At 45.3% G+C, this 112,304-nt stretch carries 93 protein-coding genes, 28 tRNA genes and 2 pseudogenes; 88 read left to right on the top strand and 35 right to left on the bottom strand.

Features of this window, described 5'->3' with window-relative positions:
* Window positions 1-69 precede the first annotated feature (69 nt).
* A complete protein-coding gene (locus QUA10_RS07800) occupies window positions 70-324 on the top strand; it encodes a DUF4277 domain-containing protein (RefSeq protein WP_333082073.1) in 255 nt (84 codons plus the stop codon).
* A gap of 1,912 nt (window positions 325-2,236) precedes the next feature.
* Here the strand turns inward: QUA10_RS07800 and QUA10_RS07795 are convergent.
* Together QUA10_RS07795 and QUA10_RS07790 are read right to left on the bottom strand one after the other, a co-directional pair.
* The gene (locus QUA10_RS07795) at window positions 2,237-3,781 is read right to left on the bottom strand and encodes a response regulator (RefSeq protein WP_333082071.1); all 1,545 of its coding nucleotides are present in this window, start codon (window positions 3,779-3,781) and stop codon (window positions 2,237-2,239) included.
* Window positions 3,774-9,704 (bottom strand): AAA family ATPase, encoded by a 5,931-nt coding sequence (locus QUA10_RS07790; protein WP_333082070.1) that lies wholly within the window; start codon window positions 9,702-9,704, stop codon window positions 3,774-3,776. The genes QUA10_RS07795 and QUA10_RS07790 overlap by 8 nt, the downstream gene beginning before the upstream one ends.
* 486 nt (window positions 9,705-10,190) lie before the next feature.
* Between QUA10_RS07790 and QUA10_RS07785 the strand changes: the two genes are divergently transcribed.
* On the top strand, window positions 10,191-10,826 hold the full coding sequence (locus QUA10_RS07785) for a DUF1802 family protein (RefSeq protein ID WP_333082069.1): 636 nt from the start codon (window positions 10,191-10,193) through the stop codon (window positions 10,824-10,826).
* Here QUA10_RS07785 and QUA10_RS07780 read toward each other — a convergent pair.
* From QUA10_RS07780 to QUA10_RS07765, 4 genes are all read right to left on the bottom strand, one after another.
* Complete coding sequence (locus tag QUA10_RS07780; protein WP_333082068.1) at window positions 10,813-11,463, bottom strand: ABC transporter permease; 651 nt, start codon at window positions 11,461-11,463, stop codon at window positions 10,813-10,815. The genes QUA10_RS07785 and QUA10_RS07780 overlap by 14 nt on opposite strands.
* Before the next feature lie 33 nt (window positions 11,464-11,496).
* Window positions 11,497-11,958 carry a DUF29 domain-containing protein gene (locus tag QUA10_RS07775; protein WP_333082067.1) on the bottom strand — a complete coding sequence of 154 codons (462 nt, stop codon included), beginning with the start codon at window positions 11,956-11,958 and terminating at the stop codon, window positions 11,497-11,499.
* 52 nt (window positions 11,959-12,010) lie between these two features.
* On the bottom strand, window positions 12,011-12,766 hold the full coding sequence (locus QUA10_RS07770; protein WP_333082065.1) for an ATP-binding cassette domain-containing protein: 756 nt from the start codon (window positions 12,764-12,766) through the stop codon (window positions 12,011-12,013).
* 74 nt (window positions 12,767-12,840) lie between these two features.
* The gene (locus QUA10_RS07765) at window positions 12,841-13,398 is read right to left on the bottom strand and encodes an NUDIX hydrolase (RefSeq protein WP_333082064.1); all 558 of its coding nucleotides are present in this window, start codon (window positions 13,396-13,398) and stop codon (window positions 12,841-12,843) included.
* Window positions 13,399-13,650: 252 nt separating this feature from the next.
* Between QUA10_RS07765 and QUA10_RS07760 the strand changes: the two genes are divergently transcribed.
* Window positions 13,651-13,923: a hypothetical protein gene (locus QUA10_RS07760; protein ID WP_333067442.1), complete on the top strand. Its 273-nt coding sequence runs from the start codon at window positions 13,651-13,653 to the stop codon at window positions 13,921-13,923.
* 441 nt (window positions 13,924-14,364) lie between these two features.
* On the opposite strand, the gene QUA10_RS07755 is transcribed toward QUA10_RS07760, so the two are convergent.
* Window positions 14,365-14,796: a hypothetical protein gene (locus QUA10_RS07755; RefSeq protein WP_333082062.1), complete on the bottom strand. Its 432-nt coding sequence runs from the start codon at window positions 14,794-14,796 to the stop codon at window positions 14,365-14,367.
* Window positions 14,797-15,012: 216 nt separating this feature from the next.
* On the opposite strand from QUA10_RS07755, the gene QUA10_RS07750 reads away from it, so the two are divergent.
* Window positions 15,013-15,255, top strand: coding sequence for a hypothetical protein (locus tag QUA10_RS07750; RefSeq protein WP_333086215.1), 243 nt, complete (start codon window positions 15,013-15,015; stop codon window positions 15,253-15,255).
* Between the two features lie 51 nt (window positions 15,256-15,306).
* On the top strand, window positions 15,307-16,218 hold the full coding sequence (gene era / locus QUA10_RS07745) for a GTPase Era (RefSeq protein WP_199292477.1): 912 nt from the start codon (window positions 15,307-15,309) through the stop codon (window positions 16,216-16,218).
* A 135-nt stretch (window positions 16,219-16,353) separates the two neighbouring features.
* Here the strand turns inward: era and QUA10_RS07740 are convergent, their stop codons facing one another.
* Both QUA10_RS07740 and QUA10_RS07735 read right to left on the bottom strand, forming a co-directional pair.
* Window positions 16,354-16,608 carry a hypothetical protein gene (locus QUA10_RS07740; protein WP_333082060.1) on the bottom strand — a complete coding sequence of 85 codons (255 nt, stop codon included), beginning with the start codon at window positions 16,606-16,608 and terminating at the stop codon, window positions 16,354-16,356.
* 149 nt (window positions 16,609-16,757) lie between these two features.
* A complete protein-coding gene (locus QUA10_RS07735; RefSeq protein WP_333082059.1) occupies window positions 16,758-17,291 on the bottom strand; it encodes a peptidoglycan-binding protein in 534 nt (177 codons plus the stop codon).
* Window positions 17,292-17,438: 147 nt separating this feature from the next.
* Between QUA10_RS07735 and QUA10_RS07730 the strand changes: the two are divergent.
* From QUA10_RS07730 to QUA10_RS07695, 8 genes and pseudogenes are all read left to right on the top strand, one after another.
* Window positions 17,439-17,585 (top strand): annotated as a pseudogene (locus QUA10_RS07730) (GTPase Era); the annotation flags it as partial.
* A gap of 182 nt (window positions 17,586-17,767) precedes the next feature.
* Entirely contained in the window at window positions 17,768-19,318 is a 1,551-nt protein-coding gene (locus QUA10_RS07725; RefSeq protein WP_333082058.1) for an ATP-binding protein, read from the top strand.
* Between the two features lie 236 nt (window positions 19,319-19,554).
* Window positions 19,555-19,785: a DUF433 domain-containing protein gene (locus tag QUA10_RS07720; protein WP_006634608.1), complete on the top strand. Its 231-nt coding sequence runs from the start codon at window positions 19,555-19,557 to the stop codon at window positions 19,783-19,785.
* On the top strand, window positions 19,782-20,114 hold the full coding sequence (locus QUA10_RS07715) for a DUF5615 family PIN-like protein (RefSeq protein WP_333082057.1): 333 nt from the start codon (window positions 19,782-19,784) through the stop codon (window positions 20,112-20,114). The genes QUA10_RS07720 and QUA10_RS07715 overlap by 4 nt, the downstream gene beginning before the upstream one ends.
* Window positions 20,115-20,540: 426 nt before the next feature.
* Entirely contained in the window at window positions 20,541-22,163 is a 1,623-nt protein-coding gene (locus QUA10_RS07710; RefSeq protein WP_333082056.1) for a type I restriction-modification system subunit M, read from the top strand.
* Window positions 22,160-23,395 (top strand): restriction endonuclease subunit S, encoded by a 1,236-nt coding sequence (locus QUA10_RS07705; RefSeq protein ID WP_333082055.1) that lies wholly within the window; start codon window positions 22,160-22,162, stop codon window positions 23,393-23,395. The genes QUA10_RS07710 and QUA10_RS07705 overlap by 4 nt, the downstream gene beginning before the upstream one ends.
* Window positions 23,396-23,434: 39 nt before the next feature.
* On the top strand, window positions 23,435-23,671 hold the full coding sequence (locus tag QUA10_RS07700; RefSeq protein ID WP_333082054.1) for a DUF2281 domain-containing protein: 237 nt from the start codon (window positions 23,435-23,437) through the stop codon (window positions 23,669-23,671).
* Between the two features lie 90 nt (window positions 23,672-23,761).
* On the top strand, window positions 23,762-26,629 hold the full coding sequence (locus QUA10_RS07695; RefSeq protein ID WP_333082053.1) for a type I restriction endonuclease subunit R: 2,868 nt from the start codon (window positions 23,762-23,764) through the stop codon (window positions 26,627-26,629).
* Window positions 26,630-26,817: 188 nt separating this feature from the next.
* Here the strand turns inward: QUA10_RS07695 and QUA10_RS07690 are convergent, their stop codons facing one another.
* From QUA10_RS07690 to petM, 3 genes are all read right to left on the bottom strand, one after another.
* The gene (locus QUA10_RS07690) at window positions 26,818-27,735 is read right to left on the bottom strand and encodes an NAD(+) kinase (protein ID WP_333082052.1); all 918 of its coding nucleotides are present in this window, start codon (window positions 27,733-27,735) and stop codon (window positions 26,818-26,820) included.
* A gap of 1 nt (window position 27,736) precedes the next feature.
* Window positions 27,737-28,714: an NmrA family NAD(P)-binding protein gene (locus tag QUA10_RS07685; protein ID WP_333082051.1), complete on the bottom strand. Its 978-nt coding sequence runs from the start codon at window positions 28,712-28,714 to the stop codon at window positions 27,737-27,739.
* 197 nt (window positions 28,715-28,911) lie between these two features.
* Entirely contained in the window at window positions 28,912-29,016 is a 105-nt protein-coding gene (petM, locus tag QUA10_RS07680) for a cytochrome b6-f complex subunit PetM (protein WP_172189541.1), read from the bottom strand.
* 70 nt (window positions 29,017-29,086) lie between these two features.
* Here petM and pdxA point away from each other — a divergent pair, with 70 nt between their 5' ends.
* Window positions 29,087-30,184, top strand: coding sequence for a 4-hydroxythreonine-4-phosphate dehydrogenase PdxA (gene pdxA, locus QUA10_RS07675; RefSeq protein ID WP_333082050.1), 1,098 nt, complete (start codon window positions 29,087-29,089; stop codon window positions 30,182-30,184).
* A 120-nt stretch (window positions 30,185-30,304) separates the two neighbouring features.
* Window positions 30,305-33,916 carry an OmpA family protein gene (locus tag QUA10_RS07670; RefSeq protein WP_333082049.1) on the top strand — a complete coding sequence of 1,204 codons (3,612 nt, stop codon included), beginning with the start codon at window positions 30,305-30,307 and terminating at the stop codon, window positions 33,914-33,916.
* A 160-nt stretch (window positions 33,917-34,076) separates the two neighbouring features.
* On the opposite strand, the gene QUA10_RS07665 is transcribed toward QUA10_RS07670, so the two are convergent.
* Window positions 34,077-34,901 (bottom strand): biotin--[acetyl-CoA-carboxylase] ligase, encoded by an 825-nt coding sequence (locus QUA10_RS07665; protein WP_333082048.1) that lies wholly within the window; start codon window positions 34,899-34,901, stop codon window positions 34,077-34,079.
* 495 nt (window positions 34,902-35,396) lie between these two features.
* Between QUA10_RS07665 and QUA10_RS07660 the strand changes: the two genes are divergently transcribed.
* The 16 genes from QUA10_RS07660 (at window position 35,397) to QUA10_RS07585 (ending at window position 37,150) form a co-directional block, all read left to right on the top strand.
* Window positions 35,397-35,470: transfer RNA gene (locus QUA10_RS07660), tRNA-Asp, on the top strand.
* Between the two features lie 194 nt (window positions 35,471-35,664).
* Window positions 35,665-35,738 (top strand) — tRNA-Cys (locus QUA10_RS07655).
* A gap of 79 nt (window positions 35,739-35,817) precedes the next feature.
* Window positions 35,818-35,894, top strand: a tRNA-Glu gene (locus QUA10_RS07650).
* A 4-nt stretch (window positions 35,895-35,898) separates the two neighbouring features.
* Window positions 35,899-35,980 (top strand) — tRNA-Tyr (locus QUA10_RS07645).
* Window positions 35,981-36,014: 34 nt separating this feature from the next.
* Window positions 36,015-36,089, top strand: a tRNA-Arg gene (locus QUA10_RS07640).
* 4 nt (window positions 36,090-36,093) lie between these two features.
* Window positions 36,094-36,180, top strand: a tRNA-Ser gene (locus QUA10_RS07635).
* A 4-nt stretch (window positions 36,181-36,184) separates the two neighbouring features.
* Window positions 36,185-36,257: transfer RNA gene (locus tag QUA10_RS07630), tRNA-Phe, on the top strand.
* A gap of 6 nt (window positions 36,258-36,263) precedes the next feature.
* Window positions 36,264-36,338, top strand: a tRNA-Asn gene (locus QUA10_RS07625).
* A gap of 10 nt (window positions 36,339-36,348) precedes the next feature.
* Window positions 36,349-36,427 (top strand) — tRNA-Gln (locus QUA10_RS07620).
* A gap of 5 nt (window positions 36,428-36,432) precedes the next feature.
* Window positions 36,433-36,506, top strand: a tRNA-Gln gene (locus tag QUA10_RS07615).
* Window positions 36,507-36,535: 29 nt separating this feature from the next.
* A tRNA-Leu gene (locus QUA10_RS07610) sits at window positions 36,536-36,612 on the top strand.
* 22 nt (window positions 36,613-36,634) lie between these two features.
* A tRNA-Leu gene (locus QUA10_RS07605) sits at window positions 36,635-36,715 on the top strand.
* 4 nt (window positions 36,716-36,719) lie between these two features.
* Window positions 36,720-36,792 (top strand) — tRNA-Pro (locus QUA10_RS07600).
* Between the two features lie 4 nt (window positions 36,793-36,796).
* Window positions 36,797-36,872 (top strand) — tRNA-Leu (locus QUA10_RS07595).
* A gap of 37 nt (window positions 36,873-36,909) precedes the next feature.
* A tRNA-Leu gene (locus tag QUA10_RS07590) sits at window positions 36,910-36,983 on the top strand.
* Between the two features lie 95 nt (window positions 36,984-37,078).
* Window positions 37,079-37,150, top strand: a tRNA-Thr gene (locus tag QUA10_RS07585).
* 20 nt (window positions 37,151-37,170) lie between these two features.
* On the opposite strand, the gene QUA10_RS07580 is transcribed toward QUA10_RS07585, so the two are convergent.
* A complete protein-coding gene (locus QUA10_RS07580) occupies window positions 37,171-37,776 on the bottom strand; it encodes a macro domain-containing protein (RefSeq protein WP_333082047.1) in 606 nt (201 codons plus the stop codon).
* 102 nt (window positions 37,777-37,878) lie between these two features.
* Here QUA10_RS07580 and QUA10_RS07575 point away from each other — a divergent pair.
* The 25 genes and pseudogenes from QUA10_RS07575 to QUA10_RS07455 all read left to right on the top strand — a co-directional run bounded on the left by QUA10_RS07575 (window position 37,879) and on the right by QUA10_RS07455 (window position 49,099).
* Window positions 37,879-38,322, top strand: a pseudogene (locus QUA10_RS07575) (retroviral-like aspartic protease family protein).
* Between the two features lie 44 nt (window positions 38,323-38,366).
* Window positions 38,367-38,437 (top strand) — tRNA-Gly (locus QUA10_RS07570).
* A gap of 59 nt (window positions 38,438-38,496) precedes the next feature.
* Window positions 38,497-38,568: transfer RNA gene (locus QUA10_RS07565), tRNA-Gly, on the top strand.
* A 5-nt stretch (window positions 38,569-38,573) separates the two neighbouring features.
* Window positions 38,574-38,645: transfer RNA gene (locus QUA10_RS07560), tRNA-Val, on the top strand.
* 9 nt (window positions 38,646-38,654) lie between these two features.
* Window positions 38,655-38,727 (top strand) — tRNA-Arg (locus tag QUA10_RS07555).
* A gap of 333 nt (window positions 38,728-39,060) precedes the next feature.
* Window positions 39,061-39,134, top strand: a tRNA-Arg gene (locus QUA10_RS07550).
* Window positions 39,135-39,141: 7 nt separating this feature from the next.
* A tRNA-Ala gene (locus QUA10_RS07545) sits at window positions 39,142-39,218 on the top strand.
* A gap of 54 nt (window positions 39,219-39,272) precedes the next feature.
* Window positions 39,273-39,345: transfer RNA gene (locus QUA10_RS07540), tRNA-Ala, on the top strand.
* A 6-nt stretch (window positions 39,346-39,351) separates the two neighbouring features.
* Window positions 39,352-39,426, top strand: a tRNA-His gene (locus QUA10_RS07535).
* A gap of 4 nt (window positions 39,427-39,430) precedes the next feature.
* Window positions 39,431-39,513: transfer RNA gene (locus QUA10_RS07530), tRNA-Ser, on the top strand.
* 460 nt (window positions 39,514-39,973) lie between these two features.
* Entirely contained in the window at window positions 39,974-40,546 is a 573-nt protein-coding gene (locus tag QUA10_RS07525; RefSeq protein WP_333082046.1) for a dihydrofolate reductase family protein, read from the top strand.
* A gap of 101 nt (window positions 40,547-40,647) precedes the next feature.
* Window positions 40,648-40,719: transfer RNA gene (locus QUA10_RS07520), tRNA-Lys, on the top strand.
* A 56-nt stretch (window positions 40,720-40,775) separates the two neighbouring features.
* Window positions 40,776-40,860: transfer RNA gene (locus QUA10_RS07515), tRNA-Ser, on the top strand.
* A gap of 102 nt (window positions 40,861-40,962) precedes the next feature.
* Window positions 40,963-42,192, top strand: coding sequence for an elongation factor Tu (gene tuf, locus QUA10_RS07510; RefSeq protein WP_333082045.1), 1,230 nt, complete (start codon window positions 40,963-40,965; stop codon window positions 42,190-42,192).
* A 30-nt stretch (window positions 42,193-42,222) separates the two neighbouring features.
* Window positions 42,223-42,351, top strand: a complete 129-nt coding sequence (locus QUA10_RS07505; RefSeq protein WP_333039009.1) for an ATP-grasp domain-containing protein — start codon at window positions 42,223-42,225, stop codon at window positions 42,349-42,351.
* 136 nt (window positions 42,352-42,487) lie between these two features.
* Window positions 42,488-42,664 (top strand): DUF6888 family protein, encoded by a 177-nt coding sequence (locus QUA10_RS07500; protein ID WP_333033723.1) that lies wholly within the window; start codon window positions 42,488-42,490, stop codon window positions 42,662-42,664.
* Window positions 42,664-42,870, top strand: a complete 207-nt coding sequence (locus tag QUA10_RS07495) for a DUF6887 family protein (RefSeq protein WP_333039010.1) — start codon at window positions 42,664-42,666, stop codon at window positions 42,868-42,870. Before QUA10_RS07500 ends, QUA10_RS07495 begins: the two co-directional genes overlap by 1 nt.
* A gap of 178 nt (window positions 42,871-43,048) precedes the next feature.
* Window positions 43,049-43,122, top strand: a tRNA-Lys gene (locus QUA10_RS07490).
* 52 nt (window positions 43,123-43,174) lie between these two features.
* On the top strand, window positions 43,175-43,351 hold the full coding sequence (locus QUA10_RS07485) for a hypothetical protein (protein ID WP_333039011.1): 177 nt from the start codon (window positions 43,175-43,177) through the stop codon (window positions 43,349-43,351).
* Window positions 43,352-43,357: 6 nt separating this feature from the next.
* The gene (locus QUA10_RS07480; RefSeq protein WP_333082044.1) at window positions 43,358-44,320 is read left to right on the top strand and encodes a GNAT family N-acetyltransferase; all 963 of its coding nucleotides are present in this window, start codon (window positions 43,358-43,360) and stop codon (window positions 44,318-44,320) included.
* Between the two features lie 304 nt (window positions 44,321-44,624).
* On the top strand, window positions 44,625-44,825 hold the full coding sequence (locus QUA10_RS07475) for a radical SAM protein (protein ID WP_333082043.1): 201 nt from the start codon (window positions 44,625-44,627) through the stop codon (window positions 44,823-44,825).
* A gap of 123 nt (window positions 44,826-44,948) precedes the next feature.
* Window positions 44,949-45,149, top strand: a complete 201-nt coding sequence (locus QUA10_RS07470; RefSeq protein WP_333039015.1) for a hypothetical protein — start codon at window positions 44,949-44,951, stop codon at window positions 45,147-45,149.
* A gap of 597 nt (window positions 45,150-45,746) precedes the next feature.
* On the top strand, window positions 45,747-46,208 hold the full coding sequence (locus tag QUA10_RS07465; protein ID WP_333082042.1) for a hypothetical protein: 462 nt from the start codon (window positions 45,747-45,749) through the stop codon (window positions 46,206-46,208).
* A 194-nt stretch (window positions 46,209-46,402) separates the two neighbouring features.
* Entirely contained in the window at window positions 46,403-47,842 is a 1,440-nt protein-coding gene (locus tag QUA10_RS07460) for a hypothetical protein (protein ID WP_333082041.1), read from the top strand.
* 63 nt (window positions 47,843-47,905) lie between these two features.
* A complete protein-coding gene (locus tag QUA10_RS07455) occupies window positions 47,906-49,099 on the top strand; it encodes a hypothetical protein (protein ID WP_333082040.1) in 1,194 nt (397 codons plus the stop codon).
* Between the two features lie 73 nt (window positions 49,100-49,172).
* Here QUA10_RS07455 and QUA10_RS07450 read toward each other — a convergent pair whose 3' ends face one another.
* Window positions 49,173-49,427 (bottom strand): DUF433 domain-containing protein, encoded by a 255-nt coding sequence (locus QUA10_RS07450; RefSeq protein WP_333082039.1) that lies wholly within the window; start codon window positions 49,425-49,427, stop codon window positions 49,173-49,175.
* 426 nt (window positions 49,428-49,853) lie between these two features.
* Between QUA10_RS07450 and QUA10_RS07445 the strand changes: the two genes are divergently transcribed.
* On the top strand, window positions 49,854-50,195 hold the full coding sequence (locus QUA10_RS07445) for a hypothetical protein (RefSeq protein WP_333082038.1): 342 nt from the start codon (window positions 49,854-49,856) through the stop codon (window positions 50,193-50,195).
* A gap of 143 nt (window positions 50,196-50,338) precedes the next feature.
* Here QUA10_RS07445 and QUA10_RS07440 read toward each other — a convergent pair whose 3' ends face one another.
* A complete protein-coding gene (locus QUA10_RS07440; protein WP_333082037.1) occupies window positions 50,339-50,731 on the bottom strand; it encodes a DUF4189 domain-containing protein in 393 nt (130 codons plus the stop codon).
* A gap of 152 nt (window positions 50,732-50,883) precedes the next feature.
* Between QUA10_RS07440 and QUA10_RS07435 the strand changes: the two genes are divergently transcribed.
* From QUA10_RS07435 to QUA10_RS07420, 4 genes are all read left to right on the top strand, one after another.
* Window positions 50,884-51,711, top strand: a complete 828-nt coding sequence (locus tag QUA10_RS07435) for a hypothetical protein (RefSeq protein ID WP_333082036.1) — start codon at window positions 50,884-50,886, stop codon at window positions 51,709-51,711.
* Between the two features lie 205 nt (window positions 51,712-51,916).
* On the top strand, window positions 51,917-52,555 hold the full coding sequence (locus tag QUA10_RS07430; RefSeq protein ID WP_333082035.1) for a ThiF family adenylyltransferase: 639 nt from the start codon (window positions 51,917-51,919) through the stop codon (window positions 52,553-52,555).
* A gap of 130 nt (window positions 52,556-52,685) precedes the next feature.
* On the top strand, window positions 52,686-53,042 hold the full coding sequence (locus QUA10_RS07425; protein WP_333086214.1) for a peptidoglycan-binding domain-containing protein: 357 nt from the start codon (window positions 52,686-52,688) through the stop codon (window positions 53,040-53,042).
* 143 nt (window positions 53,043-53,185) lie between these two features.
* Entirely contained in the window at window positions 53,186-53,752 is a 567-nt protein-coding gene (locus QUA10_RS07420; protein WP_333082033.1) for a DUF924 family protein, read from the top strand.
* A gap of 208 nt (window positions 53,753-53,960) precedes the next feature.
* Here the strand turns inward: QUA10_RS07420 and QUA10_RS07415 are convergent, their stop codons facing one another.
* Together QUA10_RS07415 and QUA10_RS07410 are read right to left on the bottom strand one after the other, a co-directional pair.
* Window positions 53,961-55,307, bottom strand: coding sequence for a sorbosone dehydrogenase family protein (locus tag QUA10_RS07415; protein ID WP_333082032.1), 1,347 nt, complete (start codon window positions 55,305-55,307; stop codon window positions 53,961-53,963).
* An 837-nt stretch (window positions 55,308-56,144) separates the two neighbouring features.
* Window positions 56,145-56,645 carry an autotransporter gene (locus QUA10_RS07410; RefSeq protein ID WP_333082031.1) on the bottom strand — a complete coding sequence of 167 codons (501 nt, stop codon included), beginning with the start codon at window positions 56,643-56,645 and terminating at the stop codon, window positions 56,145-56,147.
* A gap of 670 nt (window positions 56,646-57,315) precedes the next feature.
* On the opposite strand from QUA10_RS07410, the gene QUA10_RS07405 reads away from it, so the two are divergent.
* The gene (locus QUA10_RS07405; protein ID WP_333082030.1) at window positions 57,316-57,951 is read left to right on the top strand and encodes a L,D-transpeptidase; all 636 of its coding nucleotides are present in this window, start codon (window positions 57,316-57,318) and stop codon (window positions 57,949-57,951) included.
* A 194-nt stretch (window positions 57,952-58,145) separates the two neighbouring features.
* On the opposite strand, the gene QUA10_RS07400 is transcribed toward QUA10_RS07405, so the two are convergent.
* From QUA10_RS07400 to QUA10_RS07380, 5 genes are all read right to left on the bottom strand, one after another.
* Complete coding sequence (locus tag QUA10_RS07400; RefSeq protein WP_333082029.1) at window positions 58,146-60,014, bottom strand: tetratricopeptide repeat protein; 1,869 nt, start codon at window positions 60,012-60,014, stop codon at window positions 58,146-58,148.
* A 72-nt stretch (window positions 60,015-60,086) separates the two neighbouring features.
* Entirely contained in the window at window positions 60,087-60,860 is a 774-nt protein-coding gene (locus QUA10_RS07395; protein ID WP_445243562.1) for a Uma2 family endonuclease, read from the bottom strand.
* A gap of 4 nt (window positions 60,861-60,864) precedes the next feature.
* Window positions 60,865-61,053 carry a hypothetical protein gene (locus tag QUA10_RS07390; RefSeq protein WP_333082028.1) on the bottom strand — a complete coding sequence of 63 codons (189 nt, stop codon included), beginning with the start codon at window positions 61,051-61,053 and terminating at the stop codon, window positions 60,865-60,867.
* A gap of 216 nt (window positions 61,054-61,269) precedes the next feature.
* A complete protein-coding gene (locus tag QUA10_RS07385) occupies window positions 61,270-61,710 on the bottom strand; it encodes a hypothetical protein (protein WP_333082027.1) in 441 nt (146 codons plus the stop codon).
* 46 nt (window positions 61,711-61,756) lie between these two features.
* Window positions 61,757-62,524 (bottom strand): HEAT repeat domain-containing protein, encoded by a 768-nt coding sequence (locus QUA10_RS07380; RefSeq protein ID WP_333082026.1) that lies wholly within the window; start codon window positions 62,522-62,524, stop codon window positions 61,757-61,759.
* A 215-nt stretch (window positions 62,525-62,739) separates the two neighbouring features.
* On the opposite strand from QUA10_RS07380, the gene QUA10_RS07375 reads away from it, so the two are divergent.
* From QUA10_RS07375 to QUA10_RS07355, 5 genes are all read left to right on the top strand, one after another.
* Entirely contained in the window at window positions 62,740-63,552 is an 813-nt protein-coding gene (locus QUA10_RS07375; protein WP_333082025.1) for an ABC transporter ATP-binding protein, read from the top strand.
* Between the two features lie 171 nt (window positions 63,553-63,723).
* A complete protein-coding gene (locus tag QUA10_RS07370; RefSeq protein ID WP_333082024.1) occupies window positions 63,724-64,461 on the top strand; it encodes an ABC transporter ATP-binding protein in 738 nt (245 codons plus the stop codon).
* Window positions 64,458-65,318 (top strand): DMT family transporter, encoded by an 861-nt coding sequence (locus tag QUA10_RS07365; RefSeq protein ID WP_333082023.1) that lies wholly within the window; start codon window positions 64,458-64,460, stop codon window positions 65,316-65,318. Before QUA10_RS07370 ends, QUA10_RS07365 begins: the two co-directional genes overlap by 4 nt.
* A gap of 173 nt (window positions 65,319-65,491) precedes the next feature.
* On the top strand, window positions 65,492-69,436 hold the full coding sequence (gene cobN, locus QUA10_RS07360; RefSeq protein ID WP_333082022.1) for a cobaltochelatase subunit CobN: 3,945 nt from the start codon (window positions 65,492-65,494) through the stop codon (window positions 69,434-69,436).
* Between the two features lie 85 nt (window positions 69,437-69,521).
* The gene (locus QUA10_RS07355; RefSeq protein ID WP_333082021.1) at window positions 69,522-71,126 is read left to right on the top strand and encodes a hypothetical protein; all 1,605 of its coding nucleotides are present in this window, start codon (window positions 69,522-69,524) and stop codon (window positions 71,124-71,126) included.
* A gap of 105 nt (window positions 71,127-71,231) precedes the next feature.
* On the opposite strand, the gene QUA10_RS07350 is transcribed toward QUA10_RS07355, so the two are convergent.
* Both QUA10_RS07350 and QUA10_RS07345 read right to left on the bottom strand, forming a co-directional pair.
* Window positions 71,232-71,966: a hypothetical protein gene (locus tag QUA10_RS07350; protein ID WP_333082020.1), complete on the bottom strand. Its 735-nt coding sequence runs from the start codon at window positions 71,964-71,966 to the stop codon at window positions 71,232-71,234.
* A 29-nt stretch (window positions 71,967-71,995) separates the two neighbouring features.
* Window positions 71,996-74,074, bottom strand: coding sequence for a M64 family metallopeptidase (locus tag QUA10_RS07345; RefSeq protein ID WP_333086213.1), 2,079 nt, complete (start codon window positions 74,072-74,074; stop codon window positions 71,996-71,998).
* Window positions 74,075-74,541: 467 nt separating this feature from the next.
* Here QUA10_RS07345 and QUA10_RS07340 point away from each other — a divergent pair, with 467 nt between their 5' ends.
* The 8 genes from QUA10_RS07340 to QUA10_RS07305 all read left to right on the top strand — a co-directional run bounded on the left by QUA10_RS07340 (window position 74,542) and on the right by QUA10_RS07305 (window position 82,993).
* The gene (locus tag QUA10_RS07340; protein ID WP_333082018.1) at window positions 74,542-75,462 is read left to right on the top strand and encodes an NAD(+) kinase; all 921 of its coding nucleotides are present in this window, start codon (window positions 74,542-74,544) and stop codon (window positions 75,460-75,462) included.
* A gap of 236 nt (window positions 75,463-75,698) precedes the next feature.
* Window positions 75,699-76,184 carry a hypothetical protein gene (locus QUA10_RS07335; RefSeq protein WP_333082017.1) on the top strand — a complete coding sequence of 162 codons (486 nt, stop codon included), beginning with the start codon at window positions 75,699-75,701 and terminating at the stop codon, window positions 76,182-76,184.
* 168 nt (window positions 76,185-76,352) lie between these two features.
* Window positions 76,353-78,386, top strand: a complete 2,034-nt coding sequence (locus tag QUA10_RS07330; RefSeq protein ID WP_333082015.1) for a carbamoyltransferase — start codon at window positions 76,353-76,355, stop codon at window positions 78,384-78,386.
* 117 nt (window positions 78,387-78,503) lie between these two features.
* Entirely contained in the window at window positions 78,504-78,911 is a 408-nt protein-coding gene (locus QUA10_RS07325; protein WP_333082014.1) for an SxtJ family membrane protein, read from the top strand.
* Window positions 78,912-79,076, top strand: a complete 165-nt coding sequence (locus QUA10_RS07320; RefSeq protein ID WP_190657062.1) for a DUF5989 family protein — start codon at window positions 78,912-78,914, stop codon at window positions 79,074-79,076.
* 4 nt (window positions 79,077-79,080) lie between these two features.
* The gene (locus QUA10_RS07315) at window positions 79,081-80,313 is read left to right on the top strand and encodes an SGNH/GDSL hydrolase family protein (RefSeq protein WP_333082013.1); all 1,233 of its coding nucleotides are present in this window, start codon (window positions 79,081-79,083) and stop codon (window positions 80,311-80,313) included.
* A gap of 13 nt (window positions 80,314-80,326) precedes the next feature.
* On the top strand, window positions 80,327-81,652 hold the full coding sequence (locus tag QUA10_RS07310; protein WP_333082012.1) for a hypothetical protein: 1,326 nt from the start codon (window positions 80,327-80,329) through the stop codon (window positions 81,650-81,652).
* Window positions 81,653-81,658: 6 nt separating this feature from the next.
* A complete protein-coding gene (locus tag QUA10_RS07305; RefSeq protein WP_333082011.1) occupies window positions 81,659-82,993 on the top strand; it encodes a hypothetical protein in 1,335 nt (444 codons plus the stop codon).
* A gap of 67 nt (window positions 82,994-83,060) precedes the next feature.
* Here the strand turns inward: QUA10_RS07305 and QUA10_RS07300 are convergent, their stop codons facing one another.
* Complete coding sequence (locus QUA10_RS07300) at window positions 83,061-84,389, bottom strand: hemolysin family protein (RefSeq protein ID WP_333082010.1); 1,329 nt, start codon at window positions 84,387-84,389, stop codon at window positions 83,061-83,063.
* 416 nt (window positions 84,390-84,805) lie between these two features.
* Here QUA10_RS07300 and mfd point away from each other — a divergent pair, with 416 nt between their 5' ends.
* The 3 genes from mfd (at window position 84,806) to QUA10_RS07285 (ending at window position 89,292) form a co-directional block, all read left to right on the top strand.
* On the top strand, window positions 84,806-88,369 hold the full coding sequence (gene mfd / locus QUA10_RS07295; RefSeq protein WP_333082009.1) for a transcription-repair coupling factor: 3,564 nt from the start codon (window positions 84,806-84,808) through the stop codon (window positions 88,367-88,369).
* Between the two features lie 114 nt (window positions 88,370-88,483).
* Window positions 88,484-89,149: an S-layer homology domain-containing protein gene (locus tag QUA10_RS07290; RefSeq protein ID WP_333086212.1), complete on the top strand. Its 666-nt coding sequence runs from the start codon at window positions 88,484-88,486 to the stop codon at window positions 89,147-89,149.
* A gap of 5 nt (window positions 89,150-89,154) precedes the next feature.
* Window positions 89,155-89,292 (top strand): hypothetical protein, encoded by a 138-nt coding sequence (locus tag QUA10_RS07285; RefSeq protein ID WP_333086211.1) that lies wholly within the window; start codon window positions 89,155-89,157, stop codon window positions 89,290-89,292.
* A gap of 1 nt (window position 89,293) precedes the next feature.
* Here QUA10_RS07285 and QUA10_RS07280 read toward each other — a convergent pair whose 3' ends face one another.
* Together QUA10_RS07280 and gyrB are read right to left on the bottom strand one after the other, a co-directional pair.
* Window positions 89,294-90,010: a heme oxygenase (biliverdin-producing) gene (locus tag QUA10_RS07280; protein WP_333082007.1), complete on the bottom strand. Its 717-nt coding sequence runs from the start codon at window positions 90,008-90,010 to the stop codon at window positions 89,294-89,296.
* 249 nt (window positions 90,011-90,259) lie between these two features.
* The gene (gene gyrB, locus QUA10_RS07275; RefSeq protein WP_333039081.1) at window positions 90,260-92,200 is read right to left on the bottom strand and encodes a DNA topoisomerase (ATP-hydrolyzing) subunit B; all 1,941 of its coding nucleotides are present in this window, start codon (window positions 92,198-92,200) and stop codon (window positions 90,260-90,262) included.
* 258 nt (window positions 92,201-92,458) lie between these two features.
* Here gyrB and miaA point away from each other — a divergent pair, with 258 nt between their 5' ends.
* Window positions 92,459-93,361 (top strand): tRNA (adenosine(37)-N6)-dimethylallyltransferase MiaA, encoded by a 903-nt coding sequence (gene miaA / locus QUA10_RS07270; RefSeq protein WP_333082006.1) that lies wholly within the window; start codon window positions 92,459-92,461, stop codon window positions 93,359-93,361.
* Window positions 93,362-93,471: 110 nt separating this feature from the next.
* Here miaA and QUA10_RS07265 read toward each other — a convergent pair whose 3' ends face one another.
* Window positions 93,472-94,137 (bottom strand): Uma2 family endonuclease, encoded by a 666-nt coding sequence (locus tag QUA10_RS07265; RefSeq protein WP_333082005.1) that lies wholly within the window; start codon window positions 94,135-94,137, stop codon window positions 93,472-93,474.
* A gap of 262 nt (window positions 94,138-94,399) precedes the next feature.
* On the bottom strand, window positions 94,400-95,383 hold the full coding sequence (msrP, locus tag QUA10_RS07260) for a protein-methionine-sulfoxide reductase catalytic subunit MsrP (RefSeq protein WP_333082004.1): 984 nt from the start codon (window positions 95,381-95,383) through the stop codon (window positions 94,400-94,402).
* A 512-nt stretch (window positions 95,384-95,895) separates the two neighbouring features.
* Between msrP and QUA10_RS07255 the strand changes: the two genes are divergently transcribed.
* The gene (locus tag QUA10_RS07255) at window positions 95,896-97,950 is read left to right on the top strand and encodes a serine/threonine-protein kinase (protein ID WP_333082002.1); all 2,055 of its coding nucleotides are present in this window, start codon (window positions 95,896-95,898) and stop codon (window positions 97,948-97,950) included.
* Here the strand turns inward: QUA10_RS07255 and QUA10_RS07250 are convergent.
* A complete protein-coding gene (locus QUA10_RS07250) occupies window positions 97,925-98,104 on the bottom strand; it encodes a hypothetical protein (protein WP_333082001.1) in 180 nt (59 codons plus the stop codon). The two genes, QUA10_RS07255 and QUA10_RS07250, sit on opposite strands and share 26 nt — an antisense overlap.
* A gap of 244 nt (window positions 98,105-98,348) precedes the next feature.
* Between QUA10_RS07250 and QUA10_RS07245 the strand changes: the two genes are divergently transcribed.
* The 3 genes from QUA10_RS07245 (at window position 98,349) to QUA10_RS07235 (ending at window position 100,261) form a co-directional block, all read left to right on the top strand.
* Window positions 98,349-98,933, top strand: coding sequence for a tetratricopeptide repeat protein (locus QUA10_RS07245; protein WP_333082000.1), 585 nt, complete (start codon window positions 98,349-98,351; stop codon window positions 98,931-98,933).
* A gap of 40 nt (window positions 98,934-98,973) precedes the next feature.
* Complete coding sequence (locus QUA10_RS07240) at window positions 98,974-99,882, top strand: hypothetical protein (RefSeq protein ID WP_333081999.1); 909 nt, start codon at window positions 98,974-98,976, stop codon at window positions 99,880-99,882.
* Window positions 99,883-99,967: 85 nt separating this feature from the next.
* Entirely contained in the window at window positions 99,968-100,261 is a 294-nt protein-coding gene (locus QUA10_RS07235; protein WP_333081998.1) for a DUF3288 family protein, read from the top strand.
* 66 nt (window positions 100,262-100,327) lie between these two features.
* Here the strand turns inward: QUA10_RS07235 and secA are convergent, their stop codons facing one another.
* Window positions 100,328-103,144: a preprotein translocase subunit SecA gene (gene secA / locus QUA10_RS07230; RefSeq protein WP_333081997.1), complete on the bottom strand. Its 2,817-nt coding sequence runs from the start codon at window positions 103,142-103,144 to the stop codon at window positions 100,328-100,330.
* Between the two features lie 399 nt (window positions 103,145-103,543).
* Window positions 103,544-104,488, bottom strand: a complete 945-nt coding sequence (locus tag QUA10_RS07225) for a ribonuclease Z (protein WP_333081996.1) — start codon at window positions 104,486-104,488, stop codon at window positions 103,544-103,546.
* A 269-nt stretch (window positions 104,489-104,757) separates the two neighbouring features.
* Here QUA10_RS07225 and QUA10_RS07220 point away from each other — a divergent pair, with 269 nt between their 5' ends.
* Together QUA10_RS07220 and QUA10_RS07215 are read left to right on the top strand one after the other, a co-directional pair.
* Window positions 104,758-105,933: a SpoIID/LytB domain-containing protein gene (locus QUA10_RS07220; RefSeq protein ID WP_333081995.1), complete on the top strand. Its 1,176-nt coding sequence runs from the start codon at window positions 104,758-104,760 to the stop codon at window positions 105,931-105,933.
* Between the two features lie 182 nt (window positions 105,934-106,115).
* The gene (locus QUA10_RS07215) at window positions 106,116-106,340 is read left to right on the top strand and encodes a hypothetical protein (RefSeq protein ID WP_015174403.1); all 225 of its coding nucleotides are present in this window, start codon (window positions 106,116-106,118) and stop codon (window positions 106,338-106,340) included.
* A gap of 191 nt (window positions 106,341-106,531) precedes the next feature.
* Here the strand turns inward: QUA10_RS07215 and QUA10_RS07210 are convergent, their stop codons facing one another.
* Window positions 106,532-107,845 (bottom strand): hypothetical protein, encoded by a 1,314-nt coding sequence (locus tag QUA10_RS07210; protein ID WP_333081994.1) that lies wholly within the window; start codon window positions 107,843-107,845, stop codon window positions 106,532-106,534.
* A gap of 630 nt (window positions 107,846-108,475) precedes the next feature.
* Between QUA10_RS07210 and QUA10_RS07205 the strand changes: the two genes are divergently transcribed.
* The 3 genes from QUA10_RS07205 to QUA10_RS07195 all read left to right on the top strand — a co-directional run bounded on the left by QUA10_RS07205 (window position 108,476) and on the right by QUA10_RS07195 (window position 110,186).
* Window positions 108,476-108,997, top strand: coding sequence for a photosystem I assembly protein Ycf3 (locus QUA10_RS07205; protein WP_333039118.1), 522 nt, complete (start codon window positions 108,476-108,478; stop codon window positions 108,995-108,997).
* A gap of 141 nt (window positions 108,998-109,138) precedes the next feature.
* The gene (gene gatC / locus QUA10_RS07200; RefSeq protein WP_333081993.1) at window positions 109,139-109,420 is read left to right on the top strand and encodes an Asp-tRNA(Asn)/Glu-tRNA(Gln) amidotransferase subunit GatC; all 282 of its coding nucleotides are present in this window, start codon (window positions 109,139-109,141) and stop codon (window positions 109,418-109,420) included.
* Between the two features lie 49 nt (window positions 109,421-109,469).
* Entirely contained in the window at window positions 109,470-110,186 is a 717-nt protein-coding gene (locus tag QUA10_RS07195; RefSeq protein WP_333081992.1) for a TrkA family potassium uptake protein, read from the top strand.
* Here QUA10_RS07195 and QUA10_RS07190 read toward each other — a convergent pair.
* The gene (locus QUA10_RS07190; RefSeq protein ID WP_333081991.1) at window positions 110,143-111,726 is read right to left on the bottom strand and encodes a sodium:proton antiporter; all 1,584 of its coding nucleotides are present in this window, start codon (window positions 111,724-111,726) and stop codon (window positions 110,143-110,145) included. The two genes, QUA10_RS07195 and QUA10_RS07190, sit on opposite strands and share 44 nt — an antisense overlap.
* Between the last annotated feature and the right edge of the window lie 578 nt (window positions 111,727-112,304).

Below are 112,304 nucleotides of genomic sequence, written 5' to 3'. Positions count from 1 at the left end.
TCTATCCTTTCTCTGCGCTGTGCTTATCTCAATGGTCAACTTTCCACTTGATGTATTTGCAAAACTGAGATGCACCCCAATCTAGGCTTAGTAGCAGGTCTAATTAATGACCTAGGAATTGTCCAAAAAATCAATGAATTAGTAGGCGAACAACCGGGCGAGATAGTCAGTCCCGGCCTGGTAGTCAAAGCCATGATTATCAATGGATTAGGGTTGGTTTCCGCCCGACTATACTTATTATCTAAATTTTTTGAAGGGAAAGCAATAGAACATTTACTTGGGTCAGGAATTCAAGCATCACATCTGAATGATGACCGTTTATGAAGAGTATTAGATAAATTATAAAGCACCGAACTTACCGAAATATTCACAGCCATTGCCCTGTCAGCGGCTCAAAAATTCCCGATAAATATCGACACATCTCACTTAGACTCAAGCTCATTTGATCTACATGGAAAATATGAACAAGAGTTGCCATCAGTATCTTTTTATCACACAGAAATCGAGGGCAATCGCTCAGATAATTCATCAATCAACCATCAAACATCCCCAATACCAATTAAGATCACCTACGGCTACTCAATGGCCAAATTCCGACTTAAAACAATTCATTTTAGACCTAATTTGTAGTCGAGACAAAGATGTACCAGTATTTTTGCGAGTAGCTTCAGGGAACGAATCAGATAATGCCATATTTGCCTCAATTTGTCAAGACTTTAAACAACCATTAAATGTCGACAGTTTAATGGTAGCTTAAAGTGCATTATATACCGCTCCAAATTTAGAAATGTTAACCAATTTAAGATGGTTAACTCGTGTACTACTAAGCCTGAAACAAGGGCAGCCAATGGTATCTCAATTAAATGAATCAGAATTGCAGGATATTTCTCGGACGGGGTATAGTTGGTCAAAACACAAAAGTAATTATAGTGAACTTACACAAAAATAGTTAATAATAGAGAGTAGTTTGCGCCGTGATGCTGACCGACTTAAGGAATTAAAAAAAATCAAAAAACCTGAAGTTGAGGGTCAAAAAACGAGGCAAGATTTATCAATTATTGAATTTGCTTGTAGGGTCGATGCTGGACTCAGCAGCAAGTCGTTTATCCCAACAACTAAAATGTCATAATTTAACTCAAAGCAGCACTCTAGAAGCGACAGGAAGACCAATTACTGATTTGACTATTTTTCATTAAAATTCTAGCTCTAGCTTGATATTTAAAGTTTAAGCCAAACTGGAATTAGATGCTAGTGCTATCGCCCGCATAACCAAAGCTAGTGGCCGATTTATCTTAGCTACTAATGTGCTGGATGTATCAAAATTAAATCCTGATGAAATGATGGTGAAATATAAGGAACAGCAGGCAGCAGAGAGAGGGCTTGGATTTTTGAAAGACCCCCTATTTTTTACGGATAGCGTGTTCCTCAAGTCGCCGGAAAGAATAGAGACATTAACTGTGATAATGGGTTTGTGTTTGTTGGTTTATACTTGAGATCAAAGGTTACTACGTCAAAACTTGCAACTCACAAATTCTTAAGTCAAAAATTAGTTAGCTAAAGAAAAAAACGACTTGCTCTACGCTGGACATTCCCAACTTTTCAATTTATTCATACCGTTTGTATTCAAGGAATTCAATAAGTTTTTAATTTGATATCTGAACGGTTGGCGATAGAAATTTTATTGACATTCACCTATAAGCTTGATTATTTCTTGTTGTGAATCAAGTCTAATATTGATTGGGAAAACTGATTTACATTTAAGTAATTGTAGATGCAGAAGTGATGCCTCATGCTCATAATGCTAGCGATATATGCTGGGAAGTAATAGTTAGTAATGGTCAGATTTTTGACTTTTTATGCTTGAAGAAATTTAATTCATGCGCTCATGGCAATTGTTAGAAATTCCTAACTGGGTGATGCAAGCGTTGCACAGATTTTCGGGTGTTTTTACTCACTATTATCTCGGATGATTCACTTTTACCCCCTCAATCCGCGTATGTGCCAGTTGGGGGTGCCGAATGTGGGTTATAAAAACACTTCTTCTCGTTCCTTCCTTGTGCCTCATGCCTCAAAACTCCAATTTCTAGCTTCGCTGCTTTCCTTGAGATGCTCCCGAAGGCTTCTATCCGTCTCTTACTTCATTACCTAAAGTAGGGGAATATCCCCCTGCCTGATCGATTTTGATATAGTCGTGCAACCCTTAAAATTTATTGAACTCGCCTTCAGTTAAAATTAACTAAGAAATACCCAAAGCTGTTTTAGACATCGTAATTAAATTAGTAGCCAATATTTTCTGGTGAACGGGAATATCAATAATAAAGATTGCCCCCTGATTAGGAGCTGAAATACAATTGAGCTTGCCCCCGTGTTTATCCACTACAATCTGATGGGAAATCGACAGCCCAATACCAGTACCCTTCCCGATAGGCTTAGTAGTAAAAAATGGCTCAAATAGGTGTTGGCTAATTTCTTCTGTCATCCCCGGCCCGTTATCCATAAAATGAATTAATACTCGATTAGATTCCGTGACCTCAGTGCGAATGAAAATCTGAGAAGGATTAGCTTTCATTTCACTTAAGGATCGCGTCGTATTATAATCATCTATGGCATCAATAGCATTAGCAACAAGATTCATAAACACCTGGTTAAGCTGACCCGCATAACACTCTACCAGAGGCAGATTGCCGAATTCTTTGACCACCTCAATTGCAGGTCGATCGCCCCTTCCTTTAACACGGTTATGCAAAATTAACAGAGTGCTATCAATACCCTGGTGAATATCCACCGGTTTCATTTCAGATTCATCCAATCGCGAGAAGATTCGCAGCGACTGAACAATTTCGCGAATCCGGTCAACACCTACCTTCATTGAACTCAGCAATTTAGGTAAGTCTTCAACCAAGAAACCTAGTTCTATTTCCTCTATTTTCTGTTCAACTTTTGGCCCTGCATCCGGAAATTCTTGGTGATAAAGATTGACGAGATCAATCAAATTTTGGGTATAATCATCGGCATAAGAAAGATTCCCAAAAATAAAATTAACCGGATTATTAATTTCATGGGCTACACCTGCAACAAGCTGACCTAGACAAGACATTTTTTCGCTCTGCACAAGTTTAGTCTGCGTGATTTGCAATTCTCGAAAAGCCTTTTCTAAACATTGAGTTTGGGTTCGCAATAAAGCTTCCGATTGTTGCAATCCTGCCTCTGCTTGCAGACGCTCTTGAATCTCCTGTTTGAGCAATTGATTGGATTGAAAAAGTTCAGCCGTCCTTTCCTCAACTCGCCTTTCCAACTCCGATGCCAGCTTCAACAGCGAGGATTCCGCTTCGACACGCTGTTCGATTTCTGATTGCAAGCACACATTTTTCTCTAGGAGTTTTTTCGACAGGTTGCGGAGCTTCATGTGGACATTAACACGAGCTAAAACTTCTTCATGCTGAAGAGGCTTAGTGATATAATCGACCGCACCCAAACTCAAACCTTTAACCTTATCCACCGTATCAGCAAGAGCCGTCATAAAAATCACGGGAATGTCTCTCGTTAAGTCATTAGCTTTCAAACGGCGACAAGTTTCAAACCCATCTATTCCTGGCATAAGCACATCCAACAGGATCAGATCGGGCGCAGCATATGCGACCTTCTGGAGAGCACTTTGACCATCCCTAGCTACCAATACTTTAAAGCCAAAATCAGCCAAAAAATCGAACAGGACACCTAAATTTGTCGGGGTGTCATCTACGATCAAAATGGTGCTTTGTTCGGCAAGTTCACTACTCATTTGTTGTCGTCCTATATTGTTTAATAAACTCTAGGATTTGTTGTTCTTCAAATCCTTTCGCTAACTGGCGCAGATGGCTGGCAAAGGGAACCCATTGCTCATTGAGTTGTTCTAGTTTTGCAGCTCGCTCCGCAATCCCTCGGAGATCGCCCATCATCGCTAGATCGAATAGAACGGCGATTTCCTCATCGGGGGGAGCTACAATTTCAGAACTTAGAGATTTTTTTTCTCCTTCTGCTTTCCTAATCTCTTCCAGATTTTCTTCATAAATCCATTCTAACCCTAAATGAGTACGTAATTTTTCTAAAAGCTCCTCGATTCGTATGGGTTTCGGAATAAAATCATTGCAACCTACCTCGGCACTTTGTTGTCGATCGAAATCAAAAACGCTGGCAGAAGTAGCAATCACCACTAAATTAGTCTGATCTGATGATTTGCGAATCCGGCGCGTTGCTTCTAAGCCGCTCATTACTGGCATCATCAAGTCCATTAAAATACAGTCGGGCTTATACTCCACCGCCTTGTTTAAACAGTCCTGACCCTCCGTTGCTTCCAGAATTTTAAATCCTAACGGCTGAAGCATTCCCGCCAGGATCGAACGATTCTGCCACTTGTCGTCAGCTATGAGAATTTTTAGCTTTCGGCCTTTGAAACCAACGATTGTGTGGGCATTGGCTTTGGCTGCATTAGTCGCCCATTCCGATACCTCTGGCAAATCTAAATCGAACCAAAAAATGCTCCCTTCTCCTAATGTACTCTTCACCTTTATTTCACCGCCCATCATCTGGACTAATTGGCGACTAATTGCGAGTCCCAACCCGGTTCCTTCAACCTTCAGGTTGGCTTCTCCTACTTGGTGAAAAGGCAAAAATATGTCTTGCAATTGCTCTGATGCCATACCCACTCCGGTATCTTCCACTTGAAACCGAATATTGCCATCTTGATATCCTACTTTGAATGCGACTCCGCCTTTTTCGGTAAACTTAATCGCATTGCCAAGTAAGTTGATTAAAACTTGACGCAACCGTTTTTCATCACCCTGGACGGCAATAGGTAGTTGGGTAATGGGCTCGTAAATAAGGGAGATTCCCTTTTGTTCTGCCCGAATATTGCAAATTTCAGTCAGACCTTCCAAAAATTGTGAGAAATGGAAATTACTCAAGTGGATTTCCATTTTTCGGGATTCGATTTTGGAGAGATCTAAAATATCGTTAATTAGGGTTAAGAGGTGTTCGCCACACTGACTAATCACGTTCAGACTATCTTTTTGCTGGTCAGCCAAGTTTTTTTGTCGTTTGAGGATTTGGGTGTAACCCAAAATGCCATTAAGTGGCGTTCGGAGCTCGTGGCTCATATTAGCAAGAAACTCACTCTTGGCAGAGTTGGCTGCTTTCGCTAATTCTTCTGCTTTTTGTAAATCGATATTTTTTTCTTGTAACTGTTGCGTTCTTTCTGCCACCTTCGCTTCTAAAGTAGCATTGGCTGCTTCTAAATCGTTATAAAGACGGGCATTTTCAATTGAAATAGCTGCTTGAGAAGATAAAAGTTGTAAAACTTCTAAACGCTCGGGAGTAAAAGCACCAGTTGTGAGATTATTTTCTAAGTAAAGAATCCCAGTCAGTTTTCCTTGATGGACTATGGGAGTACATAATACTGACTTGGGTTTTTGGTTGACGATATAAGTATCCGCCGTGAAGGTTCCTTCACAACTCGCATCGTTTAATACCACATTTTCCTGAGTTCTGGCAACATAGTTAATCAAAGATATGGGTAGTTGCTTAGTGTTTTCCACTGGTATTCTTTGCAGCACTTCTACATCGCCATCTACAGTGCCATAAGCTTCAATGAGTAGATTTCCAGCTTTGTCTAAAATGAAAATGCCACTTTGAGCACCCGCATTCTCGATCGCTATTTTCATCAATTTCGCTAACAAATTAGTCAACACAATTTCGCCAGAGAGAGCTTGAGAGGCTTTGATGACAGTCGCTAAATCTAGTGCGCCACTCGCTGCACTTGTCGAGCTAGTGCTCATAGTGATCTGGCTACGTTGAGTTTCTGGCTTGGGTATCCGGGAAAATATTTGAGGATATTTGGCTTCTAAATCTTTGACTATAGCTTTAGCTCCCCAGCGAATATATCCGTAGCGAGCATCGGTTAAATAAAGCCGAGCAATTTTATCTTTAGAACGGGAAAAATAAAAGTCTCCTGCTAATTCGTTGGCTAATGCTTCTTCTTGGATATATCCCTGTTCTTTGGCTCCTGCTATGGCGCGATCATAATAATCGCTCGCTTCTAAAGGTTGTCCTAAAATCCGCGCTTTTTCTGCTTCTACTAACTCATACTTGTGCTGAAAATTGCACGGCGCATGGAACGCCCAAGTCTTCATTCTTTCTTGGTTAGCTGCTACTACACTTAGATATTTTTCTTTATCTTTTGGCGATGCTTTTGGATAAAGTGCTAGGAGGGAAAGAGAATGGTAAAAGTTGTCGATACTCATGTGGATTAATCCGGCACCCATGGTGGCATATTTTAATGCTAAATGAGCAATTATCACTGTTTGATTAAACTCTTTAAATAAATAAGATAGCATCATTTTACCGGCATAATAGGCATAGAGCAAAGTCCCATTATTAGAAGCTATAATTCCTGGTAGTAGTTCTTCTTCATTAAAGCTTGCACCTAGTAAATGGTATTTGTCTGAGTTTTTGTCCAGTAAATTGTCAACTATTTGTTGGTGAACTTTCACAAATAAAGTATCATATTCTTGTTTGAGCTGAATGGTCATACAAACATACTTTGCCTGTTCTAGCTCAAGTTTTTGTAGCTCTCCCCCGCTAAAAAGTAAGTGATTGCAATAATTTGCTATACTGTGACAAGCATATTCTATATCTCCAGTTTCTATACCACTTTGAATGGCCTCCACCAAAGATTCTAGGGTTGCCTTAAGCGGATCTTTCCAAAACCTTGCCAGACAATTAAATATACAAATTATTTTGGATTTAAGGGTAAGTGCGTTAAATTGCTCTAGTAAAAAAATAGCTAATTTGCCAAATCGATATCCAGAATCTATGTCTCCTAATCCTCCACAGAGTAACACTCCATACCAAAGATAAGCAAAAGCAGACTCAGGCGAATTTCCATACTTAATAGACAAGGCTATTTTTGTATAAAGAATTTGCGGAAACATCGCAGGATTTACAATAAAAGCTGGTGTTATAATAAGATTTAATATTCGCATAGCCGCGAGTTTATCGGGAGCTGTCATTGTCGGCAAGTTTACTAAATCATCAACTATCAGTTCTTGAGGTGGTTCTTGCTCTAAGCTAATTCCGAACATTTCCAGAACGACGAGTCCATTATCTATAGCTGATATTCTCCGATTTTGAGACATCTCTAATTGAATTATAAGTTCATAGACCTTGCCTTTTTCTAGAAGGGTTTTCGATTGTTTCAGGGTCGTCTCAGATAAGTGTTGCGCTCGCTCATAATTAGTGTTTATATATTCAGTTTCTGCTGCTTCAAGATGGAGGTTAAACGTCAGATTATATTGACTCTCCCAGCTATTCTCCGGGAGTAGTCCTAAACCCACATTTAGATATTTGACAGCCGACTCATAAGCTGTGGCAGCTTTGGCTTTCTGTCCCGCGATCAGATTAAGTTCTGCCAGCTCATATCTTTCCACATCTAAAGTGATTAAATCCGTTCCATAATTTAGTTGGTTAACCAGTGCAAAGATATTTTCTTTTCGTTCTTCAGGGGTTGTGGAATTCAGTAGTAATTGACCAATCTTTCGGTGAGTTTCTTTTTTCTGATCCTCTGGTATCAGAGAATAAGACGCCTGTTGCACTCGGTCATGCAAAAACTTGTAGGTGACATTAAACTGCTCGGTTGACGTTTCTGTAGATATGGCCGAGTCAAATAGCAGGGGGATTTTGTAGGAATTATTTAGTGGTATAACGAAACCAGCTTGTAGCGCTTCCCATAAATCCCTTGCGGTATCTGACTGAGATTTTTTATTAGCAATTGCCAAAACCTCTAAACTAAATTTATCTCCTATACAGGCAGCTAATTTTAAGACATTTTGCGTCGGGGACGATAGCTTTTGAATTTGGCTGACCATCAATTCGACAACATTATCGCTGATATCAATGCCTTGAAGCAGTTGGATATCCCACTGCCAACAAACTTGAATGAAATCAAAGGAGAGGAGTTGGTCTTGATAAAGGGATTTGAGCAGTTGAGTCAAGAAGAAGGGATTTCCCTGGGTTTTCTTAAAAACCAACTCAGCCAGGGGCAAAACTTCGGAAATGTGAGTGCGAAGGGTTTCGCTTACTAATTGGTTGACATGAGATATATCCAAAGGTTGGAGGATAATATTATTTACTATCGCCCTGGTATTTTGAATTTGCTCTAAAGTATAAATTAAGGGATGAGTGGCACTGACTTCATTATCCCGATAAGCCCCAATTAATAGCAGATATTTACTATCTGGATGGGTCATAATGAGCTGGATAAGCTTAAGGGAAGCCGAATCTGCCCACTGCAAGTCATCCAAAAATATCACTAGGGGGTGTTCGGGTTTACTAAACACCTGTATAAATTTTTGAAACACTCGATTAAATCGGTTTTGAGATTCAGTGGGTCCCAAAGTCGGAACCGCAGGCTGTGGATCAATAATCTTTTCTACTTCGGGAATAACCTCAATAATAATTGACCCATTGGCACCAAGTGCTTCGATAATTTTAGCTTTCCAAATAGCTATTTGAGCAGAATTTTCAGTGAGCAGTTGCCGCATCAATCCTTGAAATGCTTGAATTAAAGAAGCATAAGGAATATTCCGCTTAAATTGATCAAATTTACCCGAAATAAAATACCCTCTTGCTCCCACTATAGGTTTATCAACTTCGTTAACTAAGGAAGATTTCCCGATACCTGAATAACCGGAAACTAGCATCATTTCCGTTGTCCCACCACTGACGCGAGCGAAAGCTTCTAGCAAACTAGCAACTTCTTTTTCCCGTCCATAGAGTTTTTGCGGAATCAGAAATTGGCTGTAGGAATCTAGTTGACCTATAATAAATTGGCAAATCTCTCCTGAAGCAAGCCTCTGCTGGCAGGTTTCTAAGTCAACTTTTATTCCTAAAGCACTTTGATATCTATCTTCAGCGGTTTTAGATAATAATTTCATTACAATTTCAGAAACTGCATCCGGGATTTCGGGACTCAGCTTTTGAGGTGGTATTGGTGCTTTAGCTATATGGCAATGAACGAATTCTAGGGGGTCTTTTGCGGAAAAAGGTAGCTTACCCGTCAGCATTTCATAAAAGGTAATGCCGAGGGAGTAAAAGTCCGTGCGGTAGTCCACTGAGCGGTTCATTCTGCCGGTTTGTTCCGGCGACATATAAGCGAGAGTTCCTTCTAATAAGTTGGGATTGGTGACGGTTTGATTTTCTCGCTCTAAGAGAGAAGCAATGCTAAAATCAATGATTTTTACTTCGTTTGTATCTGGGTTAATTAGGATATTTTGGGGCTTAATGTCTTTATGGATTACATTACTATGATGGATCTCTCCCAGAGTGTTTGCTAACTGAATGCCGATTTTGAGAAAGGCATCTATCGCCAAGGATTGATTGTTAAGATAATCTTTCAAGGATTGACCGCTAAAATTTTCTACTATCAGCGCTAAGCCGTTATGAGAGTTTTCTAAAGCTATGGGTTTAACTATTCCTTGACTGTCTAAATGTCGAAGTATTTTATGTTCGTGTCTTAAGCGGGAAATTTCTTCGATTGTTGGATGCTCAGCTTTGAAGGTTTTGATAATTGCTGAGGTTCTATCAATATCTTTGGTGCCGCGATAAATAATAGTATTGACACTTTCGTAAATAGCTGCGCTTATGTTGTAACCGAAAATAGTAATGCTCATGTACGTAATTTCCCTAGTGATCAATTAAAGAGCAGGTGGTATTTCAGTAGCTATACTGATATTTATGACAGAACCGAATTAAAAAACTATTTTCTATGCACTCTAAAAAAGTATAATCTAAGCTTTTTGAATAATATTTAGATTTTAACAAATCTCAATGTGCTTGTTTGGTACTTAATCTGCAAGAATCTTTAAACTTTATTAAGTATTTAAGTAAACTCCTGAAAAAATTAACGACAAAACTGCTGAATCTACGCGGTGTGATAGTAGAGGATAGCTTGGACAGAGAACAGACGATTATTTTTTCGGTTAGAGTAATAAAGAAAACAGCACTTGCCCCACGATGTAGCTCAAGCAATTATTATCTTTATGACAATAAGATAGTGCTGCATACTCAGGACTACGCCAATTTTACAGGACAAAATGGCTGTACTTGCTTGAAAGTACCGATTTTTGTTAATATTGTTAAAACTTAACTAAATTCCTATGAAATCAACTACTAGGGCGCTGAAAGAATGGAATGTAGCAGTTAATGCTTTGGAACAAGGTCAAACGATTGTGCTGTTGCGGAAGGGGGGAATTCGCGAGCAAGCAGGACAGTTCAATGTCACTGACAAACAGGTTTTGCTGTATCCAACTTTTGAACACCAACAGCCGGGTTTATTAAAGCCGGAGTTTGCACATCAAGTCAAGACTGTAGAATCTGGTTGGCATCCTGAAGTGATTAGAATTGGCAGTTGGGCGGAGATTACTGATGTTTTTTTGGTAGCTTGGGAACCGGCAATTACTGCGCTATTTCCGTACCATATTTGGAATGAAAATTTTGTCAGCGATCGTCTGAAATGGAAACAAGCTCAGCCAATTTATATTTTATTGCTGCGGGCTTATCGCCTTGCACAAAGCCGCGAAATTCCCTACATTCCTGAATACGGCGGTTGCCGTTCTTGGATCGATTTGGCCGATGCTATTTCGCTGGAGGGAAGCCAAGCTGTTTTGAGCGATCGCGAGTACATTGAACGCTCAAATGAAATCCGCAATCTGATAGCGAATCCTGCGAATGCTTCTGGTTCGCAGAGAGTGACAACGCTGACGGAAGGTAGCCAGGATTCTAGTCCTCATTAATAGTTTTTAAGGTACTTTTCGAGAGGTGCGCTTCTACCAAACCCAGCCCAAAATCCGCAGCTAAGGCCATTAAAGCCGCCGGAATTGCCCCAGCCAAAAGTAACTGATTGTTGACGGTAGCAACGCCACGAAAAATAAACACCCCCAAGCCACCCGCGCCAATTGCAGCGGCGATTGTAGCAAGTCCGATCGCAATTACTGCGGCAACTCGCACCCCCGCCAGAATCACGCCCAGTGCCAGGGGAATTTCCACTTGCCATAACAGTTGCATATCAGTCATCCCCATGCCTCTTCCGGCTTCCGTAATCGCTGGATCGACGCCGACAATACCAGTATAAGTATTGCGGATAATGGGCAGTAAAGAATACAAAGTGAGGGCGATAATTGCCGTGCGATCGCCTATTCCACCCAATACCGGCACCGGGATTAGCAAGCCAAACAAAGCTAAACTGGGAATTGTTTGCATAATATTAGCAAAACCCAAAATTGGCTTTTTCAATTTGGGTTTTCTTGTGACTAAAATTCCTAGGGGCATCCCCACAATAATAGCGATAAAAATTGCAACAGTTACTAAATATAAGTGTTCAGTGGCGCGCTGAATTATCTCAGCGCCATAGCGGTTGATAAAAATTATCATTGGGTACTTGGTTATTACTGATTGCTGTCAATCTTATAAATCATTTTCTATTTCAGGACTTGGTTCACCAGGATAGAAGCGAGAATCCAGAATTTCCTCTAAGCTGTAAAGGCAATTTTGAGGAAATGTTTTGAGAGGTAAATCGGTTTCTCCTACTGCCAAATCTCTACCGTTTTGATAAGCTTCTTGGAAAGCTTCTTGCAAGTAAGGTTTCAGACTTGGGTTCTCCTGTATCAGTCTATGAGTGTCCCGCCGCTGCACTCGAATTGTAGACAGCCAGCTACGACTCCGCTGCTGGGGCTGATATTGCCACTTCAGCAAATGTCCCAGCAAAATGCTCAAACGATTTCTAAGTTCTTGACGTTCCTGTTTTCCCAAAGATTCAATCTCCTCAATTAAATTTGGCAAGTCAAGTTGACTCCACTGACACTTGCGAAGTAACTTGGCTTGTTCTTGCGTCCAAGCATAGAAGTCTGTCTCGTAAAGACTGTGCATCGTTTGATTATCAGCTTAGTTACTAAAACTATATTATCAAATTTTTGCTAAATCATTCCAATTTAGCTACTTGCAAACATTCAAGAAATGCGCGAGCTTCTGGATGGTGAGATTTGAGAAAATTATCAGGTGTTGCCAATTCAATCAACCGTCCATCTTGCATCAAACCAATTCTCGAAGCTAACAAAAAAGCTTCTTGAATGCCGTGAGTCACAAAAATCACAGTTTTACCCAGTTGCTGCTGTAATTGACCGAATTCTCGCTGCAATTCCAGACGAGTAATGGGGTCTAAAGCACCAAACGGTTCGTCCATTAACAATATCGGAGGGTCAGCCGCCAGTGCTCTAGCGACGCCTACCCGCTGCCGCTGTCCGCCGGATAACTGATGGGGATAGCGTTTGGCGAAGTGCTGGGGGTCGAGGTTGACTAATTCTAACAGTTGCCGGACGCGAGATTGAATACGATCGCCCTCCCAACCTTCTAATTTTGGCACTAAACCGACGTTTTGCTCGACGGTAAAATGCGGAAACAAACCGATTTCTTGAATCACATAACCAATTTTTCGGCGCAGTTGAATTGGGTTCCACTGAGTTGTCGGTTTTCCCATGACCAGAACTTCGCCGCTGCTTGGCGTTAGTAAATTGTTAATCAATTTCATGGTAGTAGTTTTGCCACTCCCGCTGCGTCCCAGCAATACTAAAACTTCTCCTTGCAGCACTTTGAAATTGAGTTTGTCTACTAAATGCCTGCGGTTGAGGCGATATGTCACGTCGAGGCATTCGACAGCAACTTCATTATTGAGAGGCATGATTAGTTTGGGTGATTTGGGTTTTCAGCAATTTAAAATGGGCGATCCTCAGAAAACAATTCCTAATCTAAAATCTAAAATCTAAAATCGACTTGATTTTGCCATTCTAGCAGTAAGGCTCGACATTGGAGGCAAGTTAATTTTTTAAGCAAGTCGCGAATTCCGTCTGGGGTGATAGGATATTCAGCACCGATAAGTTCAGGGCTTACTGTTGCTGTAGGGTGCAATTCTGCAACAAAACCGTAGAGTTTTTGATTGGAGAAGGAACTGTTTATTGCCCAGCCGACGGTGTTAATCGGTTCGATGCGGGCGATCGCGCTTTCTGTCACGCCTAATTCTTTCTTGATTATAGCTGGAACGGCTGCTGCTGGCGTGGCTTCGGCTTCTACGCGACCGCCGGGAAAATCTAGGGTTGCTTCTGCCACGCCGGGGCGATACATCGGTGGGGGAAACAGCAATTTGTCAGCTTGAATGGTCAAGATTACAACTGAATCAGCTCTTTCTACTCGCCAATATTCTACTGTTTTTCCTTCAGTTGTTTCGAGATGTTCCGCGATTAGTTTTACCCAACGAGAGTTGATTTCTACAAAGCGGTCTAGAGTTTTCCACTGGGATTTTGGAGTTGGGTTCATGTTGGAATTTTTTAAATAAATCAGATGTTGCTTGCTATGGTAGGCGATTTTTGCCGAGCTGAACAATAGCCGATCGAGCTTTTCAGCTTTGAGCCAGTTTTTTCCTCTCGATTGTAAATTTTTGCTACAACCTTACACATTCGCATAGATAATTCCGTAACATAGACTACATAATCAAAGTTTATCTGCGCCTTCGCTCTGCGTTGTTTCAACCGCGCTCTGGTGCAGACTCTTAGCTAGACAGGAGTAATTATGCAACTGCAAACAGATATTCGTACTTGGCAATCCCAATCAACGCCCGGAAGCTTCGCCAGTGTCCGCGACTGGGAAAAATTTGGCTGCGCCGTACCTGCACCAAAATTGGCTCCTTCTATGTGGGTTAAATTGTTCAATCCGCCAACCGCATTCAGCTTTGACGAAGCGTGGCTGTTGTGTGAATGTTCGGAAGAACAGTGGCTAGCTTGGATTCCTGATTATGGCGAAATTTTACTGAGTACACATGAATTTTGCGCTACTAAATCGTGAATTACGGAGACAAACTTTGATAAACCAGGTGTTAAAATCCATATCCATCGGGTTGCACGGGATTTTTTGGAAAAAATCTGGTTTCTGCGTAATTATGTCGTTTGCAGTGAGGAATGCAAGTCCTTAAACTTTGATAAGGACTTGCATTCCTCACTACAAACCTCTTATATGATGTCGTTTCAGCCGATATCATATAAGTCCTAATAGATATTAATTGAAATTTCGCCAACAAAAAAAGCAATAGAAAACCTATTGCTCTTTTTGTTCAAAAACACTCTCTAGTTTTTATCTTTAAGATAGCGGAAGTTATATCAACTGGCTTCGATTGACCCCAGTATCGCTGCGGTGACGGGTTTACTGTATCGATGCTTGCATGGGAGATATTGGTGAACCCGCCGTTACAGCAATTACGGTCAATTTAGCCCCTGTGATATTGCTGGCTTATTTGCAAACTGCACGGTTATTTGCGTTTCTGACAATCGTGCCTACTTTACCATTAATCTGAATCGGGTTCTTAGTGCTGGCTCGAATCAAGAGTGGTTGTTTGGCGAGACATTCTCTGATTGATGCTGCCCATGCGGTGAGAGCTCCGGTGTATTCTGTACGACCCGCTGGGGCGCGAAACTGATCGGTAATTAGAAAATCCGAGGTGATGCTAGTGTCAGTACCAACATTGGTAATAATTGGAAAGTCAAATGCTCTGGGCAACGTTCTGTCCTGGATTCGGCCCGGTACTAACTGGTAATTCTTCGAGCCACCCTTGTAGTCAATACCTGCTTGAGGGCTGGTGGGAGGGCTTGTTTGAGCCAATGCGGGAACAGGCAAGCTTGCTACCAAAACGGTGCAGCAACTCCAAAATAATTTCGATTTCATCTGATTCATCTCCTCAACTTTATGACGATTAGCAGTAATTTAGGTATGCTCAAAAGACACTAGCTTTTATTGAGAAAGCGCCTCATGATATTGAGCTTTTTAGTTTTAGTTCAACTTACCTAATTTATTACCAAACATCTTCAAAAATGTTAAAACTGGTTTGCCTGACAAACTGTAGAAAAGTTTCAGTTGAGTTAGATATTTACACATCTGAAGTTGTTACAGCATTGGGGAGTCGGTTTTACCAGAATGATTCATTTTCGATCGATGTCACTGGAACTTTATCAAATTTTGTCTCAGATATCAAGTTTTGCCGATCGCGTATCACGTTTTAACACTGGGAAAGCGGCTCGATCGAGGTTTGAGTGTGGCGCGCTATACCAGGGCGAGAAAGATGCTAGAGTGCATCGATGGGCGTTTGAGTATTTTCAGGCGACAATAGACAGAGAAGGGGCTTGAAAATAGGTGATTTTAGTGGAAGATAGTAAATTTATCGACGTATCGGACATTATGGGTGTTCCCGCGGCTCCGGCGGGTTACAAATCGGGCTTTGTGGGTATAGTCGGACGCCCGAATGTCGGCAAATCAACGCTGATGAATCAGTTGGTGGGACAGAAAATTGCGATTACTTCGCCGGTGTCTCAAACGACGCGTAACAGGCTGCGGGGCATCCTCACGACACCGGAAGCACAAATTATTTTTGTAGATACTCCTGGAATTCACAAGCCGCACCACCAATTGGGCAAGGTTTTGGTGCAGAATGCCCGCACAGCGATTCAGTCGGTGGATGTGGTGCTGTTTGTGGTGGATGGTTCGGTGGAATCGGGAGGAGGCGATCGATATATTGTCGAAATTCTCAGCAATTGCAAAGTTCCGGTGATTTTGGGGATGAATAAGTTGGACGAACAACCGGAGGATTCCGTGTTGATCGATCGAACTTACGAGCAAATTGTCAATCCTGAGTGGCCTGTAGTGAAATTTTCCGCTCTCACGGGCGAGGGTGTCGAGCCGCTGCAACAATTGTTAATCGAACATTTGGAGGTTGGGCCTTACTATTATCCGCCAGATTTGGTGACTGACCAGCCGGAACGCTTTATTATGGGCGAATTGATTCGGGAACAGATTTTGCTGCTGACGCGGGAAGAAGTGCCGCATTCGGTAGCAATTGCGATCGACATAGTTCAAGAAGAAGCAAAAATTACTCGCATTCTGGCGACAATTCACGTCGAACGGGATTCCCAAAAAGGTATTTTAATCGGTAAAAGCGGCAGTATGCTCAAGTCGATCGGCAGTGCGGCCCGCGAACAGATTCAAAAGTTAATTGAAGGTAAAGTATATTTGGAGCTATTTGTCAAGGTGCAGCCGAAGTGGCGGCAGTCGCGTACTCGTTTGGCAGAATTGGGCTATCGGGTGGAAGAGTAAAGCAAACTGATGGAGCAAATAAGGGCGATCGTTGAGAGATTTTACAACTGAACTTCCCCTCGCAGGCAGAAGTTCAGTTTAAATAATTGTCCTAAAAACTCCGCCCGCAACTGTCAACTGTCAATTGTCAACTGTTTAAGGACGTTCTGCAAACTTTTGAACAGCTTTTGGGGCAAAAGCAGCAACTAAAAAAGAAGTTGTAATGTATTTGCCATCAGCATTCTTGCTAGTTATTGTGATTGTGCCAAACACAATTGCTGCAATTAGTGCAATAAAACTCATCGCTCGCATTGCCGAGTAGTGTCCATTATCTTCCTGCAAAAATTCAGCCAGCTCTTGTCCGGGTTCAGAAGAATTTGCTGGAGCTTCAAGGATAGCAGAATGTGTCATTTGATTAACCTCATACATGATTAAAGCTTAACTAACAGGACTTACGCAATAACTGATAAACTACACTACCTGTAGTTGTAAGGTGCGCGTTTCACACCCTACAATTAGAGTCGGCACGTAAGTCCTATACCAGTGAGATATACCGTTGTTTAGTGCGGTAACTTGCTCAAAGCGTGCCAAGTTCTCGGCCCGACAATTCCATCGGCTGGTAAACCCTTAATCGTTTGGAACTGGATCGCCGCTACTTTGGTCATAACCCCGAAGTATCCGTCAACAAAACCGAAATAGTATCCATTCAATTTCAAGACATTCTGAACAATTTTGACAGCATTACCTGAACTACCAGTCATGAGAGTCGGCATATTCACAGGTGCACCAGAGTATAGTGCTTGCCAGGTTAGAGGACTGACAATCCCATCTTCAGCTAAGAAGACGCGGTGTTGATAGTCTTTGACGGCATCTTCAACATAGGTGTCGAAAATACCATCGATCGCAAAACCGTAATAATATCCCCAATGATATAAAAGCTGTTGCAGTTCTTTGACGGCTGGACCAGTAGAACCCCGTTTTAAAGTAGGTTTCATCAGTCCAGACGCTTCAGCAACTGCAAGAGTTGATGGAGAAGTAGTATCGGCGACGACAGCGATAGCTTGATTATTGAGAGTTTTTTCTTCTGTAAACATGATGGGAATCCTCTGTGCATTCGAGTGTTTTCATTTGATATTTCAGGTATAACTGCTGTCTTCGATGGCTTCACAGTCGCTTTTTATAGTGAAACTTGTGTGAGTTCACACATTGGAGTGTCACTCATTTGAGTTATATGTTTCCGCTTACAGTCGATCGGCAGTGCGGCGCGAGAACAGATTCAAAAGTTAATTGAGGGCAAAGTATATTTGGAGTTATTTGTCAAAGTGCAGCCGAAATGGTGGCAGTCTCGCACTCGTTTAGCGGAATTGGGCGATCGGGTAGAAGAGTGAAACTTTGGCAGTTGGCCGTTGGGGTTCTTCCGTTCTATGAATCAAGAATCGAGCAGGACTTTCGCTCTGAGAGAGTTTCATCGGGGTCGGAGAGTCGATACAAACCCCCGCTTAACAACTAGAACGCCATTCCAACAACAGTACACTAAACTGAGAGCAGCCCCATTCGCCCCAGTTGACCTATGCCGCGTTGGTTCAATACTGCTGGCCCCTGCCAAGAAGACATTCATTACGCACTGTCGCCCACGGTACGCTTACCAAGGTTAGAAAGGTTAATCGCTCAACGCAACTATTTCGTCATCCATGCACCCCGGCAAGTGGGGAAAACCACCGCTATGCTGGCGTTAGCCAAACAACTCACCGAAAGCGGACAATACACCGCCGTGATGCTGTCAGTTGAAGTGGGCGCACCCTTCAGTCAAGACATCGCGGGTGCAGAGGATGCCATTCTCGGTGCTTGGCGACGGGCGATTTCGATTCGACTTCCCCCAGAATTGCAGCCGCCTGCTTGGCCCTCATCGGAACCGGGACAGCAAATCGGCGAGGTACTCAGCCTGTGGACACAATCTTCTCCTCGTCCTTTGGTGGTTTTCATCGATGAAATTGACGCACTGCAAGACCAAGCTTTGATTTCTATTCTGCGCCAATTACGCGATGGTTATCCCAATCGCCCGAAAGCGTTTCCGCAATCGGTGGGTTTAATTGGTTTGCGGGATGTTCGCGATTACAAAGTGGCTGCGGGGGGAAGCGATCGACTCAATACATCCAGTCCGTTTAATATTAAAGTGCGATCGATTACTCTGAGAGATTTTAATGCAGAAGAAGTCGCCGAACTCTACGCACAACATACCGAAGATACCGGACAAGTTTTTACACCTGAAGCCGTAGCCTTAGCTTTTGAACTGACTCAGGGACAACCTTGGTTAGTGAATGCTTTAGCTAAGGAAATCGTAGAAGAATTAGTAACAGATGAATCTATAGAAATTACACCAGACCATATTTTAGAAGCCAAAGAAATTCTCATAAAACGACAAGATACGCATTTAGATAGTTTGGCAGAACGACTGCGAGAAAACCGAGTCAAAGCCATTATCGAGCCGATGCTAGCCGGACGAGAATTGCCAGAATCTTCTAATGACGATCGCCAATACCTCGTAGATTTGGGCTTGCTCAAACGAGATCCAGCCGGGGGTTTAGTCATCGCCAATCCGATTTATCGAGAAGTGTTGCCGCGAGTTTTGGCGCAAGGGCCGCAAGATAGTTTACCGATTATCCGTCCGAGTTGGTTGAACGATCGCGGCGAACTACTACCAGATGCACTCCTGCAAGCGTTTCTCGCGTTTTGGCTACAGCATGGCGAACCGTTACTCAAAAGTGCGTCTTACCCCGAAATTGCCCCTCATTTAGTGTTGATGGCGTTTCTGCATCGGGTGATTAATGGTGGGGGAACGTTGGAGCGAGAATATGCGATCGGGCGCGACAGAATGGATTTATGTTTGCGTTATGGTGAGGTTACATTGGGAATTGAACTGAAGGTTTGGCGAACTCGGAAAGTCGATCCGTTGAGTAAAGGGTTGGAACAGTTAGATGGATATTTGGCTCGATTGGGACAAGATGAAGGGTGGTTGGTGATATTCGATCGACGCGAGAATGCGATCGAATTAGAAGAACGACTGAATACTGAAATTCATCTGACACCAATGGGGCGAACCGTTACAGTTATTCGTGCGTGAAGAAGTTCTGATGAATGTTTTGGTTCTGGCGATCGCCCTAGTGTGCGATCGACTCTAATCTCAAATATAATTAAGAAGCGGTTGACACACACGATCGAGCTGCGGTATTACTCGATTATATCCAGTATTGTACCCTAACTGCAATACAATTATTCGATCGCGCACCCATGCAACAAGCTAGTATATCCAATCTTTTCGCCAAACATCAAACGAGGAGATTCTCAAAAATTCCAACTATGAACTACCGAAACCACATCACGATCGAAGCAAATAAACGCGGTGGTAAGCCTTGTGTACGCGGCTTGCGAATTACGGTTTATGAAGTGCTTGAGTACCTGGCTTCCGAGATGACCGAAGCAGAAATTCTCGACGATTTTCCCGATTTGACGCGAGAAGATTTAAAAGCCTGCATTGCTTATGCTGCTGACCGCGAGCGTCGGTTTATGACCGCCACCTTATCGGCATGAAATTACTTTTTGATGAAAACTTGTCGCCCAAGTTGCCGAATCGTTTGAGCGATATTTTTCCAAATTCGCTTCACGTTCGAGATGTGGGCATGAAAGCAACGATCGACCCAATAGTTTGGGATTATGCAAAAGACAATAATTTGATGATTGTCTCGAAAGACGCGGATATGCACGACCTGAGCTTAGTATTTGGGAATCCACCGAAAGTTATTTGGCTTCGCCTTGGAAACTGTTCGACATTGCAAATTGAAAATTTGCTGCGTCGGGAGTTCAAGGCGATCGAATTATTTTATGAAGATGAGACTTTATCGCTGCTTGCTTTATCATAATGCACCGATCGCCGAGAGTGTTCGATCGACTCTCATCTAAAATCTAATATAGATAACTTTTTTCAGTGCGACGGCTTAAGTGATTGAGTCGAATCGTGCGGCGAACTCGATCGAGGAAAGGAGATTCCGATGGGGAGTAATAACGGGTTGACATACATCATCAAGCTGCGGTAGTATTCGATTTTATCCAGTATTGTACCGCAACTGCGATACAATTATAAGTTAGACCACTTTATCCCCTTAAACCCATCGAAGTCAAAAGCTTCAGGTTTTCTTGCCGCAGAATTACGGGTTTGGAGATGAGGGTGAGTGGATTCCTGTAAAGCCTCTTTACCTGATTTCAATGTTTAGACACTGGTTAGGGTCTATACTCCGATCGGACAATACTTTTTGGCGATGCTAGCGACCGCCAAGTACGAGAAATAAATGACAAACGGACAAAACGGGCAAAACGGACAAAAGAAAAAATTAGAAACTCAACTCTGGAATATTGCCGACTCGCTACGGGGCAAGATGAATGCTGATGAGTTTCGGGATTACTGCTTAGGGTTTATTTTTTATAAATATCTGTCGGAGCGGCAGTATCTTTTTGCTAATGACATATTGGCGGAGGATAAGATTGATTTTCTGGGGATTGATGAATCGTCAGCAGAAGGGCAGGAATATTTAGAGGCGATCAAGGAAGAGTCGATCGCACAGTTGGGGTATTTTCTGAAGCCGTCGGAGTTGTTTGGTGCTTTGGCAAAGCGGGCTTTGGGGAATAAGGCGGAGGAGGAAGAGATTAGTGATGAGGAGTTGGAAGCGAGTTCCATTTTTATTTTGGACGATCTGACTCAGGTGCTCAATAGCATTGAGCGATCGACAATGGGGAAGGAGAGTGAGGAGGATTTCGACCATTTGTTTGAGGATTTGGATCTAACTTCGACGAAGTTGGGGCGAACTCCGAAGGCGAAGAATGCGCTGATTGCGAAGATTTTGGTGCATTTGAATAAGATTGATTTTCGGTTGGAGGATAGCGAGAGTGATGTGCTGGGGGATGCCTACGAGTATTTGATTGGGCAGTTTGCCAGTGGGGCGGGAAAGAAGGCGGGGGAGTTTTATACGCCGCAACAGGTTTCTAAGGTGTTGGCGAAGATTGTGACGACGGGGAAGGAACGGCTGAAGTCTGTTTACGATCCGACTTGTGGATCGGGTTCGTTGTTGTTGCGGGTGGCGCGAGAGGTGGAGTCTGTCGGGGATTTTTACGGGCAGGAGATGAACCGAACAACCTATAACTTGGCGCGGATGAATATGATTTTGCACGGCGTGCATTATCGGAATTTTGATTTGCGGCAAGAGGATACGCTGGAACATCCGCAGCATGAGGGTATGCGGTTTGAGGCGGTAGTGGCAAATCCGCCATTTTCGGCACATTGGAGTGCGAATAAGCTGTTTGAGTCGGACGATCGCTTTAGTCAGTATGGGCGGTTAGCACCGAGTTCCAAGGCTGATTTTGCGTTTGTGCAGCATATGCTACATCATTTGGATGAGAATGGAACAATGGCGGTGGTGTTGCCCCACGGGGTTTTGTTTCGAGGGGCGGCGGAGGGGGAAATCCGCAAGTATTTGATCAATGAGCGCAATTGGTTGGATGCGGTGATTGGATTGCCTGCAAATATTTTCTATGGCACGAGTATTCCCACTTGCGTGTTGGTGTTTAAGAAGTGTCGCGAGCATCCCAACGATATTTTATTTATTGATGCGAGTGCGAATTTTGAGAAAGCAAAGAATCAGAATTTTTTGCAGGATGAGGATGTGGATAAGATTGTGGCGACTTATCGCGATCGCCTACAAGAAGAAAAATATAGTTATTGTGCGCCGTTGTCGGAAATTGCAGAGAATGACTTTAATTTGAATATTCCGCGTTATGTGGATACGTTTGAGGAGGAGGAGGAGATTGATTTGGGGGCGATCGCCTTGGAGTTGCGATCGATGGATCGGGCGATGGAGGAGAACGATCGCCTGATTCGGGGGTTTTGTGAGGAGTTGGGGATTGAGGTACCGTTATGAGTAAGAAGGCAAATAAAACAGTCCCTAAGTTGAGATTTCCTGAGTTTGAGGGAGATTGGAAGATTTCGACAATTGAAGAAATTGCTTCAGTATCATCAGGTGGAACACCTAGTAGAACCGAATCTACTTACTGGAATGGAGATATTCCTTGGGTTACTACCAGTGAAATTAGTCAAGCTGAAATATTTGATAGTGTCGAAAAAATTACACGAAAAGGTTTAGAAAATTCCTCGGCAAAACTATTCAAAAAAAATACAATCCTTATAGCCATGTATGGTCAGGGAAAAACTCGCGGTCAGGTTTCAATTTTACGCATTGAAGCGACAACGAATCAAGCCTGTGCAGCTATAACTCTATTCGATGCTTATAGCCCAGAATTTATTTATTACTTCCTTTCAAAAGAATATGAGAAATTGAGATTACTGTCTAATGATGGATCACAAAAGAATCTATCAGCGGGATTAATAAAACAGTATAAAGTTTCTCTCACCTCGATCGCTGAACAGAAAAAGATTGCGAGTTTTTTGGAGGCAGTAGACACCCGCCTCACCCAACTGCGCTGCAAGCACAAACTCCTGCAAACCTATAAACAGGGCGTAATGCAGAAAATCTTTTCTCAACAAATTCGGTTGAAGAGCGATGACGGGAAGCCGTTCCCTGATTGGGAGAAGAAAAAGTTTAGTCAAGTATTTGAAAGAATCACAAGAAAAAACAAAGAGAATAATTTAAATACTCTTACCATCTCTGCACAGCATGGATTAATTAATCAGAGAGATTTCTTTAATAAATCTGTTTCGGCTGACGACTTGACTGGATACTATCTTTTGAAACGTGGTGATTTTGCATATAACAAAAGCTATTCTAATGGCTACCCTATGGGAGCAATTAAACGACTCAAATTTTACGAAAAAGGAGTAGTGTCTACTCTTTACATTTGTTTTTCAACTAAAAATGAGGTTGAAGCTCAATTCTACGAGAAATACTTTGAGGGGGGCTTTCTAAATCATGAACTTAGTAAAATTGCTCAAGAAGGCGCACGTAATCATGGCTTACTAAATATGAGTGTTGTTGAATTCTTTCAAGATATTACTCTTGATTATCCAACTATTGAAGAACAAGCAAAAATAACTGATTTTTTGACAGCGATCGATAAAAAGATAGAAGCCGTTGCCAAACAAATTGATTTAACCGAACAATTCAAAAAAGGCTTACTACAAAAAATGTTTGTGTAAATCGTTAAAATCTTACCAAAACTAACCAAGGAGAAACCCATGTTAACCCTAGAAATGGCTATTCAAAAAATCCAACAATTTCCCCCCGAACAGCGCAATAAAGTTATTGAATATATCGAATTTCTGGAATTTCAAGCCCATCGACAACAAGAAAAACAACCCGAAATACCCCTTGAGCAAAATCAATACTTTTTCGCCATAGCCGGAATTTGGGAGGGGAAAAATATCACCTTAGACAACATTCGCAGAGACGCATGGGGTGAAGAAAACCAATGATTTTGTGTGACACCCATATCCTCGTTGAATTTTATAAAAACAACACTGCTATCATTTAATAACTACGTCAGACTATATCATTTCTAAACAATGACTCAATCTGAACAAGAACTAGAACAAAATCTAATCCAGCGCCTGACGGGACTCGGCTACGAACCCGTCACCATCCGCAACGCCGAAGATTTACGAAACAATCTCAAAGCCCAACTCGAAAAACATAATAAAACCCAACTCAGTCCCGAAGAATTTAAGCGAGTCCTCAACCACCTCGACAAAGGCAACGTCTTCGATCGCGCCGATCGCCTCCGTGACAGAATGCTCCTCATCCGTGATGATGGTACACCCACCTATCTCGAATTTCTCAACACCGAACACTGGTGTCAAAACCAATACCAAGTCACCCACCAGATCGCCCAACAAGGCAAATACAAAAATCGCTACGACGTAACCTTATTAATTAACGGCTTGCCCCTAGTCCAAATCGAACTCAAACGCCGAGGACTCGAACTAAAAGAAGCATTCAACCAAATCAACCGCTACCAACGCCACTCCTACGGTGCAGACTTTGGGTTATTTCAATATGTGCAAATTTTTGTCATCTCCAACGGCGTAAATACTCGCTACTACGCCAACAACCGCAAACAAGAATACAAACAAACCTTCTACTGGGCAGATGCAGAAAATAACCTAATCACCCAACTCGAAGACTTCGCCAAGGCCTTTCTGGAGAAATGCCACCTCTCCAAAATGATCTGCAAATACATCGTCCTGCACCAATCCGACAAAGTGCTGATGGTGCTACGTCCCTACCAATACTATGCCGTCGAAGCCATCCTTGAGCGCGTCAAAACCACCGACAAAAACGGCTATATCTGGCACACCACAGGCTCAGGCAAAACCCTCACCAGCTTCAAAGCCGCCCAAATCCTCACCGCACTCCCCAAAGTCCATAAAGTGCTGTTTGTGGTCGATCGCGCTGACCTCGACTACCAAACCAGCAAAGAATTCAACCACTTCAGCCCCGACTGCGTAGATACCACCGATAGCACCAGAGAACTCGTCAATCAGATGACAGGCGACAGCAATCTCATCGTCACCACCATCCAAAAACTGAATAACGCCATCCGAAACCCTCGCCATGAATCTGTCATGGAACCCCTGCGGAATCAGCGTATCGTTTTTATTTTCGATGAATGTCACCGTTCCCAATTTGGCGAAACCCACAAAAATATTGTCAAATTCTTCCCCAACGCCCAAATGTTTGGCTTTACTGGCACACCCATCTTCGCCGACAACGCCGCCAGTAACGCCTATGGCAAACGCACCACCAAAGATTTATTCCAAGAGTGTCTGCATAGGTATGTGATCACTAATGCGATCGCCGATGAAAACGTGCTTAAATTCTCCGTTGAATATTGGGGAAAAATCAAGCGCAAAGACGGCAGCCTGATCACCGAACCCAAACTCGATCGCGAATTCTTTGAAAACCCCGATCGGATTTCCCTAATCGTTGATTGGATCATAGAAAACCATAACCGCAAAACCCACAATAAAAAATTCTCCGCCATGCTCTGCGTCAGTAATATTGATAGCTTACTGACCTATTACGAAACCTTTAAAAATAAACAAAAACAGGGTTTACATGACTTGCGAGTCGTTACGATCTTCACCCCCAGCATTAACGAAGACGACGAAGAGGCAAATGGCTTAATCGGCGAACCCGATTTTGATTTAAAAACCAGCAACAGTTCCCATAGCCGCGACAAACTCGCCGAATTTATCAACGATTACAACGCCCTCTATCAAACCCAACATTCCGTCAGAGACAGCAAAGCCTTCTACACCTACTACAAAGACATCTCCAAGCGGATGAAAGACCGCGATCGGGAAAACGCTCAGGATCAAGAACGTGCCGATATTCTGTTAGTCGTCAATATGTTCCTCACGGGCTTCGATGTCAAAAAGCTCAATACCCTCTACGTTGATAAAAACCTCCAGTATCACGGACTCATTCAAGCCTATTCCCGCACCAACCGCATTTTAGGCGAGCTCAAATCCCAAGGCAATATCGTCTGTTTCCGTAACCTCAAAGAAAACACCGACCAAGCCGTCGCCCTCTTCTCCGATGCCAACGCCAAGGAAGAAATCTTCATCGAACCCTACGAACACTACATTGAAGCGTTTAATAAAGGTGTGCAGGAATTGAGGACGATCGCCACTATCCCCAACGATGTCAATAAACTGATCAGCGAAGACGATCAAGTGGAATTTGTCAAAGCCTTTCGTAATCTCATCCGTCTATTAAACGTCAGTAAATCCTTCACCGAGTTTAATTTTACTGACCTGAACATGGACGAACAGACCTTTGAAGATTATAAGAGCAAGTACCTCGACATTTACGACAGAACGCGATCGCGCAAAGAGGAAGAAAAAGACTCCATCATTGAAGAAGTTGATTTTGAACTAGAACTCATTCAACGCGACGAAATCAACGTTTCCTACATTCTTAAACTCCTAGGAGAACTCCAACAAAATACCAAAACCACGGAAGAAGACTATCAGAAGAGAAAAGAGTCTATTCTCGAACTCGTTGGGCAAGAGGTTCAATTACGCAGTAAACGGGATCTCATTGAAAAATTCATTGACGAACAGATGCCCACAATTAAGCCAGAAGAGGCGATCGAAACCGTATTTCAAAACTTCTGGAACCAAGAACGCACGGTCGCCGTGCGCCAACTCTGTCTCAAGGAAAATCTGAAACTTGAAGCGGTCAACCAAATGATCGCCGACTATAAATTCTCAGGCAAAGAACCATTACGCGAGACAATTCTAAATGCCTGTAACGAAAAACCCAAACTATTAGAGCGCAAAAAAGTCTTCGATCGCGTCGTATCACAATTACTCGACATTATCAACAAGTTCGATGATGCTCTTGGCGCATTTGAAGAGGAACAATAAAACAACCCTCAAAGCAGGCGATCGCCAAATCAGTGCCGATTCTTCATGTTTTATGATACATGGTCTAACAAGTCGATAAAGCGGACGGACAAGAGATTCTAGTGGGGATGCCGAAATCTACGAGCAAGCCAACTGGTTGAGCCAACAATCCCCGTACCTCGATCGTCGGGGAGTGTCAACAACAACTATCAAGGCAACTCAACCGAACTCGGTTTAGCAATGTGAGGCAAGCCCCAGCCCAATTTTTCCCGCAAAATGTGGAAAAACTCAAAAGATTGCACCCGAATAAACCGGGCTGGGTACGGAGCTCGCTCGACTTGCACCCAATCTTCAGGCAGAACATAACATCCGCCGTTCCCGTCTACCACCATTACCAGGCGGTTCGGACTAGCCGGCAAAATCTTGATCGGCTCGGTGTTGGAAAACACCAAAGCCCGCGAAGCCATTGAATGCGGGCAAATAGGCAGCAACTGCAACACCGGCACTCCCGGAATGATGACAGGCCCACCGGCAGAAAGGGCGTAAGCTGTCGATCCTGTGGGAGTTGCGATGATGACTCCATCTGCGGCAATGTCAACAGAGGCGTGCTGACCGATCGCCACTTCAAAATGACACATACAAGTCAGCGGTTCCCGGTGCAGCACCATTTCATTGAGACAAAGAGCTTCCCAGAGGCAGTCGTTTTCTCGAAACAGCCGCACCGCCAGCATCGATCTTTCTTCTATTTCGTATTCTCCGGCGATTACCTTTTCCAAAGCTTGCGGCAGCAAGTTCAGGTAAGTTTCTGTTAAAAAGCCCATGTGACCGGTATTGACAGTCAGCAGCGGCACTCCAATCGGAGCAACTTGGCGAAATGCCGACAGCACCGTACCGTCGCCGCCCAAAACCACTGCAAACTCCATGTCGCTGTCAAAACCGGGGGGGACGAGTTGTTCGATCTGAGTGTGGCACAGGGGGCGATCGGGGCTAGAATAGCCCAGAATTCCTCCTGAACCAGAAACCGAGCAAACCTCCCAGCCGCGGGCAGTCAGCTTGTCTTCCAACTCTGCGGCGATGCGACAAGCCACAGGTTTAACGTCGTTGTATATAATCCCAGCTTTCGGCACTTTAAAATGTAAAGGGCATTTTTTGTTTACTCCGTTTTTTAGTCTTAAGCTGCTCGTACTCTATTTCCTTGAGCTTCTTCATAATCAGATTAAAGTATTCTTCGAGATAAGACTCCAAAGTAGTAGTTTCTTTGGGGTCGAGTCCGAAGACACTGTAAACGTCATCCATCGGAGCTTTCAAGGGTTTTCCGGCTGCCAAAACTTCTGAAAAAGCCAATCTGTCAGCTACGTTCCAACTCCACTGAAAGAACTTAGCAAATTGACGAGTAGCCTTCAACAAGGCGTCTGGGGTGCGCGTAATTTTAGCTTGCTTCCCTGACAGCCGTTCGCACAACCGCACGATTTCGTCAGCATCCCAAGCGCGATTTCCCACCACCGGAAAGCTTTTTTTCTCGGTTTCAGGAACTGAAAGGGCCCGGACGGCAAATTTAGCAACGTCCTGAGTGTTCATGTAGGCAAGGGCGGATGGCTTGTTGGGCAGCCAGACTGCCTGATTGTCCAAAATCGGCATTGCATACAGGCTCAGTAGTCCTTGCAAAAAGCCGCAAGGTCTCAAGATTGTGTAGTCTAAACCGGATTCTGCTAAAAACAGTTCGGTACAACGCTTGATTTCCAACAAGGGGACTTGGGGATATTTCTCAGCGTCGAGAAAGGAAAAGAATATGTAACGCTTGATGCCTGCTGCTGCTGCTGCTTGGATCAGCGATACTTTTCCGTCCCAGTCTACTCTTTTAATGCTGACAGAATCGGCTGCACTGGCTGTTGCTGCATCGATAATAGCACTGACGCCTTCTAGGGCCGGAGGCAGACTGTCTGGCTGGCAAAGGTTCCCCGGTACGAGTTCAGCGCCCCATTCTTTCAAAAATGCAGCTTTTCTGTAACTTCTGACTAAACAGCGCACCTGGTAGCCCTCGTCTAGGGCGCGGCGAGCTATTTGGCGGCCGAGAGTGCCGGTGGCACCTAAAATCAATAAAGTCATCTAGGGATTAATTATGAATCTTAAACTTTCAATAAGATGGTATCAGGTTTTTGTTAAGTTTTTTATAAAAACTTAACAAAAACCTGAATTTTTCTCATTTTAGGCTTGAGATATTCGGCAGAAGGCTGACTTTCGGCAGCAAGTAGACTCTAGAAGGCAGAAGGTAGAAGGCTTCTGAAGGATTGGTTGAAAAAAACTTATTCTTCGCCGCCTTGCAATTTGAGCAGGAGGAAGCCTCCACCTATACCTACGAAAATTAGGGAAAAGGACAAAAAGGCTGCATTGAAAATTTCAGGATTCATGATTTGATAAGTCCAATTGGGCGATCGCATTAAATAAAGATAATATAATTTGGGGCAACCAGGTACATGAATGCTAAAATTTCAGTGCCGAAATTGCTGTATTTTGTTGGAGAAAACTGCCTTGAGTCTCGATCGGGAATCACAACTAGCTGTAACTCTTGGAGATCCGGCGGGAATTGGACCGGAAGTGATTCTCAAGGCATTGGCCGATCCCGCTGCTGGCTTGATGGCAACGGTTATAGGCTCTAGGAGAGTTTTGCAGCAAACTTACGATAAGTTGCGATCGAGCAATCCAGCAGCAGAAGCGGCAAATCCCGAAACATTAAACATTATTGATATTGAACCAGACAGCAAGTGGGGCGAAATAGTCCCCGGTGTCGGGAGTGCAGCTAGCGGGGCTGCTAGCTTTGCTTACATGGAAAGTGCGATCACCCGTACCATCGCCGGCGAATTCTCCGCCATCGTGACAGGCCCGATTTCCAAAACTTGCTGGCAGGCGGCCGGTTACAATTATCCCGGACAAACAGAACTCCTCGCAGAAAGAGCAAAATCGCAGCGGTTCGGAATGCTGTTTGCCGCCACATCTCCCCACAGTGGCTGGACGCTCGTAACTTTACTCGCTACCACACATATTTCCCTGCGTCAAGTCCCCGATGCGTTGAGTCCCGAATTACTGAGTGAAAAACTAGAATTACTGATAAACTGTTTGCGGGAAGATTTTGGGCTGGAAAGACCGAAAATTGCGATTTCTGGCTTAAATCCTCACAGCGGCGAAAATGGCAAACTGGGAAATGAAGAGCAAGACTGGATGATACCTTGGTTGGAAACGCAGCGCGATCGCTTTCCTCAAGTGCAGTTAGACGGGCCAGTCCCCCCGGATACCCTGTGGGTAAAACCGGCTAAAGTTTGGTACGGTTTAGCCAAGGAAGCTCACGACGGTTACTTGGCAATGTACCACGACCAGGGGTTGATTCCAGTAAAATTGATGGCTTTCGATAAAGCAGTCAACACTACAATTGGCTTGCCTTTTGTCCGCACATCTCCGGATCACGGCACAGCTTTTGATATTGTAGGTCAGGGGATTGCAGATGCCTCCAGCATGAAGGCAGCATTGCAGTTGGCGGCTCAGTTGGCTAGTCGCAGAACAGCAGTTAAAATAAGGCGATAGCTTTAGTACGCCTGACGCTTGGAAAAATTGTGTCATTCCTATTGATTTTCGCTGGGGTGAGGCGGCAAGCAAGCTGGTAATTTCCTTCGGTCGATCAAAATCACGTTTGGGTAGGGCAGTATGGCAGCATCTAATGATAATTCAGGCAAAATATATCAGTCAGAAAAAGAGGTTTCTGATGCAACTCAGGCAAGTTCTAAAGCTGGAGAGCAACTACAGGAATTGCTAACCATACTGACTGAATTCCAGTTATTAAAAAAATCAAAAAAAGAACCAAGCGAGCTGAAGTTACCGCTTGCGGAAAAGTCTATTCAGCGATTGGAGAATGAGGAAAATCGGCGCAAACAATTGTCTTTTAGGATCGAATCACCAAGTATTATACCCGAAGTATTAACTAACGAGGAAGAGATCCCATCTCAAAGACGAGAAAACAATAATGAGGAACCCGATTTATCTGTAGCCAGGAAGATAGCAAAAAAAAATCCACCGTCTGAGGAAGAGTTAGAACAAGCAGTAGAAGAGTTTAAGCGGTTGCAGCAACTGCTGTTTGAAAGGGATTTACCGGAATTTTACAGTAATGTTTTGAGCGTGGAACAAAGATTAGAAAATTTTGAGAAGTTGATGTCTGAACCCCAAGAGTTGATGACTTTACTGAAGCCGTTAATTCCTGAGTTGATGAGAGATGAATTAGAGGGGTTGAAGTCGGAATTAAAAAAGGCGAGCGAACTCGCTAGCAGCGATCAAATTAATCAGCTCGAATTGCAGACAAAAATAGCGGATTTGGAAAATAAAATTGCTAACTTCAACCAGCAGCAACTGCCGAATTCAGAACAGTTAATGCAACGGGTGATGTTGGTGGTGGGCGAGCTGCTCAAGCGTAAGGTAGAGGAGTCTAAGTTAGAGGTAGCTTCAGCGATCGCACCAAAAGTCAATCAAGTAATTCACAATCAAAACGGACTTGAAGAACAGGTAGTAAGAATTGAAGATAGAGTTGCGAATATTCAGCAGCGTTACCAGCAGCAACCGGAAGATTTAATCAAGCAGCTAGTACCAGTAGTTACCGAATTGCTGAACCGCAAAATTAGTGAATTAAAGTCAGAGATTGTAGAAGCTGTTACCCCCTCAGTACAGGTAAGAATAGCTTGGGTAGAAATAGAAGAAAAAGTATTGAGCATCATCGAACGGCGACTGGCTACACAACAGTCGCCAACTCAGAAGCCTGAAGAGATAATGGCGATGCTAATGCCGGCCATCACTGATTTGCTGAATCAGAAAATCGATGAATCAAAATTACAAGTAGCATCGACGATCGAACCTTTGATAGAATCAGCAATTCTTCAAAGAGAAGTTCAAGAAAAATTGAGCGACGTAGAAAGTAGACTAAATAATCTTCAGCGACAGCAAAAATCTCAGCCGGAAGATATAATGGCAAGGTTAATGCCCTTAATGATTGAGTCGCTGAACCGGAAAATCGAGGAGACAAAGTTAGAGGTGAGAGAGGCGATCGCACCTGGTGTCAACACAGCTCTTCAAAACAGCGGTATTGCAGCACAAATATTAAATAATGAAACTAAGATTGTCGAAGTTCAGCAGCAAGTTTTAGCCGAGATAGAAGGGTTGATGGCAAGAATAATGCCAGTGATTGTAGAAATGCTGTCTCGAAACATCGGGGAAGCAAAGCTAGAGATAGAATCTGCGATCGCCCCGGCTGTCGATGCCATCATTCAGAATAAAAGGATCGATCAAAGACTCGCGAAAATCGAACAAAAGATTGTAGCGATCGAACACCGGATTTATGAATCGACAGACTTGTTTACAGATTTACTGAAACCTTTGATTGACGAGCTGATGGTTAGCCATCACGCCCAACTGCAAAAGTCTGTCATCGAATCTATTTTGCCTTTGTTAGATGAAGTTGTAAGTTATAATTACAGACTCAACGATAAAGTAGGCGAACTCGATCGCAAAATTACTGATGCGGAATGGGGAGGCGATCGGGAAGAATTACTTGCCAGAATTAAAGTCATCTTTCCCGAAATGATGATCCAAACAATTAATGAGTCTAGAAAATCATTTGTCGAAACCATAGCTCCGATAATTGATGAAATAATTAATACGAAAAGCCGAGAAAATAGACAATCGATGGGAGTAGCCATATCGCCGGCTCTGACTGTGGGAATCAGCCACAGAATCAGTGAATCGCCCGATGAAATTGCCATGGCGATCGCGCCGGAAATGGCCACCGCTATCAAACAGCAAATTCATCTCAAGCGAGAAGCAATGTCGGATGCACTTTATCCGATAATCGGCAGCACGATTTTAAAATACATCGCCGAGATGATGCGGGAGATTAATGAAAAACTCGAAGCATCTTTAAGTCCAGAGGGAATTAGTCGCAAAATTAAAGCCAAATTACAGGGAATTTCTGAAGCAGAATTGCTGATAAAAGAAACAACACCACTGAGTGTTAAAGCTGTGTTTTTAATTCAAACACAATCGGGCTTAGTAATTTCAGCAGTGCAGAAGTCTGAACGCGAACAGCTAGAATCAGATATGGTAGCGGGGATGCTGACTGCTATTCGGGCTTTTGTCAACGATTGCATCTCTCAGTCGGGAAATATTGCAGAGATTGATGCTATCGAATACGGCACATCTACGATCGTATTGGAAGTAGCGGGATCGTGTTATCTGGCAGTAGTTATGCAAGGAGAAACCCGCCAGTGGTTTAAGTACAAAATGCGAGCGATATTCAACAATATTGTTCAAGAATACGGAGATCAAATTCGGTCATTTAACGGCGATCCAGCAACTGTACCACCCGAAGTAAACTCGAAATTGCAAAAATTAATCGATACAGATGTAAAAGTTAAATCTTCTAAACTTCCCATTTTACCAATTATCGGTTTGGCAGCGTTAGGTTTAATTGGCGTACCTTGGGGAATTCATCAATACCGCAGCGCAGTTGAAGCGAGCTTAGAAGCAGATACGAATTTAGCATTACAATCTGCTCCAGAGTTATCGGTTTATCGTATCGCGGCCGATGTTAAAGATAAATTATTGCAGATTTCGGGCCGAGTGCCAAATCAAAATCTGCGATTGAAAGCGGAAAAAATCGCTCAGCAAGTGGCTCCACAATCAAGAATTGAAAATAAAATTATAGCCGTTGAAGTACCTCCCGATCCAGTTTTAGTAGAAGCCGATGTCAAGCGGACGGCAGCTCTTTTGAATAAAGTAGAAAGCATTAATATCTCGGCTCGCTATGCAGAGGGAAAAGTCGCCGTTGCAGGCAGCGTAAGCAAAGTGCCAGATGCTCAGAAAATAACTCAAGCTTTTGAGAAAATTCCGGGCGTGAAGTCTGTAACAAATACAGTGATAATAGGAACTCCACCGCCACCAAAGATAATAATGCCAGTTCGCGTGTATTTCGGTGCAGGCTCGGCAAGTTTGGAGGCGAAAGATGTAGCAGAAAAGCTTAGCAAAGTCAAGGAATATATGGAGAAAAATCGCACGAAGAATTTAAGGATAGTTGGCTACAGCGATTTTAAAAGCACTCGGGTAGAAAATCAAAAGTTGGCACTGGAAAGGGCGACAAATGTGAAAAATATTTTGGTTAGACAAGGGATAAATGGCAACAGAATACAAGTTGCTTCTACTAAGGGTCGTCCGGAAGGTGTGGAGGCCAATCAACCGTTGTGGCTGAGCAGATTGGTAGTATTTGAGGTGATCAATTGAAATTGAAATAGGGCATGGGGCATGGGGCATGGGGCATGGGGCATTGTTAACTGTTGACTGTTGACTGTTAACTGCTGACGGCGTTGAGTGATGACAACTGACAAATGACAACTGACAACTGCCCACTGACAACTGACAACTGCCCACTGACAACTGCCTCTTAAATTAATCTAACTCGCCCAGAGGTAAAGGCTTGTATTCGATCGCCCGCCAAGCATACTAACAAGCGGCCGCATCCGTCAATGCCGGCGGCTTGTCCGTAGATGGTTTCCGACGCAAGTTCGATCGCCACCGGGCAGCCAATCAACCCATCGCGGCGGCGCAATTCCGGCAAAAGTAGCGTTAAACCGGACTTGGAGGCTGGCTTGTCTGTGATAGAAAACATATCCGCTACTTCGAGTAAATAGTGCCGCAGTCGATCGACCAAACACAGTTCATCTGGTACTGTACTAGCAATAGAATGCAAGCTTACCGCATTGCCCAGATCCCTTTCATCCAATCCTGCAGCCGCGAAATCTACGCAGCGGTTGAGTCCAATTCCCACAACGGCGCGAGTTTTGCCAAAAACATTGCTGGAAGTAGCTTCGCAGAGAATTCCCGCTAATTTGTGGCGATCGATCCAGACATCGTTTGGCCATTTCAGGCGCAGCATATCGCGACAGTCGGGAACCAAATCTTCGATCGCGTAAATCACCGCTAAACCCGCTGCTAAACTGATCCCTGGCAACAGAGTGGGGTTGAGGTTGTCGAGAACAAAACTAACAGTCAAGACACCGCTTGGGGCGTGCCAGGTGCGCCCGTGTTGGCCGCGCCCGCTGGTTTGTCGCTTTGTAAATACTGCATCTCCGTGGTGGAGTTGGGCCGCGCGGGCGATCGCCCAACTGTTGGTACTCGGACAGGTATCTAAGGAGTGTAGCCAGTGAGGAAGGTTTGGGCGATCGGGTTGTATGGTTGCGGACACGGGAGTTAAGGGCAATTCAGACAAGGTTTGATTTGTAGTATTTGATATTTAAAAGCTGATTATCGCATTTTCCAGAAGAGCCACCTCGCGCGACGGCGAGAATTCAGAGCAATTGGAGTGTAGTACAGCTTCAGCATCAGATTTACCTTGCGCCACAACCTCTGTTTAGCAGCAAAAATATTGATATATAAGGATTTGGGGGAACGCAGAGGGTTGGTGGGAGCGATCAACACCCCTTTAAAAAACCCAATTTAAAAAAAAGTTGTATTACCCCCTTGACAGTCTTGTAATACACAATGTAGTATAAATGTATGGCGAAGGGGAAAGAGCTTCAAAGCCTTACCCCACTAGCAATATGAACCTTGAAAACTGAATAGGAAGTTAATCGTGTCACATAATTGTGGACATCGGCGGTGTAGACTCCGGCAACAAAAGCCCGATCGGGTTGTAGTACGCGGAATCAACCGCCACCCTGTCCCAACTTGAGTAATTCAAGGACAGAATATTGTTCATTTTCGCGGGGGTATAGCTCAATCGGTCAGAGCAGTCGCCTGTCGAGCGAAAGGTTGCGAGTTCAAGTCTCGTTACTCCCGTCAGTCGATTTTAGATTTTAGATTTACTCCACAGGAGAAGAATCTGGGAACTGGAACTTTGGTCTAAAATCCACACCTCCTGTCGGAAAGCAAGTATCCGTTTTTCGGCGGGGGTCAAAGTCCCGTAGGCAAAAGTCAAGCCGTCTCCCTCTCTGGCGTGAAGATTGCGAGTGCAAACCTCGTCGGGACTCCCAGGTTAGGTGGCTGAGTGGCTCAAAGCGTCGGTCTGCAAAACCGATTTTCGCGGGTTCAAATCCCGCCCTAACCTCTGTTCCTATTTATTCGCAGGAGCAATCTCAAATCTCAAAGAGCAATCCAAAATCTAAAATCTAAAATCTAAAATCGATAGTGCTGTAGGCAAATGGTTTAAGCCGCTTGGATTTCACCCAAGTGATTGCGGGTTCAACTCCCGTCAGCACTTCCAAACTGGGTCGGCCCTCCTATTGGCGTGGGTAGCTGTCTGTAAAACAGTAGCTTAAAGCGTTGCTGGTTCAATTCCAGCCCGACCCATTTGTAACTGAATTTAATATGCAGTTGCAATTTTGAGAACGTGGTGTAACTGGATAACATTTCAGTCTACGAAACTGAAGATTTGGGGGTTCAAATCCCTCCGTTCTCGCTGTGGAGAGGTGGCCGAGTGGCTTAAGGCGCTTTCCTGCTAAGAAAGAGCGGTTTAACAGCCGTCGAGGGTTCAAATCCCTCCTTCTCCGTTTTCCCCCGATAGCTCAGTTGGTAGAGCGCTTGTCTGAAGAGCAGGAGGTCGTCAGTTCGATACTGACTTGGGGGATTGCGTTGCCTTATAGCTCAATGGTAGAGCAAGCGGTTGTTAACCGCTAGGTTGTAGGTTCGAGTCCTACTGGGGCAGCCATTTTTTTAATTGCCGGGTAGACAAATTGGTAAAGTCGCCTATCTCTGAAATAGGAGTTTTTGTAGGTTCAAAGCCTACCCCGGCACCCAATTATTGGGAAGTCGCCTAATCGGTATGGCACCGCTCTTTGAAAGCGGAAAAATGCAGGTTCGATCCCTGCCTTCCCAGTTCTGCTATTACCAAAGCAGATCGATTACACTCCTGTAGCCCAATTGGCAGAGGCCGCAATTTCAAAAATTGTGTTGTGTGAGTTCAAATCTCACCAGGAGTACCAAATTTTTAACAAGTTTCTACTTGCTCCTGTGGCGGAATTGGCAGACGCGGCAGACTTAAAATCTGTTTTATTTTGAGTGTGAGTTCGAGTCTCACTAGGAGCATGAACGGGATGTAATTCAGCGGCCAGAAGCCATGCTTTGGGAGCATGGAGTCGTTGGTTCAAATCCAACCATCCCGACTTTACCCCTGTGATGTAATTGGAAAACATCACTCGCTCAGAACGAGTGTTTTTTGCAGGTTCGAGTCCTGTCAGGGGTATGAGGTTTTATTAAATCTCAAATATCAAATCGGTTTTGCCCCTGTAGCCCAATTGGTAGAGGCGCTAGATTTAGGATCTAGTTAGTGCTGGTTCGATGCCAGTCAGGGGTATTTGGTGACATCGCGGGTGAAGTAGCCTGGGTAGGCTTGGAGGTCTCATAAGCCTCTTCATAGCAGGTTCAACTCCTGCCCCCGCCACCAAAAATGCAGGTGTGATGTAACTGGCAACATGAGGCTCTTGTAAAGCTTTTATGCGAGTTCAAATCTCGCCACCTGCTTGGGAAAGTGCGATCGCTCTTTAAGCAGGATTGCGATCGCCACCTTCCCAAATTTGCAGTTGTCGTTCTGCGGCAACAAAACAGTTGACATACGGTGTGGGATACACAAAATAATCGTAAGCCAGAGCCATTTGCCGCGCGGCTTCACGATAAGGAACTCGGCCGATTCCCGTTCCCAATCCCGGACAAACGACACTCTCAATTTTACGTTTTGCGTGTTGATTGTAGCGCCGAATTGTTAATAGCATGGCCCACATTGCCACATACGGAACGTCTGTTCCTACGACAGACATCGGTACGCGCATGGTGGGAGTATGAGCGATAAAAGGATGTTTGGGATGGTGAGTTTCGATGATAAATGACGTGCCAACTGGTTGTTCGCCTAGATAGTCTTCCAAGATATGCTGCTGAACCCTAACCATGAGAGAATGACCGAAAAAATCAACAATGGCTGCATCGATACCGCCATCCATCATGCCAAATGAATTGGCGGGACTAACCAAACAGTCATACTCGGTTAAATCCTCGAAACGTTTGTTGGTAATTTCGACATTGGGTAGGTAGAAAAAATACTCTTGGAATGCGGCGAATAGTTCGGGATTGGGTGCTGTAAGTATAAGTTTCATGTGTTTTATCTCCGCTCCTAGTTTAGCAAATTACTAATGGCGATCGCACTCATTTTTCCAAAAAATTGCCATAATTGAGGTTGAGTAGTTCAAGGTTAAACTATGCTAGCAACTGACAATACCTCAATGGGAAAAATTATTACCCTACTCACCGTGACTAACCGCGCCGATCAAAATGTCGCAGCCAGAGGATTTATGCCTTCCGACCAAATCCGTTCAGTCACTCTAAATAATGTGCTAGTTGATACAGGTGCAACAACATTGTGTTTGCCTGCAAGTATCATTGCACAACTCGGTTTAGAATTGCTCAAAGAAGTGGATGTAGAGACTGCTAATGGCATTGGTAAAGCCAGAATTTTTCAGGATGCTAATTTTTTTTTAGTAGGACGCTAAGGCACGTTTGAGTATTTGGAATTGCCCGGAGGTATGAATCCTTTATTAGGCATGATTCCTCTAGAAGCCCTGGGAATTGAATTAGATTTAAAAAATCAGCGATTAGTAACTTTACCCATTAGTCCAACGCCAACTTACTTGACAATTTTGTAAAGGCTGTATGTTGAGGTTAAAGAGATACAATCGCTAAACTAATTGCGGATATGGTGTAACGGTAGCATTCGAGTCTTCCAAACTCTAGGCACGAGTTCGAGCCTCGTTATCCGCTTGGCTAAACAAGAGGTTTTTTCAATCCCAAATCTCAAATTTCCAATCTAAAATCAGTTTGCGGGTGTGATGTAAAGGCTAGCATCTGAGTATGCCATTCTCAGCGCATGGGTTCGAGTCCCATCATCCGCTTTTGTAGTCCTGTAGCTCAACGGTAGAGCGTTTGCCTTACAAGCAAGATGTTGCAGGTTCAACTCCTGTCAGGACTACTAATTTATGGGAGTGTAGCTCAATGGATAGAGCGCCGCGCTTCGGACGCGGATGTTGTGGGTTCGAGTCCTACCACTCTCGTTGTTTTTGCTTTAATTTAAGGAGGTTGATTCCATTGAATGGATAATTTTTTATAGTAAGATCGATCGCCCTTTGCGTGCCCCAATCTTTGGAGCCTACATACTTTAGTACGAGAGGAAAGGTAACGCTGTCAAAATCAGCGGGCGTTTGAGAACGAGGAGTGCGATGAACCCGGCAGGTTGGCTTAAAGGTAGCCATCCTTTAAAGAGTGTGTAGTAACTCATGGGCGGAGTCCCTCTAGTAACTGAGAAAACGCAATGCTCTGATAACTTGCACGTCAAAGTGCGTGAAGCGCAGCTATCCCATAGGGAATCGCGCATTAACAAAAAACATGGGAGTGTAACTCAACTGGATAGAGTGTCGAGCTTCTACCTCGAATGTTGTGGGTTCAAGTCCTACCACTCCTGCTGTCTGGGGTTCGTAGCTTAATTGGTAAAGCATCTAACTGGCTGTTAGAAAGATATCGGTTCAAATCCGATCGCAATCCACCACACCAATTTTAGATTTTAGATTTTAGATTTACTCGACAGGTGAATCTTTTACGCGGGGTCATAGCTCAATTGGTAGAGCGCTTGCTTTGCACGCAAGAGGCCAGGAGTTCGATTCTCCTTGACTCCACTTCCGGTGTCTGAAGTCGAAGCGGTCGAGACGCTAGCCCGTGAAGCTAGTTATTAGCGGGTTCAAGCCCCGTCAGACACCCCTTGGAAGATGCCGCTAAATGGTTGGCAACCAGTCTTGAAAACTGGGGTACAGGTAACTGTAAGGGTTCGATTCCTTCATCTTCCTTTTAACCACCGGAAGTCGAAAAGCGAGACACCGTGCTGATAACGCGGGGATAGGAGGGGCAGTACCTCCTCGGTGGATTTCTTATGATTTTATATATAAATAATGGAGGATGATGGTTAATTTGTTTTCAGAAGATTTGCTATTATAGACTGAGAAAAATTGCGGGGAGGTCGCCTAATTGGAATGGCACCGTAAAAACTTTGGAAAAGCGGCTCCCAAAAGGACGATCGGGTTTGTTGAGTAGGGTAAAAAGTTGCTTCGCGACGTTCCCTGAAAACGCAAACTGGCAGCGGGTTGCGGAGGCACTGAAAGGAATTAACAGTCCGAGATGGGGGCAGTTCTCATCTGCTTGCGGGCAGTAAGGAAGCGCGTTTCCTGAAAGTTGCTGCCGATCGATGCGGGTTCGAGTCCCGTCCTCTCCATTTGTAGTCTTGTCAGTTTATCAAAAAAAAGGTGAAACATGAGAAAACTAAAATATTACGTTGCTTGCACCGTTGACGGGTTTATTGCTCGCGAAGATGGGTCATTTGATTGTTTTCCTATGGAAGGAGAGCATTTCGCTGATTTGTTCGATTCCTTTCCTGAAACTTTTCCGGCTCACTTTCAGGAAGCACGAGGCATTCGTGCAGAGAACAAGCAGTTTGATGCGGTTTTGATGGGACGGAAAACCTATGAGGTAGGGCTAAATTTTGGTGTAACTAATCCTTATCCTACCTTGAAGCAGTATGTTTTTTCGCGCACTATGAAAGCCAGTCCCGATGAGAATATTGAACTTGTTTCGGACAATCCTGTCGCATTGGTTCAGGAATTGAAAAAAGAAACTGGTAAAGACATCTGGCTGTGCGGTGGTGGCGCTTTAGCGGCAACTCTCTTTTCTGAGATTGACGAGATGATTGTCAAGTTGAATCCGCTAGTTATCGGAGCGGGAATTCCTCTTTTTTTCGGTGCAATCGAGCCGACCAATTTGGAACTTGCCGATCGCAAAATCTATAGCAACGGTTTCATGTTACTTCATTATCGAGTGAAGCATTAGCAATCGGGACTTTAGGCGTTGCAATTGCTGGGGGCAAAAAAGGACTGAAGTGTTTACTACACAATAATTTTTTAGGAATTACACAAACGCTGAATTTTTAAGGGTGGTTAGCAAAGCGGTTATGCACCCGGCTTTTAACCGGTACCAGATAGGTTCAACTCCTATACCACCCACTTTCAATCTATCTGCCTTAATCAGCGTTTATCTGCGGTTAAAAATTCCAAAACTTGGAAAGTGCGGCGGTGTGGACGGCAACTGGTTTGGAATACCAGGGTGCAGCGAAAGCTGTAGAGGTTCGACTCCTCCACTTTCCTTTTTAATCATTAGTCATTAGTCCTTAGTCATTAATAACAGGCTAAGGACTAAAAACTCATGATTAAGAACCAAAAACAACTCTTAGAGGAGAATCAAATGTAATGTCACGCACCAAATTTGAACGGAACAAACCCCACGTCAATGTCGGTACGATCGGTCACGTTGACCACGGCAAAACAACCCTAACAGCGGCGATTACAATGACGCTAGCTGCACAGGGTCGGGCCAAGGCTAAAAAGTACGATGAAATCGATGCTGCACCGGAAGAAAAACAGCGGGGGATCACGATTAATACGGCTCACGTTGAGTATGAAACTGGCGATCGCCATTACGCTCACGTTGATTGTCCGGGTCACGCTGATTACGTGAAAAACATGATCGTGGGTGCCGCTCAAATGGATGGTGCAATCCTCGTCGTGTCGGCGGCAGATGGTTCGATGCCTCAAACTCGCGAACATATCTTGTTAGCGCGGCAAGTGGGAGTGCCGAAGCTGGTTGTCTTTTTGAATAAGAAAGATATGGTGGAGGATGCGGAAATTTTGGAGTTGGTCGAGTTAGAAATTCGCGAACTTCTCAGTTCTTACGGTTTCCCCGGCGATGATATCCCAATTGTCGCAGGTTCGGCACTGAAAGCGCTGGAAAAGATGACTGCTAATCCGAAAATTCAGCGCGGCGAGGATGAGTGGGTCGATGGCATTTACGATTTGATGGATGCGGTAGATGACTGGATTTCTACGCCCGATCGCGATATTGACAAACCTTTTCTGATGGCTGTTGAAGATGTGTTCTCGATCAAAGGTCGGGGAACTGTCGCAACTGGCAAAATCGAGCGGGGTAAAATCAAAGTCGGCGATACTGTGGAATTGGTGGGAATCCAAAACACTCGCACGATAACTGTTATCGGCGTTGAAATGTTCCAGCAACTTCTGGATGAAGGAATGGCTGGAGATAATGTCGGTTTGTTGCTTCGCGGCATCCAAAAAGACGAAATTGAGCGGGGGATGGTGCTTGCTAAACCCGGTTCAATTAAACCTCACACTGAATTCGATTCTGAGGTTTACGTGCTGTCGGAAAAAGAAGGCGGCCGCCGAACTCCTTTCTTTGCGGGATATCGGCCTCAATTCTACGTGCGGACAACGGATGTTACAGGTACGATCGCATCTTTTACGGCTGATGACGGGGGCGAGATCAACATGGTAGTTCCGGGCGATCGCGTTAATATGACTGTGAAGTTGTTGCAGCCGATCGCGATCAAACAAAATATGCGTTTTGCCATCCGCGAAGGTAATCGCACTGTCGGCGCCGGTGTCGTCTCCCACATTCTCAAGTAGACGCTTTCGGAACCAATTAGAATCAGTAGGGTGGACAAAAGTCCACCTTACTCATTAATTCACAGCAAGTTTTTCTGTGTGGATGCAGTAGATCGCCAAGATGGAGTCAAGCGAATTGTCGAGATTGGAGATGGCCAAGTATCAGATTTGATTGGATAGTCGGCCACAGGTTTTGCACAACTCTGGCGCAGATAAGGTAGGATGGGAAAGACTCGTTATTTTATAATGTTGAGCCTTGGCGCTCGGTAGAATAAATTGTATACTGAAAAAATATGATTCAACTAACAGCGGTTAAATGCCTACCAACGCACAATTGAGGGGTTTGTATCGAATTGGCTACCAGTTGACGTATTTAATGTTTCAGCCCATTCACCTCATTTGCATTGACGATCGCACTCAAAATTTATTCATATTGGCAGGAAATAACGAGGAAATAGAGTTGGAAATTACACCGAATGGGGAGGTGCTGTAATGAGTCAAATTAACTACAGTGCAATGTCTTACCCAGAGTTAAGGCGGTACTTTCTTGACCACCGAGACGATCGAGCTGCTTTTCAAGCTTATCTAGCAAAACGTCGGGAACGATCGCCGAGAGTCATTACAACAGTTGACGATCCAGACTTTGATGTCAAAATTCAAACAGCAATTCGCCAGCAAATGGCACAGCATCAGAAGTAGCGCAGTACAGCGCCATAACACCGCATTGCAGCGAATAAACGAAAGCCGCTACTTAAGTTGCTTGAGCTTGTAATTGCGCGATCGCACTTGCGTTAAATATTGACCCTGGGCGATCGCCACAAATTTTTACAAAAATAGTTGAGTTTTCAGAACGGTTGTGTTATACTAGCTTAGATGCGGGAGTATAGCTCAGTTGGTTAGAGCAGGTGACTCTTAATCTCAAGGTCGAAGGTTCAAGTCCTTCTACTCCCATCCCAAATAACATACTACTCACAAGGCTTTGAGGCTTTAAACTGTCTCTAGTATGTCGTTTTTCGCCCATTTTGCGCTCACGATAGCAGCCAATGGCGGTAGCGGTTGGATTACTGTGAGTGTTAGCGTTGTCGGATTTTTAATGCCGATCGACCGATCGGATCAGTCGATCGATAAAAGTGCGATCGCCCAAGCTATTTTTAAACTGAATAAGAACAGGGAATGGTGATTAGCTATGATGGCAAGTCTCTCGGCGCGCTGCTATGCGGGCGATCGCGATTTAGATGCGATCGCCCATTTAATCAATACTTGCGAAGAAGTCGATCGGCTCGACGAAGGTACTTCCATCTCGGAATTGCAACAAGAATTTAACCAACCGTCCCTAGACAAAGCCCGCGATATTCGCCTTTGGGAAGATGTGGAGGGAAAATTAATCGGTTTCGCTCGGTTGTGGATTTCTGAACCTGGGGAAGTAATTGATGGTTGGCTGTGGTTTCGCGTTCACCCCGACGCGCGCGGTGGTGATGTGGAAGCAGCCGCGATCGCCTGGGGTGAAGTGCGGATGCGCGAGGTGTCTGCGATGCGGGGCGCGCGCGTGAAGCTGCGAACCTACGCGCGCGCTGAGGATTGCGATCGCATTTCTGTGCTGACAAGTTGCGGTTTTAAGGTCGATCGCTATTTTTACCGAATGGCGCGATCGCTTTCTGAACCGATCCCAGAACCGCAATTCCCACAAGGTTTTGCCCTCATTCAGTTCCCCGGCGAACAGGATGCGGCAGCTTGGGTAGAAATGTTCAACCAGTCGTTTATCGATCACTGGAATCATCACGATTTAACGGTAGATAAATTTAAGCACCAGTTAGCTAAACCCGATTACAGAAATGATTTAGACTTGATTGCTGTTGCTGATGATGGCACATTTGTCAGTTTTTGTTACTGCGAGATTAGTGTGGAAAAGTGCGATCGTACCGGGCGCAATGAAGGCTGGATTGCTTGTCTCGGCACTAGGCGCGGCTTCCGCAAAATCGGATTGGGACGAGCGATGTTGCTCGCTGGTTTGCATCGGCTCAAAGCTGCCGGTGTCGCTACTGCTATTCTCGGCGTGGATGCTGAAAATTCATCAGGTGCATTGCATCTTTACGAGTCTGCTGGCTTCCACAATATTCGCGATAGCATTTCTTATGTTAAGGACGTTTGATCGATGTTACAGTTCGCGATCGCGCTCGCACCCAAGAAACCGGGTTTTTTACTGAATCTGCGGGTTGCAACGAAGTATTTTCGTGAAAAAACCCGGTTTCTCGCCCCTCGTGTAAGTTTTATCTAAAAAACTTTTGCTACCCCCTTGACACCTGTGTAGTATTTATGTAGTATAAAAATATGGAAAGCGTAGGACAAGCAAAAACTTGTATTTTCCGTGCAAATTCTGAACCTTGACAACTGAATATTGCTCAAAATTTCAAGGAACATCAAGTTGGAAGTCTTGCAATACAGACTCGATGGTCATGTTGTTACTTTATACGAGACTGTTCGGTTACAAACTGACTCGACCAGAGTCAGATGCTGTAGGAAATCAGTCTAATTTCAATGAATTTCATGCGGATTCAGAACAGACAAGTTCGGCCAGAGTTCAAGCAACCAAAAAGGCTGAGAAAATCCGCAAAATCAAACAAGCTTATCACCTAGAACGGCGCTTCTTTCAGTAAAGGTTATCAGATTTCGTGAATCTTTACCGCTACTGGCAATTTGCTAAGTCTCACAAAAAGCCAAAGTCAAGAGCAGATAAGCTACCAATTCCAAATCCAAAATTGCTCTAGGAGGTATCGGTAATGGTTCACATTCGTTTTGAAGGACGTTCCTATGACTTGGCGGAAAACCAACTGGGTATCGCGGCAGGAATGAGCGACAAGGCTATTAAGGAACGTCTGGCAAAGCATTTTGATGTCAAGGGCGAGCGCTTCGAGTCTTACGTGCTCGATCGCCGTCCCAGCGGTGATTTAATTGTCCGCCCAGAAGCTGTTTACGGCTAGAAATTAACTTAAAGCACGTATTAGACAGCGCACCCCAACTAAAGAAGCTTACAAACTGGAAACGTTCAAGTTAAAATCCAATTGTAGGTTCAATTCCTACCGGCCCCTAGGCTGAAAAAAAGCTTCTCTGACTTGTGCGCTGCCTTTTATAGCTGAATTTTTTATATTTTTCAGGCGCTTAAAAGTTCCACTTCGCGCCCCAACAAAGGAAGCTTACATACTAGCTCATTGGTAGAGCATTTCTCTTTAACAGAAAAGGTCGCGGGTTCAACTCCTGCGTATGTGCCAACGGCTTTCTTAACTTTCGCGAAGTGACTTTTAATGCTATAAAATGCAAAAATAATTGAGCAATTTAGAATAATCAAAAGTCAAAATTTTCTAGTTTAGAGATTAGAAAAATTTTGTTCCGCACCCTAACGAGTGAAGCGAATACACACATTATAATCGATTTGTCGCAGGTTCAAATCCTGCCAGCCCCGTTTAAGGGGCTGTAGCTCAGGGGTAGAGCGATCGGACAGTCAAAACGCTTTGCGAACTTGTGCGGAACATCTCATCTTTATAAATATTAGATATAAAAGTGGTGAGGAGAATTAAATTATGAAAAATACAACTCTAATTTACCGATCGCCCAGCGAGATAGACAGTCTGATTCATGCCTTCCAAGAAGGCAGCCTGCCGCGAAGTCAATGGACTCACGAAGCACATTTAACGGTTGCTCTGTGGTATCTGTTTTATGATTCGGAACAAGAAGCGATAAATGCGGTGCGGAATGGCATTAAAAGTTACAACTCGGCTCAGGGAATTGAGACTACAAAAGATGGCGGATATCACGAAACGCTAACGCTGTTTTGGGTGCGAACTATTCGCCGATATCTCGCCGATGAAAGCCGGAATCGATCGATGGTAAATCTTGCTAACGGTTTGATTGCAAAATATGCCGAGCGCACTTTACCTTTTACCTACTACACGCGCGATCGGTTGATGTCTTGGGAAGCTCGAATTAACTGGGTTGAACCCGATTTGAGAACCCTTGAACTAGAAACAGTTTCCCTCAAATAATTTTCAATAGCAGTTTTTGCCGCGCCCCAATCGCGAGAGCTTACATACAAGCCCTATTGAGGTTTACCAAAAAAAGCTCCCCAAACTTGCGCGGTGATTTTTAAATTTTACTCGCTAGCGTGCAACAACTGCCAACCGCCGATTTGGAATACTTCTCAAGTCCAAAATCCAAAATCAATAGGAAGGTAAAAACAATGAATATGAATACAGCAGAACGCGATTTGCGTTTGGAAATGCTCAACAGTCTGCTCACCACTCCTCACCGTGTATTAGAAAAAGTAGCAGAAATTCACAAGTTAATTATCGAATTAGACCCCATTTTTTACGGTCATTTAGCAGTGTGGTATCAACGCCACGGCGACGTGCGCGATCACAAGGAAGTTTTTGCCGGAAATTTGCTGACTTCGGCGCTGACGGAACACCGAGATGCCGGGTTTATGATGCTGCAAGAGTTCCCTCCCTACGAGGTTTCGCGGATTGTGGACTTTATGAAGCGGCATCAGAATAAGGTGCCCCGCAGCGCGCGCACTGCTGTCACTCGCTATCTGAAATCGCGGGAAAAGAATGCACAGTTTTTCGATCGCGCCGCCCTCCGCAACCGCAAGGCGATGAAGCATTTGTACGCAACGCTGCACGTCAAGCCGAGCGATCGCGCTAACGCTATTCTCTTCAAAGACAATCCGCCGGAAGACTCTCTGGCGTTCGTTTTGAAGCAGTTGGCCAAGGCGGCGACACCTGCGGAACAGGCGAATTTGATTGTTGAGTACAAGATTCCGTATACGATCGCAGTTGGTGCGATCAGACAGCTAACGCCAACGGTTTTGGCGGCGCTAATTAACTCGATGTCGCCGCAGGAAGTCATCAACAATTTGAAATCGATTCAGTCGCGCGGCGCGATGGATCACGCGGAAGTCAAGCAGTTGATTGACTCGAAGCTGGATGAAGCGGCAAAGTGCGATCGGGTTTCTGCTTACAAAGCGAGTGTTGCGGGCGCGGGGGCGAACTTCGACGCAGCAACGGCGGCGAAGCTGGAAGCGGTGACAAACGAACAGGTGAAGAAGCGCGGCAAGATTGCCAAAGCAACCGGTTTGTTGATTGACAAGTCGGGAAGCATGGAAAGTGCGATCGAAGTCGGGAAGCGTCTAGCTGCTTTGATTTCCGGCATTTCCGAGGCTGCACTGTTCGTTTATGCCTTTGACACGATGCCGTATCCAGTGCAAGCAAACGGCAGCGAATTGACAGACTGGGAACGCGCTTTCAAGCACATTCGGGCGGGCGGCGGCACAAGTTGCGGTTGCGCGGTGGAAGCAATGCGAATTAAAAAGCAGGTTGTCGAACAATTCATTCTGGTAACAGATGAAGGCGAAAACACCGCACCTTATTTCGCAGATGCTTATCAGAATTACTGCCGCAGTTTGGGGGTAATTCCTGATGTTGTGATTGTGCGAGTTGGTGCTTGGTGCGAATATGTCCAGAAGCAATTGAAGGACAAACAAGTATCGGTGGAAACCTTTACGTTTGCGGGAGATTACTACTCCTTACCGAATTTAGTGCCGATGTTGAGCCGTCCTTCGCGGCTGGAATTGTTGATGGAAATTCTGGATACATCGCTGCCGGTCAGGGATGATAAGTGATATAATTGGGCATGGCTCGTGAGTTAAGCTTGCGGCCAATGCTCACTTTATGGGAGAGCTACTGTGCCATACCTCAAAGCAAAACATCTATCAACCCAAGGTAAAAGGTTGAATGAGAGGGTAAAAACTGCTAATCGCAAGTTAATTTATATTGGTGGTGAAATCAGGTTTCAATCCGAGATGGATTTGGAAGATTATATAGATGAGAAATTTGATGAAATATTTCCCTCGCTAATTAAAATCAAAAGGCAGCATACTGTAAAAATGCAGCGATGCGATTTATTGTGCTGTACCAAATCCGAAAATCAGCCGATAATTATTGAGTTGAAAAATGAAGAAGATCGAGGATTAGTTTCGCAGCTAACTCGGTATCGTAAAGCTATTATCACCAATAAATGCTTTGATGATAAAATTGACTATTCTTTGCCAGTTAAAATGATAGCGATCGCACCTAGTTTTCACAATGATAATTATACAGATAAAGAAGCTTCAAAATTTGAAGATGATTTTTGCTTTTGGGAATTTGCTGTAGAAAATCATCATAACTCAGGTCAATTTAAACTATTAAGTCAAATTTATGAAATTTCTTACCCTGTATTTGGGTTGCCAGAAATCTCTCCTAATTTAGATATTAGCAGTTTACCTGCTTTTACTTGCAATTTTGTAGGTAGGCTCCCACCCGACTATCATACAGATTTTCTTAAGTGGCGAACTTTGCTTTTGTCTCAGCCAAAAGTAAAAGAAATGGTTAGTAGCACTTACAGAAAAATATTGTATGGAACTGGGGATGGAGTGAATCACAAAAAAGTGGCCGAAATAACTAACACTACTAACGGAATCGTTTTATTTCTTTGGTTGCCAACAGCAGTTAGTAAAAACATCAAAACACCGGTAACTCGATTTGGATTTGTTTTGAAAAAAGGAAGCAACCCTTTTTCTGAAAATTCTTCCATAGAATGGGTCGTCTGTACAAAAGATACTATCAACTTAAAAGAGCAACCTCAACCAAATACATTTTCAGGAATGACTAGACATGGAATGTTAAAATGGTGTAAACCTAATATGTACTTGACGCAAGCTGCACTAGGTTATAATAATAATAGTTTTTGGTTGCTTCTCAATCTTCTTAAAGGTATTACTCCTCCTCTGGATAACACTACTCTGGAATGGTGGAAATCTTACGCAAAGGAGACACCCACTAATTTAGGCTGGTTTATAGATTTAGCTATCAAAACCTGGAATTATCGCGTCAAGTAGAACTTTTATATACGGATACATTCAGCAGCAAACGAAAAACAGCCCGCAATCCTTCAGGTGTTAGCATTGTAAATTATTCTCTAATTTGAGCGATAATTGCTTGTAATTCTGGATTAGCGATGGATGACACTAACTGGGAATCCGCACCAGCCAAAGCCGCGCGCAACTTTTCCGAAGTCAGTGCGGGATATTTTTCTAACACCTGCTGTTGAGTCCATCCCGCAGCAAAAAGCCCTAGCAAAAATTCTACAGATAATCGAGTGTCTGGTGCTGCGGGTTGATTTGTGGAAGCTTTCGGGTTTGGATGAATGAGCTTTCGCCAGTCCATTGTTTTACTTAAACGATTTGGGAAGATTCCGCCGATTATACTGCATTTGGGCACAGTGGAAACACGGGCCTTGTTGACTGATTGTGTAACATGATACGGCAGGTAATACCATTTTAGATTTGAGATTTTAGATTGGGAATCACTCATGACAACCAGGGTTTGGGGTTTGGCGACTGTGGCATTTTTTTTTGAGCTGGTGTCATTTCCCGATTTTGCGATTAAATTGTTATTACGATCGCAGTACAGCGCTTTCTTATAGACTAGAGTGATGGGGTAGCGACGGGGCTATCGACCTTTTTGCTCCAGTCCGTTTCTATACCAAACTGCGATTGCGCTAAATCTCAAGCCACTGTGCAACCAACTGTGCAGCGAACTGTGCAACCCACTGTGCAACCCACAATACAACTACTTTAACTTCTTAAAACTATGGGAAAAAAGTCGAAAGCCAAAAAATCCCAGGTCAAAAAATCCAGTTTGCTTTGCCAGCGACTCCAAGAAGCTCTCGATCGAGGCAGCAAAGTTTGGATTAAAACAAATAATAGCAGTTTTGGCGGCATCCCGATTAATTTGTTCGCTGACTTTGTGGAACTTTTGGTGATAGTTCCCCCTAACGAACAGGCGGAAAATATCGATGCTTACGGACAAGTTACGTGGCTGATTCGACTCTCTGATATTATTGCACTCGCTTACCCTACTGAATACTGGTCTAAAGATAGATTAGAAAGTTTGCTGCCACCTGATGCAGTTACTTCCGAAGTAGGAGATTAACTGTAAGGTGCACTCTGATAGCACCCTACTTTTAGCCGAATGGTAAGTGGAAGGTACGCCGAAGAGCACTTTACACTTACCATTTTATAAGCTGTTTTACCAGCGAAAATATAAACAACTCCGACCGATTTTTATCAGTTTAATTATTCGTTGCAAGCTGAAAGCTTCACTTTACAACGGCCACCCTCTAGTTCGCTGCAAGCGGCGAGAGCTTGAGCTTCTGCTGCTGATTTGTCGTCACCCCAGCCCGCACCTGCTCCTCCTTCGCCTAATGCGATCGCTCCACAATTATTGGTATTATAGGTCAGCGCTTCGCAGTCGTCAGCACCTCCTGTTTCTTCATTGCAGGCGGCTACTGCTGCGTTTAGTGCCCCTCTCTGTGAATCATGATTCCAACTAATACCAGTGGCGCCAGAAGTCGCAGAATAAGCAGTAGCTCCATAGGTGGTCTGAGCTTTAGCTACCTGGGCTGACCCCAAAATAGGAAGTGTCAGAGCTGTCACTACAACCAACTTAGAAAAAAGCTTTGGCAGCATATTTACTTGAGATATTTACAAGGTTAAAATTCTATCCTCGCTCAATATTATATTAGGATATTCATTCGTGTCAAGAGTGTTTACAATTCTTTGTATTGGCTTTAATTAAAAGTGCGTTCTGTACAATAAGTAAGATTCAGGAGGTCAATCCATTGGCAAATATTCGCAGAATTCTCAGCCAACTTGCGGCCCAAGAAGGGCAGCTACTCGATACCCAATTCCTGGCTCCCTGCGTGCGCGGGGGAAGCGTGCGGATAAGAGTTAGCTCAATGGTTTATACTTTTCAACCACAGCCACGCAACTTTGAAGGATGGGCTATTTTTGCGCCAGTAAATGAGAAAAATGCTGCGGTAATTGAGGAGCCGATTTGGCCGCAAGTGGCCGAGTATTTGCAACTGCTCGTACCTGTTCGCTTGCACTTGGCTTGTGTGCTGCAAGGGCAAACGTGGCTGGCTTATCCTGTTAACGAATCTGATGCTAAACAGCGCACAGGTGTTGCGAAACCCGTACCAGTTCATTTAGTAACTGAAGGTTCGCAATTTGAGCCGATTGTTGCACGGTGGGACGGTCATTGTTGGTGGTTTGAAGAGATTGACAGGCGCGCCGATCCGCTGCCCTCTGAGCAGTTGAAAGCAGCTTTAAAAAAGTTGATTTTACCTCAAGAAATTCGCTTTAAAGGGATGACGCCGGAAATGCGAACTGTTTACGAATTGGTGTCCCGAAATATTAAAGATTTCAATCCAAAAGTACGGGCAGAACAGCGCTTGCAGCGGGCGCTAAAAATGGGCGGCGGTGAATTGCGGGATTTTGGCGATCGCGAAAATTATTGGCTGGTTGAATGGACTAGCGGAACGGGAGAACACCACACTTCTGCGATCGCGAAAAATGACTTGACAGTTATGAGTGCGGGCATTTGTCTCAGCGGATTGGACAAAGACTTCGACTTGCAATCATTAGTTGGAGTAGTTGAAGATAGATAATGGGAATGGGGCATGGGGCATGGGGCATGGGGCATTGGGGAATATCTAATAGTTAGTGGTCACTTGTCACTTGTCAGCTGTTAGTTGTTAGTTGTTAGTTGATCCTGGTTTTTATAATAAAAAATAATCAAGAAATAACCAATGCCCTGTTTGGCAAATGCCCCATGCCCCATGCCCCATGCCCCATTCCCAATTAGCAATTACCATGAGTATATTTTTTCACGAACAACTTTACAGAAGTGCGGCCGTGATGTCGCAGATCAAAAATTTCCCGGTAACGGTGTGCGGCGCGGGCGCTTTGGGTGCGAATATTACAGAAAGTCTGGCGCGATCGGGCTTTTGTCAGTTAAAAGTCATCGATCGCGATCGCATCGAGGAACGCAACCTTTCCACTCAACCCTATTATCGATCGGACATCGGCGCATTCAAAGCCAAAATTCTCGCCAACAACCTCTACCGCGCTTTGTCCGTCAGCATTGACGCGCACTCAAAAGAATTGACGCCCGCAAATGCCGATCGGCTGCTTGCCAACAGCGCCACAGTCATCGATACTTTTGATAACAGTGTCGGGCGGCAAGCAGTCAAGGATTACTGTGCGAGTGTCTCCCTTCCCTGCGTGCACGTCGGATTAGCTGCCGATTACTCCGAAATAATTTGGAACCAACACTATCGGGTTCCTTCAGCGACGAATGATGACGTTTGCGATTACCCGCTGGCGCGAAACTTGGTAATCCTGACAGTTGCAGTTGCCTGCGAAGTTATTGTTACCTTTGCTGCTACCAAACAGCAACAAAATTTAACTTGCACGATCGGAGATTTTGCAGTAAAGCCACTTATATTGTAGAATGTCGGTTGACTGTTGCCAGAAACCCGGTGAATCGAGATTGGATGCCCCCATCCCAGAAACCCGGTTTCTCACCCTCAAACAATCGTCCAACTTGCAAAAAACGCTTGAGAAAATTAACAGGGAAAGTATGGTTGGATCGCAGACTTTTTATTATTTACTTGCAGTTCTCGGCTTATTAGTTTTGACTGGCGCAAATGCAGCAAACTATACAGCGGGCAGCGCAATTTGCCCCACTAATGATTGCCACGAACCACAAGTCAGACACCATAAAAGGATTTTAAAATGCGGCTCGAAAGGGCACGATGTGAAGAAACTGCAAAAGTTGTTGAACGCGCGGGGCTTGTCCGCACACCCGATCGTAATTGATGGCGTTTTCGGTCCGACAACCGAAGATGCAGTGAAGAAATTTCAGCGGCAAGCTCATATTCCTGTAGACGGAGTTGTTGGAGGCAAAACTTGGGACAGACTGTTTGCTAGTTTGTAACTTTAAGCACCGGACAACAAAGGTTCCTAAGTCATCATTGCTAATCATTAATCGCTGCGGTTTGTAGTTGGACAGATAGCGCATTTTGTGCAACTACAGACACAGAAGCTTTAATCAACAATCAATCGCCTACTAGATTGCTAATGAATGAAGTTTTAGATTTTTGGTTTGGTCGATCGAACTCTCCAGAGTTTGGCAAAGTCCACAAGAAATGGTTTGAAAAAAATGCGGATTTTGATGCAGAAGTGCGATCGCGATTTCTTCCGCAATACGAACTCGCCGCCTCCGGTCAACTTGACTCATGGCAAGATTCCCTCGAAAACTGCCTAGCATTAATTCTACTGCTCGATCAATTCCCGCGTAATATGTTTCGCGGAACACCTCAAGCATTCGCCACAGACAGCAAAGCTTTAGCCACCGCCGAATACGCTGTTAATCATAACTTCGATCGCGAATTGCTGACTGTACAAAAATTATTTGTTTATATGCCTTTTGAACACAGCGAAAACTTAGAAAACCAGCAAAAATCTGTCGAACTATTTAGCCAACTCAGCGGCGAACCTGACAGCGATTCATTCATTGAATACGCGATGCAGCATTTGGAAATAATCGAGCGTTTTGGGAGATTTCCTCACCGCAATCAAATTCTCGGACGCGAAACAACCCCGGAAGAAGCGGAATTTCTCAAACAACCCGGTTCTGGATTTTAAAGCGCGATCGCAAAATCTCGATCGTTCTGATATATTCGAGGTTGTAGAGGCGGTTTGAGCGCGCAATCACAACCAACAGCAGGCAATCTGTCTACAAAACCCGCCCCAACCCAGCAAATCTCAAATTGAATAGAAATTAGAAAAGAAGATCCATTGTTGATTCAACAAAAAGTAGACGCTGGTCAAGAATTTATTAATCCCCCCATCGTCACCCGCGATACTGCACCCGATAAATCCGGTTGTTCGCTTCCTCAGTAAATAGCAAACTCCCGTCAGGTAAAACCAGCAAACCAACCGGCCTTCCCCAAGTTGTCGGGCCCGACGGATCTGTGAGAAAACCAGTCAGAAAATCCTCATAATAACCTTGAGGGCGTCCATTCGCGGCATTAAAAGGTACAAACACGATTTTATAACCAGTTCCAGCGTTCCGGTTCCAACTCCCACGAAACGCCACAAATGCCCCGTTCGAGAATCTTTTGGGAAACGTTTTGCCGTCGTAAAACTGAAGCCCCAAAGCGGCCGAATGCGCCTGAAACAACACGTCCGGCATTAATGTTTTAGCCGCTAAATCAGGTCGATCGCTATTGCCATTTCTGGAGTGGCGCGGGTCGAGCAAATTCGGCTTAAAATAAGTGTAAGGCCAGCCGTAAAACTCGCCTTGACGAATTCTTGTCAAGTAATCCGGCACCAAATCATCTCCCAAACCGTCGCGTTCGTTGACTGTCGTGTAGAGTTGATTAGTTTTTGGGTGAAAATCCAATCCCACCGGATTTCGCAAACCGGAAGCAAAAATTTGCTGGTTCTTGCCGTCCAAATTCATCACTTGAACAGATGCCCTCGGCAGCGGTTCGACATCGGCATTAGACTGCGATCCAACTGAGACGAAAAGCTTGCTCTTGTCGGGAGAAACGACAACATTTCGCGTCCAGTGTTGGTTGTAGCCACCGCCCGGTAAATCGGCAATTTTTTGACCAGTACCGATTAATTGTTCCTGCCCTTTTGTGTAGGGAAATCGGCGGACTTCAGCGGTATTTCCGAGGAAAAAATAGCGATCGGCAAAAGCCATGCCAAAGGGAATATTTAACCCGTTTTGGGCACTTGCAAAAGTTTTGCGAACCTCAGCAACCCCGTCGCGGTTGGCATCCCGCAACAGTGTAATCCGATTTTGCCGGGTTTCTGTTACCAAAACATCGCCTGTCGGCGTCAAAGCCAGCCATCGGGGAGCGTCTAAATTGTCAGCAAAAACGTTGACGACAAAGCCAGGAGGCACTCGCAGCACTGGCGAGGTGGGAATCGGTACTACTTGAGGAGGTTTTGAGGCGCTTTCGCTGGCTCCTGGCTGCGGCAAAGTAGTTGCAACAATGCGGATTGGCTGCGGCGACAGCGGTTTGGTCGGTACAATTTGATTTGTCCCAACATTTGACAGGGGTGCACGGGAGGGAATTTGAGACACGGGGCCGTTGTCGCCCACAGCAGGGGCGATCGCATCTGTAGCTCGATCGCACGCAATCATCGGCAACAGCAGAATTAGCAGCAAGAAACGCAGGTAATACATAGCAGCGATTTCTCAACAATTGCTGGACAATTCTATTATTCTAACTGCTAGTGAAATACCTAACACTAACCTTGCGGTGAGCGTGTAGGCTTCATGTCTCATTTGCCGTTGCTCTGTTGGGTATCCCATTACTGGGTATTCGTCACCTAAGACGATCCGAGTCTTACACAGCATCTCTGGGTTTTTACACCCTTTATCCCCAACGCATGAGGAACCCACGCAGTCGCCCTGTTTCCCAAGGCAAAAAACTGTTTTCGTACAACAAACATGGTTTCTTTTTTAGGGCAGGGCGTTACCTTACCAACCAGCGGTCTGTTCTTTCCTCCTTTCTCTCGCAGTTTCCCGGTAAGCATATTACTGCTACTATGACCGTTCCGTATTGCAGCCGAGTGAGTGGGTCGCAACCAATTATATTATACAGGTTTCTGTTATAAAATCCGCGAATTGTAGATTTCTTTATAGACCTTGCTCGGCTTATATCCCCGCGCGAAACGGAGTACCGTTATAGCGGGGGACTTACGCCGATTGAGTTAAACAGCTAAGCCACCGCCGACGCGGTGGCTTAATTCCATTTACTGATACCAGTTGCAAAAAAGAATGCAACTGTAGGCAAGTGCTCCAAGCTTTGAGCTTGATCAGTCAATCAATTTTAGATTTTAGATTTTAGATTTTAGATTGAACAAAGCGACCCCATTGATAAATCCGGGGGCTTGCCATCGGGATTCGGAGCTTTTTTATCGCTCCACGAATGAATCCCAGGGCCCCGGACCAAATTGCTTTTGGTCATTCCCAATCTTCAATACGAAAATCGAAAATCGAAAATGGCATAACCTAGCTCTACCAAAGTCCTCTCACAGGAGCCGGACGGGGAGCCGGAGCCGGAATTGGACGGGGAGCCGGACGAGGAGCCGGAGCCGGAGCCGGACGAGGAGCTGGACGCGGTGGCGGTTCTGGAGCCGGACGCGGTGCCGGTGCTGGGGTGGCGGGACGAGCAACCGTTGTGGCTACCACCTTATAATCGGGGATCACCGCGATATTTTGGATCTGAGATCCGGCGACGGTAGCTCTGACTTTCATTCCCGGTACTAGGCCAATAATTCTCAGAACGCATCTTTGAATCCTGAGAGTCCTGTACGGCGCGCTTTCTTCGCGAATAGTTACTACATCGCCGACAATACTTTTGACAAAACCGACAATGGTTGTAGTGTTTGCTGTTGTGGTGGTCTGCGTTTGGGCTATTTGAGTTGCAGGGTTAGCCATCGCAGGATGTACTGAGACCGCCGAAATTACCACCGACAGTGTTGCACCTGTCAATAATTTGATGTTCTGAAGACGCATTGAAACCTCACATTAACTGCTATTCAGGGTCGGGTTTGCTTCCGCTGCACGAAAGTCCCAACCTCTATACCTAATCCAGTTTAATCCCCAAAGTAGGAAATTTATGACAATCTCAAAAAAAGATTATCGAACAAGTATTGAAAGACTAAATTTTACATCATAAGTTCCCGATTTACAACAAGTTCAGCGGTTTGCCTCTCTAGAGTGTTGCCGTGATATATTGAGTTTATTCGATCGACCGTTGCAGTTTTTTTCCGCCCACCTAACTGTTGCTGGGGGGAACTCTACCCAAAGACAGATTGTGCTTGCCGGATACAGCAGCGCCATAGTTTGAATACTCGATTGCCAGTCGGCCATTACTAAAAAATCCAATTAGTCGGAGGGAAAATTTAATCATTTTCTTGCAAGATTTACCCATAAACCGGGTTTTTTAACGACATTCTATTGCGTAACTCCACTGAGCCACTTATAAAAACCTTGTTGTTTTGGTATTATTGCCTAAGCTTTGTGTTGAGTTACAAGTTATCAGTGGTGGAATTTAAACTAAAAACTGTACAGCGCAGTTGCCGTCAAAAAGCCATCTCAAAAATTTTCTCATCAGGTGCGGTTGGCAGATAATTAGATAGGAACTTTGTAGGAAATGCTGGTGAGGAGTTTAGCGAAGAAAACAATGGTGAAGAGCAAATTTTTGTTTAACAAGTTAATTGTACTGAGCTTGAGTGCAGCCGCGCTGTCGGTCGGCCTACAGCAGCAGGCGACTGCCGAATTGGTGGCTAATTCAAGTAATAGTGCGATCGCAGCGCAGCGGCCCACATCCGAGACACAATTGCCGAATCTTGGAACCCCAGAACTGCCGCCCTTGGGAGAACCATTTCGTTATATTCCCCAGGAACCAAAGCCTGCGGTAAATCCTATTGAGGAAGTGCGTTTAGTCCTGAAATTGCGAGAACGCCGCGTCTATGTTTACCGACAAAATAAGGTGCAAACCAGTTTCCCGGTTGCTGTGGGAAAAGGTGGGTGGGAAACTCCTACAGGCAATTTTAAAGTTATGCAAATGATCAAAGATCCTGTTTGGCAAAATCCTTGGACAGGAGAACTTATTCCTGCTGGACCAGACAATCCATTAGGGAGTAGGTGGATGGGATTTTGGACGGATGGCAAGAATGTGATTGGTTTTCATGGTACTCCGAATCCAGAGTCGATCGGGGGGGCAGCTTCTCACGGTTGTGTCAGAATGTTTGACAAAGACGCACAGGCTTTATTTGAGAAAGTCGCAGTTGGGACACCGGTGATAGTTGAGCATTAGTTATTCGGAGGTTGGGGTGCATAAAAACAAATGAACAGGCAAGATGCCTGTTCCACAAAGACTTAAATTTGGTTGTGGGCTGGGCATCATGCCCGCCCATGAAAGACTTATTGATAATGCAGCTATTGGGTGAGTTAAAACTTACATTTTGCACCCCTCTCAGCAACAGGCTTTTCGGCCTGTTCCACAAAGAGTTAAATAGATTGCTGATATTTTTCCAGCAACTCCGGGATGTAATCGTACCCATCAACACCGATCGCCGGAATGATATTCGCTCGACTTTTAGCCAAAGCTTGTTTAAAAGATTCAGCCCCCATTTGACCCCGCAAAATAGTCAACAAGCCAGCCGATTGACGCCACTCCATCGCACCAATTTGCTCCAGAGTATACATCCCCAAACTGCCTGCAAATATCGCTTTTTCTAGTGAGTTGATTCTGTAATAAGCTTGAGCCAAGTAAGCCAAATTCAGCCCTTGCAAATATAAATCCCCTGAGAATTGAGCCGCTTGCCAACCTTTGAGCAAATATTCAATCGCAGATTCAGCATTTTCCAGGGCAATTTTAGCGATACCGAGACTGCTGGAACAAAAAGCTTGACTTTGGCGATCGCCCAATTTCTCCGATAGCAACAAACCTTGTTCCAAATAACCGATCGCACTCTCATAAACCTCCGGTTCCACCTCCTCCAACTGCCGCGCTTGAAACACTTCACTGTAACCCAAATTAGCCAGAGCATTTGCCTCGCCTTGCCTTTCTCCCGCTTGTCGTGCCATAATTAAAGCCCGCTGGCTGTAATTTATCGCTTCCTGATAATTTTTTTGAGCAACATAGTTACGGCTGATGTGATTGAGATTGGCAACTTCGCAAGCTTTGTCTCCTTCGGTACGGGCAATTTCCAGCGCTTGCTTGTGCAGCAAGATCGATCGCTCGTAGGCCCCAGCCGCCTGCATCGAATAACCCAAAAGAGTCAGAATCCGAGCTTTCGCTTGAGTGCCTTCAACTCGCCGCAGCGGTTCGTCTAAATAATCCAAAGTATGTCGCAGGGCTTTACCATCAAACGAAGCAAAAATTCCCCCGTAAAGGGGAAAGTATTCCCGATGAGAAAAAGCCCGCAAAATTTGCAAAGTTACTTGAAAACAAGCATTTGCCAACTGCTCGCCGCTCTTGGTAGAATTATTAAACCCACTAGCTAGCTGACTCCAAATTACCGCAAAAGTAATGTAAGTAGAAATTGAAGCTTTTGTTGACACTTTGGAATCGTAAACTTGCTTGTCAAACCATGTCGCCAATGCCCGCTGCAAGCACTGCAAAATAATCGCCAATTCAACCAATATTCCTAACTCTAAATTCGATTCCTTTGCCGCAAATTGAACTACAGATTCACCAAGCGCAATAGTATTCAACAGAGCCTGGGGAAAGGGACTATTAACTTTTTTTGCCCAAAAAGCCCAAGGCCCATTTTGTTCGGGACTACCGGCAAATCCTAGCTGCTGCGGCTGATAAATCCAGCCGACAAGTTCCGGTTCCAAACGCTGCCAAGATTCTAAACCTTTGGCTATGCCGGCGGTGATTTGCTGCAAATCTTGTTCGGTTTCAGGATTGGCAGTCTGCAGCATTTGTTGGTGTAGGGATTTTGCCAATTGCTGCAATTGAGCCAGAGTCAGCGAATGTTCTTTATTCGGATCGATTACTTGCAATAATGCCAGGAGTCGGCCGTTAGATTCCGCAGTAACGATTTGTTGGATTGAGGATGCAATTTCACGATCGACGCGGTTATCTTTCTGCCAGCGTTCCCATTCTCCTTGGATGGTTTTGAGAGCTCGGAGGCTGCGATTTGCCTTTGCTTGTTTGATTTCGTCTTTTTCATTTCTGAGTTGATTTTCGACGGCATCAAGGCGTTCGCCGAAACAGCGTTCAAAGATTTCGCCAGTACCGGCACTAATGTCTTGCACCAGCATTTGATAAACTTGTTCTTTAGAGCGAATTTGACCTTTGAGGGTGATTTCGACAATTTTGTCGATTAGGGCTAAGTAGCGATCGCGCAATGAGGTAGAGTCTGGCATAATTTATTTTTAGTTAATAAGTTTTTATGGACAGCGCTTGCAGCTTGCACCATTTCATGCTGCTCCTTAATTTTACAGCTCATCTGGATTAATGCCCATTGCTCGCAGGCGATCGGCTAAACGATTTGCTCGCTGACTTTCTGATTCGGCTCGCTGACTTTCTAATTCGGCTCGCTGCCTTTCAAACTCCTCTGGAGTCAGAACCCAATCGCCACTGACATCGTACCAACGCAGCCACAACCTCGAACAACCTTGATAACAACCTTCCCACAAACCTATACCTAATTCTAATTCCGGTATCCAGAATCGGGGTTCGGTTAAAACTTGTTCGCAGTAACGATTGCTAATCAAACGAAATACTCTCAGTTGATTGTTGTACCGACTGAAAACAAAGTAGTAAGGAATCTGCAAAATCTGTTCGTAAACTCGCCACTTAGTAGGCGGTTTATTTCGGGCTTCTTCTGTAATTCCTAAATCCTCATCTTCAGTTCCAGGTGATAGCAGTTCTACTACTACCAGAGGACTGACATTTTCTTGCCACATCACGTAGCTGAGGCGTAATTCGTCACCTCGATAAAATCTCGGAACCCCCAAGACGACAAACCAATCAGGTCTTTTGTACCAATTGAGATGGTTAGAATCGTAGTAGAGATTAAGGTCTGTCGCTATAAATATTTGTTCGGGCGGATGGTTGGCGGGGCGACAGGTTAAACGCAGCAGTTCAGGTTGAAAGTCGTGAAATTCGTCAGGCAAACCGGGTTCCTCCGGGTCTTCACTGGGTAAATCATACATCGTAGGGAGGACTTTTGTTTGGGAAGGCGGCGAATCCGGTTCGTACATCGTCATAAGATTACCCAGGCGAGACGGCTTGAGGAGATTGAAGCGGTACGGTAATTGTAATATTATAGCGCGATGTGATTTCTGGCGGCAGAAAGTCAGTATCTTTTGCACCGATAATTTTATCGAAATAGCAATTTTTTACGGCTAACAGAAAGCCTGCGATCGCTTCTGATGAATTTTGGGAGTCGGCTACCTTCAACAAATCTTGCCATTAACTCTCATCGTTGCCGTTAATATCTAGCGGTGTAATCGCTGACTTTATCCTCAGTTCTGCTGCGGTTTTTTTGGTTTAAATAGTGCAGCATTAACTCAAAAATAGTAGCGGGTAAATTGCCGTATGTCGTGCTTTTTCTCTTGGCAATGAGTGGGTTGATATAGAGTTTTGCTAGCAAAAGGGTGATGTTTCTGCCTCCGGCTATTTCGGTTTTAAGGTTTCGTAGATTTTGAGCAGCCACAGGGGGCGGATGCCAAAGGTTCGGAATAGGAAAAACAAGTAAATTTCCCAGATGTATGGACTTTTGGGAAGTGATTTGATGAAGGGACAATTGCTTTGTTCAGCTTTGAGAGCATTGATGTATACACGGAGATTTACGCTCCTTGGTTGTGACAAATTAGCTTTAGGTTCATCCAAAATTTTTAAGGCTGATTCTAGGTTTGATACAGCCTGATTTAACTCCGGTGAAGTTAGCGTCTTTGCTTTTTTTTGAAGGTGAAGAGCAATACTTAGCAAGACAGGGGCCGCAGGGCTACGCAGATTGGCATCGGAGTCTTTCAGCAGCGGAACTAGCTGCGGCAGTGCAGTTTTAGCTTCTGCACCAATCGTCCCCAAAGCAGAGGCTGCACTACCTACGCACAATTGGATTGGAGTCTTTCAGCAAGACAATTAGCTGCGGCAGTGCAGTTTAAGCTTTTGCACGGATTTTATTCAAAGCAGAGGCTGTACTACTACGCACATTTGGATTGGAGTCTTTCAGCAAGACAATTAGCTGCGGCAGTGCAGTTTTAGCTTCTGCACCGAAACTTCCCAAAGCATTGGCTGCACTACTACGCACAGTTGCATCTGAGTCTTGAAGCAGGGAAATTAGCTGCGGCAGTGCAGTTTTAACTTCTGCACGCATCCTAGCCAAAGCATAGTCTGCACGGCTACGCACATTTGCATCGGAGTCTTTCAGCAACAGAATTAGCTGCGGCAGTGCAGTTTTAGCTTCTGCACCCATCCTTCCCAAAGCATAGTCAGCACGGCTACGCACAGTTGCATCGGAGTCTTTCAGCAACAGAATTAGCTGCGGCAGTGCAATTTTAGTTTCTGCACCAACCGACACATCTGAGTCTTTCAAGGTTTTGACAAAGGCAGGAATAGCAGGAAGACCAATTTGTCTTAGAACCTCAGCAGCACTTTGGCCGACTGACAAATTCTGATCCTGCAAAGCTTCCATCCAATCAGGGATGGCTGGTTCACCTATTTTTCGTAACAGCTTAATAGCTGCATCAAGTGCCGTTTCATCGTTAATATTTAACTTCTCGGTGAGGAAGGCAATCTGTTTGGGATTAGCTGTGGGTTCGTCCCCAATTCCAGCAGCAGCATTGCGAGTCAACAGCAAAGGCGATGTGAAAGATAGAAACGAGAGGGCTATTACGGCAGCTAATCTTTGTCGGTAGTGCTTCGTCATGGGCTAGAATCCTTGTGTTTGATGAACTGTCTCAGCCATTTGAATAATTGTGTATACATTCTCATCAAACTGTTTCAGGACTCCGGGCGATCTAAATTTGTGCTTGTCTGTGGTGAAATCGATCGCCCTCAATACTGCTTAAAAAGCTGCACTTTAAGAACATTCGGCAGTCTAAGGCATAATTAGATATCTTATATTCGTTCTATGATGTGTTTATGATTTCCGAACCCCTTACCCTCTCAACAAGCAATCCGGTTTTAGCAGCCAAAGGATTAACTCGTCGTTTTGGTGGTTTAATTGCTGTAAACAACGTATCTTTTACAGTTGAAAAACACGAAATTTTTGGATTAATCGGCCCTAACGGCGCGGGCAAAACAACTCTATTTAATCTCATGACTGGACTGATACCTGCTTCTAGCGGCAACCTGATTTATCAAAATGAAAATATTTCCCAATTGAAGCCTTATCAAATTGCTAATAAAGGTATTGCCAGAACTTTTCAAAATATCCGGTTGTTTGGGGAACTTTCTGCTTTGGAAAATGTGGCGATCGCCCGACACATCCACAGTCGATCGGGCAATCCAGTTTTATCGGTGCTGGCGGGGATTTTCGGCTTGCCAGCATCTAACGCAATGGAACGCAAAACCCAGCGAAAAGCCTTAGAATTGTTGGATTTAGTCGGATTGGGCGATCGCGCGGGCGAACAAGCCAAAAACTTGGCCTACGGCGACCAGAGGCGCTTAGAAATTGCCCGCGCTTTAGCCTTAGAACCGCAAATACTCTTGTTAGATGAACCGGCAGCGGGCATGAATCCCAATGAAAAGCACAAATTAAGCGAATTTATCCGAGAAGTACGCCAGCAATTCAATTTAACTGTAATATTGATCGAGCATCATGTACCGCTAGTTATGGGGTTGTGCGATCGAATTGCCGTGTTGCATTTCGGTCAGCTTATTGCTTTGGGAGAACCTGCTGTTGTGAGGAATGACCCGGCGGTTATTGAGGCTTATTTGGGAGATGAAACCTAGACATTGTAAATGTTTCCCGGCTCTGGCGGGGAACGAGGAAAATTAATAGTTAGTCATAAATGAATCTTCCAGTCCTCATAGCGAGGACTTCAGCTATGAGCCAGGGACTGAAGTCCCTGGCGGACTGCTGGAAAACAGACAGTTTTGTTATCAACAATCAAGTCCCACAAAATGCAACCTAGCCCACCCAAAACCACCCAAAATATTCTCTTAGAACTCAAGAATCTTTCTGTAAATTATGGCGGAATTCAAGCCATTCAAAATATTAATCTCACGATTAATGCAGGCGAGGTTGTCAGTCTCATCGGCGCTAATGGTGCGGGCAAAAGTACCACATTGAGAGCTATTTCTAAAATAGTTAATTTGCGACACGGACAAATTATTTATAACGGGCGCGATATTAGCCGCCGCCAAGCTCACGAAGTTGTGAAATTGGGAATCGCCCACAGCCCAGAAGGGCGGCGGGTTTTGGCGCAGCAAACGGTGTTAACTAACTTAGAATTAGGGGCCTATATTCGATCGGACTCGGCAGCAGTAAAAGCCGATTTAGAGCGCCAATTTGAGATATTTCCGCGCTTAGCAGAAAGGCGCCGCCAGCTAGCAGGAACCCTCAGCGGCGGGGAACAGCAAATGTTGGCGATCGCCCGTGCTCTGATGAGCCGCCCGAAGCTGCTATTATTAGACGAGCCTAGTTTAGGTTTAGCACCTACGATCGTCAAAGAAATTTTTGCAATTATTCAAAACCTCCGCTCCACAGGCGTTACAATCCTCTTAGTCGAACAAAACGCCAGTTTAGCACTGCAAATTGCCGATCGGGGTTACGTGCTAGAAGCTGGTAATATTACTCTCACAGGTATTGGAGCGGATTTGCTAAACGACGAGCGAGTCAGGAGCGCATATTTAGGATGATGTGGTTAATTTTGGCAAGTTTGAGCGCTTTTTTTGAAGCAGTAAAAGATGTTGTTAGCAAACACAACCTGAAAGCAAACGACGAATATGTCGTAACTTGGTCGCTAACATTTTTTACAGCAGTCTTTTTAACTCCGTTGCTATTGATCATAGAAATACCTCCATTAAACCAACAATTTTGGATAGCTTTGTTAATCGGAGGCAGCATGAACGCAGTCATTGCTCTCCTCTACATTAAAGCCATCAAACTGTCGGATTTATCCCTCACCGTGCCACTGGTAGCTTTGACGCCCTTATTCATGCTGCTGACTTCACCGTTAATTGTCGGCGAATATCCCAACTTTTTTGATGGTATTGGAGTTTTTCTCATAGTCATGGGCTCTTATCTATTAAACATCAAAGAAAAATCTCAAGGCTACTTAGCCCCCTTCAAAGCACTTCTGTACCAACCAGGGTCAAAATTGATGTTACTCGTAGCTTTTCTCTGGAGTATTACCACAAATTTTGACAAAATCGGCGTGCAAAACTCTTCCGCGATTTTTTGGGTGTTCGCTTTATTGACAACTATGAGTGTCCTATTGCTGCCAGTTTTACTGCACAAAACCTCTAACCCCAAGCGCCAAATTATCCAGTACTTACCGATGCTAATGGCAACGGGGTTTTTCAATGCTTTAGGAGTCATTTTTCAGATGCAAGCTTTGACAATGACTTTAGTCGTGCAAGTAATAGCACTGAAGCGTACCAGCGTATTAATGGGTGTACTGTTCGGCCATTTCATTTTCAAGGAAAAAGATATTCAGGAAAGATTTTTAGGGGCTGCTATCATGATGGGAGGAGTTTTATTTATAACATTATAAAATTTTCATATTTTATGTAATTTGGTTCGCGGCCTCGGAATACAAGTCCTCTCCAAAATCCTACGACTTACATTCCGAGGCTGCGAACGCTTTTTTCGTGGCATAATTAAGCGAGAGGCTGTGCCTCTGAGACTTCGTTTAATTTCGACTTATTATATATAGAGGAAAAATTAATGCACAAAATAGCCGCCACACCGGGAGGTTGGAACCCTCAAGCAGAAGGAGTAATTTTTATTCAGCAAACCCCAGCACCAATAGTATTTATTAGTGCTGCTGACACCGACATTCAAACACTAGCGGCTGCCGCCTCCAAAATGCCTGCCGAATTCCCCAAACTGCGCGCAGTAAACCTGCTTCAGTTGCAGCAACAGCTAACAATTGATACTTATGCCGAAGAAGTTTTAGAACGCGCAGAGGTCATAATATTAAGACTTTTAGGAGGGCGTTCTTATTGGTCTTACGGGTTAGAAATTCTGCGGGAAACTGTGCAGAAAACTAACGCCTCACTCATTGTAATGCCGGGAGAAGACAGTCCCGATCCAGATTTAATCAGCCATTCCAATGTATCGCTGTCAGCAGTCAATAAACTGTGGCGCTATTTCACAGAAGGCGGAGTCCAAAACTTTGTTAATGCACTAAAATTTGCCGCCGATACTTGCCTAAAAACTGCTTATAATCCGCCCCTACCTCAAACAGTTTCCCGCGTCGGAATTTACGAATGGGGCGGAGAAGCGGGGGCGTGTTTTGCAACTTTACAACCAGATTCATATCCCCCTAAATCCCCCTTAACAAGCGGGACTTTGAAAACTTATTCCTCCCCCCTTATTAAGGGGGGCTGGGGGGGATCTCCGGGTTTGGAAACACTCCCTAAAGGGCACGGCGAGGCCGGGCAGGGGGGCACCGCCCCTACGGTCGGAATTTTATTTTATCGCGCTCATTATTTATCAGGAAACTTAGCACCAATTGATGCACTTTGTCAAGCTCTAACAGAGCGAAACTTAGTACCAGTTCCCGTCTTTGTGTCTTCTCTGCGGGAACCAGATTTGCAAATAGAATTGCTGGAATATTTCCAACCCAAAGAATCAGAACCAATTCAATTATTGCTCAACACTACAAGTTTTGCAGTCTCCGGTTTTAGCAGCCAAGAACCGGAACAAAATAGTTTAAAATCCTTAGATGTTCCTGTATTGCAAGCAATCTTCAGCGGCGGCGGTTTGGGACAGTGGGCAACTGAATTACAAGGACTTTCTCCCCGCGATGTGGCGATGAATGTAGCATTGCCGGAAGTAGACGGAAAAATCATTACTAGGGCTGTTTCTTTTAAAGCGGTACAGACTTGGAACAGCGAATTAGAAACAGATGTAGTAGGCTATTTAGCAGCGGGCGATCGCATTTCATTTGTAGCAGATTTAACCGCTAATTGGGTAAAGATGAAACAAACCCCAGCTACTAACAGACGCATTGCCATAATTCTCGCAAATTACCCCACTCGCAACGCCCGCTTAGCCAACGGCGTCGGCTTAGATACGCCCGCTAGCTGTGTCGAAATCCTCAAAGCTATGCAGCAAGCTGGGTATCAAATTGAAAACATCCCCGCTAGCGGCAACGAGTTAATTGAACTGTTAACTTCTGGGGTGACAAATGACCCGGAAGGACGCGAATTGCGCCCTGTTCATCAATCATTGGATTTGGCAGAATATGAAGAATATTTTGCTACTTTGCCGCAGGAAGTGCAAGATGGGATTTGTAAAAGATGGGGGATTCCGGGAAGCTATGCACAAGACTTTATAAGTAACAATACATCTTTTCCGATTCCGGGTATTCAGTTCGGTAATGTATTTGTAGGAATTCAACCATCGCGGGGATATGAACTTGACCCCGCGTTAAATTATCACGCACCGGATTTAGAACCAACTCACAATTATCTAGCTTACTATTATTGGCTGCGAGAAAAATTTGGAATTGACGCTATAATTCATGCCGGCAAACACGGCAATTTAGAATGGCTTCCCGGTAAAAGTATAGCATTGTCTAACAAATGTTATCCAGAAGTGGCATTAGGCGCGTTGCCCAATTTTTATCCCTTTATTGTCAACGATCCGGGGGAAGGTTCCCAAGCAAAAAGACGATCGCAAGCTGTGATAATCGACCACCTGACACCGCCGATGACTCGCGCCGAACTCTACGGGCCTTTGCAGCAGTTGGAAACCTTAATCGACGAGTATTGCGAAGCCCAAAGTTTAGATCCGTCCAGATTGCCCATGATTCGCGATCGCATTCTCGCCCTCACCAACAAAGAAAACTTAGATAAAGACTTAGGAATACAACTAAATAAATCGGAGTTTACAGAATTTATCACCCGCACAGACGGCTATCTTTGCGAACTCAAAGAATCCCAAATTCGCGACGGATTGCACATTTTTGGGCAGTGTCCCGAAGGTAGACAGTTGAGAGATTTGATAATTGCGATCGCCCGCCATCCCACCAACGGGCGATCGGGCTTAACCCGCGCCCTAGCAGAAGACTCAGGCTACGATTTCGACCCCTTAACCTGCGATCCAATCTCGATAATTCAGCACCGCACAGCAGGCGATTTAACAGCAGAACTCGAACAAAAAGCCACTGAATTAGTAGATAATTTAATCGAAAACATCCGCGTTCATCCGCGTTCATCTGCGGTTAAAAATATCCAACTAGGAGAAGCAACCCAACAAGAATTAGACTGGATAAGTAACTATCTTTTACCTTCACTCCTCCAAACAGACCAAGAAATTACCAACCTTTTGCGCGGCTTAGATGGACGGCACATACCAAGCGGCGCATCCGGCGCGCCCACTCGCGGCAGGCCAGATGTATTACCCACAGGTCGCAATTTTTACTCAGTAGATATCCGCGCCATTCCCACAGAAACTGCTTGGAGAGTTGGCAGAGTTGCTGCTGAAACTTTAATCGAAAGATACACCCAAGAAAACGGCGAATATCCCAAAACTTTGGGTTTGTCAGTGTGGGGAACATCCACCATGCGGACGGGGGGAGACGACATCGCCGAAGCCTTGGCGCTGATAGGAGTTCAACCAGTTTGGGATGGGCCTTCGCGGCGGGTTGTAGATTTTGAAATCTTGCCAGTTTCTGTTTTGGGGCGGCCGCGCGTTGATGTTACTTTGCGAATTTCTGGCTTTTTCCGCGATGCTTTTTTTAATTTAATTGATTTGTTTGACAGTGCGGTAAAAGCTGTGGCAGATTTAGACGAATCGCCAGAAAATAATCCTTTAGCAGCACAAGTTCAAGCAGAGATTCAGTATTGGGAATCTACAGGTTTGAGTCAGGAAGAGGCGCAAGGGCGATCGCAATTTCGAGTTTTTGGCTCAAAACCAGGTGCTTACGGCGCAGGACTTCAAGGCATAATTGAAGCTCAAAACTGGACAGACGACAGCGATTTAGCAAAAGCTTACATTAATTGGAGCAGTTACGCCTATACCTCCTCTAGTTCCTCAAATTTGCCGGGAGATGTAGCAGGAGTTAAACAGAGTGAATGGGGATGTTCTGCACCAGAAGCATTTGAAAAACGCCTCGGCCAAATGCAAATAGTTCTGCAAAACCAAGACAACCGCGAACACGACATCCTCGACTCCGACGATTATTATCAATTCCAAGGGGGAATGACGGCCGCAATTCGCAATTTGCAAGGCAAAAATCCTGAAACCTATTTCGGAGATAACTCGATTCCCGAAAATCCGAAAGTGCGGCAACTGCGGGAGGAAATTGCGCGCGTTTATCGCAGTAGGGCTGTGAATCCCAAATGGATAGAAGGTGCAATGCGACACGGTTATAAAGGCGCTTTTGAAATAGCAGCAACTGTAGATTTTTTGTTTGCTTACGATGCTACGGCAAATTGTGTAGAGGATTTTATGTATGAAGGAATCGCAGAGGCTTACATTTTTGATGAGAAAGTGCAGACATTTATTCAAGAAAACAATCCTTGGGCACTGCGAGATATGGCGGAAAGATTGCTAGAAGCTCGTCAGCGGGGGTTGTGGCAGAGTGCGAACCAGGATACATTGGATAAATTGAGGTCGATCGCCCTGCAAGCCGAAGCAGTCATCGAATCCCATACATAAATACTCAAAAGTCACGATCGCGGTGGCAGACGAATGGGCAGTTTGCGGTAATATCTAGTAATGTTTCGCGATCGCTGAAAGCTTTATGATTCGCCGCTACATTGCTAGCATCAGCACCAGCATCCTCAAACGTACCTGCGCCGCAGCCGCTGTATTAGCCGTAACTTTGGGATGTTCGTCAACGAAGCCGCCCAACACCGCAGCGCCATCGGGTTCGATCGACAAATCCGCCGTCCTAGCGCAGTCCCCAACGTCTCTGTTAGCTCAAAACCGCAACAAAACCAGAAAATCCCTCAGCCTTCCCTCTTGCCCGCAAAACGATGCCTTCACGGAGTCAATTAACTTTGCCACCCAAGCTTCTAATTTGGCTCAATCAGCCACTTCAAAACAAGACTGGGACGAAGTAGCCGCCCTGTGGGTGCAGGCCGTCGCTTGGATGCAAGCGGTTCCCCCCGGCAGTCCCAGACGGGCGTTTGCGGAGAAAAAAGTAATCGAGTACATGAGAAACCTGGTTTATTCCCAGCAGCAAGCGAGCGCAACCAGATCGCAAGCCAGTACAGTCAGCTTCAGCAGCGATTTGCTAAACGAACAACTACAACTTTACCTATCTTACGTTGCTGCGGTAGGCCCACCAGATGTTTTGATTGTCGGCAGTTCCCGCGCATTGCAGGGCGTCGATCCCAGACAGCTAAAACAATCTTTGGCCCAAAGGGGCCGTCCGGGCTTAAAAGTATTTAACTTTTCAGTCAATGGCGCAACTGCACAAGTAGTTGACTTTCAACTACGGCGGCTTTTGAAGCCCGGTCATTTGCCTCAAATGATTGTCTGGGCCGATGGTGTGCGGGCATTTAACAGCGGCCGGGACGATCGCACTTTTAATTCGATCGTCGATTCTGAAGGCAGCCAACTTTTAGCAGCAGGCATTCGCCCCGAACTGCTGTCCGATGAACCCAACGTAATTCCGCTGTGTTACAGATTCCCGCAGCCCTGCGCTAACAACAATTTCCGCAAAGCATTTACCTCTGTAGATCAACCTTTCAGGGGCGGGCAAGATGCCCAACCCCTATTCCCCACAATCAAATCCCTGTCGAGTGGAACGGGCATCTTGCCCGTTGCCTCAAATGCTGCAAGATATGAGTTAAAACCGATCGCAGCGAATGCAGCAACCCAAAAAGCACAATTGATTCCAGTCTCGCGACGCACAACAGTAGCCATCAGACAACTCAACCAATTGGCAGAATCGATCGACTCCAACGGATTCATGGCGATGTCGGGCAAGTACAATCCCAACACTTATTATCGAGAACGCGCTTACGTTTCAGGTCAGTACGATGGCGACTACAAAAACTTCAACCTCGGAGGCAAACAAGCAGCAGCCTTTAACTCAGTTGTAGCATTTACCAAAGCTCGCAAAATTCCCCTAATTTTCGTCAATTTACCCCTCACCAACGACTACTTAGACGGAACTCGCCTGGGGGCAGAACAGCAGTTCCGGCAACGAATGCAGCAACTCTCGCGGCAAAAAGGCTTCGCTTTCCGGGACTTTTCGCAGCGGTGGCCGGGCCGCAATGACTATTTTGTTGACCCCAGCCACCTCAACCGCTTTGGGGCGAGCGCAGTTTCTAGCCTACTCGCGGCCGACTCCAGCATTACATGGCCCCGCCCGAAATCCCGAGGTATGGAAGGGTAATACAATTTTCGATTAAAGAATGGGGAATTTTTCTCGTTACCAGGCAGAGCCTGGTAACGCAGATCTAGGGTTCTATTGAGGAAAGAAATTTCCGTCAGAAACAGTTTATTGGAGTGCCTGTTGTAGTTCCCCTTGTAGAGTTTTTGGCAATGTCTCCAAGTGAATGCCCTGGAGTTGAGCGACCTTACGCAGTTGCTCACCAAACTGCATGCTGAGTGGTTCAGCAGTGAGTTCTTGACCTGGAGCACCGCCTTTGGCTCGATAGACGGTGATTTGCAGATCCGGTAGAGATGCCAAGGAGATATCCTGCTGCGGAATCCGAACCGTAAATTCATCGCTCGATAGCTCAGTGATATGATGCATCTGCTGTTCTGGAAGACCATCAGGATATGGTAGTCCTCGCACTTCACCCAGTGTGGGGAGCGAGCCAACCGCTATTAGCGTCTGACCAGAGTTGACTTCATAGAGTACCTCACCTTGTAAGCGCTTCTCCATAGTCAGGGAACCTTCCACTGCACGTACACCAATGAGAGAAAGTTCTCCGTTCTCAATGTGCAAACGCAAACGAATATATTTCTCTTGAGCCAACTGCTGCTGCATGAGCTTGTCTGATTGCTCTACTTGGTCTGGTCTAGCCTGGGTTTCCAACGATACTGGAGCCATCAATCCCATACCCTCTTCTTCTGATATGGCTGACATGAAGCTCAGACCTTCGCTACCAGATCCTGGCTGGCTGGGCATGACTCCCGGTTGAATTTGGGCTACCTCACTCATCTGAGGAAGTTGAACGTTCTCTCTGGAGGAAGGCAGTTCCTCTTCCCTCCTAGATTTGGATGTCAATTTATCAATCATGGTTAGGCTCCTTCTTATTACCAATTGCGACCGTAGTGATAGTTGTGAATCCAGCGGTAGTAAATTTTCTGGAGTGAGAGGATAGGATTTGCTCGGATCATGCCAAACCAGTTTTGGTTATGAACAAATAGATCGCGCTTGCCAGCAACTCCCTCGTAATTACAAGGAATAAACTTGTCAACTGCTCCTAAATTCCATTCACCCACCCAATCGTCAACCCAATTAGAGCTTAGAGCAGAACCATTGGAAATCATTGTTCCAAGGTATTCCCGCGACCAGTCTTTGCAGTTGTATACAAAGAGATCGACTTTGCCATCACCATTGATATCGGCAAGGTAGTGAGAGTCATTTTTACGCATCTGCCAACCAGGAACGCTGTCATCATAACGCTTCACCATGTTCAGGAAAGCACCATTCGAGCTGAGCATCCCCAGGTATGCCATCGACCAGTCCTGCCCATTGAAGATATACAGATCCGCTTTCCCATCTCCGTTGAAGTCACCCACATAGTGCTGGTCATTGGGTTTCATTTGCCAGCCCGGTAGAGTATTGTCATAACGCTTCACCATGGATAGGAAGGTACTCTGTGAACGCAGAATGCCTAAATACGGTATGGACCAGTCTGAGCCATTGAACACCCACAAGTCTTCTTTTCCATCTGCGTCGAAGTCACCCACGTAATGCCGATCGTTCTTGCCCATCTGCCAACTGGGGAGGCTACCGTCGTAGCGTTTCACCAGGGAAAATCCTGACCCTGTAGACCTCAACATTCCCAGATAGGGGGTAGACCACTCCACACCGTTGAAGACAAACAGGTCTTTCTTGCCATCGCCATCAAAGTCAGCAACATAAAAGCGATCGCTCTTTTGGAATTGCCAACCGGGCATCGAGTCATCGTAACGAGCAACCAACTCTAGACCATTGTTGCTATCATCGACAAGCAACCCAAGATATTCCATCACCCAATCAGTACTATTGTAAATTACGACTTCATCTTTACCGTCCCCATTAAAATCGCCGATATAGAATTGGTCATTCGGTTTAAATTGCCAGGAACCTGGAACTCTCTCGACTACACTAAAAACCATGTCGAGTTGAGAGCCATTGGAGCGGTAGATTTGGATCGAGTTGTCGTTATGAACCAGCAGGTCGTCCTTACCGTCGCCGTTAAAGTCGCCCGCATAGCACTTGAAAAAGGTTCGTCCCGTATACGGGTGATGTTTTTCTTTGAGCGCAGTGTAACATACCGGGCAAAATGGGGGCGAGTTCCCGCGCATGCGACAATTTTCCACTGGTCGATAAATAGCCTTGTCGCGATATTGTGCCCCTTCAAATAGACCAACATCCTGACTACTGCTCCAACCTAACGGTTTCGTTCCCTGATTATGGTTAGTGCAGGCTCCCGAGCCTGGCGAGGCATTGACTCCCGTGGGAACTGGGGTCGCAGGGTTGACAAATCGCCTCCACTTGAGCGTTGCTCGGTTACTATTGGCGGTAATATTGACAGCTCCTGGCTCTCCACCAATATAAGTGCCTGGTTGGCAATACTCGTCTGCTAAATTGCCAATCCCATGTCCAAATTCATGGGCCATCACTGTCCAACTTGAGCCAAGAGTAACGTGTTGTTTATTCCCCCACGCGCAGCCACCGAAGCCAGATTCATTGAGGATAATCAAAACCAGGTCGTAATCGGGGACCCAGGTGTTGAGGGCATTTTGAACGAGGGTTGCCGTGTTAGCACCCTCTTCCAACCAACAGTGCGCCCAAGAACCGTTGAAAATGTACCTGAGTGCTGTATTACGCAGGGTCGTACTGACAATTACGTCATCGCTGGGGTCGGCGGGAGTTCCCTTTTCGTCATAAACTCGCTGGCTTACCCCCGAATCGTTAGAGATCAGGTTGACTCGGTAAATGTTGAAAGCTTGAGCATCTTCATAGAAATAGTCATGACCGAACACTCCATCTAGAAGAATCTCTTTGACTTTTTGGTTATAAACGTTCTGGTCGGCTTCTGCGAAGCCGTCTCCAAGGACAGCGATGTTGCGTTTATTTCCTGGAGGACCAGCTTTGAGAATTTGCGTCATGCTATCAGGCATAATTAACGCCTCCTTTATTTTTGCTAGTTGTATATCAATACTTCTCAAAATAAACTTTGGAAACAATACGACGATCCGCGTATATGATTATGAAGAAATTGCAACAAACTACCTTTTTAGTAGCCTCAACTTTTCCAGCACCACCATCACAGCCACCATCCGGGTTCCCTTGTTATTAGTGGTTACCACCCCACGAGCGGCAGGGCTGTGGTTTATTCAGATAAAAATGTCAGCAAGTTGTTTGATAGCAATCCCAATATCGTCCCAATGATGAATATTTATCAATTTAACCGCAGTGAGTGCGATTTAAATTACAATCAGAAAGGATTAGAGGGAGTTACCAGTGTCGATAGAGCAGAGGGTTGATTTCATTGCCGTATTTGCCGATCGACAATCGAACATTTTAAGATCTTTCACTCACTCTAAAATCTCACAATCCAAAATCTAAAATCTAAAATCGATAGGTTGTGCAACTAAAACAAGTAATTATCGCCCACAAAGCCAGAGATACCCTTAGCCAGCGGTGGGCAGAACAATGTGCCCGCCAATTAGAAAGTCGCGGGTGTCAGGTTTTAATGGGGCCCAGTGGCCCGAAAGATAACCCGTATCCGGTGTTTTTAGCTTCTAGTAACAGCCCAATTGATTTAGCGGTAGTGCTGGGGGGCGACGGTACGGCCCTAGCTGCCGCGCGGAATTTGGCGGCTGACGGCATCCCGATTTTGGCAGCGAATGTGGGGGGACATCTGGGTTTTTTAACCGAGTCTTTTGAGGATTTCCAAAATACTGAGGAGATTTGGGACAGACTTTCGGAAGATAGGTATGCTGTACAGAAGCGGATGATGTTGCAGGCAACAGTTTTTGAGGGAAACAGAAGCAATCTCGAACCCCAAAGCGATCGATTTTTGGCACTAAATGAAATGTGTGTCAAACCTGCTTCAGCCGATCGAATGCCGAGCTGTATTCTAGAAATGGAAGTTGACGGCGAAGTAGTCGATCAGTATCAAGGCGACGGTTTAATTGTGGCAACTCCCACCGGTTCGACTTGCTACACCGCATCTGCCAATGGGCCGATTATGCACTCGGGAATGGAAGCGATCGCAGTTACTCCGATTTGCCCTTTGAGTTTATCTAGTCGGGCGATCGTTCTGCCGCCCGGTTCAGTCGTCAGCATTTGGCCTTTAGCAGATTACGAACTCAGTACCAAACTCTGGACTGACGGCATTTTAGGTACTGCAATTTGGCCAGGACACCGCGTAGACGTGCGGAGGGCAGACTGCGAAGCCAAGTTTATCATTTTGCGGGAAAATTATTCTTATTTCAACACTTTGAGGGAAAAACTTCACTGGGCAGGAGCCAGAATTCGGTACAGCAACAATCACCGCAATTAATCCGAATCATTCAATAGACATCGCAAGAATTGTTAGTCTTGAACAGGCAGGATGCCTGTTCCACAATAATAATGATTGGAGATGTCTAATATCAACCCGCATTAACCCGTGGGGCCCGTAAGCGTGAAAAAACCTGTTAAATCACCAACAATCTAGATACAAAAACCACCCTCAGCCAACCCATAATCTTTGTACTTTGTTAAGATCGCTCAATATCTTGACAAACAGCCTGATCTATGCAGCTTTTCAAAAAATCAACCCGACCTTTCAACCCTCAAGATACATATCCCTGTCCCGTGTGCCGCACCGGTCAAATTTATACCATGCCGATGATGGACGCCCTAGCTTGCAACTTCTGCCAGCACATTTATACCGCAAGCGTTGAAAGACAATCGCTCCAAATGGCAGATCGCCAACCGCCCGTAACTTGGCACTGGAACGGCAAACAGTGGATAGGAGCCCACCTCGAAGGCGTAGAATTCGGATGGCCCTACTGGGCAGCGGCTCTGGGTCTAATTTTCCTTCCCACTACCTTGCTGGGACTTTCAGCTTACTATTTTCCCCCGGTTCCCGGCAGCCGGTTGTCGTGGCTGCCCCTAGCTTGGACAGGCTTAGCTTTTTTGTCGCATTTAGGCATTGTGCTGTGGTTGGTAGGTGAATTTTATCAATTCCCGGTGGTAACTTACTTCAGAGCTTGGGGGCGCAGGATAAGCCGACGCTAGCTTGATGCTCTCCAAAACCCGATCGCCCCAGGACGGTGCACCGACATCAATCCAGGTAAAATTAGAGGCGATCACAAAATTCAATTCCCAATCAGCACTTATGCAGCTATAATCGTTAGCTATTCTAAATAGTCAAAAGCAAACGCATTGCGATTTGTGAGGAGAGCGATGAACATACTTGGAATCTCGGCGTATTATCACGACAGCGCCGCAGCCTTAATTCGCGACGGAGAAATTATAGCAGCAGCGCAGGAAGAAAGATTTTCTCGCAAAAAGCATGACGCCAGATTCCCTAAGAATGCGATCGCTTATTGCTTAAAAGAAGGGAAAATAGATTTGCGGGAACTCGATCGAATAGTTTTTTACGACAAACCTTTAGTCAAATTCGAGCGCCTTCTCGAAACCTATTTAGCCTACGCACCCCAAGGTTTTCGCTCTTTCCTAGCAGCCATGCCGATATGGCTCAAAGAAAAGCTTTACCTCAAAACCATGCTCAAAAAAGATCTGGCAGCAATAGCAAACTGCAAAACGAATAAACTGCCATCTCTGCTATTTACCGAACACCACCAATCCCACGCAGCATCGGCATTTTTCCCCAGCCCGTTTCAAAAAGCAGCCGTTTTGTGCCTCGACGGCGTGGGCGAGTGGGCAACAACCTCGGTTTGGTTGGGAGACGGCAACCAACTGACACCTCAGTGGGAAATCGATTTTCCCCACTCCTTGGGTTTGCTTTATTCAGCTTTCACTTATTACACCGGCTTCAAAGTCAACTCTGGCGAATACAAACTCATGGGTTTAGCACCTTACGGCGAACCCAAGTATGTAGACAAAATTCTCAACTATTTAATTGACCTCAAAGATGACGGAACTTTCCGTTTGAACATGGATTATTTCAACTATACTGTTGGCTTAACCATGACAAACAAGAAGTTTGACGAACTGTTTGAAGGGCCACCACGTCAAGCTGAAGGAAAATTGACTCAGCGAGAAATGGACATTGCAGCTTCCATTCAAGTTGTTACCGAAGAAGTTGTTTTGCGGCTTTGCAGAACAGTTAAAAAAGAATTGGATGTCGATTATCTTTGTATGGCCGGCGGCGTTGCTCTCAACTGTGTTGCTAACGGCAGACTCTTGCGGGAAGGTATTTTCAAAGATATTTGGATTCAGCCGGCGGCGGGAGATGCTGGCGGTGCTTTGGGCGCGGCTTTGGCGATTTGGTATCAGTATTGCGAACAAACTCGCACTGTGAGCGCGAACTCGATACCAAATAGTATAGAATCCCTCAAAACTGAACTTGTCACTGCAAATGCAGCGGTTGAGGAGAGGACTGAACTTGTCACTGCAAACCCAGCGGTGGCAACTGTGGCAGCGGTTGAGGAGAGGAATGAAATTCTCACTGTCAACCCAGCGGTGGCAACTGTGGCGAAGTCGGTTGCTCATTTAACTTGTCACGACCAAATGCGGGGCTCTTATTTGGGGCCGAGGTTTACTGACGCAGAAATTCTCGAATATTTGGATGCTGTCAAAGCCAGCTATCACCGACTGGATGATGCCGAATTAATGCCACAGTTGGCTGAGATTTTGGAACAGGGAAATGTGGTGGGATGGTTCCAGGGGCGGATGGAATTTGGGCCGCGGGCTCTGGGCGGTCGATCGATCATTGGCGATCCCCGCAGTGCTAAAATGCAGTCTGTGATGAACCTGAAAATTAAATATCGGGAATCTTTTCGACCTTTTGCTCCGTCAATCTTAGCCGAACGAGTTGCGGATTATTTCGAGATTGACCATTCTAGTCCTTATATGCTATTAGTAGCACCTGTCAAATCCAGTCTCCGCATTCCGATGACTCCCGAACAAGAGCAGTTGTTTGGCATTGAAAAGCTCAACATTCCCCGTTCCGAGATTCCGGCTGTCACCCACGTCGATTACTCGGCTCGCATTCAAACTGTTCACAAAGAAACGAATCCTCGCTACTATGACTTAATCAGCCATTTTGAAAAGCGATCGGGCTGTTCTATTGTGGTAAATACTTCTTTCAACGTTCGAGGCGAACCCATTGTTTGCACTCCAGAGGATGCTTACCGCTGTTTCATGCGAACCGAAATGGACTATCTGGTTTTGGAAAATTACTTGCTTCCCAAGTCCGAACAAATTCCTTGGAAACAAGATGATGCTTGGAAAAATGAATTTGAACTAGATTAATTATTAGTCAGTTGGCAGTGGGCAGTTGTGAGTTGTTAGTTGGCAATTGTCATTCTTCCTTTTTCCTTCTTCCCTCTTCCTTCTTCCCTCTTCCTTCTTCCCTCTTCCTTCTTCCCCATGAGCGACGAAATTAAAAAACTCGACAAAAAAGGCTTGCGCGATTTCGGGCTGCTAATTGGCGGCTTGATTGGAGTGCTGTTCGGTTTAGCAGTACCTTTACTGCGGCGGCATTCTCTACCTTGGTGGCCTTGGGCAATCTGCGGAGTGCTGGTACTGCTAGCATTGGTTGCGCCGAAATCGCTGAATCCCGTTTATCACGGGTGGATGCGCTTTGGAATTATTCTTAACAAAATCGAAACGCCGATCGTCCTAGGGATAGTTTTTTACCTGATAGTTTGGCCGATGGGAGTTATTAAAAACCTCTTGGGCGAAGATGCAATGCGGCGAAAACTCAATCCTAAAATGGATACTTACCGCGTCCCAAGTAAAGCAAGAACAAAAGTTAGTATGGAGCGTCCTTTTTAAGTGTTTGAAGCAACTTTAGATTTTCTCAAAGATTTGTGGGCGTTTATGAAAGAACGCCAAAAGTATTGGCTGTTGCCGTTAATTGTGACTTTAGTCTTTTTAGGAGCTTTGATTGTATTGAGTCAGGGTTCTGTGATTGCTCCATTTATTTACACGCTGTTTTGAAATAATGAGCAAGTTGAAAAATTTGGGTGTCAATTTGGGTTTGACACTCGGCGGTTTATTGATGGGGGTGGTAATTGGTGAAGTGGGATTGCGAGTTGCTAAAGTTGAGGGCTATCCAAAAATAGGAGATTTCGTAGAGTCGGCGCCAACTCGTTTTCACACTTCCGATCCAAATTTGGGCTGGAAGCTAAAACCTGGTACGTCGGGGGAGTGGAATGGGGAAGGTGCGAGTTTTGTGCAGGTGAATAGCGAGGGTTTGCGCGATCGTGAACATACAAAAGCAAAACCTCCAAATACTTTGCGCGTTGCGGTTTTGGGCGATTCTTTCACCGAAGCAATTCACGTACCTGTCGAACAAACTTTCTGGTCAAAATTGGAACGAAAGTTAGGCACCTGCGAAGCTGTTAAGGGACGCAAAAATGTTGAGGTAATGAATTTCGGGGTGCAGGGCTACGGTACTGCTCAAGAATTGATAATGCTGCGAAAAAAAGTATGGGATTACAGTCCTGATATTGTAATTCTTGCTTTTTTTATTGGCAATGATGTGATAAATAATTCGCCGCAATTGGAATACGATCGCTACCGACCATTTTTTGCTTATGATGCTAGCGGCAAGTTAGTACCGGATATGTCTTTTCGCAATCTGGCACCGATCGACCGCAACGAAAGAGCAGTTTCCTTTGTAGACCGGATGCCCAGTTTGATCGTCAACAATTCGCGCATTTTGCAAGTCATTAAAAAGGTAGACTTAGATCGGAAAAAGCGGGAGTTATCCGGGCATTTTACCACTTTAAGTACCCTGAACCTCAAGGAACCTCAAAATGCAGCTTGGGAAGAGGCGTGGAGGGTGACAGAGGGTTTGATTGTGACGATGCGGAATGAAGTCGTGCAGAAAAATGCTGATTTTTTGGTAGTGACAATCGGCGATCCGATGCAAGTTAGACCGGAGGCCGATCGGCGAAAAAATTTTATGAAAAAAAACAACATTCAGGATTTGTTTTATCCCGATAGGCGGCTGGAAAATTTGGGCGCGCGCGAGGGTTTTCGGGTACTAAATTTATCGGAACAGATCCAAGGTTACACTGAAAAATATCAAGTCTGCGCCCACGGTTTTGATAATTCTGTACCCTGTGGGGGTCACTGGAATGAACTCGGACACCGACTGGCTAGTATCCTGATTAACCGAAATTTGTGCGAAAATTTGAAGCAGTCTCAAGTACCCAAAAAACAACCGTAACCAGTCAAATTTCATGAAAGATTCAACGGCTTTGAAAAAAGGCAAAAACATATTAATTATAGTCGCGGTTAATTTGGCGATAGCCTTTATTTGTCTGGAAGCTTTATCGCTAGCTTTTTATTTTATCAACCAAAAGCAGTTTTTTTATACCAGAACTAAAGCCAAAGAAAAAGTAGTAGAAGATATTGAAAGGAGCGGCATTAGACTTGATGAATCTATCGTAGAAAGACTGCACCCACTTTTTGGCTATGTACTCAAACAAGGTGCTTTCACTAATGAAAAATTAAAGTTAAAAGTCAACAAACACGGCTTTTTTTCACTCTACGAATATCCGTTTATTAAAACCAATAAAAATCAAGTTATTATCGGAGTTTTTGGCGGTTCAGTTGCGAATAACTTTGCAGTCGATGAATACGTAAATCGCCGATTGTCTAACAAATTGAAGAGTTATCCAGAATTTGCCAATAAGGAAATTATTGTCTTAAATTTTGGCAACGGGGGCTACAAACAGCCCCAACAATTATTAATTTTAAATTACTTTCTGGCGTTGGGTCAAGAGTTAGATTTAGTCATAAATATTGATGGTTTTAACGAAGTAGCACTGTCAAATTTAAACAACAAAGCTCAAGTAGAAATAGGAATGCCCAGCGTTCAGCACATACAGCCTCTGACTGGTTTAGCCAACAACAACTTGTCACCGGAAGCGATGATCTCGATCGTGAAAATTAACGAAAACAAAAAACAATTGAAAGCAGGTATTGACAAATTGCAAACTTGTCAACTTGCTTTGTGTCACGCTGTCACCTCGCTACAGGTGAAACAATTAGTCAACAATTACCAGCAAGCCGTTGTCAAGTACGATTCGCAAGTCAAACAATCCAGCCCAGAAACCGCAAATAGCGGTATAGTATACATTCCCAAAGCTGACTTTGTTTTGCAGGATGCCGCTGCTTTTGACAAAATGGCATCGATGTGGTATCAATCGTCGATCGGGATGAATCAAATTTTATCAAGTAGAAAGATTAAGTATTTTCACTTTCTCCAGCCCAACCAGTATTATCCCACTAAGCGAGCGTTTACCGCCAAGGAAAACGAAATTGCGATCGACCAGAAGAGTCCTTACATTGAAGGTGTGAAAAAAGGTTATCCAGTATTGTTGTCCAAAGTCGATGATTTGCAAAAAGCTGGGGTTAATGTTTTTAGCGCAGTGAATATTTTAGACAATACAAAAGAAACGGTTTACAAAGATGCCTGCTGCCACTATAATTCTGTCGGAGAGGAAGTATTGGCAAACTATGTTTCTAGTTCCATTATTAAAGTAGTAAGAGAGTCGAAATAGATGTTTATGAAAGATTTAAAATTTCTCAGAAAAGGACAAGGCTTTCTAAAAATAGCTTTGATTAACTTAGCGATTTTACTTGTTTTCCTCGAACTTGGCTCCTTGGCATGGTATTTTGTCAAGCACAAGCAATTTTTCTATACTAGAGAAAAGACGCAAGATAAGTCGGCTTTAGGAATTAATTTAGAAGGAGTGCGGCTGAATCAGTCTATTGTTGAAAGGTTTCATCCTTTTTTTGGGTTCATTCAGAAACCCAGCGCTGATTTTAGACCTGGTTTTAAAGTCAATAATTATGGATTTATTTCTCCTTATGATTACCCTTTGAAAAAAACAAATAAAAATCAATTTATTATTGGAGTTTTTGGCGGTTCTGTGGCTTCTAATTATGGAATATTTGAGGTTCAAAATAAAATTTTACCTCAATACCTCAAGCAGTTGCCCGGTTTGAAAGATAAAGAATTTGTAATTTTGTCTTTTGCTACCGGAGGCTACAAACAACCGCAGCAATTATTAATTTTAAACTATTTTTTGGCTTTAGGGCAAGAACTGGATCTGGTTGTCAATATAGATGGTTTTAATGAAGTAGCACTTTCTAATTTAAACAATAAAAATCAAGTCGATTTGGCGATGCCAAGCATTCAGCATATTTTGCCACTGACTAACTTGGCTAATAATAGCCTTTCTACCAAAGCGATGAAAACAACTATTAGAATCCAAGAAAATAAAGCTAGGATTAATCAAGGTTTGTCAAGTTTGCAAAACTGTTTTTTTGCTGCGTGCGATGCTTTGACTTCGGTTTACGTTCAAAATCTAGTTAATAACTATAAAACCGATGTCATTAAGTTTGAAAAAGAACGGAGTCAACCAAAAAAAGATGACAGTGGTAGCGTTATTTACATCAATACTAATAAGTCTGTTTTACAAGATTCATTAGCTTTTGAACAAATGGCACAGAATTGGGTTAAAAGTTCAATTTTTATGCACAAAGTTCTGTCTGCTAGTAATGTGCCTTATTTTCATGTTCTTCAGCCTAATCAATATTATCAGACGAAAAGGGTGTTTGGTGAAGGCGAAAAGCAGATTGCTTTTAACAAGGATACTCCTTATGCTAAATCTGTACAAATTGGATATCCGGCTCTTTTCAAGAAGTTTCCGAATTTGGAAAAAAATAATATCACTCTAGTGAATGCGGTTAATGTTTTTGACAAGACTAAAGAAGCTGTTTATGTAGATAGCTGCTGCCACTACAATCAAGCTGGAGAGGTGGTTTTTAGCAATTATCTGGGCCGTTCTATTCTGGAATCTTTGCGGAAAGATGAGGCTAGAAGCAAAAAGAAGTAGGTCTGAAATATCCGCTGAATGGTGGATGTAGGGTGCGCCTAGCGCACCTTACCGCTGAGTTTAAATTTTAGGTTTTTGCTTGGGTTTTAGGTCGATCACCCGTTGAGTCGATCGGCATTACCAAGATTTTATCAACTCGATTCCCGTCCATATCGACTACTTCCACGCGCAAACCGTTCCACTCAAAATGCTCTGCTGCTGTGGGAATTTTGCCCAAATTTGTAATCACAAAACCGCCCATTGTGTGGTAACTTCCTTTGTGTTCTGCTGACTCTTCGATTCCAAATAGCTCAAAAAAATCTTCGACTGCTAGCATTCCGTCTAACAGCCAAGAACCGTCTTCGCGCTGGACGGTTTGAGGTTCGTCAGCATCTTCAATCGAGGGAAAGTCGCCAACGAGTTCCACTAAAATGTCGTTGACTGTAACCAATCCTTGAATGACGCCGTATTCGTCTACTACCAAGGCAATTTGATTGCTAGATTGTTTGAAAAGTTCTAATACTTTTAAACCTCGCGTGCTTTCCGGTACAAATAACGGTCGTCGTAAAGAAGCGCTTAAATCTAGCGGTTGACCAGTTAAAGTCCGAGACAGCATATCAGTAACGTGTACTAAACCGACAACGTTGTCGAGTCCTCCCTGACACACGGGAAACCGAGAATGACCACTGCCGAGCATTTTTTGGCGGTTTTCTTCCACTGAGTCGTCGAGGTCGAGCCAGGTAAGATCGGGACGCGGAGTCATTAAGGCGCTGACTCGCCGATCGCCCAAACGAAACACTCTTTCCACCATATCTTGTTCGGCTTCTTCAAAGGTTCCGGCTTCTGTTCCTTGCTCGATCAAAACTTTAATTTCTTCCTCTGTAACTTGCGGTTCTGTAGAAGGCACAATCCCCATGATCCGCATCACTAAGTCAGTGGAATAACTTAACAGAAAAACCGCCGGAGCGCCAATTTTTGAGAGCATTCGCATGGGAATTGCTACGCTTGAGGCGATGGGTTCCGGGTTGTTGAGCGCTAGCCGCTTCGGCACAAGTTCGCCGATAATTAGGGTCAGATAAGTGATCGTTAAAACTGCTACTACTGAGGCGATCGTCTGAGAGTAGGGCGCGAGGGCAGGGATCAGCCGCAACAAAGGCTCTACCCTTCTAGAAATCGTCGTTTCTCCGAAAGCGCCCGACAGAATGGCCAGCATCGTAATCCCGATTTGAACTGTCGGCAAGAACTGATTGGGGGCATTAGCCAGATCCAAAGCTACGCGGGCATTGATCGAACCTTGGTTGGCCATCTGTTGCAGTCTCACCTTCCGTACAGAGATGATGGCCATCTCTGACATTACAAATAAGCCATTGAGGAAAACCAGTAGGAGAACAATCAGAATATCGGTACTTGGGGACATTTCTAAAATTTTCGGTAGTAACGGCAAAGCGCTGTGCCCGGTTAGTCGATTTTAGATTTTAGATTTTAGATTGACGACGCCGCCAGTATCTGGGGGATTTCCCTAATGTCTAAAATTCTTCGATCTTCACAACTTGAGTCGGGGGCTTGTATCCGTCTTTGGGTGCAGTCACAGGAGAGGTCTGGAAGCTGCGAATCTCGATCGCAAAATCGAAATTTTTTCTAAGCCTGGCCCTATATTAACGGAACTGGCTCGATCGCGATCGCAGGATCGACATATTAAAGCAGAAATCTATCTCTAGTTAAGTTCCCATGCGTCAACAGCAGAGCGGCACAATCATGGATGTTTGTCGTACAATCTCCTTAACAGGCAAAGGGAAAGAGCCTTCGCCGATCAGGGATTAAAATTAAAAGCGCATGACTTTCTCTTCAATAATTCGTACCCTCGGGCGATCGCCCCTAGCAACAGAACTCCTCAACAAGCTCAAGCGCCATCGCTACGTGCAACTGTCCGGCATCGCCCGTTTGCCTAAAGCTTTGGTAGCTTCCGCCCTCGCACAGCAAGAGGGGCGAAACTTATTGGCAGTAACGGCTACTTTAGAAGAAGCCGGCCGCTGGGTTGCCTCTTTAGAGGCGATGGGCTGGCAAACCGTACATTTTTACCCGACTTCGGAGGCTTCACCCTACGAGCTATCTTACTCCGACGAGAACGAAATGACGTGGGGACAAATGCAGGTGCTGGCGGATTTGGTCGAGAAACAAGAAACAAACGCTAATTCTAAGCCGATCGCGATTGTAGCTACCGAAAGAGCTCTCCAGTCTCACTTGCCCCCACCTGCTGCTTTTGAACCCTACTGTCTGACGCTGAAGCGAGGTGCGGTTCAAGACTCAAAGATACTGGATCGTCAACTGGTGTCGATGGGGTACGATCGGGTGACTCTGGTGGAAATGGAGGGCCAGTGGAGTCGCCGGGGCGATATTGTCGATGTCTTTCCCGTAGCGGCGGAGTTGCCAGTGCGGCTGGAATGGTTCGGAGATAATTTGGAGCAAATTCGGGAGTTCGATCCGTCTTCCCAGCGATCGCTCGATAAGGTCGATCGATTAGTTTTAACTCCCACTAATTTTAACACAATTATTAAAGCAGTTTTATCTGAAAAAAATATTGACGAAATTAACCAACTAGGCTCTGTAGACCCAGAAAATGAAGCCGAAAAATTTGTCCGCAGGCTGTTGGGTTTAGCGTTCGAGCAACCTGCATCTTTGTTGGATTATTTGACAGAAACTACTTTAGTTGTTATTGACGAACCGCAAGGGTGCGAAGGTCACAGCGACCGCTGGTATGAGAATGCACAGGAACAGTGGAATAATTGCAATCGGGAATCGGCAGTTGCTGGTGAGGCTACAGAAAAATTGCCAATTGCTAATTTGAAAGTTCCAAAAATTCACCGCACGTTTGCTGAATCTATGGCAGATGTCGCAGCTTTCGAACGGCTAGAACTTTCAGAATTGGCAGAAGATTCTACTACTAAAAAAATTCAAAACTCTGCCGAGGGCGACCAGCTACCGTCTGCGATTAATTTGGCTTCTCGGCCTGTGCCGGTGATGCCTCACCAATTTGCGAAGCTGTCTCAAATGCTCAGGGAAGAGCGCGATCGGGGTTTTACCATTTTTCTGGTTTCGGCTCAACCGAGTCGATCGGTTTCTCTGCTGTCGGAACACGACTGTCCGGCTCAGTTTGTGGTGAATCCACGCGATTATTTGGCGATCGACAAGTTGCAATTGCAGCACGTTCCGGTTGCTTTGAAGTACAGCGGGGTGGCCGAATTGGAAGGTTTTATTCTGCCGACTTTTCGGATAGTTTTAATTACCGATCGGGAATTTTACGGTCAGCATTCTCTCGCTACTTTTAGCTACGTCCGCAAGCGCCGTCGTGCTGCTTCTAAGCAAGTAGACCCGAATAAATTAAGCCCTGGTGATTATGTGGTTCACCGCCAGCACGGAGTGGGCAAATTTATCAAGTTGGAACGTTTGACGATCGATCGCGAAACTCGCGAATATTTGGTGCTTCAATACGCTGACGGTACTCTGAGAGTGGCAGCCGATCAATTGGGCGCTTTGTCGAGGTTTCGGACTGTAGGCGATAAAGTACCCGATCTCAACAAGCTGACAGGCCAAACTTGGGAAAAAACTAAAACAAAGGTTCGCAAAGCCGTTAAAAAATTGGCAGTGGATTTGCTGAATCTTTATGCTAAAAGAGCTAAACAAACAGGTTACGCTTTTCCTCCTGATATGCCTTGGCAACAAGAATTGGAGGATTCTTTTCCTTACCAGCCAACCCCCGATCAGTTGAAGGCAACTCAGGATGTGAAACGCGACATGGAGGGCGATCGACCGATGGATCGCTTGGTCTGTGGCGATGTCGGTTTTGGTAAGACAGAAGTTGCTCTGAGAGCAATTTTTAAGGCGGTTACGGCGGGCAAGCAGGTGGCTTTGCTCGCGCCGACGACGATTTTGACCCAACAGCACTATCACACGCTCTCGGAGCGTTTTTCCCCTTATCCGATCGAAGTTGGTTTGCTCAATCGCTTTCGGACTGAAACCGAGCGCCGGGAGATTCACAAGCGTTTGGCGACTGGGGAATTAGATGTGATTGTGGGTACTCAAGCTGTTTTGAGCAAGGCGATTAAATTTCGGGATTTGGGCTTGTTGGTGGTGGATGAAGAACAGCGGTTTGGAGTTAAGCAAAAGGAAGCAATTAAATCTCTCAAAACAGAGGTAGATGTTCTGACTCTGACAGCAACGCCGATTCCCCGGACTTTGTATATGTCCCTCTCGGGGATTCGCGAGATGAGTTTGATTGCGACTCCGCCTCCCAGCAGACGCCCGATTCAGACGCATTTGGCTCCCTATAACGCAGAAACGGTGCGCTCGGCAATTCGTCAAGAATTGGACAGGGGCGGTCAGGTGTTTTACGTGGTGCCGCGGATTGAGGGGATTGATGAGTTGGCCGCTCAGTTGCAGGAGATGGTTCCGTCTGCCAGAATTGCGATCGCCCACGGTCAAATGGAGGCGTCGGAACTAGAATCAATCATGCTGACTTTCAGTGCGGCAGATTTCGATATTTTGGTGTGTACGACGATTATTGAGTCGGGTTTGGATATTCCGCGAGTCAATACTATTTTAATTGAAGACGCGCAGAAGTTTGGTTTGGGTCAGCTTTACCAGTTGCGGGGACGGGTGGGACGCGCGGGGATTCAAGCTCATGCTTGGCTGTTTTATCCCAAGCAGAACCAACTTTCTGATGCTGCAAGGCAGCGGCTGCGCGCAATTCAAGAGTTTGCCCAGTTGGGTTCTGGCTATCAGTTGGCTGTCCGAGATATGGAAATTCGCGGTTCGGGTGATGTTTTGGGTACTGAACAATCTGGTCAAATGGAGGCGATCGGTTTTGATTTGTATGCTGAAATGTTAGAGGAAGCCATTCGGGAAATTAAGGGTCAGGAAATTCCGAAAGTTGAGGACGCGCAAATTGACCTAACTTTGACGGCGTTTATTCCTGCCGATTACATCGCAGATTTGGATCAAAAGATGAGCGCTTACCGGTCTGTGGCTTCTGCTAATACTCCTGAAGAATTACAGCAGATTCAGGCTGATTGGTGCGATCGCTATGGGCCAATTCCTCTGCCAGCCCAGCAACTTATCCGTGTGGTCGAACTCAAACAAATTGCTAAAAAAATCGGTTTTTCTCGTATCAAACCGGAGAATAAGCAGAACATAGTTTTGGAAACGGCGATGGAAGAGCCTGCTTGGAATTTGCTCAAGGCTAATTTGCCGGAACATTTGCGCTCTCGTTTTGTCTACAGCAAGGGGAAGGTTACTATTCGAGGTATGGCGGTTTTGACGGCCCAAAAGCAATTGGATAATTTGATTGATTGGTTGGGTAAAATGCAGGGCGCTTTGCCGGAAGCAAATGTTGGATTTTAATATATAATCCCCAAATCTAGCGCACCGCCGAAACCACAGAATAATACCGAGGGAACCGGAAAAAATATTACTGCTGTTTTCATGATTGTTTTAGCTACAGAAAGGATTAAAATCGTGAAAAGGTTAGTGAGTATTTTTTTGGCTATCGCCCTACTGCAAGGAGTGCCTATGGCGGTTCAATCTCAAGAAATAATTGACCCGATCGACCGGGTTGTAAGTGCAGGGTTGATGAATAAAGATGCCAGTGGCAATTTTAATGCTGAGGGTCTTGTCAGTCGTGCTGATTTGGCGGTGATTTTAGTAAAAACTTTTGGTTTGGAACGGCGGAAAACCGCTCAGAAAGCGGATAAAGAATTGCCGGACGTACCGAAGAGTTACTGGGCTTACAGTGCGATTCAAACTGTTTTGAAAACGGGAACAATGAGTGGATATCGCGACAGAATGTTTTTCCCTAATCAAAGGGTGACTCGCGCGGAAGCTTTAGCGATTTTTGCTCAAGCTTACGGGGTTTTTCAGTTTCCTGATGCCAGCATTTCCGAGATTTTAGCTAAGTATCCAGATGCAGGCGAAATTCCTAGTTGGGCTAGAAAGTCTATAGCTACTGCACTTTATGAAGGGTTTGTTAATGTTGATATCGCAACTAATAAGATTAATCCTTTGAAACCGATGACTCGTGGGGATATCGCTTACGCTTTGAGCAAGTATTTGGAGCGGCAGGTAAGACCGAGTTCTTTGCCTGTCCCGGACGAGGAGCCTCCTGATCGCGGCGTGGGAAGGTGATAGTGTTGAGTTGTGAGTTAAAAAGTCGATCGCCCATCATGCAAAATCCCGGAGCTTTGGTGACTGTAAAAGCAGCCATCAAACCCCCAGGATTTAAGTTTTTCCTCTTAAACGAGGCTCAAATTATCCCCAGTGAGCTTTAACTCAATCAGCAGTAGCCAATTCGGTACTGGCGCCACCGCGCTTCCGCGTCAGAGTATTGAAAAGCATCTGACCAACTGCTTTAATCAAATTGCCTTCTAACTCCATGAACATCTTCATGTTCATGCCAAAAGCTGCATTAGCTTCGTCAACAATTCGTTCTGCTGTTGCTTCGTCAATCGGCAGTTCATTCATTGCCTGACGGTAGTTAGCCTTGAATTCTTTTTCATCAGGAATATCCTGGAATTCATAGAAAGCAGTGCCTTCTCCCTCGGAAAGATTCATCCCGCGCTGGGCAATTCCCTTCAGGATTTGTCCGCCGGATAAATCGCCCAAGTAGCGAGTGTAAGAGTGAGCTACTAACAGTTCCGGGGCAGTCGCTGAAATCTCGCGAATTCGCTCCACATAAGCTTTAGCTGCAGCTGACGGAGCTACTTGTTCGCGCCAATTCGCACCGTAGTAGTAAAATAAATCTTGCTCTAAGCTTTGTTTGCGATTCAACTCAGAAAAGTAAATTTTTGAAACAACCGGATGCTGCTTTTGGCGTTCCATTTCCTCTTCCATTGCCGAGTAGACAAAGTAGAGGTTTCCTACTAACTTCCGGTAAGAAGTTTTTTCTACAACGCCTTTTAAAAAACACTTGACAAAACCGACGTTTTCTGCCATTGTGTGGGACTTTTTGGTTCCCTCACGCAATTTGGTCGCTAAATTGATGCTCATGCTATATTTGTCCAACCTTCTATTTTTGTGGTAGCTGATGGATGCGCCAAAAATCTAAAAATTACCTAAGTGTTTACCTTAGATCGATTTGATGAGAGATTGTATTAATTTTTATAACAAAACCTAGAAACATCAAACGGCCCTGATGCCCGATCGCCCGAAAGGGCAGAAGGCATCAGGGCCGCAAAAGTTTAGTCATTAGTCCTCAGCTATTAGCTGTTAGTTAACGACTGACGACTAATGATTAATTTAGATGTCCAAGTCGAGGAGGTTGAGTTTGGGGCCGTAGGTTTCGATGAATTCGCGGCGGGGGGCGACACGATCGCCCATTAAGATCGTAAAGATGCGATCGGCCTCAGCAGCGTCTTCAATCTCCACCCGTTTCAGCGTCCGAGTTTCTGGGTTCATCGTCGTATCCCACAACTGTGTCGGCATCATTTCACCCAAACCTTTGAACCGCTGAATGGTGTAATTAGCATTCGCCGGAAATTCATTGCGGATGAGATTGTTCATTTCGCGATCGCTGTAACAGTAGTAATGATTGCGTCCCCGTTCCACTTTATAGAGAGGAGGACAAGCAATATAGATGTAACCTTGGTCTACAAGTGCGCGCTGATAGCGGTAGAAGAAAGTCAGCAACAGCGTGCGGATGTGAGCACCATCTACGTCAGCGTCAGTCATAATTACGATGTGGTGATACCGCAATTGACCCGGATCGAATTCTTCGCCTTTGATGCCCAAACCCAGGGCTGTAATTAACGATTGAATTTCGTTATTTTTGTAGATTTTGGCGTCGTCGGTTTTCTCAATGTTGAGAATTTTACCGCGCAAAGGCAGGATTGCTTGGAATTGGCGATCGCGCCCTTGTTTTGCCGATCCGCCTGCAGAATCCCCCTCCACCAGGTATATCTCAGACAGGGCGGGGTCTCTGGAACTACAGTCCGCTAATTTTCCAGGCAAAGGAGACGATTCTAAGACTGATTTTCGGCGCACTAAATCGCGGGCACGGCGGGCGGCTTCAGCAGCCTTAAATGCCTGAATAGCTTTTTCTAAAATAGCGTCAGCTACTTGGGGGCGAAACTCCAAATATTCTGTTAATACTTCGCCTACTAAGGAATCGACAATTCCCCGAACTTCTGTATTTCCCAACTTAGTTTTAGTTTGGCCTTCAAATTCCGGGTCTGGGACTTTGACCGAAATGACTGCTGTCAAACCTTCGCGAACATTTTCGCCGGCGAGGTTGGGCTCGTTTTCTTTGATTTTGTTGCGCTTGCGGGCGATCGAATTCATCGTCCGCGTCAAAACAGCCTTCAAACCTTCTAAGTGTGTGCCACCGTCGATCGTCCGAATGTTGTTAGCAAAACCTAGAACGTTGTCACTAAAAGCATCAACGCACCACTGCAAAGCCACTTCTATCTGCACGTTGTTGCGTTCTCCTTGCACGTAGATCACTTCTTCGTGCAGAGGCTGCTTTTCGCGGTTCATGTAGGCGATATATTCCTTAATTCCGCCCTCATAACAGTATGTTTCGACGCGAGGTTCGCTACTTTTAAGCAGTTCCAAACGGTGGTCGCTAAACGTAATTCTCACGCCCGCATTCAAGTAACCCAATTCTCGCAAGCGCCCGGCGAGTATAGTGTAATCAAATTCAATGCCAGTGCTAAATATTTGAGTATCTGGCAAGAAAGAAACTGAAGTGCCGGTGCGAGTACCTTTGTTGGGCTTGGCAGTAAGTTCAGTAACTGGATTGCCTCTTTCGTAGCGCTGTAAATGTTCTTTTTGGTCGCGCCAAACTGTCACTTCTACCCACTCGGACAGCGCGTTAACAACAGAAATACCTACACCGTGCAATCCTCCAGAAACCTTGTAGCCACCACCGCCAAATTTACCCCCGGCGTGAAGTACAGTCATTACTGTTTCTATTCCTGATTTGCCAGTCTTGGCAACGATGCCGGTGGGAATGCCCCGGCCGTCGTCTGTCACGGTAACGGAACCGTCGGCGTTGATGTCAATCTCGATGTGAGTGCAGTGGCCAGCCAGCGCCTCATCTATGGAATTGTCCACAACCTCGTAAACTAGATGGTGGAGTCCTCGCGGCCCGGTGGTACCGATGTACATCCCCGGTCGTTTACGGACTGCTTCGAGACCTTCGAGAACTTGAATCTGGTCGGCGCTGTAGCTGCTGGTCATACAAAAATAGCTCCAATAATGAGGCCTAAAGCCCCGAAAGCTTCTAAAATGGGAAAACTCCTAAAATTATAGCACAAAACCGTTAAAGGCGATGCTAGGGCTTTCTGAAGGGAAATTTATTGGGGGGACGGAGGGGAATAGTTTTGAGATTGCTGGAGGACTGCCCTGGTTGATCGCCGTGAATCAGTGGATGGAGAGAGGCGAAAGCATGGAGAGGAGAGGATTTGAGAGTTTTTATAGGGAAATGTGCGACAGCTTATGCCTAAATTAATTACGATTTGCGGAGCGACGGCGACGGGGAAGTCGGGAGTGGCTTTGGCTTTGGCGGGGCGACTGCAATCCTCGATCCTGAGTGCGGACTCCCGTCAAGTGTACCGCGAATTTGACATCGGAACCGCAAAACCGACGGCGGTCGATCGCACTTCTGTACCGCATCACTTAATTGACATCTGCGATCCGACGGAAACGCTGACACTAGCAGAGTACCAGCAACAAGCTCAAAATTTAATTGCTGCTGTCGATTTTCCCCTGTCTCCTCCTCTGTTGTTGGTGGGAGGGACGGGCTTATATATTAAATCGATCGTGCGCGGTTTAAAAATTCCGAGGGTAGGGCCGATGCCCGAATTGCGATCGCAACTTGCCGAACTCGGACAATCTCAATGTTACGCGATGTTGCAGCAGGTCGATCGGTCTGCGGCTGAGAAAATTCACCTCAATGATCCAGTAAGAACTTTAAGGGCACTGGAAGTATGTTATGTCACCGGTCGCCCTATTTCGGAACAGCAGGGCGAAAATCCTCCCAATTATCCTATTTTACAAATTGGGTTGGATTGCGCGATCGATGTTTTGGTCGATCGTATCAAACAGCGCACCGAACAAATGCTAGAATGCGGTTGGATTGCTGAAGTAGAATATTTGTGTAAAAAATACGGCTGCGACTTGCCACTCTTGAACACGCTGGGCTATCAGGAAATGAAACAATATTTGGCTGGCGACATTAAGCTTGAAGAAGCCAAAGAATTAACAATTTTGCACACGCGGCAATTTGCGAAGAGGCAGCGGACTTGGTTTCGGGCCTATCCTGAAATTGAATGGTTTGATGTTAGCACACCAGATTTAGTGGAGCGAGTTTGGCAGAGAGTGCAGGAGTTTGTCAATTGATTTTATATCGAGATTAAATATTTTATTAACCGCAGATGAACGCTAATTAACGCTGATGTAATTTAAATTGACTTGCTAGTTTTTCAACTACAGCAATTCGGATTTTTGCGTTAACTTTGACTCGGTAAGATTTCTCTAATTCTCTGCCGAAATAAACGCACAGCCGCCCGCTGTCCGACTGTTCTGCTTTGTTCGATGAAACCGGGAATTTCGGCAACGGGTAAAAAGGGGAAAGCTAAACTGCGATCGCATATTTCATATTTTCCCTCGACAAGTTGATAAACTTGCAGAGATTCCCGCCGATACCTCCAAAGTTCGGGAACACCAAGAGCAGCATATATGGAATCTTTATTAACTGAAGAATTCGTGTAATCCGACTCTATTGCTAAATCCGGCGGCAAATCCTCTGGGAGGTTGATATCTCTTTTACCTCTGACGCTGGCTTCATTTTGAATGTAGAAACAAGTATCAGGTTCGACAGCACGAGTTAAATCTTCCCGTTCGAGAGTCAGAGAACCAGCTTTCATCACTTCGATTTCTAGCTCGTCTGCTGTAGCTTCAATAAAGCTTTCTATCAGTCCTTTCGGAACTTCATGTTCTAGATGTGGCATCCTGATTTCTAATACTCCTCCATCGTAAGCAATTCTCCAAGCTCTATCGTCCCCAACATCTGCCAGCAATGCTTTAAAAGTTGACCAACTGACACCTTTTAAAATAACTCGGTTTTCTGCTGGGGTAGTTTGCTGCTCGATGGGAGTTGATGTTGTTGTTACCATTTAACAATTCCTTGGTAGCTTCATCAATTTTTATTGTAGTCGATCTCCTGCAAAATCAAGGTAAAATTTACAAACAAAGTGCAGGTATAGGGTAGTGATAGGGCATTGCCGTGTCCTGTATTTCATTTTGCTGAACCGAAAAAAAATCTTTTTTTTTATTAACCGCAGAGAACGCAGAGGGCGCAGAGAAAGAGAAAAGAGATAAATTAATAATTTGAGAAGCAGAAAAGCCTGTTTCTCAAATTACATCTCGCGTAGTTAATTAACTGTACAAACTCGCTACATATTCGCCGTAACCGTTATAGGGCAAAGTTGGGCGTGTTTCCCACGACCAACTGTTACCGGGGCCGACTATCCGTTCGCTGGCCTGCGACCATCTGGGGTGCGGCTTGTCGGGTTCGACATTTGCTTCAAAAGCGTATTCGTTGGAACCGATTGTATTCCAAAAAGTGGCGGGCTGTTTTTCGACAAATTCAATTTTGACGATCGACTTTGCGCCCTTAAAACCGTATTTCCAAGGAATCACTTGCCGCAGTGGCGCACCATTTTGCTTAGGTAGCCTTCGGCCATACAAGCCTGTGGCAAAAAATGCTAAATCGTTCGCCATTTCTTCAATTCGCAGACCTTCGGTATAAGGCCAAGGATAAAATTGCGACATCAAACCGGGGCCGGGAGTTATTTTGGGGTCGTAAAATGAGGTGAAGCGAACGAATTTAGCCTTCGATTGCGGTTCGACATCAGCCATCAGTAATTTCATGGGAAATCCGACCCAAGGAACTACCATCGCCCAGGCTTCTACACAGCGAAATCGATAAACTCGTTCTTCGATAGGAAATTTTTTGTAGAGGTCGTCAATATCATAAGTACGGGGATTTTTTACTAAACCGCCTACTTCTACTTTCCAGTTTTCTGTTGGCAAAGCTTGAGCGGCTTGCCAAATAGATTTTGTGCCGCCGTATTCGTAAAAATTGTTGTATTTTGTAGCTAAGCCTTCGTCGGTAATCGCTCGATCGACTTTCGCAAAGTCGGGATTCCGGCTCAATCCCGCATATGCTTGGGTTGAGCTTTGATCCAGAGCATTTTTTGAGCTAGGATTGCTTTGGCAGCCAGTCAGTGGCAGCAGCGAAGCAGTCACACCGGCGCCAATTAAATTTGTCATGAAGCGGCGGCGGTTGAGAAAGGCTGTTTCTGGGGTAATTTGGGGTTCGAGAATTTCCCAAGGTTTGGGAACGCGAATTAACGGCATAAGTAATAGTTAAAAGTTAGTAGTTAGTTTGAAAAAAATTGCCTGAGTTTTAACCGGTTAGTCGATTTGAGATGGGAGATTTGAACTTTTAGATTCACTCCATAGAACAAAGAATCGCGGATATTTGGCAAGCTCTCGCGATTGATTTGGTGCGATCGCACTGCAAGTATTCGCTATGACAGTATAGCTTAATTCGGTAACAACTGAGATATTGCACCATTCTAAAGAACAGGCTTTCCGGCCTGTGAAGCGAAGAATGATTTTCTTGTGGGGAGTAGGGGTTGGGCAGGAGATGCCGCCCGTACGATCGACCTATTAAACCTCGCTCGCAGGAAAGTCAGCAATTATTTACGCGCGATCGACCCAAGCAATTGTGGCGAAAATCTGGGAAACAATTATCATAAAGCAAAGATTCCAATTATTGAATTTGTCCATAGGAAGCGGCACGCACCGCCCCGCTTTCCTCCCCCACCAGCAAGAATGTCGGACGGGGGTCTCCAGCGGAAAGACAAATGAGTTACTGCACCAATCCCAATTGCCAGAATCCCCAAAATCTCGATCGCGCGACAGTCTGCAAAAGTTGCGAGTCGAATTTGCTGCTAAAAGGTCGCTACCGAGTCTTTCACACCCTCGGTCAAAGTCTCACTTGTCGCACCTTCTTAGCAGTCGATGAAGACCAACCTTCGCAACCCCGCTGCGTCATTCAACAGTTCTGCGGCTCAGCAGCAGCCGCAGACGGTGGCACACAGCAAAACCGGACATTTCGCGGCTCGGCGTCAGTTCTCGACGAGTTGGGGAAACATCCCCAAATACCAAAGCTGCTGGCATCTTTTGAAGTCGAAGGCTGCCAGTATTTAGTGCAAGAATACATCGAAGGCCGTAATTTAGCCGATCGGCTTTCAGAAAAAGGTGTTGTTAAAGAAATTCAAATTTGGTATCTGCTGAGTGAATTGTTGCCAGTCCTGCAATTTGTTCACGAACATCAACTGATTCACGGAGATATCAAACCGTCCAATATTATTCACCGCAAAACTCCCCAAGCATCCCCAGCTTTGGCAGGGAAAGAGGATCTACATCCCCTGTCCCAAGAAAGTTCCTCTGGGCTAGTTTTAGTCGATTTCGGCGCGGCAATTCCGGCTAATAGCGGGCCGCTGAAAACAAAAACGGTGACAGGTTCTGCGGAATACGCGGCCCCGGAACAAATTAAAGGCCAAGCGATTAAGAGCAGCGACATCTACAGTTTGGGCGTCACTTGCATTCACTTGTTAACGGGAATGTCGCCCTTTGATTTGTTTGACATCAAATCCGAAAGTTGGGCCTGGAGACATTATTTGAAAGTACCAGTTTCGGCGCGACTCGGCCGCATTCTGGATAAAATGGTGCAGCGAGAACCATCAAAACGCTATCGCTCGACCGAGGCAATTCTCACAGACATGAAATATGGCCCGGCACCGGTAGACGTGATTCTCAGCAAACCCAAGTGGACTTTGGCTATGTGGGGAGGAACTGCGGTTGCCCTGCTGTCGGTAGTGCTGGGTGTTCGCTTGCCATCTCCTGCACCGCAGGCTTTCACTTCTTCCGAGCCTGTTTCTAGCATTCCCGAAATTCGGTTCAATCCGCCCCCGATGCAGGATTTCAACGGTGAGGCATTGCAGTCCCGACCCGCAGTGCGGACTCTGGCGGATCAAGACAAAAACCCGGTTTGGGCGGTAGCAGTAGCTCCCCAGGGCCGCGTAATCGTCAGCGGGAATAACGACGGCACAATTCACTTGCGGCACAAGCGTCATGGCAAGCTGCTCAAGGTTTTAGCAGGACATTTGGGGCCGGTGTGGTCGGTGGCAGTCAGTCCCGACGGCAGGACGATCGCCAGCGGTGGCGTTGACGGTACGATTAAATTGTGGAATTTCTATTCGGGCAAGTTAATTCGGACGTTGGACGGACACACAGACGGCGTGTTCTCGGTGGTTTTCAGTCCCGATAGCCAGACAGTGGCCAGTGTCGGTAAGGACAAAACTTTGAAGTTGTGGCAAGTCGAAAGCGGGGCCGAGTTGGAAACTCTCAAGCAGGTTTTTGACGAGGTGCAGTCGGTGGCTTTCAGCCCCGATCGAGAAACTTTGGCGATCGGCAGCAGCGACGGTAAGATCAACCTGTGGAACTGGCAGACTGGGGAATTGAAAGAAACTCTTTGGGGTCATTCCGAGGCGGTTTGGTCTCTGGCCATCAGCCCGGACGGTCAAACTCTCGCCAGCGGCAGTTGGGACAAGACGGTGAAGCTGTGGGATATCAGCGCAAATAATCACTCCGGGCAGCCCAACGGTTTTTTGCTGCGGACTTTGATCGGCCATTCCGACAAGGTTAAGTCCTTGACTTTCAGTCCCGACGGAGACAAACTCGCCAGCGCGGATTTGAGCGGGACTATCAAGCTGTGGCGCATGAGTTCCGGCGAAATCGCGGGCACGCTGAAGGGTCATTCTACCTGGGTGGATTTGGCTTTTAATCCTCAAGACAAAACTCTGATCAGTGGCAGTTTTGACGACACGATTAAGGTGTGGCGACTGTCTCCTTAATTTTTTCGATCGCCCGTTCAATTAATTTTTGAACAGCTAGGGCGATCGAACATTTAGCTAATTTATCTATCAACACTTCCGACAGTTTCCAGGCTGACGCATGGGTGTTAGAAACTCGGTTTCTAAGCTGTTGGTAATCAAAAACTGTCCGCACTGTTGCAGGACTTACGCACAGCCTCAATATATAGTGTTTTGTAGGGGCAAACCCCCCGTGGTTGCCCCATATAGTGTTTTGTAGGGCAAACCCCCCGTGGTTGCCCCATACCTGGAATGATTGCGTAAGTCCTATGTTGGTACAAAAACAAATTTAAAATATCAAATAGTCACAATATCCCTAGAAATCGCGGTTGCTAACTAACACTTGTGGTAAAGTAGTTTCGGCTGTTAAAGTAAAATCTATGACCGCAAATTCCGAGTTAGCAGAGCAGTATTTGTCAGCGGGCGATAGCCTTCAGAAATCAGGAAAACTTGAGGAGGCGATCGCTGAATATCAAAAATTACTAGCCATTCAAACGGAGAGTGCGATCGCACTTAACAAGATAGCTGAAATTTATTATACGCAACAGAAATATGTAGAGGCGATCGCATCCTGTTACCAAGCACTTCGCCAGCAACCCAATTTCGCCGCCGCCTACAAAACTCTCGGCAATATCTTGCAAGCCCAAGGTAAAATAGACGCCGCGATTCGCGCTTACTCCAAGGCGATCGAATTTGATCCTAATTTTGTCGAAGCCTATGTTAATTTGGGCAGTATGTTTTACAAACAAGGCCAGCTCGATGATGCCATAAGTTACTACCAAAAATCTATCGTTCTTCAACCAGATTTAGCAGTTGCTTATTGGAATTTAGGCAAAAGTTTGGAAGAGCAAGGTCGAATCAATGAAGGTTTATTTTATCAAAAAAAAGCTCTAAATTTACAGCCGGAGTTAGAAGCGAGAAGCAATTCAGTAAAAAGTAACACTTACCCAAAAGGAATGTTATAGTCAAAATAATTCAATCATTAACGATGCAAGCTGGATCAACATGGAAATTAGCCAGAATCCGCTCGAATTCCTAACGGCTAAAGTACAAGAAACTGTTGCCGATACCCAAAACTTAGCCAACGAAATCGCTGCTAAAGTTGAGGAAAATGCAACTGTATTAACGGCGTGGGTACAATCAGCGCCAAGTTCAATTGTTAGTGCAGGGGCGATCGCCACTCAAGAAGCTTTTAAAATAGCACATAACATCCGTTTTGAGAACCTGCCAACCACTCTGCAATCGAAATTTGCTAGGGCTGGAATGCGTGACGGCATCCGAAATGTGCAAGAAGCAGCAAAAGTATTTGAATCCATACCCGCCCAAATTCGTGCCCAAGGGCCAGAAGCAATTCGCAACTTCTGTCAAGATAAAGATTGGAGTCACATCCAAGCGCACGTCAATGGAGGCGGCAGCGAAGCTGCTAACGGAATTTTTGAACATTTTCGAGTGAATCGTTCTCGCGGTGGTGCAGACATGACTGCCGCAGAATTAGCAGTCGCTAAGCAAGTTTTAGCGGATGCAGCGTTTAAAGCAGCAGTTGCGGAAATAGTTGGGGCTGCAATGAAAGGGGCGATCGCCGCAGCAGTAATTGAGTTAGTATTTTCGATATTAGAAAACTCGTTATTGTGCGTTGAAGGCAAAATTACCCAGTCAGAGTTAGTCGAACAAGTCGCCACTGCCACCGCCAAAGCTGGCATTGCTGGTGGTGTTATTACTGGCATTCTGTTAACACTGTGCATGATATTTCCCCCCATTGCCGCGCTTTTAAGTGCCGCAGCGATGCCCTTGGCAGTTGCAGGTATTGGTTTTATGGGAATTCGCGCCTGGGAAATCTTTTGTCACGGCGATCGATTATTTGGTATTACTGAACAAACACAAAAATTTCTGGGAATGACTGAAGCGAAAACATAGTAAAACTTTAACTCTCATTAGATACCCGACTTCTTCAACAAGTCGGGCATCTAGGTATTCTAAATGATTGGGAAACATAAATAGTATGGATTCAGTCGAAAAAATTCAAGATCAGCAGCATCCGCAATACAAGCGCGATCGAGCCAGTGTCGATACTTTATTAGGAGGAGAAGCAACCGACTACAATTTATCGGAATTAGCAAGATTGATAATTCGCTACCGAGGCTTTCCCGGCGCTAGAGATATTCAATCGGACTTAAAAAAAGTCTTGCAAAAATGGAATTATACCGAAGAAAGTCTTTACGAACAAACCCGTAAAATTCACGCCACAGGTGAAGTTTACAGGAAACAAAAAAGCGATCAAGAAGATTGGGTCTAATCCCAAATCTGCAACTGGTTCCCAGCAAGAGTTTGGGAACCAGTTGCAGTCAACTGTTAACTATTTTCAAACCATCTCTGGTGAAACTTGCATTGCCGGCTGTGGCTGGAACTGGAACAGCGAATAAACCACATTGCGGCGGATATCCGTCATCATGTCCAAAAACAGCTCGTAACCTTCAGTTTTGTACTCGATTAACGGGTCTTTCTGGCCGTAACCACGCAGTCCTACAGACTCACGCAAAGCATCCATTTGTTGCAAGTGTTCCCGCCACAAAGTATCAATTTGCTGCAAAATAAAGAACCGTTCCGCATCTCGCATCAATTCGGCTCGGATTGCATTAACTTCCGCTTCTTTAATGTCGTAAGCATTGCGGACTTGTTCGTGCAGGAATGTTTTAATTTCCTCAACTGACAAATCTTCTAGCTGATCCGGTGTCATGTCAGCGAGCAGATAAACAAATTCCTTCACCTTGCTCACCAATTTGTCGAGTTCCCATTCTTCCGAAGGTAAATCGGGATTGATGTATGCTCCTACGATGTCGTCCATCGTCTGTTCGGCATACTTAATTACCTGTTCTTTGGAGTCCAAACCTTCTAATACTCGGCGACGTTCCGCATAGATTGCTCGACGCTGATTGTTCATCACTTCGTCGTATTCAAATACCTGCTTGCGGATGTCGTAATAGTAGGTTTCGACTTTTTTCTGAGCGCCTTCTAGGGAACGAGTCAGCATTCCAGATTCGATCGGCATATCTTCCTCAACACCGAAAGCCTTCATCAAACCGGCCACCCGTTCGCCACCGAAAATCCTAAGCAAATTGTCTTCCAAACTCAAGAAAAACCGCGTAGAACCAGGGTCTCCTTGGCGTCCCGCCCGGCCGCGCAACTGATTGTCGATCCGGCGCGATTCGTGGCGTTCGGTACCGATGACGTGCAAGCCTCCCAACTGCACGACTTCATCGTGTTCGGTGCTGGTAAAAGCATCGTATTCCCTGCGAGTTAAATTGTAAGCTTCCCGCAACTTTTGAATTACGGGGTCTTTTGTCGGCGCTTTTTCCGAAGCTATAGCCACGATATCATCGGCTTGCAATTCCGAGAGCGATCGCTCCCCGTACTCCTTCACCGCCAATTCCACCGCCGCTTTGAGCATTTGCTCGGCATCTTTCGATAGCTGCGTCGGGAAAATCTGCGCCGAAGCTTTCCAAGACTTTACCTTTTTCGCAGTTTGACCAAAACCTTGAGGTGCGGGGCGGCCACTAATACCAGGCACTTGCACCACAGAAAACCCCTCGTCATCCTCTGGTTGCACGATCCGGGGCATAAAATACTCCCGCAACTTGAGGCGCGCCATGTACTCAGAATTACCGCCCAAAATAATATCAGTACCGCGTCCCGCCATGTTGGTCGCGATCGTCACAGCGCCTTTTCGTCCGGCTTGAGCGATAATTTCCGACTCCCGCTCCACATTTTCCGGTTTAGCATTAAGCAAATTGTGAGGAATTTTCCGTTCCTGCAGCAGCCGCGACAGCAACTCCGACTTTTCCACACTCGTAGTACCCACCAGCACGGGCCGACCGATATCGTGCATTTCCCCGCATTCTTGGGCGATCGCATTCCACTTCCCAGCCTCCGCCTTGTAAACCATATCCGAAAGGTCAGTACGGCTGGTAATCCGGTTAGTGGGAATCAGCGTCACTTCCAGTTTGTAAATCTTCTCAAACTCGGTCTCTTCAGTCTTTGCCGTCCCCGTCATCCCCGACAGCTTCGGATAAAGCAAAAAGAAATTCTGATATGTAATCGTTGCCAGCGTCTGAGTTTCCGGCTGAATTTCCGCCCGTTCCTTCGCTTCGATCGCCTGGTGCAAACCGTCACTCCAGCGCCGTCCCGGCATCACCCGGCCGGTAAACTCATCGACAATCACGACTTCGCGATCGGGAGTAACGATGTAGTTAATATCCTTAATAAACAATTCCTTGGCCTTAATCGCATTAAAAATGTAATGCGCCCAAGGGTCAGCCGGGTCGTACAAATCCGTAACACCCAACAATCGCTCAGCTTCACCAAACCCTTCATCGGTCAATAGCACATTCCGAGCCTTTTCGTCAACCTCGTAATGTTCTTCATTTTCCTTTCTCAGAGCAGCAGCTACCTCAGCCGCCCGTATATACTTCTCACTGGGGCGTTCCACCTGGCCGGAAATAATTAAAGGCGTCCGTGCTTCATCAATCAGCACCGAGTCAACCTCGTCAATCACGCAGAAATTAAAAGGACGCTGCACTACATCTTCCATGACAGTAGCCATGTTGTCGCGCAAATAATCAAAGCCGACTTCGCTGTTAGTGGCGTAGGTAATATCGCAGCTATAATTTTTCTTGCGTTCCACCTGATCCATGCCCTGCTGAATCAGTCCCACAGTCAATCCCAGGAAGCGGTGCACTTGTCCCATCCATTCCGCGTCCCGTCTTGCGAGATAATCGTTGACGGTGATGATGTGTACGCCTTTGCCGTTGAGGGCGTTGAGGTAAGCCGGCAGCGTCGCCACGAGAGTTTTGCCCTCACCGGTTTTCATTTCGGCAATTTGGCCTTTGTGCAGGATAATGCCCCCGAGGAGTTGAACATCAAAGTGGCGCATTCCTAAAACCCGTTGTCCCGCTTCCCGCACCACTGCAAAAGCCTCCGGCAAGATTTCGTCTAGGATCTCTTTCTCTTCGTTGAGAGATTTAGCTTTTGCCAGACGTTCTTGAAACTCCGCCGTTTTGCCTCTGAGGCCGTCGTCTGAGAGTGCGCGGATGTCTTCTTCCAAAATATTGATATCAGCTACCCAAGGCTGAAATTTTCTCAGTTTGCGCGCGTTGGGATCGCCTAGCAGATTTTTAAACATGGCAGGAGAGGCAGATTTTTAATAATTTAGCTATTAGCTTTCAGGGTTACGGGCTGTAGTGTTAGCCACAACATATACCCTCCCCGATTGTAGCAACCATTGGGTCTGCTAAGCAGTCGAAGGCATCTTTGGGGGCGATCGACCGATTTGGGATTTTGGATTTTGGATTGAAGTTGGTGAAGGTGGGCCGCGAGTGCCACTCAGGTATATCTGCTGATTGACAATTCCAGGGGGTAACAGGCTTTCTGGCCTGTTCCACAAGAGATTAATGTTTTTGTAGGATTAATTTCCGCAACAGGCTTTCTGGCCTGTTCCACAAGAGGTTAATGTTTTTGTGGGGTGGGCATCTGGCCCCCCCCGATCGCCCTTATTGAAAATGCTGTAACATCTCAGGTCAGATTAACCCTCGTTTGAAATAGGCCGCGGCACTTCATAAGTCAAAAAGTCATAGGCCATTTTCGTATTCGGAAAAATAGCCTGCGCTTCCTTGAGCAAATCATCCAGGACGATCGCATTTCCGGGAGCATAACGCGGGCTAAAATGCGTCATAATTAACTGTTTCGCCCCAGCGATCAAAGCCACTTGAGCCGCCATTGTGGAAGTTGAATGCAGGCGATCAAATGCCATTTGAGCATCTTGATGAGCAAAAGTAGCTTCATGCACCAACAAATCAGCATCCTTCGCCAATTCCACGGCCCCGTCACAAAAAACCGTGTCAGTACAATAAACAAACTTGCGCCCGATTTGATCCGGGCCACAAAAATCAGTACCTTTAAACTGTCGCCCGTCCTCTAACTTTACGGTCTTTCCTTGTTTTAATTGACCGTAAACTGGCCCGGAAGGAATACCCACAGCTTTCGCTTTTTCAACATCAAAATGTCCCGCACGGTCTTTCTCAGTTACGCGATAACCAAAAGCAGTAACTCGGTGCTTCAAAGGACCGCAGCTAACAATATATTCGTCATCTTCATAGATGACTCCCTCGTGGATTTTGTGTACCTTAACCGGGTAAGAAAAATGAGTTTGAGAATAGCGAACACCAGCTTGCAAATATTCTTCAAGTCCCGGCGGTCCGTAAAGATCGATGCGCTTGACATTCCCGGCCAAACCGCAGCTAGCCAGCAAACCCATTAAGCCGAAAATATGGTCGCCGTGCAGGTGAGTGATGAAAATGCGGCTTAGTTGGCTGACTTTTAGGTCGCTGCGGAGAAACTGGTGCTGAGTTCCTTCGCCGCAGTCAAACAGCCAGAGTTCCGCTCGCTGGGGCAAGCGGAGGGCGATGCTGGAAACGTTGCGCGATCGCGTGGGTACGCCGGAGCTAGTTCCGAGAAATGTAATCTGCAAGAGTCAAATCACCTCAATTAAATCTTAAAAAATATGTTACATATATCCAGAGTGCGACAAATCCGACATATAGGAAATAGTCGCAGGCAGGAACCGGGATAAATCGCTGTTCCTGCGAACATCTCTTCGCTAAAATCATTTTTGACAAGCGCACAGAGCGATCCACCCAATTCTAACGTTTTGTTTCTTCCGTTCCCCTTCCTTTTTCCCTTGCCTTCCCTTCCCTTAAAAATTCTTAAAGTCATACAGCACAGGAGGAAAATTTTCAAATGCAGTCAGGAGTATTTTTTGGTTCCGTTTTTTCGACATTAAAAAAACGCTACTTTTGGATTTCACTGTTGTTTTGGCTGGCAATGGTAGCCCCAGCACAGGCCGCGCTGATCTTGCGAGTGGCGGTACAAGACGGGGCAACTCAGGTAAAAGTCGGCAGTTCTACTAAGGCTGCAATCCGCGACGGTAACGGGCGCAATTTGGGAGAACTGCCGGCAAACAGTTCTCAGTCAGCTCAATTTCGATCGGGAACAGTGGCAATTGGTCGCTGGGCCGCCAACCAAGTTTGGATCGAGCCCACGGGGAACGGTTATGTTTGGATTGGCGATCGTTGGTATCGGGGACGCACGCTTCTAGTTCCCCAAAAAGGAGGCTTGACTGCCATCAACTACATCGATATCGAACAATATCTCTACAGCGTTCTCGGCGCCGAGATGAGTGGCAATTGGCCTCAAGAGGCTTTGAAAGCCCAAGCAGTCGCCGCCCGTTCCTACGCTATCCACCAGCGAATGAAAAGCGAAACCGACCTTTACGACGTGGACAGCACTCAGTATTCCCAGGTTTACAAAGGATTGCAAACAGAATCTTCTGGCACTTATTCCGCAGTCGATGCAACCGCTGGTCAAGTTCTGGCCTACAACGGTCAGATAATTTTAGCCGCTTTCCACTCTGCGTCTGGGGGACATACTGAAAATGTCGAGGATGTTTGGACAGAACCTCTGCCTTACTTGCGTGCTGTTCCTGACTTTGACCAAGGGGCGCCGGTTTACCAATGGAAAGAAAATTTTTCTCGCGCTCAAATCAGCAGTAAGATTTCTGGCGTGGGCAATGTGATCTCGATGAAGCCAGAACGCACTACCGCTCACGGCAGCGTTTTGAGGATGAAAGTAGTTGGAGATGGCGGTTCTAGAGTCATGACTGGCGCAGATTTACGCCGGGTTTTAAATTTGAGGAGTACGCGGTTTACCGTGATTCCTCAGTATGCCGGCGGTGGGAACCCAAGGAACAGTGGCCAAGCTCCTACGGGTTTTCAAGTTGCTGGCAAAGGTTTCGGCCATGCTGTAGGAATGAGTCAGTGGGGGGCCTACAATTTGGCTAGACAAGGATACGGCTACCAGCAGATTTTGTTGCACTATTACCGAGGTGCTACTTTGGCTAGAATTGCAGTCCAGTAACTGCTGGGAATTGGGAATTGGGAATTGGGAATTGGGAATTGGGTCGAAAAGCATTGGTAATTGGGAATTGAGAAGTAGGGCGAAAAGCATTGGTTATTAGAGCCAACAACAAATAACCAATAACTACTAACTACTGCCAACTGCCAACTGCCAACTGCCAACTAACTACATTAAGGATTGCTATGCAAAAGTGGGAGTATTTATTTGTGGATGCGAATATGTATCCTTTTGGAAACAAGCTGATTAGTTTATATGTAAACGGTGAAGAACAGCGAGATTGGAAACAAGGCTCGCTGCATCTATTTGTCAATCATTTGGGGGAGGAGGGATGGGAACTTGTGGCTCTGGATCACGACTCTAAGTATGACCAAAATTGTTTAATTTTTAAACGCCCTAAGCTTATTTAATAAAACTTGGATTAGAAAAAATTATGACATCCCTAAAGATTGATATTTTCCATAATGCTTAGCCACGAGCTAAAAGCCCGTTCCCCAACAAAGATATTTTATTTTGGAACAGGCATCCTGTCTATTCTTGCAAAGGGTGCAAAATTTTAGCAACCTAACTTAACAACAAACAACGGTTTTTTTCATTAGTATTACAAGTTTTCGGATCGATCTATCCGGCGCTGCCATTCGGCATCTATTTTAGCTGACTGTTCTAGTTCTTGTTGGGTTAGTTCTGTTTCTGTTGTATAAGCTAAGTCTTCTCCTGTCAGAACGTTTTCTGCTGCAAATTCCTGAGCGTAGGCCAGTTTTTTGAGCAAGTTGGCATCGGGTTCGTTTAATAACATTGCTCGCTGCTGACGCTCTTGATTGCGGGATTCTATCCGGCTATTTTTCCACTGAATCCAGAAGTAGCGAATTAAAGGAATTGCGAGAAATCCGACGCCGTAAATCAGGATCATGGGATAGACAGCGCTGACAAAACCGATAAATCCACCGACGAGCAAATTATTAGTTAATAGATTCCCCAAAACTAACGCACCGACAAGATTGACGGCTCCTAACCCTGCTGCCAGCATGATTTGGCCGGAACTGGCGTTGCTGAAACGCCACAGCATTTCTCGCAAATAAGCTGCTACTGGTTCAGAATTTCTCTCGGTGGCTGTGGTTTGCAATTGCGGAAAATGGTAAATTATTTGCCCTTCGGGACTGACTTCGGGGCGGCCGTCAAAACGGGCGAGAGCCGGTAACATATATTCTTCGTATTCTCGGGCGTATCCTTGTCCGAGATTGTCTAGATATGGAGCAATTTGTTCGGCGGCGACGGCGCCTCGGTTGTTGCGAATTGCGGCGGCAATATCGCTCCATTTGCGCTCTTCTAGATTATTATTGGGGTTGCCGTCTCCAAATAGAAAGGAGAAAACTGCTTCTAGAAAACTCATCTGGGGTTTTTGGCCAGTTAAGCGCGATCGCTGCTGGTAGTATGGTTGGTCATGGTTCCAGTAAAATATCCAGATTAAGTCGTTCCAGAAGTAGGGAAAAAAGGAAAAGCCGCCACCTCTGCCGCCCCCGCCGCCACCTTCTCCTCCTCCTCCCCCGTTATTGTTATCGCCGCTGGAGAGTAAAATTGTGATAGCAACAAAAATTAAGAGGATAGAAGCTACCAGCACTATGCCGAAAGATATCCGAATCAGATAAAATAAAATAAGCCAGATTTTTTGCCACCATTCCTGCAACTGCAAGCGCCAGAATTTGTTTCGCAAAATATCTCGAAAGTTTTTGGGAAATAGGTAGGCAATGTCGCCGGATTCTGCTACTTGCAGGTTGCCGCCTGCTTCGGAGGCGAGGGTTAACAGTTCTCGCTGGGCAAAATTGACATCTAATCCAGCTTTTGCTGCCACGTCTCCAACCGTAACGCGGTAGCCAAGTTGTTCGACGGCTTGCATAATGGTGGGATTCGGAGCCATAGGTTTCTCTCTGTGAAAATTACCCGGTTATTTTTATTATATATTGCGGGAATTCGAGCTGGTTTTGCCGATCGCGTTTCTGATTTTTTTTGAGGCTGCCCTTGACTTTGGGGCAAAATATTGCTAGTGTTTTGCCGAATAACTTTTAAGTATGGGCTGAACTCGGATAGCTTAATAAAACTTTGTGATTGAATTTCTCCTCGGCAGGCTATTTGCTTGTTTGCTCTGAGGGTCAAGGAGGGGGATTGTGGGTACAGTTAGTAGGGTACGGTGCGCGATCGTCCGTTGGCGTTAGCTTTCGCGAGCCGAAGGAAAGCGCTCGAACAGGATCGCCCCTGCACTCTAAAGCAAAACTTTTCCCTTCGGCGCGGGTTTTTGTAAGTTTTGTTTAGAGTGCGAGAGAGAGGTTAAAGAAATCTAGTTTTTTTGCAAGTCTTGCAAGACTTATATAAAATAGATAGAGCTTGCGTGGGTGTTAAACCCAAGGGCGTGTTTTAAGGTTCGCAGGTGCGATCGACTAAACTTTTTAGCGCCCTCAACACAACGGGCCACTACAACAGTGGCGCAATTATTAATAGGAAAACTTTACAGGCTAATTTTTATGATTAGCCACTAACCAAAGAATCGCATATGCCAAGAACTCAACGCAACGATAACTTTATTGACAAAAGTTTCACGGTAATGGCTGATATCATCCTAAAGATTATGCCAGCCAAAAAGCAGGCGAAGGAAGCTTTTGCTTATTACCGGGATGGTATGTCAGCTCAAGCAGATGGCGAATATGCTGAAGCGCTGGACAATTATCATGAAGCGCTGAAGCTGGAGGAAGATCCTTACGATCGTAGTTATGTCTTGTACAATATGGGGCTGATCCATACTAGCAACGGCGAACACGATAAAGCTTTGGAATATTACAGCGAGGCTTTGGATCTCAATCCGAGAATGCCACAAGCACTGAATAATATTGCTGTGATTTACCACTATCAAGGGGAAAAGGAAAAGGAAGCGGGCAATATTGAAGGGGCGGAAGGGCTGTTTGATAAAGCTGCGGATTATTGGAAGGAGGCTATTCGCTTGGCCCCAAACAATTACATTGAAGTGCAAAATTGGCTGAAGACGACAGGCCGCTCGCAAATTGATGTGTATTTTTAACTAGGATGGACAGGGAATGGGGAATTAGTTATTTGTTCTATATTTGTTGTTTGTTATTGTTCTTAATAACTAATTCCCCATTCCCCATTCCCCATTCCCCATTCCCCATTCCCCATTCCCCATTCCCCATTCCCGATTTTTATGATTGACAGAGAAGAAGTTCGGAAAGTAGCGAATTTAGCGAGATTGGAATTAACGCCGGAAGAAGAAGACCAGTTTACTGGTCAACTTAACGGTATTTTGGATTATTTCGAGCAGTTGAGTGAACTAGATACGAGTAAGGTGCAGCCGACAACGCGGGCGATCGATGTTAGTAATGTAATGCGATCGGACGATTTGCAACCTTTTGCTAAGGGAGAAAGTATTTTGGAGGGAGCTCCCGATCGCGATGGGGAGTTTTTTAAAGTTCCTAAGATTATGTAGCTTTATAGTGATAAATCTGTAATGTTCATTCTTGGGATGACAGTCAGTCATGTACGTATTAATTGGTGGAGCAGGAATGATGGGGCTGGGTTTAGCCCAGCAGTTATTAAAACTCGGTCATACGGTTGCAATCATTGATCTCGACCCGCTTGCCTGTCGCTTTGCTCGTGAAAAAATCGGAGTGATGGCATTTGAAGGCAGTGCGGTGAGCACAACGGTTCTTCTGGAAGCGGGAATTAAACAAGCAAACGCAATCGTTGCATCACTCAGAGATGATGCACTGAATTTAGCGCTGATCACCCTATCAAGGAGCTATGGCATTTCCCATATTGTGGTGCGAATGCGCGATCGCGAATTCATGGAAGCCTATCGACTTGCCGGAGCCAGTCACATCATCAGCACTATTGATTTGGCAGTTGCATCAATGGCGAATGCGATTGAATACCCCCAAATCGAGTCGATGATGCACTTTGAACACGGGCAAGTCGAGGTACTAAAGCTGCCAGTTCCAGGCGATTGCAAGGTGGCAGGTCGCACCGTTGCTCAAATTGCTCAAGACCCTCGTTTTCCAACAGGTTCGCTGATTATTGGTTATCAATGCCATGCCTGCGCCAATCTGGAGATTCCGAACGGCAATACAGTTCTTGAAGCAGGCTCTACTATCTTGGTCGTCACCCGTCCAGAGCTAGTTCACCACATGATTGATTACCTCGGCATTCGGGCTAGTCATCTGCCAACGTTAGAAGTTTCTCATCCAAATCTTTGATGTAAGGATGAACCAGCTCTTCTGGAACAATTCGCTTGCGGAGGGCATCGCTAACGGCTCCTTTTTCTGCTAAAAGCAATCGCCGTCGAATCGTATCTAGCCCGCTGCGATCGCCCTGTACTTGCCCTGCCCGATGTTGATTGTAGAGATCGCGCAGCACTCGCTCAGAGTGTGCTACTCGTGCTTGATACGATGCCCATAACTCCTCGTAAACTGCCTTCGGCAACACGCCTGCTTTCAGCAAACTATCTAGCTCATCTTGAGCCGCTTTGGAAGCAATCAACTGAATCTGTAACTGCCCAGCTTCCTGCATTACATCAGAAACACGGCTAATTTTTAGTCGTTTTACTATCCACGGTAAACTTAATCCCTGTCCGACCAAAGAGAATAAAACTGCACCGAACACCAAGGCAATGATGTTATCCCGTCCTGGTAGGGTCAAGGGAATCGCAACAGCTAAGGCCATTGAGAGAGACCCTTTAATATTCCCTAAAACCAAAATGTGCTGCCAGCGTAGCGGAATGGGACGATCAAACCAACGCAGCGCCGCTAATAACAAATAGACCGAGAGAATCCGCCCCAGTTGATAGGCCAGAATGACCAATAAAATGGATGGCAAAATTCTCCACAGCGTCACCGGGTTAATTTCAATCCCAATCAGCAGGAAAATAAACGTATTGACGCCAAAACCAGCGTATTCCCAGAAACTCAGTAAGCTAATCCGATCCGAGGCAGACGAACTGCGAGGCAGCCCGAGGTTGCCAAAAACAAGTCCGGCGATGACCACCGCCACCGCGCCCGATACGCCTAAAAATTGTCCGATTTGGAACGTTCCCAATGCGAGAGCGACGGTTAGCAAAAGGCTACTCAACGGATCGTTTAAGCGAACAAATATCGGCAGGCTCAAGTAACCTAAAACACCCCCGACCAGTGCCCCACCTAAGGCAACCACGAGCAGTTCCTTCACGCCTTGTATAGGGGTGAGAGAGCCTGTCGCATAAATGACCAAAAGCAAATTAAATGAAATTAGAGCAGCCGCATCATTGAACAGAGTTTCTCCCTCAACAATGGTGGACAATCGAGAAGGCACACGGATCTCCTTAAAAACCGCGATCATCGAGACGGTATCAGTGTTTGCTAGAATGACTCCGATCAGCAACGCCGGAATCCAGTCTAGTCCTAGCCCAAATTTAACCAGAATAGCGATGATTGCTGAGGAAAAGATCGAGCCTGGACCCGCCAGCAGCGCGATCGGCTTAAAGGTACTGCGGAGACGGCTGATATCCGTATTGATAGATGCTTCAAAAATAAGAATGGGTAGAAAAAGATTTAATACTAAAGATGGGTCTAAACCAATTCGACGCGACAAAACCTCCGTAATCGGCAAGCCTGCTAACACTAAGCCCGTTACATAGGGAATTCGCAACCGTTGAGTTACGAGTGCCACAACAGTTGCAATCAGCAGCAGAATGATCAAGATGATGACCAATTCAGGAATGACTCCTGCCGTTTGGCTATTTGTAGCAGCCTCGCTGCCCAAGGGAGTTTGTTGCGCTACAATCGACTCTATCACCGATACTCCTCCCATAAACTCGTTTTCCTCAAAGAAATTAACAGATTAACTACCGTTTTAGTCTACAGGAGACGGTTCACTCTGTTGTAGGCGTAACTGCAATTTATGTGGTGTATTTGGATGAATGCTGAAGAAGCTGAAACGAGATTTATGGGTGGGCTCGGCGATCTGATCGTTTTTAAAGTGCAATTTTTTTGGTAGATCTGGATGATTTCCAAACCATTACAGGATGCTAATTGCTCTTAATTGTGCTGGTTTTTAAATTTTTTTTAACAGTCTCTTCTGAAGTGTTGCCGACCCGATCGCGGTTGCCGAATCGGCGGGTACTGGAAGTTGTCGATCCGTATGTCAGGAGTAAGAGAGCCATCGCCCAAAATCATCGACCGTCAAATTTTTAAGTTGTTTTAGACGTTCTGTTTCGCGGGACTAAAGTCCTCGAAGGTAATCCTCCTTTCTGACCTTGAATTTATACCAATTCTCCAAAATTATGCTACAGTATTTAGTGCCGATAGAATATAATCCCATCCCGTGATAGATGCGATTGT

The organism is Microcoleus sp. Pol8_D6 (genome assembly GCF_036700965.1).
In the GTDB taxonomy this organism is placed as follows: domain Bacteria; phylum Cyanobacteriota; class Cyanobacteriia; order Cyanobacteriales; family Microcoleaceae; genus Microcoleus.
The sequence above is the reverse complement of the archived record's forward strand: the minus strand, read 5'-3'. Positions and strand labels throughout refer to the sequence as shown.

Bases quoted from the DNA above. Each gene is read 5' to 3' on its own strand.
- QUA10_RS07800 (WP_333082073.1), top strand. From the start codon at position 70: ATGCACCCCAATCTAGGCTTAGTAGCAGGTCTAATTAATGACCTAGGA.
- QUA10_RS07795 (WP_333082071.1), bottom strand. From the start codon at position 3,781: ATGAGTAGTGAACTTGCCGAACAAAGCACCATTTTGATCGTAGATGAC.
- QUA10_RS07790 (WP_333082070.1), bottom strand. From the start codon at position 9,704: ATGAGCATTACTATTTTCGGTTACAACATAAGCGCAGCTATTTACGAA.
- QUA10_RS07785 (WP_333082069.1), top strand. From the start codon at position 10,191: ATGAAATCAACTACTAGGGCGCTGAAAGAATGGAATGTAGCAGTTAAT.
- QUA10_RS07780 (WP_333082068.1), bottom strand. From the start codon at position 11,463: ATGATAATTTTTATCAACCGCTATGGCGCTGAGATAATTCAGCGCGCC.
- QUA10_RS07775 (WP_333082067.1), bottom strand. From the start codon at position 11,958: ATGCACAGTCTTTACGAGACAGACTTCTATGCTTGGACGCAAGAACAA.
- QUA10_RS07770 (WP_333082065.1), bottom strand. From the start codon at position 12,766: ATGCCTCTCAATAATGAAGTTGCTGTCGAATGCCTCGACGTGACATAT.
- QUA10_RS07765 (WP_333082064.1), bottom strand. From the start codon at position 13,398: ATGAACCCAACTCCAAAATCCCAGTGGAAAACTCTAGACCGCTTTGTA.
- QUA10_RS07760 (WP_333067442.1), top strand. From the start codon at position 13,651: ATGCAACTGCAAACAGATATTCGTACTTGGCAATCCCAATCAACGCCC.
- QUA10_RS07755 (WP_333082062.1), bottom strand. From the start codon at position 14,796: ATGAAATCGAAATTATTTTGGAGTTGCTGCACCGTTTTGGTAGCAAGC.
- era (WP_199292477.1), top strand. From the start codon at position 15,307: ATGGGTGTTCCCGCGGCTCCGGCGGGTTACAAATCGGGCTTTGTGGGT.
- QUA10_RS07740 (WP_333082060.1), bottom strand. From the start codon at position 16,608: ATGACACATTCTGCTATCCTTGAAGCTCCAGCAAATTCTTCTGAACCC.
- QUA10_RS07735 (WP_333082059.1), bottom strand. From the start codon at position 17,291: ATGTTTACAGAAGAAAAAACTCTCAATAATCAAGCTATCGCTGTCGTC.
- QUA10_RS07725 (WP_333082058.1), top strand. From the start codon at position 17,768: ATGCCGCGTTGGTTCAATACTGCTGGCCCCTGCCAAGAAGACATTCAT.
- QUA10_RS07720 (WP_006634608.1), top strand. From the start codon at position 19,555: ATGAACTACCGAAACCACATCACGATCGAAGCAAATAAACGCGGTGGT.
- QUA10_RS07715 (WP_333082057.1), top strand. From the start codon at position 19,782: ATGAAATTACTTTTTGATGAAAACTTGTCGCCCAAGTTGCCGAATCGT.
- QUA10_RS07710 (WP_333082056.1), top strand. From the start codon at position 20,541: ATGACAAACGGACAAAACGGGCAAAACGGACAAAAGAAAAAATTAGAA.
- QUA10_RS07705 (WP_333082055.1), top strand. From the start codon at position 22,160: ATGAGTAAGAAGGCAAATAAAACAGTCCCTAAGTTGAGATTTCCTGAG.
- QUA10_RS07700 (WP_333082054.1), top strand. From the start codon at position 23,435: ATGTTAACCCTAGAAATGGCTATTCAAAAAATCCAACAATTTCCCCCC.
- QUA10_RS07695 (WP_333082053.1), top strand. From the start codon at position 23,762: ATGACTCAATCTGAACAAGAACTAGAACAAAATCTAATCCAGCGCCTG.
- QUA10_RS07685 (WP_333082051.1), bottom strand. From the start codon at position 28,714: ATGACTTTATTGATTTTAGGTGCCACCGGCACTCTCGGCCGCCAAATA.
- petM (WP_172189541.1), bottom strand. From the start codon at position 29,016: ATGAATCCTGAAATTTTCAATGCAGCCTTTTTGTCCTTTTCCCTAATT.
- pdxA (WP_333082050.1), top strand. From the start codon at position 29,087: ATGCTAAAATTTCAGTGCCGAAATTGCTGTATTTTGTTGGAGAAAACT.
- QUA10_RS07670 (WP_333082049.1), top strand. From the start codon at position 30,305: ATGGCAGCATCTAATGATAATTCAGGCAAAATATATCAGTCAGAAAAA.
- QUA10_RS07580 (WP_333082047.1), bottom strand. From the start codon at position 37,776: ATGAAACTTATACTTACAGCACCCAATCCCGAACTATTCGCCGCATTC.
- QUA10_RS07525 (WP_333082046.1), top strand. From the start codon at position 39,974: ATGAGAAAACTAAAATATTACGTTGCTTGCACCGTTGACGGGTTTATT.
- tuf (WP_333082045.1), top strand. From the start codon at position 40,963: ATGTCACGCACCAAATTTGAACGGAACAAACCCCACGTCAATGTCGGT.
- QUA10_RS07500 (WP_333033723.1), top strand. From the start codon at position 42,488: ATGCCTACCAACGCACAATTGAGGGGTTTGTATCGAATTGGCTACCAG.
- QUA10_RS07495 (WP_333039010.1), top strand. From the start codon at position 42,664: ATGAGTCAAATTAACTACAGTGCAATGTCTTACCCAGAGTTAAGGCGG.
- QUA10_RS07485 (WP_333039011.1), top strand. From the start codon at position 43,175: ATGTCGTTTTTCGCCCATTTTGCGCTCACGATAGCAGCCAATGGCGGT.
- QUA10_RS07480 (WP_333082044.1), top strand. From the start codon at position 43,358: ATGATGGCAAGTCTCTCGGCGCGCTGCTATGCGGGCGATCGCGATTTA.
- QUA10_RS07475 (WP_333082043.1), top strand. From the start codon at position 44,625: ATGTTGTTACTTTATACGAGACTGTTCGGTTACAAACTGACTCGACCA.
- QUA10_RS07470 (WP_333039015.1), top strand. From the start codon at position 44,949: ATGGTTCACATTCGTTTTGAAGGACGTTCCTATGACTTGGCGGAAAAC.
- QUA10_RS07465 (WP_333082042.1), top strand. From the start codon at position 45,747: ATGAAAAATACAACTCTAATTTACCGATCGCCCAGCGAGATAGACAGT.
- QUA10_RS07460 (WP_333082041.1), top strand. From the start codon at position 46,403: ATGAATATGAATACAGCAGAACGCGATTTGCGTTTGGAAATGCTCAAC.
- QUA10_RS07450 (WP_333082039.1), bottom strand. From the start codon at position 49,427: ATGGACTGGCGAAAGCTCATTCATCCAAACCCGAAAGCTTCCACAAAT.
- QUA10_RS07445 (WP_333082038.1), top strand. From the start codon at position 49,854: ATGGGAAAAAAGTCGAAAGCCAAAAAATCCCAGGTCAAAAAATCCAGT.
- QUA10_RS07440 (WP_333082037.1), bottom strand. From the start codon at position 50,731: ATGCTGCCAAAGCTTTTTTCTAAGTTGGTTGTAGTGACAGCTCTGACA.
- QUA10_RS07430 (WP_333082035.1), top strand. From the start codon at position 51,917: ATGAGTATATTTTTTCACGAACAACTTTACAGAAGTGCGGCCGTGATG.
- QUA10_RS07425 (WP_333086214.1), top strand. From the start codon at position 52,686: ATGGTTGGATCGCAGACTTTTTATTATTTACTTGCAGTTCTCGGCTTA.
- QUA10_RS07420 (WP_333082033.1), top strand. From the start codon at position 53,186: ATGAATGAAGTTTTAGATTTTTGGTTTGGTCGATCGAACTCTCCAGAG.
- QUA10_RS07415 (WP_333082032.1), bottom strand. From the start codon at position 55,307: ATGTATTACCTGCGTTTCTTGCTGCTAATTCTGCTGTTGCCGATGATT.
- QUA10_RS07410 (WP_333082031.1), bottom strand. From the start codon at position 56,645: ATGCGTCTTCAGAACATCAAATTATTGACAGGTGCAACACTGTCGGTG.
- QUA10_RS07405 (WP_333082030.1), top strand. From the start codon at position 57,316: ATGGTGAAGAGCAAATTTTTGTTTAACAAGTTAATTGTACTGAGCTTG.
- QUA10_RS07400 (WP_333082029.1), bottom strand. From the start codon at position 60,014: ATGCCAGACTCTACCTCATTGCGCGATCGCTACTTAGCCCTAATCGAC.
- QUA10_RS07395 (WP_445243562.1), bottom strand. From the start codon at position 60,860: ATGACGATGTACGAACCGGATTCGCCGCCTTCCCAAACAAAAGTCCTC.
- QUA10_RS07380 (WP_333082026.1), bottom strand. From the start codon at position 62,524: ATGACGAAGCACTACCGACAAAGATTAGCTGCCGTAATAGCCCTCTCG.
- QUA10_RS07375 (WP_333082025.1), top strand. From the start codon at position 62,740: ATGATTTCCGAACCCCTTACCCTCTCAACAAGCAATCCGGTTTTAGCA.
- QUA10_RS07370 (WP_333082024.1), top strand. From the start codon at position 63,724: ATGCAACCTAGCCCACCCAAAACCACCCAAAATATTCTCTTAGAACTC.
- QUA10_RS07365 (WP_333082023.1), top strand. From the start codon at position 64,458: ATGATGTGGTTAATTTTGGCAAGTTTGAGCGCTTTTTTTGAAGCAGTA.
- cobN (WP_333082022.1), top strand. From the start codon at position 65,492: ATGCACAAAATAGCCGCCACACCGGGAGGTTGGAACCCTCAAGCAGAA.
- QUA10_RS07355 (WP_333082021.1), top strand. From the start codon at position 69,522: ATGATTCGCCGCTACATTGCTAGCATCAGCACCAGCATCCTCAAACGT.
- QUA10_RS07345 (WP_333086213.1), bottom strand. From the start codon at position 74,074: ATGCCTGATAGCATGACGCAAATTCTCAAAGCTGGTCCTCCAGGAAAT.
- QUA10_RS07335 (WP_333082017.1), top strand. From the start codon at position 75,699: ATGCAGCTTTTCAAAAAATCAACCCGACCTTTCAACCCTCAAGATACA.
- QUA10_RS07330 (WP_333082015.1), top strand. From the start codon at position 76,353: ATGAACATACTTGGAATCTCGGCGTATTATCACGACAGCGCCGCAGCC.
- QUA10_RS07325 (WP_333082014.1), top strand. From the start codon at position 78,504: ATGAGCGACGAAATTAAAAAACTCGACAAAAAAGGCTTGCGCGATTTC.
- QUA10_RS07315 (WP_333082013.1), top strand. From the start codon at position 79,081: ATGAGCAAGTTGAAAAATTTGGGTGTCAATTTGGGTTTGACACTCGGC.
- QUA10_RS07310 (WP_333082012.1), top strand. From the start codon at position 80,327: ATGAAAGATTCAACGGCTTTGAAAAAAGGCAAAAACATATTAATTATA.
- QUA10_RS07305 (WP_333082011.1), top strand. From the start codon at position 81,659: ATGAAAGATTTAAAATTTCTCAGAAAAGGACAAGGCTTTCTAAAAATA.
- QUA10_RS07300 (WP_333082010.1), bottom strand. From the start codon at position 84,389: ATGTCCCCAAGTACCGATATTCTGATTGTTCTCCTACTGGTTTTCCTC.
- mfd (WP_333082009.1), top strand. From the start codon at position 84,806: ATGACTTTCTCTTCAATAATTCGTACCCTCGGGCGATCGCCCCTAGCA.
- QUA10_RS07280 (WP_333082007.1), bottom strand. From the start codon at position 90,010: ATGAGCATCAATTTAGCGACCAAATTGCGTGAGGGAACCAAAAAGTCC.
- gyrB (WP_333039081.1), bottom strand. From the start codon at position 92,200: ATGACCAGCAGCTACAGCGCCGACCAGATTCAAGTTCTCGAAGGTCTC.
- miaA (WP_333082006.1), top strand. From the start codon at position 92,459: ATGCCTAAATTAATTACGATTTGCGGAGCGACGGCGACGGGGAAGTCG.
- QUA10_RS07265 (WP_333082005.1), bottom strand. From the start codon at position 94,137: ATGGTAACAACAACATCAACTCCCATCGAGCAGCAAACTACCCCAGCA.
- msrP (WP_333082004.1), bottom strand. From the start codon at position 95,383: ATGCCGTTAATTCGCGTTCCCAAACCTTGGGAAATTCTCGAACCCCAA.
- QUA10_RS07255 (WP_333082002.1), top strand. From the start codon at position 95,896: ATGAGTTACTGCACCAATCCCAATTGCCAGAATCCCCAAAATCTCGAT.
- QUA10_RS07245 (WP_333082000.1), top strand. From the start codon at position 98,349: ATGACCGCAAATTCCGAGTTAGCAGAGCAGTATTTGTCAGCGGGCGAT.
- QUA10_RS07240 (WP_333081999.1), top strand. From the start codon at position 98,974: ATGGAAATTAGCCAGAATCCGCTCGAATTCCTAACGGCTAAAGTACAA.
- QUA10_RS07235 (WP_333081998.1), top strand. From the start codon at position 99,968: ATGGATTCAGTCGAAAAAATTCAAGATCAGCAGCATCCGCAATACAAG.
- secA (WP_333081997.1), bottom strand. From the start codon at position 103,144: ATGTTTAAAAATCTGCTAGGCGATCCCAACGCGCGCAAACTGAGAAAA.
- QUA10_RS07220 (WP_333081995.1), top strand. From the start codon at position 104,758: ATGCAGTCAGGAGTATTTTTTGGTTCCGTTTTTTCGACATTAAAAAAA.
- QUA10_RS07215 (WP_015174403.1), top strand. From the start codon at position 106,116: ATGCAAAAGTGGGAGTATTTATTTGTGGATGCGAATATGTATCCTTTT.
- QUA10_RS07210 (WP_333081994.1), bottom strand. From the start codon at position 107,845: ATGGCTCCGAATCCCACCATTATGCAAGCCGTCGAACAACTTGGCTAC.
- QUA10_RS07205 (WP_333039118.1), top strand. From the start codon at position 108,476: ATGCCAAGAACTCAACGCAACGATAACTTTATTGACAAAAGTTTCACG.
- gatC (WP_333081993.1), top strand. From the start codon at position 109,139: ATGATTGACAGAGAAGAAGTTCGGAAAGTAGCGAATTTAGCGAGATTG.
- QUA10_RS07195 (WP_333081992.1), top strand. From the start codon at position 109,470: ATGTACGTATTAATTGGTGGAGCAGGAATGATGGGGCTGGGTTTAGCC.